The organism is Rathayibacter sp. AY1F8 (genome assembly GCF_002932165.1).
GTDB lineage: Bacteria > Actinomycetota > Actinomycetes > Actinomycetales > Microbacteriaceae > Rathayibacter.
This window is the reverse complement of sequence record NZ_PSVB01000010.1, coordinates 1-112655: the sequence shown is the minus strand read 5'-3', so window position 1 is coordinate 112655 and position 112655 is coordinate 1. Positions and strand designations below refer to the sequence as shown.

The following is a 112655-nucleotide window of genomic DNA, read 5'->3' as shown; positions in this document are numbered from 1 at the left end:
TCCCGATCATCCACGGAGCCGACGGCGAGCTCGTGCCGGTTCCCGAGGACCAGCTGCCCGTCGTCCTGCCCTCCACCGACGGTCTCGACCTGCAGCCGAAGGGCTCGTCGCCGCTCGGAGCGGCGGAGGACTGGGTGAACGTGCCGCACCCGGTGGACGGCTCGCCCGCCCGCCGCGACCCGGACACGATGGACACCTTCGTCGACTCCTCGTGGTACTTCCTCCGCTTCCTCTCGCCGAAGGACGACACGCAGGCCTTCGATCCGAAGCTCGCCGAGAAGTGGGCGCCCGTCGACCAGTACGTCGGGGGCGTGACGCACGCGATCCTGCACCTGCTGTACGCGCGCTTCATCACCAAGGTGCTGTTCGACCTGGGCTACGTGTCGTTCACGGAGCCGTTCACCGCGCTGCTGAACCAGGGCATGGTGCAGATGGACGGCGCGGCGATGTCCAAGTCGAAGGGCAACATCGTCCGGCTCTCGGACCAGCTGGACGAGTTCGGCGTCGACGCCGTGCGCCTGACGATGGCGTTCGCCGGCCCGCCCGAGGACGACATCGACTGGGCCGACGTCTCGCCCGGCGGCAGCGCGAAGTTCCTCGCCCGCGCCTGGCGCCTGGCGAAGGACGTCACCTCGAGGCCCGACGTCGAGTGGAAGTCGGGCGACGCGGCTCTGCGCCGCCAGACCCACCGCTTCCTCGCGGAGTCCCCGTCGCTGATCGAGGCGTTCAAGTTCAACGTCGTGGTCGCGCGGCTGATGGAGCTCGTCAACGCGACCCGCAAGGTCGTCGACTCGGGCGCCGGGGCCGGGGACCCCGCGGTCCGCGAGGCGGTCGAGGTGGTCGCGATGGCCCTCAACCTGTTCGCGCCGTACACGGCGGAGGACATGTGGCACCGCCTGGGCTACGAGGGCACCGTCGCGCACGCGCTGTGGCGCAAGGCCGACCCGTCGCTGCTGGTCGAGGAGAAGGTCACGGCGATCCTGCAGGTCGACGGCAAGGTCCGCGACCGGCTCGAGGTCTCGCCGAAGATCTCCTCCGACGAGCTCGAGGAGAAGGCGCGGGCCACAGCCGGCGTCGCCCGGGCTCTCGTCGGCCGCGAGGTCGTGAAGGCGATCGTGCGGGCGCCGCGCCTGGTGAACCTGGTGACGAAGGCGGTCTAGCCGCCGATCCGTCCCGACGGGGCTCCTCCTCTCGCGGGAGGGGCCCCGTCGTGCGTCCTGCGCCGGTGCTGCTCTCTCCTCCACAGGGAGGCGATCCGGCGGGCTGTCCCCGGATCGGTGTCTGCGGCTGCGCCGGGCGGTGACGCGGGTCCTACCGTCGGCGGATGCCAGAGACCAGCGGGACGGACGACGAGCAGCTGACGGCGCTGCTGCGGCCCCGCCGCGCCCGCCCGCGCTGGCGCGTGGGAGTGGGAGCGGCGGTCGTGCTCGTCATCGGCGCCGCGGTGGTCGCGGTGCTGCTCGCGGGAGCACGGTCGAGCGGTCATGAGCGGGTCCTGGAGCCCGCCGTATCGACGAGCGCGCCCGCTGCTGCGGTGGTCGAGTCGCTGTACGTGCACATGGCCGGGGAGGTCGCCTCTCCCGGGCTGTACGTCCTGTCGCCGGAGGCGCGGGTGGCGGACGCGGTCGCCGCCGCCGGAGGGTTCCAGGAGTCGGCGGAGCGCGCGGCGGTCAACCTGGCCCGGAGGCTCGTCGACGGCGAGCAGATCGTCGTGCCGGCCGTGGGAGCGGCGCCGGCCGCGGCGGGAGCGGCTCCGGGCGGATCCGCTCCGGGAGGGGCCGCCGCCGCCGGATCCGTGCTGAGCCTGAGCACGGCGACGGCCGCCCAGCTGGAGGAGCTGCCCGAGATCGGCCCGGCGACCGCGAAGAAGATCGTCGCCCACCGGGAGGCGAACGGCCCGTTCTCCTCCGTCGATCAGCTGCTCGAGGTCCCCGGGATCGGCGAGAAGACGCTCGCCGCGTTCCGCGACCAGGTCGCGCCGTGAGGAGCGTGCGGGCGGCGGACCTGCGGCTCCTGCCGGCAGCGGTGGCCGCGTGGACCACCGCGTGGGCGGCCGGGATGCTGCCGGTCGCGGCAGTGCTCGACGGGGGCCTCTCGTGGTGCGCCGCGGGCTGGGTGCTCCTCGGGGCGGCGTGCGTCCTGCTCCGGCGCGGTCTCGGCGGGCGGCTGGTCGGAGCGGTGCTCGTCGCGGGCGCGGGTGCCGCCCTGGCCCTCACCTCCGTCGTCGCTGCGGCGCCCGGTGGCCACCCGGCGTCGCTGCGGGAGGCCCAGGAGGATCGCGCCCTCACTCCGGTCACCGTGCGCGTCGACACGGGTGCCCGACCGCTCGCGACCGGGGGAGTGTGGTTCGACGCGACGGCGCTGCGGGTAGGAGACGCGTCGACCGCGGCCCCCGTCCGCGTGCTGCTCGCCGATCCCGGCGGTCGTCTGCCCGTGGGCGCCGAGCTCGACCTGGAGGCGCGTGCTGCGGCGCAGGAGGGGTCCGTCGGCGAGGCGACGATGCTGAGAGCGGCGTCCGTCGAGGACCGGCGCGGTCCCGGGGGAGCGGCGGCCGTCGCGGAGGTGCTGCGCTCGCGCTTCCTCGAACGCGCGGCGCTGGTCGGCGGCGATGTGGCGGGGCTGCTGCCGGGCCTCGCGACCGGCGACACGTCCGCGCTCGACGCGGGGCTCGAGGAGGCGATGCGCACCGCGTCGCTCACCCACCTGACCGCCGTCTCGGGCGCCAACTGCGCCGTGGTGGTGGTCGCCGGCTGGACGATCGCGGCGCTCCTCGGCGCCGGGCGCCGCCTCCGGACCGTCGCCGCCCTCGCCCTGCTCGCCGGCTTCGTGGTGCTGGTGACCCCCGAGCCGAGCGTGGTGCGGGCCGCCGTGATGGCGACGGTGGTCCTCCTCGCGCGGCTCGGGCGTCGCTCCGGAGCGGCCGTGCCCGCTCTGCTCGCGACCGTCGTCCTCCTCGTGGCCGCCGACCCCTCGATCGCGGGGAGGCTCGGCTTCGTGCTGTCCGTCCTCGCCACCGCCGGACTCCTGCTGCTCGCCGAGCCGATCGCGGGCGCTCTCGGTCGGGTGCTGCCCCGGCCTCTCGCCCTGCTGCTCGCGGTGCCGACCGCGGCGCAGCTCGCCTGCCAGCCCGTGCTGCTGCTCGTGGACCCGTCGGTGCCGGTGTACGGAGTGCTCGCCAACCTGCTCGCCGAGCCCGCGGCACCCGCCGCGACCGGGCTCGGGCTCGTCGGCTGCCTGCTCGCTCCCTGGTGGCCCGGAGCCGCCGACGCGGCGATCCGTCTCGCCGCCGTTCCCGCCTGGTGGATCGCCTCGATCGCCCGCGCCGTCGACTCGTGGCCCGCTCCGAGGATCGCCTGGTGGCCCGGCGTGGGAGGAGCGCTCGCGCTCACCGTGCTGACCCTGCTCGCCCTCGTGCTCGTCACGCAGTCGCCGCGGCTCGCGCGGGTGCGCCGGATCGCCGCCGTCGGGCTGGCGTGCGCGATCGCGGCCGCCGGCGGCACCACCGTCGCCACGCCGCTCCTCCGCGCCGCCTCGGTTCCCGAGGACTGGCGTGTCGCGATGTGCGACGTCGGGCAGGGCGACGCGGTCCTCCTCCGCGGAGACGCGGGCGTGCTGCTCGTCGACACGGGGCCCGAGCCCGCACCACTCGAGGCCTGCCTCCGCCTGATGGGAGTGGACCGGATCCCGCTGCTGGTGCTCACTCACTACGACCTCGACCACGTCGGCGGGCTCCACGCCGTCCTCGGACGGACCGATGCCGCGCTCGTCGGGCCCGCCGCGGGCCGCGACGACGAGCGCGACCGGGCGGCGCTCACCGGCGCCGGGGTCGCCGTGCAGGAGGCGGTCCGCGGCGACAGCGGCGCGCTCGGCTCGCTGCGCTGGCGGGTCGAGTGGCCGGAGCGGCGGAGCGCGCTGCGGGGCAACGAGGCGAGCGTGACCCTCCGGGTCGACATCGGCGCGGACGCCCGCGGCGGCCCGCTCTCCGTCGCACTCCTGGGCGACCTCGGCGAGCAGGAGCAGGGGCGCGTCTCCCGGCTGCCGGTCGGCCGGGTCGACGTCGTCAAGGTCGCGCACCACGGCTCCGCCGACCAGTCGCCCGCCCTCTACGACGCGCTCGGCGCGAGCGTCGGGCTGATCTCCGTCGGGGCGGAGAACGACTACGGTCATCCGAATCCGTCGCTCCTCGCTCTGCTGGCCGAGCGCGGGGTCGAGGCGCTGAGGTCGGATGTCGAGGGTACGGTCGTGCTCGCGTCCCGCAGCGACGGGATCGCGGTCTGGGTGAGCGGCGCGACGGCTCCCGCGGCGGCCTCGGGGCGCCGTGAGCGGGCCGTAGGGTGGAGGGCGCTCGGACGGGCGCGGCACGGAAGGACACGGCATGGCAGGCAGGGCCCCGGCGCGCGCGAAGGCAGCGCCCTCGAAGGCGGCGATCCCGCAGCTCGCCTGGAACCAGACCCGGCCGGCGCCGATCGTGCTGATCACCGGCCCGGAGCAGTTCCTCGCCGACCGCGCGCTGCGCTTCCTCCGCGAGTTCCTCCGGGCCGAGGACCCGAGCCTCGAGGTCAGCGACATCGACGCCGGCGGCTACGCGCCGGGGGAGCTGCTGACGCTCGCGAGCCCGTCCCTCTTCGACGAGCCCCGCCTCATCCGCGTCTCGAACGTCGAGAAGTGCACGGACGCGTTCCTCCTCGAGACCCTCGACTACCTCTCGGCGCCCGCGGACGGGGCGACCCTGGTGCTCCGCCACGGCGGCGGCAACCGGGGCAAGAAGCTCCTCGATGCCATCCGCTCGGGCACGGGCGGCGGCATCGAGATCGTCTGCGCCGAGCTCAAGCGCGAGAGCGACAAGGTCGACTTCGCGATCGCCGAGTTCCGCACCGCCGGCCGCACGGCGACCACCGGTGCCGTCCGAGCCCTGGTGTCTGCCTTCTCCGACGACCTCGACGAGCTCGCGTCGGCGTGCCAGCAGCTGCTGTCCGACGTCACCGGCGAGATCACCGAGGCGACCGTGGCGAAGTACTACGGCGGCCGCGTCGAGACCACGGCCTTCACCGTCGCCGACTCCGCGATCGCGGGCCGTCACGGCGAGGCGCTGCTCGGGCTCCGCCACGCCCTCGCCTCCGGTGCCGACCCGGTACCGATCGTCGCCGCGTTCGCGAGCAAGCTGCGGACCATGGCGAAGGTCGCCGGCTCGCGCGAGGGCTCGGGCCAGGTCGCCTCGCGTCTGGGCCTCGCTCCGTGGCAGGTGGACCGGGCCCGGCGCGACCTGCAGGGCTGGACCGGCGAGGGCCTCGGCACCGCGATCCTGACGGTCGCCGACGCCGACGCGAACGTGAAGGGCGCCACCCGCGACCCCGTGTACGCCCTCGAGCGCATGGTCTCCGTCGTCTCCGCCCGGGGCCTCTGACCCGCCCGAAAGACCCTGCGCCCGCGATCCGCACCGACCTCGTCCCCGGCGGTTCTCGATACGCCGCTCCGCGGCCGCTCGACCAGCAGTGAGGGGATCACCTCCCCTCGCAGGGTCGCACCGCGGCCGACGAAGAGTCGGACGACGACCCCGCAGGGTCACCGGCGATCCGCGTGTCAGCGGATCGTCGTACCCGGAACGGAACCCGCTCCTCCCACCGCGACCACTATGAGACCCGACCGCGTCACGTCCGATGGACGACGAAGCGTCGCACGATGACCTCGCAGGGTCACCGGCGATCCGCGTGCGAGCGGATCGTCGTACCCGGAACGCTCCCCGCTCCTCCCACCGCGACCACCCCTGTAAGCCGACCGCGCGACGGGCGATGAGGAACGAGGAGCCCGTCGAAGACGGCACAGCTCACCGGCGATCCGCGTGTCAGCGGATCGTCGTACCCCGAAACGCTCTCCGCTCCTCCCCCCGCGACCCTCCGCGGTAGCCGACCGGGCCGCAGCCGATCGAGAGCCGGACGATGCCCTCGCAGGGTCACCGGCGATCCGCGTGCGAGCGGATCGTCGTACCCGGAACGAAACCCGCTCCTCCCACCGCGACCACCCCTGTAAGCCGACCGCGCGACGGCCGACGAGGAACGAGGAGGCCGTCGACCGCGAAGCGGAAACGACGAAGGGCCCGGCCAGAGGCCGGACCCTTCGTCGTTTCCGCTTCGCGCAGTATTACAGCGCGGCGACCTGCTTCGCGATGGCCGACTTGCGGTTCGCGGCCTGGTTCTTGTGGATGACGCCCTTGCTGGCGGCCTTGTCGAGCTTCTTGGCGGCGAAGGCGAGGGCGGTGCCGGCCTTCTCGGTGTCGCCGGCGGCGATGGCGGTGTGGACCGAGCGGATGGCGGTCTTCAGCTCGCTCTTGACGGCCTTGTTGCGCTCGTTCGCCTTCTTGTTGGTGAGGTTGCGCTTGATCTGCGACTTGATGTTTGCCACGTGGATTACCTTCTTCTCGGATGTGCGTGTGTGCAGCCGGCTACTCGACGGAGTGCCCCTTCCGCGGGCGTCTGAACGCCCTGCGGTGCGACTGGAGGTCGCCGGCTTCTGATCACTCCACGCCTGCCGGGTGTCCGGAGGGGGAGCGCAAGCCAACAAGGAACTTTAGCGCACCCGTCGTCACCCTTCAACCGCGCCGCGCCCGCGGAGGCGGCGCCGTCCGGGTCGGGGCCGCCGGGGCGACACGCCGGGGGAGGCGGACCGCCGTGGCGTCTCGCGGTCCGGGCCCGCCGGTAACGTGACGCCGGTGCCCCGTCTCGCCGATCACCTCTCCGCGGTGCCGCCCTCGGGCATCCGCCACCTGTTCGAGATCGCGCTGCGGCTCGACGGAGTCACCCTCCTCGCGGTGGGCGAGCCCGACGTGCCGACCGCGCCGCACATCATCGAGGCGGCCCGAGCGGCGTGGGCGGCCGACGACACCCGCTACGGGCCCAACGGCGGCGTCCCCGAGCTCCGGCGGGCCATCGTGGAGAAGCTGGCGCGAGACAACGGCATCGAGGCGGACGTCGAGCAGGTGTGGGTGACCGTCGGCGCCACGCAGGCGCTGCACCAGGCGATGACGCTCCTGCTCGGGCCCGGCGACGAGGTGCTCATCCCCGACCCGGGCTACACCGTCTTCACGACCAACGCGCGGACCATCGGCGCCGTCCCCGTGCCGTACACGCTGCGCGCCGAGAACGCCTTCCTCCCCGATCCCGAGGAGGTCGAGCGCCTGATCACCGACCGGACCCGCGTCCTGATCGTCAACAGCCCGTCCAACCCGCTCGGCGTGGTGTTCCCGAGGGAGGTCCTCGAGCGCCTGCTCGACATCGCCCGGCGCCACGACCTGTGGGTGCTCAGCGACGAGGTCTACGAGTACTTCACCTACGGGCGCCCGCACGTGAGCCTCGCGGCGATCGCGCAGGAGCGCGGGGACGACGCCGACCGCGTCCTCAGCGTCTTCTCCTTCTCGAAGACCTACGCGATGACCGGCGTCCGCGTCGGCTACCTCGTGACGCCTCCCGGCTTCACGTCGATCATGGTCACGGTGCAGGAGGCGGCGATCAGCTGCGTCGCCACTCCGGACCAGCGCGCAGCCCTCGCCGCTCTGACCGGGCCGCAGGACGCGGTGGCCGCCGCCTCCGACCACTACCTCGCCAACCTGCGGCTCGCGACGGGCGTGCTCGACGAGCGGGGGATTGCCTACCGCGAGCCCGAGGGCGCGTTCTACCTGTGGATCGACATGGCGCACGCGACCGGCGGGGACGTCGCCTCCTGGGTCGAGTCGTTCCTCCTCGAGACCCTCGTCGCCGTCGCTCCCGGCAGCGCCTTCGGCCGCACCGGCGAGGGCTGGATCCGCGTCTGCCTCGCCGCTGACCCCGCCGCGCTGGAGCACGGGCTGCGCGCCCTCCCGGCCCCGGTGCGCGGATGAGCGCCGCCGAGGTGCTGGTCCGGCGCGTCCGGGCCCAGGAGTACGACGAGGTCTCGCGCCTGCGGCTCGCCGCCTACGCCCACGACTACGAGCTGGGGGAGGAGTACGCCGCCGACGTCGCCGCGGTCGCCCGGCACGACGTCGAGGGCGAGGTCTGGGTCGCCGTCGAGGGCGACGGGCGGATCCTCGCCACGGTCACCACCGCGCGCCCGGGCGCGAACCTCTACGAGCTCGGCCGCCCCGGCGAGCTGGACTGGCGGCTGCTCGCCGTCGCCCCGGAGGCACGCGGGCGGGGTCTCGGGCGGCTGCTCACGGAGTTCGTCGTGATGCTCGCCGCTGAGCGGGGCCTCCAGCGGGTCGTGATGAACAGCGGCACGCTGATGACCACCGCGCACGCCCTCTACGAGAGCATGGGCTTCGTCCGCCTCGGCGAGCGGGAGAACCCGCCCGGCGTCGAGCCCACCCGCACCTACGGACTCGATCTGTAGCCGCCGGTCCCGGCCTCCGCCGCCGGGCATGGGACACTGGTCCCACGATGTCTCCACGTGCACACTCCGGGCTCGAGCCCGCCGCGACCGATCCGGCGTCCATCCGCAACTTCTGCATCATCGCCCACATCGACCACGGCAAGTCCACCCTCGCCGACCGGATGCTCGGCATCACGGGTGTCGTCGAGGACCGGGCGATGCGCGCGCAGTACCTCGACCGCATGGACATCGAGCGCGAGCGCGGCATCACGATCAAGTCGCAGGCCGTGCGGATGCCGTGGGAGCGCGACGGGCGCACGTTCGCCCTGAACATGATCGACACTCCGGGTCACGTCGACTTCTCCTACGAGGTCAGCCGCTCGCTGGCGGCCTGCGAGGGCGCGATCCTCCTGGTCGACGCGGCGCAGGGCATCGAGGCGCAGACGCTCGCGAACCTCTACCTCGCGCTCGAGAACGACCTCACGATCATCCCTGTCCTGAACAAGATCGACCTGCCGGCCGCGGATCCCGAGAAGTACGCGAAGGAGCTCGCGAGCCTCATCGGCGGCGACCCGGACGACGTCCTCCGCGTCTCCGGCAAGACCGGCATGGGCGTCGAGGCGCTGCTCGACCGCGTCACCGAGCTCATCCCGCCGCCCGTCGGCGACCCCTCCGCCCCTGCGCGCGCCATGATCTTCGACTCCGTGTACGACGCCTACCGCGGGGTCGTCACCTACGTCCGGATGATCGACGGCAAGCTCTCGCCGCGCGAGAAGATCCAGATGATGTCGACCCGCGCCACGCACGAGATCCTCGAGATCGGCGTGTCGAGCCCCGAGCCCGTCGCGACACAGGGTCTCGCGGTCGGCGAGGTGGGCTACCTGATCACCGGTGTGAAGGACGTGCGCCAGTCGAAGGTCGGCGACACCGTCACCACGGCGTCCAAGCCCGCGACGCAGGCGCTGCCCGGCTACACCGAGCCGCTCCCGATGGTGTTCTCGGGCCTGTACCCGATCGACGGCAGCGACTACCCGGACCTGCGCGAGGCCCTCGACAAGCTCAAGCTCTCGGACGCGGCGCTCGTCTACGAGCCCGAGACGTCGGTGGCGCTCGGCTTCGGCTTCCGCTGCGGCTTCCTCGGCCTCCTGCACCTCGAGATCATCACCGAGCGCCTGCAGCGCGAGTTCGGTCTCGACCTCATCACCACGGCGCCCTCGGTCATCTACGAGGTCTCGACGGAGGACAAGAAGACCGTCATCGTCACGAACCCGAGCGAGTTCCCCGTCGGGAAGATCGCCGCCGTCACGGAGCCGATCGTCAAGGCCGCGATCCTCGCGCCGAAGGACTACGTCGGCACGATCATGGAGCTCTGCCAGAGCCGCCGCGGGACCCTGATCGGCATGGAGTACCTGGGCGAGGACCGGGTCGAGATCCGCTACCACATGCCCCTCGGCGAGATCGTCTTCGACTTCTTCGACAACCTCAAGTCAAAGACCGCCGGCTACGCCTCGCTCGACTACGAGCCCGCCGGCTCGCAGGAGGCCGACCTCGTGAAGGTCGACATCCTGCTGCAGGGCGAGCAGGTCGACGCGTTCAGCGCGATCGTGCACCGGGAGAAGGCCTACGCCTACGGCGTGCTGATGACGGGGCGCCTGCGCAAGCTGATCCCGCGTCAGCAGTTCGAGGTGCCGATCCAGGCCGCCATCGGCGCCCGGATCATCGCCCGCGAGTCGATCAGCGCGATGCGCAAGGACGTCCTCGCCAAGTGCTACGGCGGCGACATCACCCGCAAGCGCAAGCTCCTCGAGAAGCAGAAGGAGGGCAAGAAGCGGATGAAGATGGTCGGCCGCGTCGAGGTCCCCCAGGAGGCGTTCATCGCCGCGCTCTCGGGCGACGTCGAGACCAAGGACAAGAAGTAGGACTCCTCCAGCGGAGGCGCACCCCCCGAGAGGGGACCTGCGGTGAGGGGCCATTGCGGCGCCGATCACTTCCCAGGTAGCTTTCGAGCGCTGGACGCGGCTGCGGATCGAGGACGATCCGCTCGGGGGCTGGAGCGTCGACGGTCGGCCCTCTCATCACGATCAAGGGGGAAGCCCGTGGACTCTGCACGCACGAGGAAGCACTGGATCAGATCGGGGGCGGCGCTGCTGGGCGTCGCAGCGGTGACGGCGGGATCGCTCGTCGCCGCCGCACCCGCATCAGCCGCGAGCCGTGAGGTGCAGGCGTCGCCCGCGCCCTTCGTCTGGAAGGACATCGACCAGTTCGGCGTCGCGAAGGGCCTGTCCGTCTCCTCCGACGCGGAGACCATCACCGTCGAGCTCCCGGCCGCGAGCGCGTCCGCCGGGTTCACGGAGTGGTCGCACCCGGGGTACGAGACCGTGGACTGGCGCCTCAGCACCAGCGATGCCGACTTCGTGTCGGGCTCCTCGGCTGTAGACGCCGCCGCCAACACCATCGAGATCCCGCTCGAGCGCACGGTGGGCTCGTTCGAGCAGCCCGCGGTGAGGCTCGACCTCACCGCGGAGGCGCCGCAGGCGGACGACGCCTACGTCCCCCCGGCGCTCGAGTCCACGACGGGCTTCGACCTCAGCGTCACCGCCGGCCTGACCGTCGCTCCGGCGAGCGGCGAGGACGCGGCCGTGGTCGACCTGTCCGCGACCACTCCGAGCTCGACCCGCCACGACGGCGTCTTCTGGGCCGGCGGCGGCAGCCTGACCGACGCGGGCGCCGGCGACGTCGTCGTCGTCGAGACGGGCGTGCCCGGCTTCTTCGGCACCTCCGTCCGGGCCACCGTCGGAACGGACGGCACCCCGGCGCTCACCGCCCCCGCTAAGGTCCTCGACGACGGCTCGTCGGTCGCGGTGAAGCCGAACCAGGACTTCTACGACCGGTACCAGAACTTCGGCGACACTTCGCTCACGGGCGCTCCCTCCATCCGCGTCACGGGAGCCGGCCGCGGTGTCGAGCAGCCGGCGGGCTCCGCCTTCGTCGTCCGGGTGCCCCTCAGGGTCGTCGCGTCGACGACTCCGCCGACCACCGGGCCGACCCCTGGCAACGGTCCGACGGTGACCCGCCTCGCGGGCACCGATCGCCAGGGCACCGCCGTCGAGATCTCGAAGGCGACCTTCGCCACCCCCGGCGTGCCCGTCGTCTACATCGCCACCGGCGCGAACTTCCCCGACGCGCTCAGCGCCGGTCCCGCCGCCGCGAAGCAGGGCGGCCCGCTCCTCCTGGTCGACCGCGACTCGGTGAGCCAGGTCGTGCGCGACGAGCTCACCCGTCTCAAGCCCCAGCGGATCGTCGTCGTCGGCTCCGACCTCAGCGTCAGCGACGCCCTCGCGACCGACCTCGGCCAGTACGCGAACGGGAGGGTCTTCCGCCTCGGAGGCACCGACCGCTACGACACGTCGCGGAAGATCATCGAGAGCGCCTTCGAAGGCACCTCGCCGAAGGGGGCCTGGCTCGCGACCGGCGAGAAGTTCCCCGACGCGCTCAGCGCCACCGCTGCCGCGGGCAAGAACTCGGCCCCCGTCGTCCTCGTGAACGGCGGCCTCCCGGCGGCCGACCCGACCACTGTCGGGATCCTGACGCGGCTCCGGCCGCCGGTGCTCACCATCGCGGGATCCGAGCTGTCGGTCAGCGCCGGCATCCAGAACTCCCTCACGGTGCCGGCCGGACCGCTCGTCACCCGCTTCGGCGGGGTCGACCGCTACGACACCTCGGAGCAGCTCAACCGGGCGGCCTTCCCCCGCGGGTCGGAGACCGTGTTCCTGGCCACCGGAGAGAACTTCCCCGACGCCCTGGCCGGAGCCGCGGCCGCCGGGCGCACGGGGAGCCCCCTCTTCGCCGTGCCCCCGACCTGCGTGCCGGTCAAGGTGCTGCAGGACATCAAGGCCGGCGGAGCGACGAGCGTCGTCCTCCTCGGCGGCACCGGCACCCTGTCGGACGCCGTCGCGAAGCTGACTCCCTGCAGCTGACCCGACCCGCACCACGACGAGGGCCCTCCTCCCGCTCCGGCGAGGGAGGGCCCTCGGTCGTTCCCGGCTCGGGGCGCCGACGGTCGGATACGCTGGGTCGGATGGACAGCACCACCCGGCGCGCGGACTCGACGCGCGCCGCGCTCGAGGAGTCCGGGAAGAAGGTCGGGACGTGAGCATCCGCCGCTCCAACTTCGAGGGCCAGCCGCAGGTCACCTACGCGGCCGTCGGCGGCACTCTGGCACCCGACCTGCTCGAGTATCCGCCGGACGGCTTCACGGCCGAGCGCTTCGAGGCCCGTCTCGGCTCGGGCGACGAGCGCTTCGCCATCACCACCGCCTCCCTGATGACCTGGGGCGTGCAGCGCGGCAGCGGCATCGAGGTGACCGATATCACCAGCGGCAGCGGCGTGCAGTACACCGGCGTCAACTTCGACGCCGCGGGCACCCCGATCGACCTCGTCAGCCGGCCGACGGAGGAGCACTTCGCTCCCGACGGCACCCCCTACATCACCGCCGGCGTGACCGCCGTGCTCCGCGTGACCCTGCTCGGCCGCGTCGTCGACGCCCCGGTCCGCGTGGTCTACGTCGTCGACGAGCCCGACCAGGTCGGCTTCGCCTACGGCACCCTCGAGGGCCACCCCGAGAGCGGCGAGGAGTCCTTCGTCGTCGAGAAGCGCGCGGACGACTCCGTCTGGCTCGTCATCCGGGTCTTCTCGCGTCCCTCCACCCGCCTCTACCGCCTGGGCGCGCCGGTGCTGCGCGCCGTGCAGAAGCGCCAGGTCGCCAAGTACCTGCGCGCGCTGCTGCCGGCGCGCGTCAGCTGACGTGGGGAGCGCCCTCCCGATCGCCGATCCTGCTCCGCTCGACGGCGGACTGCCCGCATCCGTCGTCGACGGCGTGGAGCAGCGCGACCTCGGCCTCTACGTGCACGTGCCGTTCTGCCGGGTCCGCTGCGGGTACTGCGACTTCAACACCTACACGGCGACCGAGCTCCGCGGGGCGAAGCAGCAGGACTACGCCGACGAGGCGATCACCGAGATGGCTCTCGGTGCCGAGGTGCTCGAGCGCGCGGGCCTGCCCCGGCGCCCCGCCCGCACGGTCTTCTTCGGCGGCGGGACGCCCACCCTCCTGCCCGCCGGCGACCTGGTGCGGATGCTGGACGGCCTCCGCACCCACTTCGGGGTCGCGCCCGACGCCGAGATCACCACCGAGGCGAACCCGGACTCCGTCGACGCCGCCTACCTCCGCGCGCTGGCCGAGGCGGGCTTCACCCGCGTCAGCTTCGGGATGCAGTCGGCCGTGCCGCACGTCCTCGCCACGCTCGAGCGCACCCACGACCCGGAGCGGGTCCCGCTCGTGGTCGAGTGGGCGCGGGAGGCCGGCCTGCAGGTCAGCCTCGACCTCATCTACGGCACGCCGGGGGAGTCCCTCGCGGACTGGGAGCGGTCGCTCGACTCCGCGCTCGCCAACCGGCCGGACCACCTCTCGGCCTACGCCCTGATCGTGGAGGACGGCACGAAGCTCGCCCGTCAGATCCGCCGCGGCGAGGTCGCGACCCCGGACGACGACCTCACGGCCGACATGTACGAACTCGCCGACGCGCGCCTGGCCGCTGCCGGGTACTCCTGGTACGAGGTCAGCAACTGGGCGCGCGACGCAGCCCACCGCTCCCGGCACAACCTCTCGTACTGGCTCGGCCACGACTGGTGGGGCGTCGGTCCCGGCGCGCACAGCCACGTCGGAGGCGTGCGCTGGTGGAACGTGAAGCACCCGGCGGCCTACGCCGACCGGCTGAGCACCGGGGTCTCGCCCGCTGCCGGGCGGGAGACGCTCGACGCGGGCACGCGGCGGGTGGAGGACGTGCTGCTGCGCTCGCGCCTGGCGGACGGGCTGCCCATCGACGCGATCGACGCCGATCGGCGCAGCGAGGTGGCGGGGCTCATCGCCGACGGCCTCGTCGACGGCCGGGCGGCGCTCGGCGGCCGGATCGTGCTGACCCTGCGCGGCCGTCTGCTGGCCGACGCGGTCGTGCGCCGCCTCACCGACGGCTGAGGCCGGATCCCGGGGCGGGCGACGCACGGCCGCCCCGGTGCCGCGGCTACTTGAAGAACGGGATGCTGAGCGGGTACGTGTAGTACTCGCCCGCGCTGGCGCGCACCGAGGCGATGATCGCGAAGACGATCACCAGGATCGGCACGACCAGGAACACGATGAAGCCGACGAGGACGAAGGACAGGATCGTCCCGGCGACGTAGGCGATCAGCGTCGTCAGATGGAAGTTGAGGGCCGTCTTGGCGTGCGCCTCGAGGAACGGTCCGCGCCCCTTGAAGACCAGGAAGACGATCAGCGAGGGCAGGAAGCTGAAGAAGATGCCGGTCACGTGCGTGACGATCGCCCAGGTCTTCTCGTCCGCCGGGTTCAGCGGCGGAGCCGGGGTCCCGTAAACGGGGGGCGGGGGAGGGGTGGCCGACATGATGGTCTCCGTTCCGGCGGCGGCGACGGGCGTCCCCCGTGCGCTCGGCGTCCATCGTGGCATGCGGCGACTCCCTCCGCACCGGGCCGCGCGGGACCTCCTCCTCGGGGATGACGGGGCTCCTCCCCGCGGCCCTGCAGGAGTGCACCCCGGCCGATCCCCGCGCAACCCCGCCGGGCGGTCCGCCTCCCGGTTATGATTGGCACTCAGAGTTGCGGAGTGCCAGGCTCCGCGCGGCGTCAGCGCCGCAGACGGTCGTGCCCGCGGGCACTCGGAGTCCGGCGGGAGGTCGGTCGTATGGTCACGGAGCGCGGTCTCCAGGTCCTGCGCGTGATCGTGCAGGACTACGTGGCGAACCGGGAGCCGGTGGGCTCCAAGTCGATCGTCGAGCGCCACGCGTTCGGCGTCTCGGCCGCCACCATCCGCAACGAGATGGCCCAGCTGGAGGAGGAGGAGCTGATCGCGGCTCCGCACACCTCGTCCGGCCGCGTGCCGACCGACAAGGGCTACCGCCTCTTCGTCGACCAGCTCGCCGACCTGCGCCCGCTGACCTCCGCGCAGCGCCAGGCGATCGAGACGTTCCTCGGGCAGAGCCCGGACCTCGACGAGGTGCTGGTCAAGACCGTCCGCCTGCTCTCGCAGCTCACCAACAGCGTCGCGCTCGTGCAGTACCCGTCGTTCGGAGCCGCGCGGCTGCGCCACGTGGAGCTCGTCGCCCTCGCTCCCCGCCGCCTCCTGTCGGTGCTGATCACCGACACCGGCAGGGTCGACCAGCGCGTGCTCGAGACCCCGGAGGACGTGGACGACGCGCTCCTCGGCGAGATCCGCGCGAAGCTCAACACGGCCGTGCTGGGCCTCGGGCTCCAGCAGGCGGCCGAGACGCTCGGCTCCGTCGCGGAGCGCTTCAGCCCCGAGCGGCGCCACGTGCTGACGCCGATCGTGCAGACCCTGCTCGAGCAGGTCGGCGCCAACCGGCAGGACCGCCTGGTCATGGCCGGCGCCGCGAACCTCGTCCGCACCGAGGAGGACTTCTCGGGCAGCATCTATCCCGTGCTCGAGGCGATAGAGGAGCAGGTGGAGCTGCTGCGCCTCTTCGCCGAGATGACGCCGGACCCCCGGGGCATCTCAGTGCGCATCGGCCGCGAGAACGCGCCGTTCGGGCTGCAGGAGACCTCGGTGCTCACGAGCGGGTACAACACCGCGGGCGGCCAGGTCTCGCGCCTGGGCGTGCTCGGCCCGATCCGGATGGACTACTCCGGCAACATCACCGCGGTGCGCGCCGTCGCCCGCTACCTCTCCCGCCTCCTCGGCGAGGAGTAGGCCCGACCTCCCGGCCCCCGCCGGATCCCCCCGGTGCGCCGTGCCCGGCCCACCGACCCACGAACGAAGGACGAAGCCACCTGTGGCCGATCACTACGAAGTGCTGGGCGTCGACCGCGACGCCTCCGCCGACGAGATCAAGAAGGCGTACCGCCGACTCGCCCGCGAGCTGCACCCCGACGTCAACCCGAGCGCGGACGCCTCCGAGCGCTTCAAGCTCGTCACGCACGCCTACGACGTCCTGAGCGACGCCCAGCAGCGGGCGCAGTACGACCGCGGGCCCCAGGAGGGCTTCGGCGGCGGCGGCCAGGGCTTCGGCGGGTTCGGCGACATCTTCGAGACCTTCTTCGGGCAGGGCGCGCAGGGCTCGTCCCGCGGGCCGCGCTCCCGCCGCGAGCGCGGCCAGGACGCCCTGCTGCGCGTGGAGGTCTCGCTCGACGAGGTCATCTTCGGCACCCACCGCGACCTCGAGGTCGACACGGCGGTGCTCTGCGAGACGTGCCAGGGCTCGTGCTGCCAGCCCGGCACCTCGCCGGTGACCTGCGACATCTGCCACGGCTCCGGCCAGATCCAGCGCACGGTCCGCTCGCTCCTGGGCAACGTGATGACGGCGAGCCCCTGCGGCACCTGCCGCGGCTACGGCACCGTCATCGCGACCCCCTGCTCCACCTGCCAGGGCCAGGGACGCGTCCGCGCCCGCCGCACCATCCCCGTCGACGTCCCCGCGGGAGTCGACACGGGCCTGCGCCTGCAGATGCCCGGCAGCGGCGAGGTCGGCCCGGCCGGCGGCCCCAACGGCGACCTGTACCTCGAGATCAAGGTCAAGCACCACGACGTCTTCAGCCGCAACGGCGACGACCTTCTCTGCACCCTCGAGGTGCAGATGACGGACGCGATCCTCGGCTCCACGGCGTCGCTCAAGGCGCTCGACGGGGACATCGAGATCGAGATCAAGCCGGGCACGCAGAGCACCGAGATCGTCACGATCAAGGGACGCGGAGTCACGCGCCTGCGGGGCAGCGGACGCGGCGACCTCCGCATCGGCATCCAGGTCGTCACCCCGACGAAGCTGGGCCACCGCGAGCGGGAGCTGGTCCAGGAGCTCGCGAAGCACTACAAGCCGCAGAAGCCCGCGCTGACCCACTTCCAGCAGGGCCTGTTCTCCAAGCTCCGCGACCGCTTCCTGGGCTGAGCCCGTGGCGCACCACTACATCGACGAGTCGCTGGACTCCGGCGGCTTCGTCGTCGGGGGCCGGCTCGCGCTCACCGGCGCGGAGGCACGGCACGCCGCGACCGTCAGCCGGATCCGCGCGGGCGAGAGCGTCCGGGTCGGTGACGGGCGCGGACTCGTCGCGACCGCGGTCGTCGAGAGCGCGGAGCCGGCGCGAGTGGTGCTCGTCGTGGAGTCGATGCAGGAGTCCCCGGTTCCGTCCCCGCGCCTTGTCCTCGTCCAGGCCCTCGCGAAGGGCGACCGCGACGAGCTCGCCGTGCAGGCGGCGACCGAGCTCGGGGTGGACGAGGTCGTCCCGTGGCAGGCCGCGCGGTCGATCTCGCGGTGGTCGGGCCCGAAGGAGGAGAAGGGGCGCGAGCGCTGGCGGGCCATCGTGCGCGAGGCGAGCAAGCAGTCGCTGCGCCCCCGGGTGCCCGAGGTCGCGCCGCTCGAGCAGGTGCGCGGTCTCGTCGCGCGCGCCGCGACGTCCCGCGTGCTGGTCCTCGAGCCCTCGGCGCAGGCGCGGCTCTCCCAGGTGGTCCCGGACGGACGCGACCTGGTGCTCGTCGTCGGGCCCGAGGGCGGCATCGCTCCGGAGGAGCTGCGGCTGCTCGCGGAGGCGGGCGCCGAGGCCGTCGCGCTCGGCGACTCCGTCCTGCGCACCTCGACCGCAGGTCCCGCTGCCATCGCCGTCCTCTCGGCCCGCCTGGGCCGCTGGTGACGCTCCTCCACAGCCGCCTCGGGGCGCCGGAGCAGGGTGCCGTGGGCGAACGCGGCGCCCGTCGCGCACGGGCCCCGTTTAAGATGAGTGCATGAGCGAACCCACCGTCTTCACGCGCATCGTCCAGGGCGAGATCCCGGCCGATGTGGTGTTCGAGAACGAGCGCATCCTCGCGATCACCGACATCGAGCCGAAGGCGCCCGTCCACCTCCTCGTCTTCCCGAAGACCCAGGAGCACGCCACGGTCGCCGCCCTCGCCGCCGCCGATCCCGCCCTGCTCGCCGAGATGGTGCAGGTCGCCCAGTCGCTCGCCGACGCCCACAGCAACGGTCAGTTCCGCCTCGTCTTCAACTCCGGCGAAGAGGCGGGCCAGACCGTGTTCCACGTGCACGCCCACGTCCTGGGCGGCCACCAGACGGAAGGCTCCCTTGCCACCGGTTGAGAACACGGGCGCGAGCCCCGACGAGCGTCCCGCCCCCGGCGCGGACGCGTCCGAGACGACGCGGCGCGTCGTCGCCGTCGACGGAGTCGCGATGGTGCGCCTCCTCGGACCCCAGGACCGCCTCATCCGAGCGGTCGAAGGACGATTCCCCGATGTCCGGGTGCACGTGCGCGGCAACGAGGTGACGCTCGACGGCGAGCGCGAGCCCGTCGCCGCGGCGACGCGCCTGGTGGAAGAACTGGTGCGCATGACCGCGAGCGGGCACGATCTCGACCCGGAGGGCGTGCGCGAGTCCGCCCGCATCCTGCAGAACGGCGGGCCGGTGAGCCCGGCCGAGGCGTTCGGCCAGGCCATCCTCACGGCACGCGGACGGAGCGTGAGGCCCAAGACGCTCGGGCAGCGCGAGTACGTCGACGCGGTCGATCAGAACACCATCGTCTTCGGCATCGGCCCGGCCGGAACCGGCAAGACCTACCTGGCGATGGCGAAGGCCGTGCAGTCGCTGCAGCGCAAGGAGGTCGAGCGGATCATCCTGACCCGCCCGGCGGTCGAGGCGGGGGAGCGGCTGGGCTACCTGCCCGGCTCGCTCACCGACAAGATCGACCCGTACTTGCGCCCGCTCTACGACGCGCTGAACGAGATGATGGACCCCGAGATCGTCCCGAAGCTGCTCGCGGCCGGCACGATCGAGGTCGCGCCGCTCGCCTACATGCGCGGGCGCACGCTCAACAACTCGTTCGTCGTGCTCGACGAGGCGCAGAACACGACGCCCGAGCAGATGAAGATGTTCCTCACCCGCCTCGGCTTCGGCTCCAAGATGGTCGTCACCGGCGACATCACCCAGGTCGACCTGCCGACCGGCGCGAGCGGACTCCGCCTCGTGACGCGCGTGCTCGACGGCATCGACGACATCCACTTCTCGCGCCTGACCAGCGAGGACGTGGTGCGCCACAGCCTGGTCGGCCGCATCGTGGACGCGTACACCGAGTACGACCAGCAGAAGCAGGCGCAGCACTTCGAGCGCGAGCAGGCCCGGGAGTTCGCGAACCGCGCCGAGCGCCGCGGCCAGGCCGCCCGCCCGCCCGGCGACCGCCAGCCTCCGCGCGGCTGAGCCCGCCCGCCCCTCCCGAACCGAAGGAAGACCCGCCCCCGTGAGCATCGAGATCAACAACGAGTCGAGCGTCCCCGTCGACGAGGCCGCCCTGCTGCGCCTCGCCGGCTACGCGCTCGACTCGCTCCACGTGCACCCCGACGCCGAGCTCGCGATCGTGCTGGTCGACGAGGGCGCGATGGAGCAGCTGCACGTGCAGTGGATGGACGAGCCGGGACCGACCGACGTGCTCAGCTTCCCGATGGACGAGCTGCGTCCCGGGACCGAGGACGAGCAGACCCCCGCGGGGCTCCTCGGCGACATCGTGCTCTGCCCGCAGGTCGCGCAGTCCCAGGCCGAGTCGGCCGGCCACTCCGTGCTCGACGAGCTGCAGCTGCTGACCGCCCACGGGCTCCTTCACCTGCTCGGCTTCGATCACGCCGAGCCGGAGGAGGAGCGCGAGATGTTCGGCATCCAGCGCGACATCCTGGTCGGCTTCCACATCAGCGAGCGACGCCGCTAGAGCGCGCCGTGCCCACTCTCCAGCTCCTCATCGCCGCCCTCGCGCTCGTCGCCGTCGGCGGCTGGTTCGCCGCGACCGACGCCGCACTCGGCGTCCTCTCGCGCAGCGACCTGCTCGACATGGCCCAGCACTCCCGCAGCGCCCGCGCTCTCCGCGCGATCGCGGGCGACATGAGCGCCCACGTCAACGTCGTCAACTTCTCGCGGATCGCGGCCGAGACGACGGCCGCGGTGTTCGTCACCACGGTGCTGGTCGTCGAGGTCCCGCAGCTCTGGCTCGCGCTCCTGCTGGCGGTCCTGATCATGGCGGCGGTCTCGTTCGTCCTGGTCGGCTCCAGCCCCCGCAGCGTCGGGCGCGCGAACGCCCGCGCGGTCCTGTCCACCAGCGCCTCGCTCGTGCACGTGCTCCGGCTCGCGCTGGGCCCGGTCGCGCACGGGCTCGTGGCCCTCGGCAACCGGGTGACGCCGGGGACCGGGCGCTCGGCGGGGTTCTCCTCCGAGGAGCAGCTGCTCAGCATGGTCGACGAGGCGACCGAGCAGGACGTGCTCGAGCAGGACGACCGCGAGCTGATCCACTCGATCTTCGAATTCAACGACACCTTCGTCCGCGAGGTGATGGTGCCCCGCACCGACATGGTGACGATCGAGGCGACCTCCTCCGTCGGCGCCGGCATGGGGCTCCTGCTGAGCCGCGGCATCTCCCGGCTCCCCGTCATCGGCGACGGCGTCGACGACGTCCTCGGCGTGCTCTACCTGCGCGACGTGGCCCGGCACACCTACGAGCGGCCGGACGACGACGACACGGTCGCCGATCTCGCGCGCCCCGCGCTGTTCGTGCCCGAGTCGAAGAAGGCCGACGAGCTGCTCCGCCAGATGCAGCTCGAGTCCAACCACCTCGCGATGGTGGTCGACGAGTACGGCGGCATCGCGGGCCTGGTGACGCTCGAGGACCTGATCGAGGAGCTCGTCGGCGACATCTCCGACGAGTACGACCGCGAGGTCGACCTCTTCGAGGAGACGGCGCCAGGGGTCTACCGCGTCTCGGCGCGCCTGCCGGTGGACGAGCTCGGCGAGCTGTTCGAGCTCGACCTCGAGGACGACGACGTCGACTCGGTCGGCGGACTGCTGACCAAGGCCTACGGGCGCCTCCCCGAGCGCGGCGCGACGGCGCGGATCGGCGGAGTGCTGCTCGAGGCCGAGCAGGCGGACCCGCGCCGTGGGACCATCTCCACGGTGATCGTCCGCCGCGATCCCGATCTGGACACCGCCGGCGAGCCCGGCACCGGCCCCGTCGCGATCATCGCGGACGGCGGCACCACCACCCCCAGCCCGAGCACGGCTCCCACCCGCGGAGCCACGGGCGATCAGCACGAGGACGCACGATGACAGACACCACTCCCGCCGCCGCTCCCTACCGGGCGGGCTTCGTGTCCTTCGTCGGCCGCCCGAACGTGGGCAAGTCGACGCTCACGAACGCCCTCGTCGGCGAGAAGATCGCCATCACGAGCTCGAAGCCCCAGACCACGCGGCGCGCTATCCGCGGCGTGGTGCACCGCACCGACGGCCAGCTGATCGTCGTCGACACCCCCGGCATCCACCGGCCGCGCACGCTCCTCGGAGAGCGGCTGAACTCGCTCGTCACCTCGACCCTCGGCGACGTCGACGTCATCGGGATGCTGTTCCCCGCGGACGAGCCGATCGGCCCGGGAGACCGCTTCATCAACGAGCAGCTCGACTCCTTCCCGCGCGCCCGGAAGGTCGCTATCGTCTCGAAGGTCGACCTCTCCTCGAAGAAGTCCGTGGCGAAGCAGCTGCTCGCCGTCTCGGAGCTGCGCGAGTGGGACACGATCGTGCCGATCTCGGCCGTGACCGAGGAGCAGCTGGACGTCCTGGCCGTCGAGCTCCTGCGCCTGATGCCGGTCTCGCCCGCCCTCTACCCGGAGGAGGCGGTGACCGACGAGGACCTGTCCTCGCGGATCGCCGAGTTCATCCGCGAGGCCGCCCTCGAGGGCGTCTCGGACGAGCTGCCGCACTCCCTCGCCGTGACGCTCGACGACATGGTCGAGCGCGAGGACGGCTCGCTGATCGACATCTACGCCAACGTCTTCGTGGAGCGCGACAGCCAGAAGGGCATCATCATCGGCAAGGGCGGCCAGCGTCTGCGCGAGGTGGGAGCCGTCTCCCGCGAGCAGATCGAGCGCCTGCTGGGCCGTCGCGTGTTCCTCTCCATCCGGGTGAAGGTCGCCAAGGAGTGGCAGCGCGACCCGAAGCTGCTGGGGCGCCTGGGCTTCTGACGCCGGAGGACGACCGCGGTCACCCTCCAGGACGACGCCCCCGGGCGCGCGGACCCGTAGCGTGGTCCTCATGCGCGCCCTCCTCGACCGACCGGCGGCCCTGCCGATCGCCGGGGCGCTGCTCGCCGCCCTCCACCTGCTGCTCGGGCTCACCGGGGTCACTCCGACCGAGCGGATCGCCGGCGGCCTCGTGCTCGCGCTGGCCCTCGCGGTCGCGGGATTCCTGCCCGCGCTCGCCCCCTCGCTCGTCGCGGTCGGCGCGCTCGCCGACGGAGGCGTCCTGCTCGGCGGCGTCCCCGTCGACGGGGTGCTCGTCGGCCTGGTCGTCCTCTGGCAGACGACCCGCCGGGTGGGCCCCTGGACCCGTGCCCTGGCGCTCGCGGGCGGCCTGATCCTCGCCGGGATCGGCGGCGTCACCGTCGCGCTCGGCCTCTCCGGCCCGCTCGATCCGTCCGGGCTCCCGGCGCGCGTGGAGTTCGTGGTCCTCGCCCTGGTCGCCCTCGCGGTCGCCTCCGTGCTCGGTGCGGCGAAGGTCCTCGTGTATCTCAACGCGCTGCGGGCGCCGGTCCTCGCGGGCGATCGGATCGACGCGCTGCTGAACCGGGTCGCCGGTCCGCAGGACCCCTTCGCGGTGGGGGTCGCCGGTGGTCAGGCGCTGGTGCTCCTCCTCGTCGCCGGCCTCCCGTTCGCCGGGGTGGACGGCGCGATGCAGCTGCTGGTCGCGGGCGTGCTCGCGGTCGCGCTGGTGCTGCACCGGCGGTCCCCGGTCCTCGCCCTCTCGATCGCCTGGGCCGGCGCCGCCCTGCAGATGAGCGCGAGCCTCGCTCCCGGACCCGCGGATCTGGCCATCCTGGCCGTCCTCTTCGGCGCCGGCGCGTCGGAGTCGCGGCGGGTGCGGATCGCGGGCGCGGTGTCGGCCGTCCTCGGCGCCGTGGTCGCCGTCGTCTACCTCGTCCTCGTCTTCGACCTCGTCGCGAGCGCCTACGACGGCCTGCTGTCGGCCGGAGCCACCTTCGGCGGGATCCTCGCGACGCTCGGCCTCTCCTGGACCATCGGACTGCTCTCGCGCTCGGTCCGCCGGGCGCGGGAGGGCCAGACCCTGCGCGCGCAGGCCGAGCAGGAGCGCGCGCGGGCGCAGCGCGAGCTCGACACCGTGGAGGAGCGCAACCGGATCGCCCGCGACATGCACGACGTCGTCGCCCACTCCCTCGCCGTCGTGATCGCGCAGGCCGACGGCGCGCGCTACCTCGGCGCCACCAGCCCCGAGCAGACCGACGCCGCGCTGCTGACCATCTCCTCCGTCGCCCGGGACGCCCTCGGCGACGTGCGCGTGCTCCTCGCCCAGCTGCGGCACTCGCAGAGCGACGGCCCGCAGCCCGGCGCCCGCGACCTGCCGGCCCTCCTCGACAGCGTGGGCGGAGCCGGAGCCCCCGTCCGCGCCGACCTCGCCGTCGACCTGGAGGCGGTGCCGCGCGCCGTCGGTCTGGCCCTGTACCGCATCGCCCAGGAGGCGACCACGAACGCTCTCCGCCACGGCCGCCCGGGCTCGCCGCTCGACATCGCCCTGCGCCAGGACGGCGGCGAGCTCGCCCTGACCGTGCGCAACGCCCGGTGCGCCGACGTCGAGCGCGACTCCCTGCCGGGCGAGGGCCACGGCCTGGTCGGCATGCGCGAGCGCGCCGCGCTCGTCGGGGGAGTGCTCGCCGCCGGCCCGGTCGGGGACGACTTCGTCGTCGACGCGCGCCTGCCCTCCTCCCCGTCCCTCGCCCGCACCGCCCCACCCCTCGCCTCCGGAGGCAGCCCCGCATGACCGACACCATCCGCCTCGTCCTCGTCGACGACCAGGCCCTCTTCCGCGCCGGCATCCGCATGCTGCTCGGCTCGCAGCCCGATCTCGAGGTGGTCGGCGAGGCCTCGGACGGGGCGGAGGGCGCGGAGCTGGTCGCGCGGCTGGCCCCCGACGTCGTGCTGATGGACATCCGGATGCCGGGCGTCGACGGGATCGAGTCGACCCGGCGGATCCTCGCGGACGCGCAGGAGCGGCGGGTCCAGCCTCCGCGCATCCTCGTGCTGACGACCTTCGACCTCGACGAGGCGGCCGCGCGCGCCATCCGGGCGGGCGCGAGCGGCTTCCTCCTGAAGGACACGGAGCCCGGCTTCCTCCTCGCCTCCGTCCGCACCGTGCACGCGGGGACCGCCGTGGTCGCCGCCTCCGCGACCCGCGAGCTCTTCGAGCACTTCGGGGCGGCGGGCAGCGGACGCGAGACCCCGCCCGCCTTCGCGACCCTCACCGACCGCGAGCGCGAGATCTTCCACCTGGCCGCGCGGGGGATGAGCAACACCGAGATCGCGCGGGCCGAGTTCCTGAGCGAGGCGACGGTGAAGACGCACATCAGCCGCACCCTCGGCAAGCTCGGCCTGCGCGACCGCGTGCAGCTGGTGGTCTACGCCTACGAGAACGGCCTGGTCTCCTAGCGCGGGACGCCGGGGTGACGCGCCGCGGGGGCGGTGCTACCCTGACCGGGTGCGCTTCGGACAGCTCCTCCTTCTCCGCCGCGACGAGATCTGATCCTCAGGCCATCCTCGTCGCGGAGTCCGTCGTCGGCTGAACCATCCCTCGCCCGCGAGGTCGATCCGCATCCGGATCCCCGGGAGACCGCCCGACCGGCACCGCCCACCAGCGGAGCCGCACGCGAGCGGGATCGGTCACGAGCGAGAACAGACACGTGCGCACCACTGCGCCGGGAGAGCACCTCATGCTGAACAACCAGAAGCCGTCGCCCATGCCGATCGGCAAGTACCGTCCCTTCCACGAGCTGATCGCCGTGGACCTGCCCGACCGCACCTGGCCGTCGAAGCGCATCACGACCGCGCCCCGCTGGTGCGCCGTGGACCTCCGCGACGGCAACCAGGCGCTCATCGACCCGATGAGCCCCGAGCGCAAGCGCATCATGTTCGATCTGCTGGTCCGGATGGGCTACAAGGAGATCGAGGTCGGATTCCCGAGCGCGAGCCAGACCGACTTCGACTTCGTGCGCAGCCTCATCGAGGAGGGCGCGATCCCCGAGGACGTCACCATCCAGGTGCTGACCCAGGCCCGCGACCACCTGATCGAGCGCACCTACGAGTCGATCCGCGGCGCGCGCCAGGCGATCGTGCACCTCTACAACTCCACGAGCGTGCTGCAGCGCGAGGTCGTGTTCCGCAAGGACCGTCAGGGCATCATCGACATCGCGCTGGCCGGCGCCCGCAAGTGCCGCGAGATGGAGTCGACCGTCCCCGGCACGGCCGTCTACTACGAGTACTCGCCCGAGAGCTACACCGGCACCGAGCTCGACTTCGCCCGCGAGATCTGCGACCGGGTCGTCGAGGTCTTCGAGCCGACTCCCGAGCGCAAGGTCATCCTGAACCTGCCCGCCACCGTCGAGATGGCCACCCCGAACGTCTACGCCGACTCGATCGAGTGGATGAGCCGCAACCTCGCGCAGCGCGAGAACATCGTGCTGTCGCTGCACCCCCACAACGACCGCGGCACGGCCGTGGCGGCGGCCGAGCTGGGCTACCTGGCCGGTGCCGACCGGATCGAGGGCTGCCTCTTCGGCAACGGCGAGCGCACCGGCAACGTCGATCTGGTCGCGTTGGGCGTGAACCTCTTCACCCAGGGGATCGACCCGCAGATCGACTTCAGCGACATGGACGGCATCAAGCGCACCGCCGAGTACTGCAACCAGCTGCCCGTGCCCGAGCGCAGCCCCTGGGCGGGCGACCTGGTCTTCACCGCCTTCAGCGGCTCGCACCAGGACGCCATCAAGAAGGGCTTCGAGGCGATGCAGGCCGAGGCCGAGCGGACCGGCCGCAGCGTCGACGAGCTCACCTGGGCCGTGCCCTACCTGCCGGTGGACCCGAAGGACCTGGGCCGCTCCTACGAGGCGGTCATCCGCGTCAACTCGCAGTCCGGCAAGGGCGGAGTCGCGTACCTGCTGAAGACGGACCACGCGCTCGACCTGCCGCGCCGGCTGCAGATCGAGTTCTCGGGCGTCGTGCAGGCCAAGACCGACGCCGAGGGCGGCGAGGTCACGAGCGAGCAGATCTGGACGGTGTTCCAGGACGAGTACCTGCCCGCGCCCGCCGAGCGCGCCGACGAGAAGTGGGGCCGCTTCGAGCTGCTGCGCACGAACACGTCGAGCGATCTGGGCGGCAGCATCGCGCTGGACGCGGTCCTCCGGGTGGGCGACGAGCGCGTCTCGGCCAGCTCGCGGGGCAACGGCCCGATCAACGCCTTCGAGGCCGTGCTGGAGCAGCAGGGCGTCGAGGTCCGGGTCCTCGACTACGTCGAGCACGCGCTCAGCGCCGGCGGCGACGCGCTGGCCGCCTCGTACGTCGAGTGCACGGTGAACGGCCGCACCCTGTGGGGCGTGGGCGTGGACGCCGACATCTCGACCGCCTCCCTCAAGGCCATCGTCTCTGCCGTCAACCGCGCCCTGCGCGAGGAGGTCCCGGTCCGCGAGCTGGCCGGCGCCTCCGCCTGATCGCACCCGATCCCCGCCGGGGGAGCCGTGATGCGTCGCGGCTCCCCCGGCGTTCCCGTGCGCGGACCGCGCGGGACTCCGCTCCCTGCGTCCGGGTCGGCCGCCGCTAGGTCCGGCGGCGCCAGCGCAGGCGCGGCACCCCGTTGAGCGCGCGCTGCTCGGGCAGGCTCCAGCCGTAGCGGACCGCGAGCAGGCGGATGACCGTGGTCACGCCCACCGCGAGCGGCGCGGCGAAGTCGATCGTCACTCCGAAGCGCAGCGCGAGGACCAGGACGCCCGTGCCCACCGAGGCGGCGACCGCGTAGAGCGAGCCGACGTGCATCAGCGCGATCGGCCGGTTCAGCAGGATGTCGCGGACGACGGATCCGCCGACGGCCGAGACGGTGCCGACGAACACGGCCGGCACCTCCGGCACGCCGAGCGACAGGGCCTTCGTGGTGCCGATCGCGCCGAAGAGCCCGAGGGTCAGCGCGTCGAGGGCGGTGATCGTCCCGTCGACCCGGTTCAGCAGGTGCTGGAGCAGCATCCCGAGCAGTGAGGCGGTCACCGCGACGATCAGGTACGCGTCGGTGTGCAGGGCCACCAGGGGCGTCTGGAGCAGCAGATCGCGGAGCACGCCGCCGCCGAGGCCGGTGGCCGTGCCGATGATCGTGACGCCGAGCAGGTCGATCCGGCGGTCGCGGAACTCGCCCGCGAACATCGCGCCCTGGAGGCAGCCGATGGCGATCGCGAGCAGGTCGGCCCAGGCCGGGATCTCGAAGAGGGAGGCTGCCACCCGGACATCGTTCCACGGCGCGGGCCCTGCTCCGGCCGGGCTGCCAGCCGGGTGTCGGGGGTCGGGGGGATAATCGGTGGATGCCCACCTATCGCGACGAAGCCGTGGTGCTCCGCACGCACAAGCTGGGCGAGGCCGACCGCATCGTGACGCTGCTCTCGCGCAGCCACGGCAAGATCCGCGCGGTGGCGAAGGGCGTGCGCAAGACCGGCTCCAAGTTCGGCTCGCGGCTCGAGCCGTTCATGGTCGCCGACCTCCAGCTCTACGAGGGCCGGAGCCTCGACATCGTCGCGCAGGCCGAGTCGCTCGGCGCCTACGGTGCGCTGATCGCCGCCGACTACGACAGCTACACGGCCGCGAGCGCGATGGTCGAGACGGCGGACCGCCTCACCGACGCGGACGCCTCCCTGCAGCAGTACCTGCTGCTCGTCGGGGCCCTGCGATCGCTCTCGAAGCACGAGCACGAGCCGGTGCTGACGCTCGACTCCTACCTCCTGCGGGCGCTCTCGATCGCGGGCTGGGCGCCCAGCTTCGAGGACTGCGCGCGCTGCGGCGCCCCCGGGCCCCACGGCGCGGTCGTGGTGCAGCTCGGAGGCGTCGTCTGCGCCGACTGCACGCCGCCCGGAGCACCGCGGGTCGCTCCGGAGGTCGTGGTCCTGCTGGGTGCGCTGCTCACGGGAGACTGGGCCCACGCCGAGACCACCGAGCCGACCACGCGGTCGCGGGCGAGCGGAGTGGTCGCCGCCTACACGCAGTTCCACCTCGAACGCGGTCTGAGATCCCTGGAGCACGTCACCCGATGAAGCCCTTCACCCACAAGGACGCCGAGCCGTACCGCCCCCTCGACTGGACCGGGATCCATCCGCCCGCGATCCCGCGGAAGGCCGTTCCGGGGCACGTCGCCATCGTGATGGACGGCAACGGCCGCTGGGCGAACTCCCGCGGCCTGACGCGGATCGAGGGGCACAAGCGCGGCGAGACGGCGCTGCTGGACGTCGTGGCCGGAGCGATCCAGATCGGCGTGAAGCACCTCAGCGTCTACGCGTTCTCGACCGAGAACTGGAAGCGCTCGCCCGAGGAGGTGCGCTTCCTGATGGGCTTCAACCGCGACGTGCTGCACCGCCGCCGCGATCAGCTCAACGAGTGGGGCGTGCGCATCCGCTGGGCCGGCCGGAAGCCGCGCCTGTGGGCGTCGGTGATCAACGAGCTGCAGTTCGCCGAGCGGATGACCGCGGACAACGACGTGCTCACCCTCACCATGTGCGTCAACTACGGCGGGCGCACCGAGATCGCCGACGCGGTGCAGCGGCTCGCCGCCGAGGTCCAGGCAGGGCGGCTCAAGCCCTCCGGCATCTCCGAGAAGACGATCGCCCGGGCGCTCTACGTGCCCGAGATGCCGGACGTCGACCTCTTCGTGCGCTCCTCCGGCGAGCAGCGCACCAGCAACTTCCTGCTCTGGCAGAGCGCCTACGCCGAGATGGTGTTCCTCGACCGGCTCTGGCCGGACTTCACGCGGACCGACCTCTGGGACGCGATCGAGCACTACTCCGGCCGCTCCCGTCGCTTCGGCGGCGCGGTCGACGTGCCGGGGGCCTCCTCGTGATCCGGGCCGGGATCGTCGGCTTCGGGCTCGCCGGCAGCGTCTTCCACGGTCCGTTCCTCGCGGCCGACCCGGCGTTCGAGGTCGTCGCCGTCTCCACCCGCGACGCCGGTCGGAGAGCCGCGGCCTCCGCCGCGCATCCGGAGGCCCGGATCGTGCCCGACCTCGACGCGGTGCTCGCCGAGCGGCCGGAGCTGGTCGTGCTCGCCTCGCCGCCGTCGGTGCACCGGGAGCAGGCCGTCCGGGTGCTCGAGGCCGGGGTCGCCGTCGTGATCGACAAGCCCTTCGCACCGAGCACGGCCGACACGGACGCGGTCATCGCCGCCTCCGAGCGGAGCGGTGCGCCCGTCTTCGTCTTCCAGAACCGGCGCTGGGACGCCGATCTGCTCACCCTCCGCCGCCTCCTGGGCGAAGGGGTCCTCGGCGAGGTCCTCCGCTTCGAGTCGACCTTCGAGCGCTGGAGCGCGCCGAAGACGGGCCGGTGGCAGAGCGAGACGGGTCCGGCCGAGGGTGGCGGGATCCTCTTCGATCTCGGCAGCCACCTGGTCGACCAGGCGCTGCTGCTGTTCGGCCCGGCGGTCGTCACGGCGGCCGAGACCCGGACCGTCCACGAGGGCTCCGCGAGCGAGGACGACGCGTTCGTCTCGCTCCTGCATCACAGCGGCGTCCGCTCCCACCTCACCATGAGCCGCGTCGCCCGGGCGACCGGCCCCCGCTTCCGCGTGCTCGGCACCCGCGCCGCCTTCAGCGTCGACGGTCTCGATCCGCAGGAGACCGCGCTCCGCACCGGCGGCGCCCGACCGGACGACGACGGCTTCGGCGAGGTCGCGCCGGAGGGATGGGGCGTCCTCGTCGACGACTCCGGCGCACACCCCGTGCCGAGTGAGCGGGGACGATACGCCGCGTTCCTCGAGCAGGTCGCGCGGTCCCTCCAGGACGGCGCTCCCTCGCCGGTCGACGTCCGCGAGGCCCGCGAGGTCGTCGCCGTGCTCGAGCAGGCGCACGCCCTCGCCGCCCGCTGACCGGGCCCGCCGCCGGCGCGCCCGGTCGCTCCCCGGTCTTGGCGATCCGGCTCCGGAGCGTCATCCTCGAGAGGTGAGCACCGCACTGCCGAACTCCGCCGACCTGCGCGCGCGCTTCGCCGGTGCCCGCGGCTACCACAACGCCTGCACCCTCGGCCTGCCGCCGCGGCAGACCGTCGAGGCGCTGCGGGCGGACCTCGACGGCTGGTCGTCCGGGGAGAGCACGGCCGCCGCCTACGGCGCTGTCGCCGAGCGCGCGCGGGCCTCGTTCGCCGCGATCGCCGGCGTCCCGGTCGACCGTGTCGCGATCGGCTCGCAGACCTCCGCCATGGCCGCCGTGCTCGCCGCCTCGCTGCCCGACGGGGCCCGCGTGCTCTGCGTGGACGGCGACTTCTCCTCCATCGTGTTCCCCTTCCTCGCCCAGGCGCACCGCGGAGTGACCGTGCGCTCCGTCGCGCTCGAGGCGCTGTCCGACTCCGTCGAGGACGGGGACGACCTCGTCGTCTTCTCCGCCGTGCAGTCCAGCAGCGGAGCGCTCGCCGATCTCGACTCCGTCCTCAAGGCGGCCGCGCGCCACCGAGTGCGGACCGCGTGCGACCTGACGCAGGCGGCCGGCGTCCTGCCGGTCGACGCCTCCCGCTTCGACGCGACCCTCACCCACGCCTACAAATGGCTGTGCTCGCCGCGCGGAGTGGCGTTCCTCACCGTCTCGCCCGCCTACGCGGCCGAGCTCGTCCCCGTGCAGGCGGGCTGGTACTCGGGGGAGGACGTGTGGTCGTCCTGCTACGGACCGGCCATGCACCTGGCCGAGAACGCCCGCCGCTTCGACGTCTCGCCGGCCTGGCAGGCGTTCGCCGGCGCCGAGGCGTCGCTCGCTCTGTTCCGCTCGCTCGACCTCGACGCGGTCTGGGCGCACGCCTCCGGCCTCGGCGACCTGCTGTGCGAGCGGCTTGACCGGGAGCCTCAGCACCGGGCGCTCGTGTCCTGGCCGGACGAGGGGGGAGCGGACCTGGAGCTGCTGCAGGCTGCGGGTCTGCGCGTCTCGGGCCGCGGCGGCCGGCTCCGCATCGCCTTCCACCTCTGGAACGACGAGTCCGACGTGGACGAGCTCGTCCGCGTGCTGCGGGAATAGCGGGGCGCCCCCTCCGTTGTCCTGGGGGTGAGTGCTGAGCCGAGCCCCCTGTCCGTCGACGTCTGGTCCGACATCGCCTGCCCCTGGTGCTACATCGGGAAGCGCCGGTTCGAGCGCGGGCTCGAGGCCTTCCGCGCCGCGCACCCCGAGGCTCCGGAGGTCGTCGTGGAGTACCGCAGCTTCGAGCTCTCGCCGGACACGCCGGAGGACTACCGCGGGGGAGAGGCGGCGTTCCTCGCCGAGCACAAGGGGATCCCGGAGGCGCAGGCGCAGCAGATGCTCGACTCCGTCACGGCGATCGCGGCGGGCGTCGGCCTCGACTACCACTTCGAGTCGGTGCGCCATGTCAAGACGGTCACCGCCCACCAGGCGCTCCACCACGCCAAGGAGAACGGACTGCAGCTCGAGCTCGTCGAGCGTCTCCTGAGCGCGTACTTCGTCGAGGGCCGCGACCTGGCCGATCCGGAGGTGCTCGCCTCGCTCGCCGGCGAGGTCGGGCTCGACCCGGCGGAGACGCGCCGCGCTCTCGAGGACCGGCGCTACCTCGGGCGGGTGCAGTCCGACATCGCGCAGGCCCGCGAGTACGGGATCTCGGGGGTGCCGTTCTTCGTCCTCGACGGGCGCTTCGGCGTCTCCGGCGCCCAGGAGCCGGCGGCGTTCACCGAGGTCCTCGAGCACGTGCTGGAGCAGCGGGCGGCCGTCGCGTGAGCGGGCCGTTCGAGATGCTCGGCGACTCCGGCGGGCCGCTGTGCGAGGACGGCGTCTGCGCCGTGCCGCAGGCCGCGGAAGCGCAGGCCGAGGTGCCGCCGATCACCGCGGAGGCTCCTCCACGGTGATGTCGGCGACGGTCGCGCCGTAGGCGGCCACGAGGGCGTCCGCGTCGACGAAGGCGCTGCGCCCGTCGGCGCCGGCTCCCATCGCGACGCGGCGGCCGAGGATCCGCTCGTCGGCGTAGACCGGCCAGGCCGTCGTGGACCCGATCGGGGTGATGGTGCCGCGCCGGTAGCCGGTCGCCTCGAGGGCGGCCGTCTCGTCCGGGAGGCGGAGCTTGTTCACTCCGACCACCGCGCGCAGCTTCGGCCACGCGATCTGCCGCCCGCCGGGGACCAGGGCGAACAGGTAGCCGCCGTCGTGGCGCTTCACCACGAGCGACTTCACGATGTCGCCGGGCTCGATGCCGAGCAGCGCGGCCGCCTCGTGCAGGCTGCCGGCAGCGGGCCTCTCCACGATCTCGACCGCAAGGCCGCGGGCGGACGCGTCCGCCTCCAGCCGCTGCGAACCGTCCTCCACAGGTGTGCTCCCGTTCATCTCTCCACCTCTCCGCTCGTCACTCCGCCTTCCCCAACACAGGATCTGGGAGAATCGATACCGATGTCCTCCACTCTCACGGCCGCCCCGCCCGCGCGCACCGCGCCGGCGCTCCGGATCGGCCCCCTCGAACTCGACGCGCCGGTGGTGCTCGCCCCCATGGCGGGCATCACCAACACGGCGTTCCGCCGCCTCTGCCGCGAGTTCGGCAACGGCCTCTACGTGAGCGAGATGATCACCTCCCGCGCGCTCGTCGAGCGCACGCCGGAATCGATGCGCCTCATCCGCCACCACCCCAGCGAGTCGGTGCGCTCGATCCAGCTCTACGGAGTGGACCCGGTCACCGTCGCCGAGGCGGTCACCATGCTCGTCGCCGAGGACCGGGCCGACCACATCGACCTCAACTTCGGCTGCCCCGTGCCCAAGGTCACCCGGAAGGGCGGGGGAGCGGCCCTGCCGTGGAAGCTCCCGCTGTTCCGGCAGATCGTCGAGGGCGCCGTGAAGGCCGCCGGCGACGTCCCGCTCACCGTCAAGATGCGCAAGGGCATCGACCCGGACCACCTCACCTACCTCGAGGCCGCCCGTGCCGCCGAGGGCGCCGGGGTCGCGTCGATCGCGCTGCACGCGCGCACCGCCTCCGAGTTCTACAGCGGGCACGCCGACTGGTCGGCGATCGCCACGCTCAAGGAGACGGTCACGAGCGTGCCCGTGCTGGGCAACGGCGACATCTGGTCGGCCGAGGACGCGCTGCGGATGATGGCCGAGACGGGCTGCGACGGAGTCGTCGTCGGTCGCGGCTGCCTCGGGCGCCCCTGGCTCTTCGGCGACCTCGCCGCCGCGTTCGCCGGCTCCGACGAGCGGTTCCGCCCTTCGCTCGGACAGGTCGCCGAGGCGTTCCGCCGCCACGCGGAGCTGCTCGTCGACTTCTTCGAGAGCGAGGAGCGCGGCTGCCGCGACATCCGCAAGCACGTCGCCTGGTACTTCAAGGGCTACGCCGTCGGCGGCGACCTCCGCGCTCGCCTGGCCACCGTCGAGTCGCTCGCGCAGCTCGACGAGCTCCTGGCGACGCTCGACTGGACGCAGCCCTATCCGGGCGAGGCGGCCGAGGGGCAGCGGGGCCGCGCCGGCTCGCCCAAGGTCCCCTCCCTCCCGGACCGCTGGCTCGAGTCCCGCGAGCTCGACGCCGGGCAGCGCGACGCGGTCTCGGCCGCCGAGATCCACAACAGCGGTGGATGACCGCGCGCTCTGGGGGTACTCGCTCGTCGACACCGAGCGATTCCTGCCGGAGGACCACTCGACCCGCCGCTCCGACTTCGCCCGCGACCGCGCCCGGCTCTTCCACTCCAGCGCGCTCCGCCGCCTGGCCGCGAAGACCCAGGTGCTCAGCCCCACGGCGGGCGTCGACTTCGCGCGCAACCGCCTGACCCACTCGCTCGAGGTGGCGCAGATCGGCCGGGAGCTCGCCACGAGCCTCGACCTCGACCCCGACGTCGTCGACACGGCCTGCCTCGCGCACGACATCGGGCATCCGCCGTTCGGGCACAACGGCGAGCGCGCGCTCAACACCTGGGCCGAGGGGATCGGCGGCTTCGAGGGCAACGCGCAGACCTTCCGGCTGCTCACGCGGCTCGAGCCGAAGGTGTTCGGCGACGACGCCCGCCCCTACGGGCTGAACCTCACCCGCGCCAGCATCGACGCGAGCTGCAAGTACCCCTGGCCCGACACGCGCTCGGTGGCCGACCCGTCGGGGCGCGCCAAGTTCGGCTTCTACGCCGACGACGCCCCCGCGTTCGCCTGGATGCGCGAGGGCGCCCCCGAGGGGGTGCGCTGCATCGAGGCCGAGGTGATGGACCTCTCGGACGACATCGCCTACTCCGTGCACGACTTCGAGGACGCGGTGGTCTCCGGCTACATCGACGTCGAAGCACTCGGCTCCCGCGCCGACCACGAGGACCTCGTGCAGTCGATGCACTCCTGGGTCGGCGGGGAGGTCGGACACGACGAGCTCGTCGCCGCCTTCGACCGTCTCGACTCGCTCGACGTGTGGGTCTCCTCCTGGGACGGCTCCCGCCGCGACCAGGCCCGGCTCAAGAACCTCACCAGCCAGCTCATCGGCCGCTTCGCCGCCGCCGCCACCGAGGCCACCCGCGAGGCGTACCAGCACCCCGACCTCGTCCGCTTCGGCGGCCACGTCGTCGTCCCCCGCGAGCAGCAGGCCGAGATCGCCGTGCTCAAGGGGATCGTCGCGACGTTCGTGATGTCGCGGAACACCCGCCAGCCCATCTACGCCCAGCAGCGCGAAGTCCTCACCCGCCTCGCCGACACCCTCCTCGACCGCGGCCCGGGAACCCTCGAGCCCGGCTTCGCCGAGGACTGGCACGCCGCCCCCGACGACGACGCCCGCCGCCGCGTCGTCGTCGACCAGGTCGCCAACCTCACCGACCAGAGCGCCCTCGCCTGGTTCGAGAGGCTGTGCTGATGCGCTGAGCCGGGCGGCGCCCGGCTCAGCTGTGCCGCCGGTCCCTGCTCGGCGTCACCGCGGTCGGCTTGTCGAGGTGGTGCGTTCCAGGGAGCGGGGTGCGTCCGCCTGAGGCGATCCGCTGTTACGCGGATCGTCCGTTCGGCGGTGCTCGATTGCACGCCGGTCCTCGCCCGGCGTGGCGCGGTCGGCGGTGCTCGATTCCACGCCGGTCCCTGCCCGGCGTGGCGCGGTCGGCTTGGCGACGTGGTGCGTTTCGTGGAGCGGGGTGCGTCCGCCTAGGGCGATCCGCTGGCACGCGGATCGGCCGTTCGGCGGTGCCGGTGGCACGCCGGTTCTCGGCCGGCGTGGCGCGGTCGGCGGTGCTCGATTCCACGCCGGTCCCTGCCCGGCGTGGCGCGGTCGGCTTGTCGAGGTGGTGCGTTCCAGGGAGCAGGGTGCGTCCGCCTAGGGCGATCCGCTGGGACGCGGATCGGCCGTTCGGCGGTGCCGGGGGCACGCCCGTCACCGCCAGGCGTCACCGCGGTCGGCTTGTCGGGGTGGTGGGTTCCAGGGAGCCGGGTGCGTCGTCTGAGGCGATGTGCTGGTGTGCGGGTCGGCCGGTCGGCTCGGAGGGCGGGGAGGGCACCGCACCGCGAGGCGCGGAGGGGCGCGGGGCGGCGGGTACGGTGAGGGCGTGGGAGCGGAGCGGACACGGCAGCGGATCCTCGAGGCGGCGACGGAGGAGTTCGCGGCGCACGGGCTGGCGGGAGCGCGGGTCGACCGCATCGCGGCACGGTCGGGGATGAGCAAGCCGATGCTGTACTCGCACCGGCCGACGGCGCGCGAGGCCGTCGCCGCCGTCGTCCGCGTCAGCGCGGAGGGGTACTCCGCGCCCGGCACTCCTGCCGGCTGCTTCGTGCTGAGCGAGCCGCGGCTCGAGGCCCGTCACCGCGAGATGGAGGCGCTCGTCGCTGCCCGGGTCGAACGCGGGATCGAGGAGGGCGACGTGCCGCCGGAGACGGACGCCGGATCCGTCGCCGCCTTCGTCGTCGCCGTGCTCAGCGGGATGTCGACGCAGGCCCGCGACGGAGCACCGGCGGACCGCATCGCGGTGATCGGCGAGCTCGCACTCGGCGCGCTGCCGGCGGCCACGGGCGTGCGAGCCGCAGGGCGCACGCCGGGAGCTCCCGGATGAGACTGCGTCGGCCGCGTCTCGGCCTCCTCGCCCTGGTCGTCGCGGGGCTGCTGCTGGTCCAGCCCGCCGCGGCCTCGGCGGCACCGCTGCTCCCTCCCGCGAACGGCGTCCTCGACTACCAGCTGGGAGGCGCCTACGCTCCGGCGTCGAGCGTCACCATCGTCGACCGCGACCGCACGGACGCGCCCGCCGCCGGCCGCTACAGCATCTGCTACGTGAACGCCTTCCAGACCCAGCCCGGCGAGAGCGCCGCCTTCGCGAAGCGGCACCCCGAGCTCCTGGTGAGGCGAGCGGACGGGAAGCCCCTCGCCGATCCGGGCTGGCCGGACGAGTACCTCTTCGACGTCTCGACCTCCGCGAAGCGGACCGCTCTGCTCGCGATCGTCGGCGCCTGGATCGACGGATGCGCCGAGGACGGCTTCGACGCCGTCGAGGCCGACAATCTGGACAGCTACACCCGCTCGGGCGGGAGGCTGACGAAGTCGCAGGCGCTGGCGTTCGCCACCCTCCTGACGGCGCGCGCTCACCGCTCCGGCCTGGCGATCGGCCAGAAGAACGGAGCCGATCTCGCCGCTGCCGGGAAGAGGACGGTCGGCTTCGACTTCGCCGTCGTCGAGGAGTGCCAGGTCTACGACGAGTGCGCGGCGTACACGGACGTCTACGGGCGCCAGGTCTACGAGATCGAGTACACCGACAACGGCCGGTCCGCCTACTCCGAGGCCTGCGCCGCGCAGGGCCGGAGCATCTCGGTCACCCTCCGCGACCGCGACGTCGTCCCCCGTGGCGCACCGGGCTACGTGAACCGGCACTGCTGACGCCGGGCGGACGCTACCGCAGGGCTCCCAGCACGACGGCCGCGGCGCGGGCGACCAGCGCGTCGTCGTAGTCCGCCTCGGGGTCGTTGCGCGCCGAGAGGATCGACAGCACGACCGCGTCCCGCCTGGGAGGCGTCACCACGGCGACGTCGTTGCGGATCCCGCCGGCGCCCCCGGACTTGTCCGCGACGCTCCAGCCGGCCGGAGCGCCCGCCCGGACGAGAGTGTCGCCGGTCGCGTTGCCGCTCATCCAGTCGAGCAGGAGCGCCCGGTCCTCCGCGGACAGCACGTCACCTGTGGCGACCGCGGCGAGGTCCGCCGTGAACGAGGCCGGGGTGGTGGTGTCGTCGATGCTGCCGGGCTCGATCGTGTTCAGAGCGGGCTCCTCGTTCACCACCTCGGTGGTGGTGTCGCCGAGAGCCTCGAGTCCACGGTCGAGGGCGGAGGGTCCGCCGAGGCGCCGGAGGACGAGATTCAGCGCTGTGTTGTCGCTCCGGCGGACGGCCGCCTCGGCGAGCTGCGACAGCGGCAGGCCGGTGGCGGTGCTCTCCTCCGTGACGGGGGAGTAGCCCGCCGCCTCGACGTCGGCGACGGTCCAGGTGACCACCTCGTCCCGCTCGGCGGCGGGGACGGTGCGCAGGAACTCCGCTGCGGCGAGGGCTTTGAGGCTCGAGGCGAAGCCGAAGCGCTCGTCGGCCCGGTGATGGACCCGGCGGCCCGAGCCGGTGTCGACGGCGCTGACGCCGATCCGGGCGTCGAACTCGTTCTCGAGCGCGGCCAGCTCGGCGGAGACGTCGATCGGAGGAGGGGTGGCGGAGGACACCGACGACGGCACCGAGGCGGACGACGGCGGCGCGACCGGGGTGTCCGCCGTGGTGGTGCACCCTGCGAGGGCCAGGAGGAGGGCGGAACCCGCGAGTGCGCGGAGGGTCCGCGACGACCCTCTCGAACGGTTCACAGCGCGGAGTAGACGACGGAGAAGGCGACGGCGGCCGCCGCGGTGACGCCGAGCGCCGCGAGCGAGACGAGTGCCCGAGGCCTCCTCCGCACGACGGCCAGGACGAGGAAGCCCGCGCCCAGGACGATCTGGAGCCACCAGTACACCGGACTCGTGGTGTCGGCGACCGCGCCCAGCGCCCAGACGCCCTCGCCGATCAGCACGCCCGAGAGCGGCGCGACGGCCAGGACGCGCCACGTCCTCGAGCCGTGGAGGGTGAGTGCGGCGGCGGCCCCCAGGATCGGCCCGGCGGGGACGGCGAGCAGCCAGAAGACGTCCGTGAAGGGAGGCGAGTAGCCGAAGCCGCGCGCCGCGGTCACCAGGTCGTAGCCCTCGAGAAGCGCCCAGAAGCTCAGCAGGCCGAGCGCGGCCCCCGCTGCCGGTCGGGCGCCGCCGAGGCGCACGAGCGCGAACACGAGCATGGACCAGCCCCCGGAGGAGTTGGCGAACGAGCTCACCGACGGCGGGAGGGAGCCCTGCAGCAGGCTGGTGAGCCCGCCCAGGACGAGACCGCCGAGCAGGGCGACGAGCAGAGCACGCAGGAGAGGCGGGCGGGAGGCGGCAGGGGGCATGGGTCGATTCTCGGAGACGGCGGGCGGGTGCGGATCAGGGATGACCCTGATCTCGGGGTGCGGGTGGATCACAGGTCTCGGGGTGATCCGCGCCGCCCTGGTGCAGTTCTCCCCACCCCGGCTCGGCGGCTCCGGCGGCCGATACGATGGACCCCATGCCTCGGATCCGACAGTCAGATGTCGAGGAGGTCAAGGCGCGGGTGAACATCGGCGACGTGATCGGCGAGTACGTCACGCTGAAGTCGGCCGGCATCGGCTCGCTGAAGGGCCTCTGCCCCTTCCACGACGAGCGCAGCCCCAGCTTCCACGTCCGCCCGCAGGCCGGCTTCTACCACTGCTTCGGCTGCCAGGAGTCGGGCGACGTCTACAGCTTCGTCATGAAGATGGACCACAGCTCGTTCAGCGAGACCGTCGAGCGCCTCGCCGGGCGGATCGGCTTCCCGCTGCAGTACGAGGACGGCGACGGCCGCGCGCCCGAGACCGGCGGGCGAGCGCGCCTCCTCGCCGCGAACGACGCCGCGGAGGAGTACTTCCGCGAGCAGCTCGCGACCCCGGGCGCCGACGTCGGTCGGCGCTTCCTCGGCGAGCGGGGCTTCGACCGCGCCGCCGCCGACCGCTTCGGCGTCGGCTTCGCACCCGACGGCTGGGACGGGCTCACGACCGCGCTCAAGCGCCGCGGCTTCTCGGAGGAGGAGCTGACCACAGCCGGCCTGGTCAGCAGCAACAACCGCGGCGGCGTCTACGACCGCTTCCGCGGCCGCCTCGTCTGGCCGATCCGCGACGTGACCGGCCAGACCGTCGGCTTCGGCGCCCGCCGCCTCCTCGAGGAGGACAAGGGCCCCAAGTACCTCAACACCCCCGAGACGCCCGTCTACCACAAGTCCCAGGTGCTCTACGGGCTCGACCTCGCCAAGCGGGACATCTCCCGCGGGCACCGGGTGGTCGTCGTCGAGGGCTACACGGACGTCATGGCCTGCCACCTCGCCGGCGTCACCACCGCGGTCGCCACCTGCGGCACCTCCTTCGGCGTCGACCACATCAAGGTGCTGCGCCGGGTGCTGGGCGACGACAGCGGCGTCGGCGAGGTCGTCTTCACCTTCGACCCCGACGCGGCGGGCCAGAAGGCGGCGATGCGCGCGTTCCAGGAGGAGCACCGCTTCGCCGCGCAGACCTTCGTCGCCGTCGCGCCCGAGGGCCTGGACCCCTGCGACCTCCGCCTGAACCGCGGAGACGACGCCGTCCGCCGCCTCATCGACGACAAGAAGCCGATGTTCGAGTTCGTTATCAGGCAGCTGCTGGACCGCTACGACCTCGAGACGGTCGAGGGCCGGATCGCGGCCCTGCGCGCGGCCGCCCCGGTCGTCGCCGAGATCCGCGACCCGGCGCTGCGGCCCGGCTACTCCCGCGAGCTCGCCCGGATGCTCGGCCTGGACATGGCCGAGGTCAACTCCGCCGTGCGCTCCGCCGGATCCCGGCCCCGCTCCTCCGGACCCGAGGGCCGCGACCAGCAGGGCGGGCGGGGCGGCGGCGAATCGTCCGCGGCCGAGGCGCCCCTCGGCGCGGGCATCGCCGACCTCCCCGTCGACGTCGTCACGCGCATCGAGCGCGAGGCGCTGATGGCGATGCTCCAGCTGCCCCAGGCGATGGGTCCGGAGCTCCTGGCCCGGGCGGCGCACGCGGCGGTCACCAACGAGACCCTCCGCGTGGTCCGCGACGCCGTGGTCGCGAACCTCGAGCGGGCGGAGGACCGCGACTGGGTCGAGCACGTCGCCGACGACGTCCCCGGCCCCTTCGCCTCGCTGGTGCGCCAGCTCGCGGTGGCGCCGATCCCGGCCGCCGACGAGGAGGGGCTCGCCCGCTACTCCCGCGACGTGGCGATCTCGCTCATCGAGCGCGACCTGCTCCGCGAGATCGCCGAGCTGCGCGGGGCGCTCCAGCGCGCGTCCGCCGATCCGGTGATGGCGCGCGCGGTGCAGGTGCGACTGGTCGAGCTCGAGCGCGAGAAGCGGGCGCTGCGCTCGGAGTGAGCGTGTTGCGGTCGTGTGAAGAAATCGGCCGCACGCCCGTGCCGGTTCGGAGAGCGCTTCCAACTGTGTTACCTATGAGGAACAGCAATGCGGGCGTCCAGTGTCGTGACGCCACAGCCCACAGGAGATCTGTGTGCCGAGAGTCCGCGCGCCCGGAGCGCGCCCGCATCCCATCCTTGACAGGAAGAGGCAGACGGAGATGAATTCCGCATCCACTCGCGGCACCCGTGCACTGGCCGCCGCCGCAGGCTTCGCCGCGGTCGCGCTCGTGCTGACGGGCTGCGCCGCCGGCGGGAACGACTCGTCCGGCGGCAGCGCCGGAGGGGCCCTGACCATCGGCACCACCGACAAGATCACGACGCTCGACCCCGCGGGCTCCTACGACAACGGCTCGTTCGCCGTGATGAACCAGGTGTTCCCGTTCCTGATGAACACCCCCTACGGCAGCCCGGACGTCGAGCCCGACATCGCCGAGTCGGCGGAGTTCACCGCTCCCACGGAGTACACCGTGAAGCTGAAGGAGGGACTGAAGTGGGCCAACGGCCACGACCTCACCTCCTCCGACGTGAAGTTCTCCTTCGACCGCCAGGTCGGCATCGCGGCCGAGAACGGCCCCTCCTCGCTCCTGGCGAACCTCGACAGCGTCGCGGCTCCGGACGACACGACCGTGGTCTTCACGCTGAAGTCCGAGAACGACCAGACCTTCCCGCAGATCCTCTCGAGCCCCGCCGGCCCGATCGTGGACGAGGAGGTCTTCTCGGCCGACGAGCTGACCGCGGACGCCGACATCGTCTCGGGCGACGCCTTCGCCGGCCAGTACACGATCGCGAACTACGACGTGAACAACCTCATCCAGTACAAGGCCTACCCGGACTACCAGGGCGTTCTCGGCGAGGCGAAGACGGACACCGTCAACGTCAAGTACTACGCGGACTCGTCCAACCTCAAGCTGGACATCCAGGAGGGGAACATCGACGTCGCGTTCCGCAGCCTCTCGGCGACGGACATCGACGACCTCCGCGGCAACGACACGGTCAAGGTCGTGGACGGCCCCGGCGGCGAGATCCGCTACATCGTCTTCAACTTCGACACCCAGCCCTTCGGCGCGACGACCGGTGAGGCCGACAGCGCCAAGGCCCTCGCCGTGCGCCAGGCCGTCGCCGACCTGATCGACCGCGACGAGATCGCCGACCAGGTCTACAAGGGCACCTACACCCCCCTCTACTCCTACGTCCCCGCCGGCCTGACCGGCGCGGTCGAGCCGCTCAAGTCGCTCTACGGCGACGGCAACGGCGCGCCCGACGCCGACAAGGCGAAGGCGACCCTCGAGGCCGCCGGCGTCACCGCTCCGGTCACCCTGAACCTGCAGTACTCGAACGACCACTACGGTCCGTCCTCGGGCGACGAGTACGCGCTGATCAAGGACCAGCTGGAGTCGACCGGCCTCTTCACCGTGAACCTGCAGACCACGGAGTGGGTGCAGTACTCGAAGGACCGCTCGAGCGACGTCTACCCGGCGTACCAGCTCGGCTGGTTCCCCGACTACTCCGACGCCGACAACTACCTCTCGCCGTTCTTCATCAAGGAGAACTTCCTCGCGAACCACTTCGACGACGCCGAGGTGCAGAGCCTGATCGCGCAGCAGGTCTCGACCACCGACGCCGACGCGCGCACCGCGCTGATCGAGCAGATCCAGGAGAAGGTCGCGGCGCAGCTCTCGACCGTCCCCTACCTGCAGGGCTCGCAGGTCGCGGTCGTCGGCAGCACCGTGAGCGGAGCCGAGGACACCCTCGACGCCTCGTTCAAGTTCCGCTACGCGGCACTCAGCAAGGGCTGATCCACCCCCTCGCGGCCGGCGCCTCCCCGACAGGAGGCGCCGGCCGTTCTCCACGAAAGGCATCACGTGACGACAGCCACGACGGCTGCGGCGACGGCGCCCACCCGGCGACCGCGCGGCTCCGGGGGCGGACTCGGGCGCTACCTGCTCGTCCGCTTCCTGCTCATCATCCCCACCGTCTTCATCCTCGTGACGCTGGTGTTCCTCCTCATGCGCTCCACGGGCGACCCGATCACGGCGGCCCTCGGCGGCCGCCTGACCGCGGACCAGCTCGCCGAGCGCGTAGCCGCCGCCGGCTACGACCGGCCGCTGATCGTGCAGTACCTCGAGTACCTCGGCAAGCTGCTGACCGGCGATTTCGGCACCACCCTGAGCGACAACCGCCCCGTCACCGAGGTGCTCCTCACCTACGGCGCTGCGACGGTCGAGCTCGCCTTCTACGCCCTGATCGTGGCGTTCCTGGTCGGCATCCCGCTCGGGATGCTCGCCGCCTACCACCGCGACCGCACGCCCGACGCGGTGCTGCGCATCTTCGCGATCCTCTGCTACGCGACCCCGGTGTTCTTCGCGGGCCTGCTGCTGAAGCTGGTGTTCTCCGTCTGGCTGAAGTGGTTCCCCGTCGCCGGGCGCGCCTCGACGAGCACCGAGCTCTCGCTCCAGTTCCTCGAGAACAAGACCGGCATCTACCTGATCGACGCGATCCAGACCGGCGACCCCGCCGCGATCTCGGACGTGCTCTCGCACGCGGTGCTCCCCGCCGTCGCACTGGGCCTGCTCACCGCGGGCATCTTCCTGCGCCTGGTGCGCACCAACGTGATCGGCACGCTCGGCACCGACTACGTGGACGCGGCGCGCTCGCGCGGCGTCAGCGAGTTCCGGCTCGTCCGCACCCACGCCTACCGGCCGGCGCTCATCCCGATCATCACCGTGATCGGCCTGCAGATCGCCCTGCTGCTCGGCGGCGCCGTCCTCACCGAGACCACCTTCGAGTGGAAGGGCCTCGGCTTCCAGCTCGCCGAGTACCTCCAGGCCCGCGACTTCGTGGCCGTGCAGGGCATCGTCGCCCTGCTCGCCGTCATCGTGGCGCTGACCAACTTCATCGTCGACGTCATCGCGGCGCTCATCGACCCGCGAGTGAGGTACTGAGCATGAGCACCACCTCCCCGGCGCGTCCGCGCCGCCGCCTCGTCGATCGCCTGCCGGTCGTCCACCAGCTCCGGCAGAGCGTCGGCCTCCAGCGGGGGATGCTCGTCACCGGTCTGATCATCACCGGCGCGTTCCTGCTGGTGGCCCTGTTCGCGCCCCTGATCGCGCCCTACGGCTACTCGCAGCTGCGCTCGGGCGGCGAGTCGTTCGGCGCGCAGGAGCCGCCGAGCGCGGAGCACCTGCTCGGCACCACCGTCGGCGGCTACGACGTCCTCTCGCGAGTGATCTGGGGAGCGCAGACCGCGTTCCTCGTGATCGTCGTCGCCGTGGTCCTGTCGATCTTCCTCGGCGTCTTCCTCGGCCTCGTCTCCGGCTACCTCGGCGGCTGGCTCGACCGCGTGCTCGTCGTGATCTGCGACGCGATCTACGCGTTCCCGACCCTGCTGCTGGCGATCGTGATGTCGATCGTCATCTCCGGCGGGCAGTCGAACCTCTGGGCCGGCATCTTCGCCGCAGCGGTCTCGATCACCGTGGTCTACATCCCGCAGTACTTCCGCGTGATCCGGGCCGAGACCGTGCGGATCAAGGGCGACGCCTTCGTCGAGTCGGCGAAGGTCATCGGAGCGTCGACGCCCCGGATCATGTTCCGCCACGTCCTGCGGAACGCGACGCGTACGCTGCCGCTGATCTTCACACTGAACTCCTCCGAGGCGATCCTGACCCTCGCCGGCCTGGGCTTCCTCGGCTTCGGTATCGAGCCGACGTCGGCCGCGGAGTGGGGCTACGACCTCAACAAGGCGCTGTCGGACGTCACGAGCGGCATCTGGTGGACCTCGGTCTTCCCGGGCCTGGCGATCGTGCTCGTGGTGCTGGGCATCACCCTCGTGGGCGAGAGCCTGAACGACCTCGCCGACCCGCGCCTGCGCGGTCGGCGCGCGGTGGCCGCCGGTGCCGGCGACGTCGCCGCGACGTCCGTCGTGCCGGGCGGCGTCCTCGCCGCCGACGGCCTGGAGACGCCGGGGCACGACCCCGTCGCCGGAGTGGAGGAGACGCGATGAGCGACCAGCGCATCGTCCGGGACGCCTCAGCGCGCCCGATCGTGGACATCACCGACCTCGAGGTCGCCTTCGCGAGCGACCGCGGCGCCGTCCGCGCCGTCGCCGGGGTGAGCCTGCGCGTCGAGCGCGGCGAGGTCCTGGCGATCGTCGGCGAGTCCGGCAGCGGCAAGACCGTGACCGCGAAGACCATCCTCGGCCTCCTGCCCGAGACGGCCACCGCCTCCGGAGTGGTCCTGCTCTCGAAGAAGGACGGCAGCGCGGCGACCGATGTCGTCTCCGTGCCGAAGGCCCGCCTCCGGGAGCTGCGCGGCACCGACGTCGCCATGGTCTTCCAGGAGCCGGGCACCGCACTCAACCCGGTCTTCACGGTGGGCTGGCAGATCGCGGAGGGACTGCGCGCTCACGGCTCCGTCTCGAAGAAGGAGGCGCGCAAGCGCGCGATCGACGTCCTGCGCACCGTCGGCATCCCGGAGCCGGAGAAGCGAGTCGACTACTACCCGCACCAGTTCTCGGGCGGCCAGAAGCAGCGCGTCGTCATCGCGATGGCCCTGGTCCTGGATCCCGGCCTGATCGTCGCGGACGAGCCGACCACGGCTCTCGACGTGACCGTGCAGGCCGAGATCCTCGACCTGCTCCGCCGGTGCCGTGACGAGTTCGGCACCTCGATCGTGCTGATCACCCACAACATGGGCGTCGTCGCCGATCTGGCCGACCGCGTCGCCGTGATGTACCAGGGCGAGCTGGTCGAGGAGGCGACGGTCTCCGAGCTGTTCTCGGCGCCGAAGGCCGAGTACACGAGGAAGCTCCTCGCCGCCGTCCCGCACGTGGGCCAGGGCGTCGAGCGCGCCCGCGTCCGCGCCGTCGAGCGCGCCGAGGCCCCCGAGACCGAGACGCTCGTCGCCGCCGAGGGCCTGCGGATCCAGTACCCCGGCCGGCTCGGCCGTCCCGGCTTCGTCGCGGTCGACGGCGTCTCGCTGCGCATCCGCGCGGGCGAGGTGCTGGGCCTCGTCGGCGAGAGCGGCTCGGGCAAGACCACCATCGGGCGCGCCATCGCGGGTCTGACGCCGGTGACCGGCGGGTCGCTGAAGGTCCTCGGCAAGGAGATGCGCGGCATCCGCGAGCGCGCCTTCCGGCCGGTCCGCGGCGACATCGGCTTCGTGTTCCAGGACCCGGCGTCGAGCTTCAACCCGCTGCTCACCATCGCGGAGTGCGTGGCCGAGCCGCTGATCGTGCACGGACGGGCCGGCGACGCCGCCGGGGCGCGCTCGCGCGTCGACGAGCTCCTGGAGGCGGTGCAGCTGCCCCGCTCCTACGGCGACCGCTACCCGCACGAGCTCTCCGGCGGCCAGCGCCAGCGCGCCAGCCTCGCCCGGGCCCTCGCCCTCGAGCCGAAGCTGCTGATCGCCGACGAGCCCACCTCGGCGCTCGACGTGTCGGTGCAGGCCCGCGTGCTCGAGCTGTTCGCCGAGCTGCAGCGCGAGTTCGGCTTCGCCTCGCTGTTCATCAGCCACGACCTCGCCGTGGTCGACCTGCTCGCCGACCGCATCGCGGTGCTCTACCGCGGCGAGCTGGTCGAGGAGGGGACGGGGGCGGAGGTGCTCGCTGCGCCGAAGCACCCCTACACGCAGCGCCTGCTCGCCTCCCTGCCCGTGCCCGACCCGGTCGAGCAGGCCTCGAGGCGCGAGCTCCTGCGCAGCATCGTCGAGGCGGAGCGCCGGGCGTGAGCCGGACCGCCGGGGATCCGGCCCCCATCGTCGTCGACGACCTCAGCGTCGAGTACCCGCCGCGCGGCATCAGCCGCCGGTGGACGGCGCTGCGGGGAGTGAGCCTCCGCGTGGAGCCGGGGGAGGTGCTCGGGATCCTCGGCGGCAGCGGCTCGGGCAAGTCCACGCTCGCGCGCGTGCTCGGCGGCGACGGCCTGGGGCACGACGGCGGCCGCACGCGCCCGGTGATCATCGGAGGGGACGCGACGGTCGCGGGGCACCGCCTCCGCTCGCTCCCCGCCCGCGAGCTCAAGCGCTTCACCGTCGACGTCGCGCATCTCGCGCAGGACGCCGGAGCGACCCTCCGCCCCGAGCTGACCGTCTCGGAGCTGATCGCCGAGCCGATCTTCCTCCGCGACCGCCACTACGACCCGAAGGCCGCGGCGGTGCGGGTGGCGACGCTGCTCGACTCCGTGCACCTGCCGCTGTTCCTGCTCGACCGCTACCCCTACGAGCTCTCCAGCGGCCAGCGCCAGCGCGTGGCCGTGGCCCGCTCGCTCGTGCTCGGGCCGAAGGTGCTGATCGCCGACGAGCCGACCTCGGGCATCGACGCGACGGTGCGCGAGTCGATCGTGGACCTCCTCGCCGACCTGCGGCGCCGGGAGGGCTTCGCCGCCGTCGTGGTCAGCCACGACATCGACGTGCTGAGCCGGGCGACCGACCGGATCGCCGTGCTCGTCGGCGGCGAGGTCGTCGCGTACGGGCCGCTGCTGGAGGTTCTGATCGAGGCCCGGCACCCCTACGTGCGCGAGCTCGGAGCGGCCTTCGCCGAGTACGAGCGCTTCGACGCCTCCCGAGCGCAGCGCGTCGAGGCGGCCGACCAGTGACCGTCCCGCGCGTCGCGGTGCTCCCGCGGCCGAAGCCGGTGTTCGCCGAGGCGGTGGAGTCGGGCGGTGGAGTGGTCGTCGGACTCGACGAGAGTCCGGACGCGCTGCTCTGGCTGTCCTACGGCCGCACGGACGAGCTGGCCGCTGTGCTGGAGGAGCACCCGTCGATCCGCTGGGTGCAGCTGCCCTGGGCCGGCGTCGACGTCTTCGCGCAAGTGCTCGCCGCGTCCCGCGCGGACGTCGTCTGGACCAGCGCCAAGGGCGCCTACGCGGAGCCGGTGGCCGAGCACGCGCTCGCGCTGGTGCTCGCCCTCCTGCGCTCGCTGCCGGAGCGGGCGCGCGCCGCGTCGTGGGGGCCGAAGAAGGCGGTCACGCTGCACCGCGCCTCCGTGGTGATCGTCGGAGCAGGAGGGATCGCTCGCGAGCTCCTGCGGCTGCTCGCCGTCTTCGACTGCCGGGTGACGATCGTCCGCCGCGGAGACGAGCCGGTGGAGGGCGCGGCCCGCACCCTGCCGGCGTCGCGGCTCGCCGAGGCCGCGGCGGACGCCGACGTGCTGGTCCTTGCCGCCGCCGCCACCGCGGGCACGGAGCGGATGGTCGACGCGGGTCTGCTCGCGCGGCTCCCCGCCCACGCCGTGCTCGTCAACGTCGCCCGGGGGAGCCTCGTCGACACGGACGCGCTCGTCGCGGCCCTCGCCGAAGGCCGTCTCGCGGGCGCCGCGCTCGACGTGACGGAGCCCGAGCCGCTGCCGGACGGGCATCCGCTCTGGAGCGAGCCCCGGTGCCTGATCACGCCCCACAGCGCGGACACCCCCGAGATCACCGCGCCGCTCCTGGCCGAGCGCGTGCGCGCCAACGTGGCCGCCTGTGCCGCCGGCGGGCCGTTCGTCGGCCGCGTCGACCCGGGCTCCGGCTACTGAGTGCGCGCCCGATTTTGCGTTCGCGGAGAGTTTGCTAAAGTAGTACCGCGCTGATCGCCTCCGGGTGGTCGGATGATCCTCGATAGCTCAATTGGCAGAGCAATCGGCTGTTAACCGGTAGGTTCTTGGTTCGAGTCCAAGTCGGGGAGCGAAGGGTCCGGGACTCCACTCTCGGGCCCTTTTTTCGTGCCCGCGAGCGGTCGCCCTCAAGGGCCCACCCGCTCGGACCGACGATCGGAGGGGCGATGCGCGAGGACGTGCTCGCTCTCCTGCGCCGCCGCCCCGACGTCGAGGCGCCGGATCTCGTCGCCGTCGACGCCAGCGACCGCCTGCTGCTCGACCTCGCCGCCGATCGCGGCCGCCTCGCCGTGATCGGGGACGCCTACGGGGCGCTGAGCCTCGGCCTCGCCGCCGACGGCCGTGCCGTGCGCGTCGTGCAGGACTCGATCACCGCCGAGCGCGCTCTCGCGCAGAACCTCGAGACGGTGCGGGGGTCGGGCGTCGATCTCGCGCCGATCGAGATCGTCGACTCCGTCGCGGAGGCCGTCCGCGACGCCGACGCGGTGCTCCTGCGCCTGCCGCGCTCACTCGACGCCCTGGCCGCCGTCGCGGCCGGGACTTCACTCGCGAACCCGGCGGCGACCCTGATCGGCGCCGGCCGCATCAAGCACATGACCCGCACGATGAACGACGTGCTCGCCGTGCGCTACGAGCGGATCGACGTCTCCCTCGCCCGGCAGAAGTCGCGCGCCCTGCTCGCGAGCGGCGCGCTCCCCGACCAGCCGCCCGCGCCCGGGCCCGAGCGGCGCCGTCTGGACGAGCTCGACCTCGAGGTCGTCGCACTGCCGGGAGCCTTCGCAGGTGCACGACTGGACCTCGGCACCCGCGCCCTCCTCGCCGCCCTCGATCTCGACTCCCTCCCCGCGGGCACCGCACTCGACCTCGGCTGCGGAACCGGCGTGCTCGCCGCCGTGGTGGCCCGGGCCCGCCCCGACCTCGCCGTGACCGCGACGGACACCTCGCGTGCCGCGGTCGAGTCCGCCCGGGCGACCGCGGCGGCCAATGGGCTCGCCGTCCGCGTCCTCCGCGACGACAACGCCTCGACGCTGGAGGCGTCCTCCGTCGACGTCGTGCTCTGCAATCCGCCGTTCCACTCCGACGGTGCCGTCACCGACCTCGTCGCCCGGCGCATGCTGCGCGCGGCCGGCCGCGTGCTGCGCCCCGGAGGCATGCTGTGGACGGTCTTCAACTCCCACCTCGCGCATCCGGCCGAGCTGCGCCGCGCAGTCGGGCCGACCTCGGTGGTGGCGCGCGACCGCCGCTTCACCGTCACCCGCTCCGTGCGCTCCGACGGCTGAGTCCGGCTCCGCAACCCCCTCCGCGGCCTCAGGTCCGCTGTCCGCGGCGCGGGTACGATCTCTCTCCGGCGCTCCTGTGCCGAACCCGTCCCGTCACCCCGGAGGCCGTCGTGCTCGAAGTCGTCCTCGTCCTTGCCCTGATCGCCCTGGTCGCGGTCGTCGTGCTGTGGCGTCGCGCCGTCGGCGCCGAGCGCCGTGCCGCCGAGAGCCGTGCGGAGGAGGCGGCGCGCGTCGTCCGCCTCGAGCTGGCGGTCGGCGAGCAGGAGGCGAGGCTCCGCATCGTCGGCGAGCTCGAGCAGCTCGCGGTCCGCAGCGCCGCGCACGTCGTCGAGGAGGCCGAGAGCGTCCGGCTCACGATCGACCGCGACCCCGCCGCAGCCGCGCGGTCGGCGCAGCGGGCAGTGCGGGCGGCCGAGGCCTCGCTGGCGCAGCTGCGCCGCATCGCGACCGTCGCCTCCGTCGATCCGGGGGAGCTGCCGCGCACCGGCGGCTCCGTCCCCCTGATCGAGGGCGCCCGCGAGCGAGGCCTGAGCGTCCGCGAGGAGTCGTTCGGCGAGCCGTTCCCGCTGCAGGACGGCGCCGAGGTGGCTGTGCTCCGGGTGCTCGAGTACGCCTTCGACTCGGCGCTGGAGACCGGCGGCGCGGGGACCGAGGTCCGCATCAGCTCCCGATGGACGACCACGGGCCTCCGGGTGGAGGTCGACGACGACCGCGAGCAGCACGGCGCGGCGGAGCAGGACGCCACGGCTCTCGAGGCGGACCTGCGCTCGCTCACCGAGCGCATCGACAGCCCCGCGCTCGCCGAGCTGCGCGAGCGGGCCGCCCTCTTCGGCGGTGACGTGACCGAGAAGCGGACGCCCGGCGTCGGCCGGAGCGTCACCGCCTCGTTCCCCGCGATCCGCCACCACAACGGCGTGCACGGGGTCGACCTGGCCTGAGTCAGTCCTCGAGGTGCTCCACGCCGGGCAGCCACGAGACGCCGGGGCCGCCCCAGCCGCGCTTGCGGGTGATCTTCGCGACCGGCTTGTGGTAGTCGTGCTCGAGGCGGTCGATGTAGAGCACGCCGTCGAGGTGGTCGAACTCGTGCTGGAACACGCGGGCGAACCAGCCGTCCGCGACGATCTCGAACGGCTCCTGCTCGAGGTCGACCGCGCGGAGGATCGCGCGCTCGGAGCGGCGGAGCGGGAAGCGCTCGCCGGGGAAGGAGAGGCACCCCTCCGACTCCGTGTCCTCGTCCGCCTCGCCGAGCGGGGTCGGCGTGACGAACAGCTCGGGGTTGATCGCGACGCCGCGGCGGGGGGTGCCGTCGTCGTCGGCGTAGTCGTAGACGAACAGGCGCAGCGGGACGCCGACCTGCGGGCCGGCGAGGCCGACTCCGGGGGCGGTGTCCATCGTCTCGAACATGTCGGCGACGAGGGTGCGCAGCGCATCGTCGAACTCGGTGACGGGGGCGGCGGGGGAGTGCAGGACGGGGTCGCCGGCGATGCGGATGGGGAGGACGGCCATGGTGGACAGGGTACCGCGGGGCCGCCGACCGGGTCCGCGAGGATCATCCGCTGGGCTCAGCCCCTCACCCGTGCGTCGGAGGACTCCCGGAGGCGTTCTGGGTAGGGTCGACCCCATGCCCGCCGATCTCGCCGAACTCCTCAACGACCCGGCGAAGTTCATCGGCATCCCGATCGCTCTCGTGGGCGCGGTGTTCCTCTCCCTCGGCGCGCAGTTCCAGCACCGGGGAGTGGCGAAGGTGGAGCGGTTCTCGAAGCGCTCCGGCTCCTCCGGGCTCAGCGGCGGCCAGCTGGTCGCGCTGCTCTCGCGCCCCTCGTGGGTGATCGGCACCCTGCTCCTGGGTCTCGCGATCGTCTTCCAGCTGACGAGCCTCGGCTTCTCCCCGCTCATCGTGGTGCAGCCGCTCGGAGCGGTGGCGCTCGTGATCACCGCGGTCGTCAACGCGCGGGTCAGCCGGGTGCGCCTGAACGCGGCGTCGATCCGGGCGATCGTGCTCTGCGTCGGAGGCGTCGGCACGTTCGTCCTCGTAGCGGCGTTCAACGCGGTCGACAAGTCCATCCAGACGCCCGAGCTCATCACGATCCTCGTGATCCTCGCCGTGGTGCTCACGGTCTTCGTCGTCGCCTTCCGCGTCTTCCGCCGCGGAGCGAAGGCGATCTTCTACATCGTGGGCGCCGGAGTGGTCTACGGCTTCGTCGCGACTCTCGCGAAGGTCGTGCTCAACCGCATCAAGTACGGCGAGTTCGACCCGCTGACGGTGGTCTGCATCGTGGCGCTCCTGGCCGCGACCGCGCTCGGCGGGTACTTCGTTCAGAACGCCTACTCCTCCGGCCCGCCGGACCTCGTCGTGGCGGGCCTCACCGTCATCGACCCGCTGGTCGCCGTCGCGATCGGCATCGTCGTGCTCGGGGAGGCGCAGTACGCGGCCCCGTGGGCGATCCCGCTCTTCATCGCGGCCGGTGCCGTCGCCATCTACGGCGTCTTCCTCCTCGCCAAGCACCACCCGCAGGCGCGCTGACGGCGCGGGATCCCGAGTGGTGAGGACTCCTCTGCCTACAATGGCTCCGCGCCGAGAGCCACGAAACCGACCGACCTCCGCCGATCGCTCCCTTCTCTCCCCGAGCGGCACGACACCGATAGGACCTCCCGTGTCAGATCCCCGCGACGCGTCCCGACCGGGATCGCCCGACTCCCGACCGCTGACGGTCGTGATCGGCTGCGACACCTTCGCTCCCGACGTGAACGGAGCCGCGAAGTTCGCCGAGCGCCTCGCCGCCGGTCTCGCGCAGCGCGGCCACGAGGTCCACGTCGTCGCCCCCTCTGCCGACGGCTGGAGCGGCACCCGGGTCGAGACGCACGAGGGTCAGCGGATCATCGTGCACCGGCTCTACAGCTGGCGCTGGTACCCGCACGACTGGCTGCGCTTCGCGATGCCGTGGCGCATCCGGCAGAACAGCGCGCGCATCCTCGACGAGGTGAAGCCCGACGTCGTGCACTTCCAGTCGCACATCATCGTCGGCCGCGGCCTCGGGATCGAGGCGGCCAAGCGCGGCATCCGCATCGTCGGCACGAACCACTTCATGCCCGAGAACATGCTCGAGTTCACCCTCCTGCCGAAGGCCGTGCAGGCCAAGGCCGTGGCGATGGCGTGGCGGGCCGCGCGCCGCACCTTCGGCCGGGCGGAGGCGGTCACCACGCCGACCCGCAAGGCCGCGCAGTTCCTCGAGAAGTACACGGGCCTCCGGGGCGTCCACGCCATCTCCTGCGGCATCGACGCCGACAACTACACGCCCGACTTCACGGCGCGCGCCGGCGACTCGATCCTCTTCGTCGGCCGCGTGACCGGCGAGAAGCACATCGACGTCCTGCTCCGCGCCGTCGCCCTGCTCGATCCGGCGCTCGACGCGAAGCTCGAGATCGTCGGCGGCGGCGACCAGATGCGCAACCTCCAGCAGCTCGCCGCGACCCTCGGCATCGCCGACCGCGTGCGCTTCACCGGCTACGTCTCGGACGCCGAGCTCAAGGAGGCGTACACGCGCGCCACCGTGTTCGCCATGCCGTCCATCGCCGAGCTGCAGAGCATCGCGACGATGGAGGCGATGGCCTCGGCCCTCCCCGTCGTCGCCGCCGACGCGATGGCCCTCCCGCACCTCGTCCACGACGGCGAGAACGGCTACCTCTTCGCGCCGGGCAGCGCCGAGGCCCTCGCCGACCGCCTCACCGCCGTGCTCACGGCCGACCAGGAGGACCTCGAGGCGATGAAGCGCGCCTCCCTCCAAATCGTCGCCGCGCACGACATCAACCGCACGATCAGCACCTTCGAGAGCCTGTATCGTGGGGAGCCGGTGGCCGATCCGGCCTCCGACGCAGCGTCCGCACCCGCCGCCACCTGACGGCCGCTCGGACGGCCGCCGCGGGGCGTTAGCTCAGCCGGTCAGAGCAGCGGACTCATAATCCGTCGGTCACGGGTTCAAGTCCCGTACGCCCTACTCCGCTCCACCCGCGGTGGTTCCTCCTCTCCAGCGCCGGGTCGGGCCTCCACCTGATGTCGTTCTCATCGGAGCGGACGGTCCGGCCCCGTCAGGCCGACGGGCCGTGCCTCAGGACGGCGCCGACGCGGTCCTCGCCGGCACGCCGACCGCGGACGAGTCGGATGCGACGTCGCGGACAACGACGGCGCCGGCTCCGACCCGCACACGGTCGCCGACGGTCACGTCCCCGACGATCGTCGCGCGGGCGCCGATGTAGACGTCGTCGCCGATGACGGGCGTCCGACCCTTCGACTCGCCGATGGTGACGCCGTGGTAGATGAACGCGTTCCTCCCGATGACCGTGCGCGGGTGCAGGATCACGCCGCGGCCCCAGTGGGGGAGCCGCAGGCCGGGCCCGACCTGAGCGGCCGGCGGCAGCTCGGCTCCGACGATCATGCGGGTCCAGACGAGATCGACCAGGCGGTAGACGAGGTGGAGGGGGAGCCGGGTCCTCCGAGAGCTCGAGTACTGCCCGAGTCGGAGGACGAGGACGGTGAGCCGGTCGGAGGCGTGGCCCTTGGCGGCCAGGTCCGCGCGGACGACGGCGCGGAGGTCAGCGAGATCCATGCTCCCAGTCTGAGTGGGCGCCTCGCGGGTGGGTCCGGGCCGTCGGAGATCGTCCGGGGCGTGGCGAACATCCGCGAGCGGACGACACGGTGGCGCGATGCGCTAGCACGTCCCGACGCGCCGCGCCCGTACTGGCCGCTCCCCGCTCGACGTGATTGCCTGATCCTGTGCCTGATCTTCCGATGTTCCCGCTCGGCTCCGTGCTCCTGCCGCACATGCCGCTCCCGCTCCGGCTGTTCGAGCCGCGGTACCTGCGGATGCTCGGCGACGTCCTCGAGGACGAGACCCTCGCGTTCGGCGTCGTGCTCATCGAGCGCGGCCAGGAGGTGGGCGGCGGCGACCAGCGGTTCGCGGTCGGCGCCCGCGCGCGCATCCTGAACATCGACGGGGCGGAGTCGTTCGTCACGCTCGACTCCGTGGGCGAGGAGCGCTTCGAGGTCGTCCGCTGGTACGAGGACGACCCGTACCCGCGCGCCGAGGTCCGCCTGCTGCCCGATCTGGAGTGGGACGAGAAGCACGCCCCCGCGCTGGCTGCGGCGGAGTCGGCGGTCCGCACGGCACTGGCGGTCGCGAGCGAGTTCGTCGAGCAGCGCTACGGCGCGGTCGTCGAGCTCGCCGAGGATCCGGCCGCGCACGCTTGGCAGCTCGCCGGCGTCGCACCGGTCACCGAGCTCGACCGCCTCGCGTTCCTCCGCAGCTCCACCATGGAGGAGCTGCTGGAGTCGGTCCGGGAGCGCTCCGCCGAGGCGACCGAGTCGTTCCGCGCCGGCTGGGCCTGAGCCCCGTCCCGGCGTCCCACGACGAGCCCGTCAGTCCTCGAGGCTGACGCCGCGCTCCTCCGCCAGCTTGACCAGGTCGTCGACGACCACGAGCGCCATCCGCACCGAGCGGTCGCGGCGGTACTCCTCGTCGTCCGGGTCGATCCGCGAGGTGCGGTCGAGGGTCTCCTCGATCGACTGCGCGAGCTCGCGCCACGCGTCCTGACGGGCGTCGTCGACGAGCGTCGCGAGGTACTCCTCGTCCTGCGCCCGCCTGTGGAGGGAGTCGGCGACCAGGAGCGAGAGCCGCTCGCGGTGGTCGAGGTTGTCGACGTCGGCCGAGCGGTAGTCGTGCACGTGGTCGGAGCGGCCGCCCACCGAGGTCACGTCGGCGGCGATGCCGCGCAGGCGCTCGGCGGCTGCCTCGGACTCGCGCGCCAGCTTCTCGAGCTCCTCCGCGGCGACGACGGAGTAGCGGCCCGAGTCGAAGGGGACGTCAGCACCGAGGCCGTCCATCAGCACACGGTTCTTCACGGCCATCCGGCTCGCGTACTGCGCGAGCATCAGGCCCTCCTCGGCGGCCTCCTCGACGGAGGCGGGCTCGCGCGACGGGTTCTCATCGGGGTCGTACGGCTCCATCTTGAACCTGCGTCGACGCCGGAACCACACGTGCGTCACCTACATCCCGGAGCAGGCGCCCCGCCCGCCGGAGCACCTCTTCGAGAGTACCCGGCGGGCGGGCGCCGTGGTCGGCGGCTCAGGCCTCGCGCCAGTCGTCCTGCCGGAGGTGGGAGCCGGCCTGCGGCCCCATCTGCAGCATCCCGCCGTCCACGACGTACGAGGATCCGGTGATGTAGGAGGCGGCGGGAGAGGCCAGGAAGGCGACCACCGCCGCGATCTCGCGGGCGTCGCCGGGGCGGCCGAGGGGGATGCCGGGGCGGTCGATCGTGACGGGGTCCACATCCTCGGCGTCGTTCATCGGCGTCGCGATCTCCCCGGGGGCGACGGCGTTGACGGTGATGCCGAGGGTGCCGAGCTCGAGTGCGGCCACCTTCAGCAGGCCGCCCAGCCCGTGCTTGGCAGCGGTGTAGGCGACGGAGCCGACCCGCGGCTGGTGCTCGTGGACACTGGTGACCGCGATGATCCTGCCGCCCGTGCCCTGGGCCGCCATGCGCCGCGCGGCGCGCTGGAGGCAGACGAACGCTCCGTCGAGGTTCAGGGCGACGGTCGAGCGCCAGCTGTCGAGGCTCTGCTCGAGGAAGGGCTCGCCTCCGCCTCCGCCCGCATTGCTGACGGCGACGTCGAGCCCGCCCAGTCGATCCGCGAGGTCGTCGATCACGTCGCCCGCGCCCTCCAGATCCGTCGTGTCGAGGCGCGCGATCTCGGCGCGCCGGCCGAGGGAGCGCACCTCCTCCGCCGTGCCCTGCGCGCCCTCCTCGTCGCTGTGCCAGGTGATGCCGACGTCCATGCCCGCCTCGGCCAGTGCCACCGCGGTCGCCCGGCCGATGCCGGAGTCAGAAGCGGTCACCAGTGCACGGGTGGGCTGGAAGTCTCGAGGTCCCTGGGTCATGTCGTCTCCTGTCTCGATCGGGCCGCCGATCCGGCGGACACGGGTCGATCCCATCAGCGGATCCGGCGCGCTCGGGAGCCGGTTGACAGGTCCGGGCTCGCGCGAGACGCGTGGCGGTGTCCCCGCTGAGCGCCCCGATCGCGTTGACTGGGCGGATGGATCACCGGCGCATCTCGGTCGTCGTCCCCGTGAAGGACGACGCCCGCCACCTCGAGCAGCTGCTCGAGCTCCTCCGCGAGCAGACGCTCGCTCCGTTCGAGATCGTCGTCGTCGACGACGGGAGCACCGACGACAGCGCCGCCGTCGCGCGAGCGGCGGGCGCGCGGGTGGTGCGGCACGACGGAGCCGGGATCCCGGCGAGCACGGCGCACGGCTTCGACGAGGCGCACGGCGACGTCCTCGCACGGCTCGACGCCGACTCCCGCCCGGGACCCGACTGGCTGGCGCGCCTGGCCGGCCACTTCGCCGATCCCGAGGTCGGAGCGGTGACCGGTCCCGGACGCTTCGACGAGCTCGGCCCGATCGCCCGGGTGATCGCGCGGGTCGCCTACATGGACGCCTACTTCGTGCTGATGGGGTCGGCGCTGGCCAACTGGCCGCTCTTCGGCTCCAACTGCGCCGTCCGCCGGTCGGCGTGGGAGGAGATCGCGGAGGAGATGCACCGGCACGACGCCTACGTGCACGACGACGTCGAGATCAGCGTGCACCTGGGACTCCGGCACCGGATCGTGCTCGACCGCCACCTCGAGGTCGGCATCTCGGCCCGCCCCTTCGGCGCCTTCGCCGACATGCTCCGCCGGTTCGACCGCGCTCTGCACACGCTGGCGCGGCACCCCGGGATGGGGTCGTCCCTGCAGCGCTGGACGCACCGGGTGCGCCGCACCCACCGCGACCGCCTGCGAGCGACGGCCGCGGCGCGCCGCTCCGGCTGACGACGAGAACCGACGGCGCCGCCTGACGGCTAGGGCTGGGCCGCGTCCGGCCGGGCCGCGTCGGGCTCGGCCTCCGCCGCCCGATCCTCTCCGGGCGCGGTGCGCCCCTCCTTCGGCATCGCCCAGACCGCGGCGAGCATGCCCACGGCGAGGACCGTGAGCGCGATGCAGACGAAGCGGGTGCCCTCGGCGAGGTCCGCCGGTGCGGGGACGCCGCCGCCCGCCTTCGCGTTCACGATCGCGCCGAACACGGCCACGGCGACGGCGCTGCCGATGTTGCGGGCGAAGAAGTTGGTCGAGGAGACCACTCCGCGCTCGTTCCAGTCGACGCTCGACTGCGCCCGGATCAGCGTCGGAGTCGCCACGAGCCCCATGCCGGCGCCGATCAGCACGCAGAAGCCGGCGATCTCCCACAGCGTCGAGGAGGCGCCGAGCAGGATGGTCAGCGCCGTGCCGATCACGACGAGCCCCGCTCCGAGGAAGCCCGTGTTGCGGAAGCCGATGCGCAGGTAGAGCCGGCCCGACAGGCTCGCCGCGACCGGCCAGCCGAGCGTCATCGCCGCGACGGCGAAGCCCGCGCCGAGGGCGGAGCTGCCGAGCACGCCCTGCGCGAAGGTCGGGAAGTACGAGGTGACGCCGAGCGTGATCGCGCCGACGGTCACCGAGACCAGGCTGGTCGAGATCAGCACGCGCCGCGTGAGGACCCAGAGGGGGAGCACCGGGGCGGCAGCTCGCCGCTCGATCGCGACGAAGCCGGCGAACGCGAGGGCCGAGACGACGAACACGCCGACTCCGGCGGGGGAGAGCCACGGCCAGGCGCTGCCGCCCTCGAGCAGCCCGAGGATGAGCAGCGCGGTGCCCACGGCGAGCACGGAGGCGCCCGCCACGTCGATCCGCTGCTTCTCGCCCCGCGTGGTCTCGCGGAAGCTGCGGATCAGGAGGAACGCCGCCAGGAGGCACAGGGGGATGTTGACGAGGAAGATGCCGCGCCAGGCGCCCAGGTCCGAGAGCACGCCGCCGAGGGTCGGCCCGACGACCGAGGAGATGCCCCAGACGCTCGCGAGGTAGCCCTGGGTCTTCGCACGCTCGGCGACCGTGTAGATGTCGCCGGCGATGGTGATGCCCATCGGCTGGATCGCTCCGGCCCCCAGGCCCTGCAGGGCTCGGAACGCGATCAGCGCGGGCATGCTCCAGGCGAGGCCGCACAGGAGCGAGCCGACCAGGAACAGGGCGATGCCGATCAGCATGATGGGCTTGCGCCCGATCACGTCGGCGAGCTTGCCGTAGAGGGGGACCGAGACGGCCTGGGCCAGCAGGTAGATCGAGAACAGCCAGGGGAACTGCTCGAAGCCCCCCAGGTCGGCGACGATGGACGGCACGGCCGTCGAGAGGATCGTGGCGTCGAGGGCGACCAGAGCGGTCGAGATCATCAGGGACAGCAGGATCGGGCCGCGCTCCGAGCGCAGTCCGACACTCGCGCGGGTGGGGGCGTCGGTCACTCTGCCCAGGCTATTCCACAGCCGGGGGATGGAAGCGGGGAGGAGAGGATCCGCTCCGGGGCTCGGTAGACTGGTGGCATGGAACTCGTTCTCTGGCTCGTCGTGTCCGCCATCGCCGGTGTCGGCCTCGTCTCCGGAGTCGCGGCTCTCATCGCCATGACGCGGGCGCCCTGGTCGGCCGACAAGTAGCCGCCCGGCCGGCCTCGCGCCGGCACTACTCGTAGATCCGCACCACGCTCCACTGCGGCTCCGTCGACGCGACCACGTCGAGCACGAACGCGCCGCCGGTCGCGAGGTCCGTCGCCTGGAAGCGCCAGCCGCCGATGCTCACCGGTGTGCGCCCGAACGTCGGCGGGAACCCCTCGAGGGGCGCCCACCACTCGCTCGTGCAGGTCCACACCGTCGGCCGGTCGGTCACCCGGTAGCTCCCGCCCCGCCACTCGAGCGCGATCGGCACTCCCTCGCCGTCGGTCGAGACCAGCGCCGTCTCGTCGATCACCGCCATCGTCGTGCTCCCGTTCACTCGCCGGACCCGGTTGGCCGTTCGAACATGTGTTCGATAGTCTGCGAGTGTACGCCGCGGCGCTCGTGCTCGCCACGGCCGCGGATCGACCGGTGGGAGGCGCGATGATCGAGTGGAGTCCGCTCCAGATGCTGCGCAGCAGCGGGCAGGACGAGTGGGTGATGGTCGACGCCCTGCGCACCGGCCGGATCGGCCTGGTGCGCCGCATCGAGACCGGCCCGTACCGCGAGACCTGGTTCCGCGCGGTGACCTGGGCGGCGGAGCCGGAGAGGCGGACGCTCGTGGGCTACTCCCGCTCGATGGACACCATCGCGGCCGCCCTGTGGGCCCATCAGCCGCCGACAGCGCAGGAGAAGCCCTTCCCCGGCTACCCGCCCTCGCGGCCGTCGCCGTGACTCCTTCAGCGAGAGGGGGCCCGGCCGTCCCCGCGACGGCGGCCTCCGTGTCCGCCACGGGGGAGAATGGCCCGATGCTCCTCGCACTCGTCGGCGGCCCCACGGGGGCGTGGCGGGCGGTCGACCCCGTCGGCGTCGCCGAGGCCGGGAGCGGCCGGGGCCCGGCCGAGCTGGCGGCGTTCGTCCGGGAGCGGGAGCCGGAGCGCCCGCGCTGGGTCTGGGACGACACCGCGCGCTGGTACCCCGCACTGCTGTCGGCCGGCGTGGTCGTCGCCCGGTGCCACGACCTCCGGCTGGCCCGCGCGATCCTCCGCCGCTCGGTCTCCGCCGCCGCATCGGCTCTCGCGCGCTCGCCCCTCGACCCGTGGGACGCGGGAGCCGCGGCTCCCGCCGCGCAGGACACGCTGATCGGATTCGAGGAGGCGGCGGGCGGCTCCGACGAGCTCGACCCCGTCCTCGAGCTGGCCCGGCAGGAGGAGGCGCTCTCCGGCGCCGCCGAGGCCGGCCGGCTCCGCCTGCTGCTCGCCGCCGAGTCCGTCGGCGCCCTGATCGCTCGCGAGATCGCCCACGCGGGGCTGCCGTGGCGCGCCGATGTGCACGACCGGGTGCTCACCGGGATGCTCGGCCCCCGCCCGCTCTTCGGCGGCCGCCCGGCCCTGCTGGGGGCGCTGGCCGTCCGTCTGCGCGACGAGCTCGGCGCGCCCGAGCTCAACCCCGACTCGCCGGCCGAGCTCCTCAAGGCGCTGCGGCGCGCGGGGCTGCCGGTCGAGTCGACGCGCTCCTGGGAGCTGCAGTCCCTCGAGCATCCCGCGGTGCCGCCCCTCCTGGAGTACAAGAAGCTCTCCCGGCTGCTCACCGCCAACGGCTGGGCATGGCTCGACGCGTGGGTGCGCGACGGACGGTTCCGGCCGGAGTACGTGGTGGGCGTCGTCACCGGCCGCTGGGCGACCTCGGGCGGAGGGGCGCTGCAGCTGCCGCGGCAGATCCGCGCCGCGGTCACCGCGGATCCGGGCTGGAGCCTCGTGGTCGCGGATGCCGCGCAGCTCGAGCCGCGCATCCTCGCCGCGCTCTCGGGCGACTCGGCCATGGCCGCCGCCGGGCGGGGCCGCGACCTCTACCAGGGCATCGTCGACGCCGGCGTGGTCCCCGACCGGCCGAGGGCGAAGGTCGCGATGCTGGGGGCGATGTACGGGGCGACGAGCGGGGAGGCCGGACGGCTGCTCCCGAGGCTCGCCCGTGCCTACCCGCGCTCGGTCGCGCACGTCGAGGCGGCGGCTCGGGCGGGGGAGCGCGGCGAGAGCGTCTCGACGTGGCTCGGGCGCAGCTCGCCTCCCGGCCCCGAGGGGCTCTCGGCCGATGCGGCGCGAGCGCGCGAGTGGGGACGCTTCACCCGCAACTTCGTGGTGCAGGGGACCGCGGCCGAGTGGGCGCTCTGCTGGATGGGCGAGCTGCGGGCGCGACTGCGCGCCGAGGGCGGCGCGGTCGGCCGGGCGCACCTCGTCTACTTCCTGCACGACGAGGTGATCGTGCACGCTCCCGCCGACGTCGGCGAGCGGGTCGCCGCGATCGTCCGCGAGGCGGCGGTGCGCGCCGGACGCTCGCTCTTCGGAGTGGGCGAGGTCGACTTCCCGGTCACCGTCGCCGTCGTCGACTCCTACGACCAGGCGAAGTGAGACGCGGGATCAGTACCAGTGCGGCGAGCGGTTGTTCCAGCTCGACCACGCGTTGCAGGGCGAGCCGTAGGCGCTCTTGATGTACGAGAGGCCCCAGTCGACCTGCGTCGCCGCGTTCGTCTGGTAGTCGGCTCCCGAGTTGGCCATCTTGCTCGCCGGGAGGGCCTGCGGGATGCCGTAGGCGCCGGAGGAGCGGTTCAGCGCGTTCCAGCGCCATCCCGACTCGCCGTTCCACAGCGGGATGAGGCACCGGTCGACCTGGTCGGCGCCCCAGCCGAAGCGGCCGACGGCGGTCCGGGCGTAGGCCTGGGCCTGCGCGGGGGAGAGGCCGTCCGTGCGTCCGGCGTAGGTGCCGAGGGCGGCGATGGTCTTGGCGGAGCTGTTGCGCGCGCCGGTCGGGTCGTCGTCGCCGAGCTCGACCGGGCCGCCTCCGCCGCCTCCACTGTTGGAGGGCGCTGCCGGAGCCGCGGCCGCGGCGGGAGCCGACGCGGCGCGCTGGCGGGCGGCCTCGGCCTCGGCGGCGAGGCGGGAGAGGCGCTGCTGCTCCTCGAACGCCGACTTCGCGTCCTGGCCGTCGGCGTACTCCCGCTCGATCTCGGCGGTGGTGTTCTTGAGCGAGGCGAGCTGGGTGTAGAGCTCCTGGCTGTACTTCTCCTGGTCGGCGACCTTGGCGTCGGCCTCGGCCTGAGCGGAGCGGGCGACCGAGAGCGCGTCGGCCGCGGCGGTGGCGAGGGAGACGCGCTCGCCCCGGGCCTGCTCGGCCTGAGCGGCGAGGGAGACGGCCTGGTTCTCGGTCGACTGCGCCGCGGTCTGGAGCCGGCTGGTCTGCTGGGTGAGCTGCGTCATGGTGCCGAGGCGGTAGAGCAGCTCGCTCGACTCGTCGCCGCCGATGAGGAGGTTGAGCGTCGCATCGGTCCCGCCGTTGCGGTAGAGCTGCGCGGCGAGACGGCCGGCCTGCTCCTTCGCTGCGTCGGCGTCCGAGCGGGCGGCGGAGGCGCGCTCCTCCAGGGCGCTCACGCGCTGGGTCGCCTCGTCGAGAGCGCTCTGCGCGGCGTCCGCCTCGGCGGCCCGGCTGATGGCGGCGTCGGTGAGGGCGGCGGCCTGGTCGCGCAGGTCGGCGAGGAAGGCGGTGATGCGGTCGACCTCGGCGGCGGTGGCGCTCTCGCTCGACTTCGCGGCCTCGACATCGGACCACGAGGGATAGTCGGACGGGTCGTAGGCGGCGGACGCGGAGAGCGGGGCGGCGAGGGCGGCGCACAGGACGAGGACCGTGCCCGCTCCGGCGGCGACGAGGCGCCGGCGCGCCCGGGAGGGGACGCGGAGACCGAGGGGGGTGCGGGACATGCGAACCACCCTAGGCGACGGCACCCGCGCCTGTCTCGTCCTAGCTCGAGGCTCGACGGCCCCGGCGGGGACGCTCGAGAGCGTATCCGCGGACGCCCCGTCCCGGCCCGTCGCCCGTGAGCTCGTCGCGGGCCGCCTCGAGGAGGCGCCGCAGGGCCTCCTCCCGCACGCGGGCGGCGATCGCGGCGAGGCGGCGCTGCGGGTGCGCGTCCTCCTCCTCCGCCTGCTCGTCGGCGGTGGCGGGCAGCGAGCTCTCGTACGCGTCGAGGACGGCGGCGAGGTCGGCGCCGGACAGGCTCGAGGCCAGCAGCACCCGGTCGAGGACGTCGTCCCAGTCCTCCTCCGGGGACGCTCCGCCACCCGTCAGCCAGGCGGCCGCCTCCGCGCGGCCCTCGCCGGTGAGCGCGTGCAGGGGGAGGCCGTCGTCGGTGGACCCGGCCGAGACGACGAGGCCCCGCTCGCGCAGGCGCTCGAGCGTCGAGTAGATCTGGCCGACGTTGACCCGGGGCCGGTGCGCGGCACGGTCGAGGAGCTCGGCGTGCAGCTGGAGGCCGTAGGCGGGGCCGAGCGTGAGCAGGGCGAGCAGGCCGTCGCGGACGGACACGGTGCTCCTCCCGGCGGGCGTCTGGCGGTGTGCGGCGTCCGGCGGCGCGGACGACCTGAGTATAGGCAGGAGCCGCCCACGGCCGGTCGAGCAGGCGCGGCGAGCCGCCTTGACGGAGGTCCGCCGCTCCTGCATGATCGGGCGTGGTGGCACGTCCACCGTCATAATCGAAGAAGGCGCACCGCAGAGTGTTCCGTGGTCCGGGTCGTTGGGGAAGACGCACCGGGACGAACGGAGGACACCATGGTGGCGCAGCAGACTCGGGGTGTGCTCTTCGTGCACTCCGCCCCCCGCGCGCTCTGCCCCCACCTCGAGTGGGGGACAGGTCGCGCCCTTGGTCGTGCCGTGAACTTCGCCTGGATCGAGCAGCCCGTGCTCCGCAGCACACTGCGCGCCGAATTCGCCTGGGAGGGCCCGGTCGGAACCGGTGCCGTCATCGCCTCCGCTCTCCGCGGCTGGGCCGACGTCCGCTACGAGGTCACCGAGGAGCCCTCGCCCGGCGTCGACGGAGGCCGCTGGATGCACACGCCCGAGCTCGGCATCTTCTACGCCCAGACCGACAGCGCGGGCAACACCGTCGTGCCCGAGGACCGCATCCGCTCCGCCATGGAGCTCGCCGGCGCCGACCCCATCGAGCTGCACCGCGAGCTGCGCCTCGCCCTCGGCCAGGCCTGGGAGGACGAGCTCGAGCCCTTCCGCTACGGCGGCGACTTCGCCCCCGTCGTCTGGATGCACGGGGTCGGCTGAGTTCATTCGACGCCGCTCCTCGCGCGGCGTCGCGCAGTCGGCTCGGTCGGGTGGTCGGGTTCCGTGGAGCGGCTTGCGTCCGGCGACGCCGATCCGCTGGCACGCGGATCGGCGGATACGCCTCGCGGGGGCCGCTCGCTCCCGCCTCCCTGAACCAGGCGGCCAGCGGACCCCCGTTCCGGCAGAGGCCCGCCTCGAAGTCGCGCCGTCGCCTCGCGGTTGCCGCTCGCTGCGCACGTCGACCAGACGGTCGGCGGAGCACCGCGTTCCGGCGGAGGGCGTCGGAAGACTCGTGGAGCCGCCCGCACCTCTGTTGCGCACGACACCGACGGCCCGAGTAATGGCGAGTCGCACGCTCCCCACGAGCGCAGCCGCCCTGATCCGAGCATCCGACCCGGGTCGCGGCGAAGCCCGCGCTCCCCTCGAGCACAGCTGCTTGAACCGAAGCTTTCTACCCGAGCCGCGGCGAAGCCCGCGCTCCCACCCGGACAGCTTCCGCGATCGGAGTATCCGACGCGAGTCGCGGCGAAGCCCGCGCTCCCCACCAGCACGGCGTGCTCACCAGCCCGCACCAGACGGCGGCGCAGATCCCTCGCGGCACGAGGCGTATCCGGGGATCCGCGTTCCAGCGGATCACCGTCGCCGCACCGCACCGGCCCTCGGAAACCCCGCCCCCCTCCCCAGCGGACGCGCCTGCGCCGCGCAAGGAGCGGCGCAGCCCGCTTTCCGCACGGTGGAGCGGGGCTACGCCCCGCTACACCGTCCGGAAAGCGGCAACAGCATTGTGCCCCCCGAACCCGAACGAGTTCGAGATGGCGACCAGCGGTCCGTCGCCGAGGGCGCGGGGGCTGGTGACGACGTCGAGGGGGATCTGGGGGTCCTGCTCGAAGAGGTTGATGGTGGGGGGTGCGGTGCGCTCGTGGAGGGCGAGCACGGTGAAGATGGCCTCGAGCGCGCCGGTGCCGCCGAGGAGGTGGCCGGTGGACGCCTTGGTCGCGGAGACGGCGATGTTCGGGAGGTGGTCGCCGAAGACGCGCAGCAGGGCGCGGTACTCGGCGATGTCGCCGACCGGGGTGCTCGTCGCGTGGGCGTTGACGTGGGTGACGTCGGTGAGCGCGGCTCCGGCCTGCTCGAGGGCGCCGATCATGGCGCGGGCGGCGGCGGAGCCCTCGGGGTCCGGCGCCGTGATGTGGTACGAGTCGCTGGTGACGGCGCCGCCGGCGAGCTCCGCGTAGATGCGGGCTCCGCGGGCGAGGGCGTGCTCCTCGGTCTCGAGGATGAGCGTCGCGGCGCCTTCTCCGAGGACGAAGCCGTCGCGGGAGACGTCGTAGGGGCGCGAGGCGGTCGCCGGGTCGTCGTTGCGGCGCGAGAGGGCCTGCATCGACGCGAAGGCGGCGATCGGGAGCGGGTGGACGACCGACTCCGTGCCGCCGGCGACGACCACGTCGGCGAGGCCGAGCTGCATGTGCTCGTAGGCGTTCGCGAGGGCCTCGGTGCTGGAGGCGCAGGCCGACACGTCGGTGCGGGCGTAGGCGCGGGAGGGGATGGCCATGCTGATGGCGGCGGCGGCCGCGTTGGGCATGAGCATCGGGATGGTCATCGGGAGGACCCGGCGGGGTCCGCGCTCGCGGAGGGTGTCCCACGCGTCGACGAGGGTCCAGAGGCCGCCGATGCCGGTCGAGTAGTCGACGCCCACCCGGAGCGGGTCGACGTCGGTGATGCCGGAGTCGGCCCAGGCCTCGCGGGCCGAGATGAGCGCGAACTGGCTGGAGGGGTCGAGGCGCTTCGCCTCGGGGCGGGAGAGCACCTCCTCCGGGCGGACCTTGGCCTGGGCGGCGAAGGTGACCGGGATGTCGTACTGGGCGACCCAGTCCTGCTCGAGGGAGCGGACGCCTGATTCGCCGGCGAGGAGTGCGTTCCAGGACTCCCGGGCGGTCCCGCCGAGGGGAGTGCTGGCACCGATTCCGGTGACGACGATCTTCTTGGTCATGACGAGCTTCTCTGTTCCGTGTGGGTGGGTGCCGGGCTCACCCCGGCCGACGATCGCCGGCCGGGGTGTCCGCCACGAGGACGGGGTGCGCGGGCGACGACTACTCGGACGCCTTGACGATGAAGCGGACCGCGTCGCCGACCGTCTTGAGGTTCTTGACCTCGTCGTCGGGGATCTTCACGTCGAACTTCTCCTCGGCGTTGACGACGATGGTCATCATCGAGATGGAGTCGATGTCGAGGTCGTCGGTGAACGACTTGTCCATCTCGACGGAGTCGGTGGCGATGCCCGTCTCGTCGTTGACAAGCTCGGCCAGGCCGGCGAGGACTTCTTCGTTGGACAGTGCCATGGTTCTCTCCTTGGGGGTTCTTCGGGTGTTCGTCAGTGACCGTAGGTCAGTTTAGGGGTGGGGTCGCGCCGGTCACGGGAGCACCACGACCTGCGCGCCGAACACCAGTCCGGCGCCGAAGCCGATCTGCAGCGCGAGTCCGCCGTGCAGCTCCGGGTGCTCCTCGAGCAGGCGGTGGGTGGCGAGCGGGATCGACGCGGCGGAGGTGTTGCCGGTGGTCTCGATGTCGCGGCCGATAGCGACGGTCTCGGGGAGCTTCAGCTGCTTCGCGAGCTCGTCGATGATGCGCATGTTCGCCTGGTGGGGGATGAACGCGGCGAGGTCCTCGGGCTGGACGCCCGCCTCCGCGAGCGCCTGCTTGGCGACCTTGGCCATCTCCCAGACCGCCCAGCGGAAGACCGACGGGCCGTCCTGGCGGAGGGTGGGCCATTCGGCGGTGCCGTCGCGGTAGGCCGCGAGCGGGTTGTCCATGCCGACGGTGTCCCACTTGGAGCCGTCGGATCCCCACACGGTCTTCGAGATGCCGGCGGTGTCGCTGGGGCCGACGACCGCGGCGCCCGCGCCGTCGCCCAGGAGGAAGGAGATGCTGCGGTCGGTCGACTTGACCAGCTCGGACAGCTTCTCGGCTCCGACGACGAGCACGTACTCGGCCAGGCCGGAGCGGATGAAGGAGTCGGCCTGGGCGATGCCGTAGGTGTAGCCGGCGCAGGCGGCCGAGATGTCGTACGCCGGGGCGGGGTTCGCGCCGATGCGGTCCGCGAGGAGCGCGGCCAGCGACGGGGTCTGCACGGTGTTGCTGATCGTGGAGACGAGCACGACGCCGATCTGGTCCGGGCGGATGCCCGCCTTCTCGATCGCCTCGAGGGAGGCGGTGGTCGCGAGGTCGACCGCGTGGATGTCGGCGGAGGCGCGGCGGCGCTCGATGATGCCGGTGCGCTGGCGGATCCACTCGTCGGAGGAGTTGATCGGCTCGATCAGGTCGTCGTTCGGGACGACGAGGTCGCCGCGTGCCGCGCCGATGCCGAGGATTCGGGTGTACGCGCTGCCGCTGGACTGGGTGAGGGAAGGGGTCGTCATGGGGTCTCTCCTGCTAGGCGGCGTGCTCGTCGAGGAAGGCGCGGGCGGCGTCCACGTCGTCGGGGGTCGTGATGGCGATGCTCGGCACGCCCTTGAGGCCGCGCTTGGCGAGGCCGACCAGCGCGCCGGCGGGTGCCAGCTCGATGATCCCGGTGACGCCCGCGTCGGCGAAGGCCGCCATGCAGAGGTCCCAGCGGACGGGGGAGGCGACCTGGCCGACGAGCAGCTCGAGGAACGCGGCACCGGAGTCGACGACCGACCCGTCGCGGTTCGTCCAGAGCCGGAGCGTCGGGTCGGAGGGGGTCAGCCCGGCGGCGACGCCGGCGAGGGAGTCGCGGGCGGGCGCCATGTAGCGGGTGTGGAAGGCGCCGGCCACCTGCAGGGGGATCACGCGGGTCCCGCGGAGCGGCTCCGCCTTGAGTGCCTCGAGCGCGTCGACCGCGCCGGCGACGACGATCTGCCCGCCGCCGTTGTAGTTGGCCGGCTCGAGGCCGAGCTCGTCGAGACGGGCGATCAGGGCCTGCTCGTCGCCGCCGAGGACCGCGCTCATCGCGGTCGGCTCGGCGGCGGCCGCAGCGGCCATGGCACGGGCGCGCTCGCGGACGAACACCAGCGCGTCGGCCTCGGTGAGGACCCCGGCTCCGGCGGCCGCGGTGATCTCGCCGACGGAGTGGCCGGCGATGCCCGCGATGCGCTCGCGCCGTCCGCCCTCGAGGAGGGCGGCGAGGCTCACGAGTCCCGCGGAGACGATCAGGGGCTGGGCGACCGCGGTGTCGCGGATGGTGTCCGCGTCCGAGACGGTGCCGTGCGCGGCGAGGTCGATGCCGACCGCCTCCGAGTGCGCGGCGACCTGCTCGGCCACGGAGGGGATCTCGAGCCAGGGGGCGAGGAATCCGGGGGTCTGGGAGCCCTGACCCGGGGCGACGACGACGATCACGGTATCCAGTCTTCCGATCTGCGCTCGCACGTGCGGCGCGTGGAGCCACTGACAAAGCACAAAGAGCTTGTCGCGGGTCTACAAGTGTTCAGGGGCGGGAGGGGTTCGGCGAGCGGAGGGCCTCAGCGTCGGGACGGCTTCCGGCGGACGGCGCCGTCCGGGTCGCTCATGGAGCCGAGGATGAGGGCGGACTGGAGGATGAGCGCCTCGCGGGCGCCCGTCGCGTCCCAGCCGATCACCTCGGCGACCCGCTTGAGGCGGTAGCGCACCGTGTTCGGGTGCACGAACAGCTCGCGGGCGGTCGCCTCGAGCGAGCGGCCGTTGTCGAGGTAGGCCCACAGCGTGGTCAGCAGCTCGGTCGAGTGCTTCTGCAGGGGCCGGTAGATCTGCGTGATGAGGCTCTGGCGGGCGAGCGGGTCGCCGGCGAGGGCGCGCTCGGGAAGGAGGTCGTCGGCGTTGACCGGTCGCGGCGCGTTCCGCCAGGAGCGGGCGACCGCGAACCCGGCGAGGGCCGCGCGGGCGCTGCGGGACGCCTCGACCAGGGTCGGCACCTCGTGGCCGAGGACGAGGTGGCCCGTCCCGAAGCCGGGCTCGAGCGCCTCCGCGATCTCGAGGAACGCGACCGGCGGACCGGTCTCCTCCGTGGCGTTCTCGCTCGGCTCGGCGCGGCCGATGACCAGGACGAGCCGGCTGCCCTGCACGCCGATCAGCACGTCGGCGTCCATGTGCCGGGCCGTGCGGCGCAGCTGGTCGACGTCGAGCATCTTGGGGGCGGTGCCCACCAGGACGGCGACCTCGCCGTGGCCGTGCCAGCCGAGGGCGGCGATCCGGCTGGGCAGCTCGTCGTCGGCCTCGCCCGTGAGGATCGAGTCGACGACCAGCGCCTCCAGGCGCGCGTCCCAGAGTCCTCGGGCCTCGGCGGCGCGCGCGTAGACGTCGGCCGCGGCGAAGGCGATCTCGCGCGAGTAGAGGAGGATCGCCTCGCGGAGGTCCTCCCCGCCGTTCTTGATCCGGTCCTCGACGACCTCGACCGTCACCTTGATCAGCTGCAGCGTCTGCGTCAGCGAGACGGAGCGCAGCAGCTCGCGGGGAGCGGCTCCGAACACGTCCGCCGCGATCCACGGCGTGGCCGACGGGTCGTCGAACCACGAGATGAACGAGGTGATGCCGGCCTGGGCGACGAGGCCGACCGCCGAGCGCCGACCGGGGGGCATGCTGCCGTACCAGGGCAGCGTGTCCTCGAGTCGCTTGATCGTCTGCGTCGAGAGCTCACCGGCGAGGGTGCGCAGCCAGGCGAGGGTCTGCTCCTTCGTGCGGGGAGCGCCCGGCCGGGTGGCCGGACGCTCCGCCGCAGGAGCAGGACCCCGCGCACTCGACGGTGCGGGTTCCTGCGAGAGCACGGACTCGTCCGTCAGCTCTCGCCGCCCGCGTTGCCGGTGGTGCCGGCGTTGACGTCGAGGAGGCGATACTTCTCGATCGCCTGGACGGCGAGCGAGGGGTCGACCTCGCCGCGCTTGGCGAGCAGCTGCAGCGTCCGCACGACGACCGAGGGGCCGTCGATCTGGAAGTAGCGCCGCGCCGCCGCACGGGTGTCCGAGAAGCCGAAGTCGTCCGCGCCGAGCGTCGCGAAGTCGCCCGGGATGAACTGGCGCAGCTGGTCGGGGACCTGGTGCGAGAAGTCCGAGACGGCGACGAAGGGGCCCTTCGCGTCGGCCAGCTTCTGCGTCACGTACGGCACCTGCTCGGCGTCCTCGGGGTGGAGGAAGTTGTGCTGCTCGGCCTTGATGCCGTCGCGGCGCAGCTCGTTCCACGAGGTGACCGACCAGACGTCCGCCGAGACGCCCCAGTCCTCGGCGAGGAGCTTCTGCGCCTCGATCGCCCACGGCACCGCGACGCCCGAGGCGAGGAGCTGGGCCTTCGGCCCGTCCCACTGGCCCCAGGAGATGCGGTGGATGCCGCGGACGATGCCCTCGACGTCGACGTCCTCCGGCTCCTTCGGCTGCACGATCGGCTCGTTGTAGACCGTGATGTAGTACATGACGTTCGGGTCGGTGTGCTTCCCGCCGTACATGCGCTCGAGTCCGGACTGCACGATGTGCGCGATCTCGTACCCGTAGGCCGGGTCGTAGCTCACGACGGCGGGGTTGGTCGCCGCGAGGATCGGGGAGTGCCCGTCCGCGTGCTGGAGGCCCTCGCCGGTCAGCGTGGTGCGTCCCGCGGTGGCGCCGATCATGAAGCCGCGCGACATCATGTCGCCGGCCGCCCAGATCGCGTCGCCCGTGCGCTGGAACCCGAACATCGAGTAGAAGACGTAGACCGGGATGAGCGGCTCGCCCTGCGTCGAGTACGAGGTGCCGATCGCGGTGAACGCCGCGAGGGCGCCCGCCTCGTTGATGCCGACGTGGAGGATCTGGCCCTGCGGGCTCTCCTTGTAGGCCAGGAGGAGCTCGCGGTCGACCGACGTGTAGTGCTGGCCGCGCGGGTTGTAGATCTTCGCGTTCGGGAAGAACGCGTCCATGCCGAAGGTGCGCGCCTCGTCCGGGATGATCGGGACGACGCGGTTGCCGAAGTCCTTCGAGCGGAGGATGTCCTTCAGGATGCGGACGAACGCCATGGTGGTGGCGATCTCCTGCGTCCCGGAGCCCTTCTTGCCGACCGCGTAGGCCGAGTCCTCGGGAAGGTTCAGCTGCGTGTACTTCGAGCGGCGCTCGGGGAGGTAGCCGCCGAGCGCGCGGCGGCGCTCCTGCAGGTACTCGATCGCCTCGTCGTTCTGACCGGGGTGGTAGTACGGCGGCAGGTAGGGGTTCTCCTCGAGCTGCGCGTCCGTGATCGGGATGCGCATGGTGTCGCGGAACGACTTGAGGTTGTCCAGCGTCATCTTCTTCATCTGGTGGGTCGCGTTGCGGCCCTCGAAGCTGCGGCCGAGACCGTAGCCCTTGATGGTGTGGGCGAGGATGACGGTGGGCTGGCCCTTGTGCTCCGTCGCGGCCTTCATGGCCGCGTAGATCTTGCGGTAGTCGTGGCCGCCGCGGCGCAGGCCCCAGATCTGCTCGTCGGAGTAGCCCTCGACGAGCTTCTTGGCGCGCGGGTCGCGGCCGAAGAAGTTCTCGCGGACGTAGGCGCCGTCCTCCGTCTTGTAGGTCTGGAAGTCGCCGTCGGGCGTCTTGTTCATCAGGTCGAGCAGCGCGCCCTCGGTGTCGCGGGCGAGCAGGTCGTCCCACTCGCGGCCCCAGATGAGCTTGATGACGTTCCAGCCCGCGCCGCGGAAGTACGACTCGAGCTCCTGCACGATCTTGCCGTTGCCGCGGACGGGTCCGTCGAGGCGCTGGAGGTTGCAGTTGACGATGAAGTTCAGGTTGTCGAGGCCGTCGTTCGCGGCGACCTGGAGCTGACCGCGCGACTCGACCTCGTCCATCTCGCCGTCGCCGAGGAACGCCCAGACCTGCTGGTCGGAGGCGTCCTTGATGCCGCGGTTGGTGAGGTACTTGTTCGCCTGCGCCTGGTAGATCGCGTTGATCGGGCCGAGGCCCATCGACACGGTCGGGAACTGCCAGAACTCCGGCATGAGCCGCGGGTGCGGGTAGCTGGAGAGCCCGCCGCCCCGGTGCGACTTCTCCTGGCGGAATCCGTCGAGCTGGTGCTCGCTCAGGCGTCCCTCGAGGAAGGCGCGCGCGTACGGGCCGGGCGAGGCGTGGCCCTGGATGAAGATCTGGTCGCCGCCGCCCGGGTGGTCCTGGCCGCGGAAGAAGTGGTTGAAGCCGACCTCGTACAGCGAGGCGCTCGACGCGTACGTCGAGATGTGGCCGCCGACCCCGATGCCGGGACGCTGCGCGCGGTGCACGAGGATGGCCGCGTTCCAGCGGATCCACGCGCGGTAGCGGCGCTCGACGTCCTCGTCGCCCGGGAAGTCGGGCTCGTTCTCGGGCGCGATGGTGTTGATGTAGTCCGTGGTGGGCACCATCGGCACGCCGAGGTGGAGCTCCTTGGAGCGCTTGAGGAGGCTGAGCATGACGTCGCGCCCGCGACCCCGGCCCCGCTCCTCGACGAGCGCATCGAGCGACTCGTTCCACTCCGACGTTTCCTCGGGGTCCGAGTCCACGTGACCGACGGAATACGGGTCCTGATCGTTAACAGTCACCCTCGACCTCTCTCTGGGGGCAGATCGTGCCCGAGACATCACTCTCATGAAGCGGTGCGGATCCGCGGATCCGGGGCTCGGATGACGAGCCGCGCGCGGGCACCTCCGTCAGCCTAGCGATTCCCGTGCCCCGAACCTGGAATCGCACTGTGGTGATCCACGAGGGATGTGCGCCGACGACTGTAGGAGAGCGCCAGACGGGACGCGTCGACCGGCCCGTGATCGGGGGAGACGGGCCGTTCCTTGGAGTCTGCGCGGAGCGGGTCTAGCATTGCCCCTCGTGCTCGCGCGACTCTCGTGCGCACGGAAGGACATCGGACCGATGGCTCTCGAGAAGCTGACCCTGGCTCCCGACTTCGAACTCGCGAACCAGTACGGCGAGCGCATCCAGCTGGGCGACTTCCACGGGCGGCGCAACGTCGCCCTGGTGTTCTTCCCCCTCGCCTTCTCCGGCACCTGCACGGGCGAGTTCTGCGCGCTGCGCGAGAACCTCTCCCTCTTCGAGCACGCCGACGTGGAGCTGATCGGCATCTCGGTCGACTCCAAGCACACGCTGCGCGCCTGGGGCGAGAAGCAGGGCTACGACTTCACGCTCCTCTCCGACTTCTGGCCGCACGGCGACGTCGCCAAGCAGTACGGCGTGTTCACCGAGGCGAAGGGCTACGCGACCCGCGCGACCTTCCTGATCGACAAGGCCGGCGTCATCCGGGACACGTTCATGACCGCCCCGGGCGAGCCTCGCTCGATCGACGCCTACCGCGCCGCGATCGACGCGCTCGCCCCCGCGCACGTCTGACCCTCCGGAGGCGGACCGCCCCGGTCGTCAGCTGAGGATGTTGACGGCCCGCGAGATCACGAGGGCCAGCAGGACGAATCCGGTGAACGCCTCGGCGATCATCAGGAGCTTCATCCGGCTCGACAGCGGCATCGTGTCGGTCGGGCTGAACGCCATGGTGTTCGTCGTCGACACCGAGAGGTAGTCCACGAAGCCGGGCCGCCAGTCGGCGCGCTCGGAGGAGGTCGCGGCGACCTCGGGCGCTGTGTCGCGGTAGGTGTCCTGCGGGAAGGCGAAGTCGGCCGCCGGCAGCTCGGTGCGGGGAAGCGTTCCGCGGGCGACCGGACCGCCGCGGTCGAGCTCCCAGAACAGCAGCGCGTACGCGACGACGTTGGTGACCCAGACCTGGAGCGCGGTGAGCAGCAGCGGCGGGCCGTCGGCCGTCCCGTCGACGAGGTCGATCACCACGGCGACCACGTTCACCTGGTTCGCCACGGCGAGCACGACCGCCAGGGCGATGGAGACCCCGCGCGACCAGCGCGTCTCGCTGTCGAGCCGGTGCGGGTTCACGACGAACAGCGGCACGAGCAGCGCGAGCGTGATGCCGGCGGCGACGAGGCGGACCACCGAGGTGTCGGCGCTGTGGCCGGCCACGTTCAGTGCGACGGCCACCAGGATCGCGGCGGAGGCGGGCCAGCGGCTCTCGGCGCGCCGCCTCGCGCGGGAGTCGCTGTCGGCGGTCATGTGCCGAGGCTAGTGCCCGCAGGGGGCCGCTCCGCCTGCCGTAGGATCGAGTCGATCGTCCGCGGGTGCTCCCGCGACGGGGGCCTTTAGCTCAGTTGGTAGAGCGCCACGTTTACACCGTGGATGTCATCGGTTCGAGCCCGGTAGGGCCCACCACCTCCGTCGATCGGACGCTGCGCGTCAGCGGGACTGGCGGCGCTTGTAGGGCTTCGGCTGGCCCTTGACGATCGGGGCGCGCCCGGTCCCCTTGGAGGCCTTGGCCTTGCCTCCCGACTTCGGGGCCGCCTCCGGCTCGTCGCCGAGCGCGGCGAGCTCCTCGCGGGCCGAGGCGAGGCGCTGCCGCCCGGCCGCGGTGAGGGTCGTGGCGGCGGCACCGGGCTCGAAGAGCGGCTTGCCGAGGTCGAGCTCGACGGCGGCGACGGAGGAGTCGAGCTTCTGCCGCGAGATGCCGAGGCGCTCGGCGGCGCGCACGAAGTGCAGCTCCTCGGCGACCGCCACGAAGTGGCGCAGCTGGCTGATCTTCATCCCGAACCCTTCACGGCCGCTCCCTGCGGCACGACCACGGTACGCGGTCCGGGAGGGGGCGCCGACCGCCGGGAGCGCCACCAGGAGCAGCGGCGACCCGTCGATCCGCGCCAGAGGCCCCGGCGGACATTGCCGGACGGAGGCGGGAGGCCTACGGTCGCGCCCGTGGGCGGTCCCGAAGCCGGCCACGGAGAGAGGCCGACGTGGGCGCGCTCATCTACAGCTCGATCGCGTCGCTCGACGGCTACGTGAACGACGCGGACGGCGGATTCGCCTGGGCGGAGCCGCGACCCGCCGTGCACCGCTTCATCACGGAGCGCGAGGGGCGGGTGCGCACGTACCTGTACGGGCGGCGCATGTACGAGGTCATGCGCGCGTGGGAGCAGACCTGGGCACTGGCGGAGGAGTTCGCGTTCATCCGCGACTTCCAGGAGATGTGGCGGGCGGCCGACAAGGTCGTGTACTCGACGACGCTGGAGTCGGCCGAGACCCGCCGCACCCGCGTCGAGGGCGGGTTCGACCCGGTCGTCGTCGCCGCGCAGGTCAGCGCCGCCGACCACGACGTCTCGATCGGCGGGCCGACCCTCGCCCGGCACGCGCTGCTCGCCGGGATCGTCGACGAGGTGCAGGTCTACACGGTGCCGGTGGCGGTGGGCGGCGGGACCCACTTCCTCCCGTGCGGGTTCCATGCGCGCCTCGACCTGCGCGAGGAGCACCGCTTCGCCGACGGCACGGTCTTCACGCGCTACAGCGTGCGGCGCTGAGACCGGCTACTCGGCGCCGACCAGCGCGGCGATCCGCGAGGCGAGCCGGGCGCCCTGAGCACGTCCGGCGCGGGCGGAGGCGGCGCGGACGGCCGGGTCGAGCGAGTTCGGGCCGAAGGCGCGCACCGACTCCTCGTCGGCGTAGACCACCTCGACCCGCGAGTCCGCGAGGGCGTCGAGCTCGCCGGTCGGGATCAGGCCCGCGCCGGGCGTGCCGACTCCGGGCAGCGGAGTGACGATCAGGACCCAGTCGGCTCCCGCGGCGAGGTCGGCGTTGCTGCCGGAGCGGACGCCGCCGTCCATGTAGCGGACGCCGTCGATGCTGACGGGAGGCCAGACCCCGGGGACGGCGCAGCTGGCGGAGATCGCGTCGACGAGGCCGACACCGCTCTCGCGGTCGAACACGCGCAGCTCACCGGTGGCCGTGTCGACCGCGGTGATGAGCAGACGCTGCTCGGGCCAGTCGGCGTCGCCCACGCGGGCCGAGATGACGGCCCGGCGGGTGTCCTCGGGGAGCGTCTCGGCCTCGAGCGCGAGGGTGCCGATGCGGCGCCGCGCGTCCTGGGGCGAGGTCGCGCCCTCGACGGCCGCGGCGAAGAGGGCCTGGAGGCGCTCACCGTCGACGTCCGCTCCGATCTCGGCGGACTCCTCCTGGAGCTGGGCCTCGTACGACTCGTCGAGGCCGGTGCCGGTGCTCAGCTGCGCGGCGACCGCGGAGCCCGCGGAGGTGCCGATGAAGGTCGTCGACGGATCGAGCAGGAGGCGGGCCCCCTCGGGGGAGGCGTCGGCGAGGCCGCGGAGGACGCCGAGCTCCCAGGCGATTCCGGCGAGGCCGCCGCCGGCGAGGACGAGTGCACCAGGCATGGGGAGGTCCTTTCGATCAGGATCAGGAGGGGGCGGGCGCTGCGGAGCGCCGCAGCACCAACGCTGTCACATCGTCGTGCGCGTCGTCTGCGAGAGCATGCAGACGCTCGAAGAGAGCGGGGTCGTCGTTGCTCCGCACCAGCTCGGCGAGACGGTCGAGCGCGTCGAGGCGCCCGCCGAAGACGTCGAGCAGGCCGTCGCTGCAGGAGAAGAGCGCGTCGCCGGGGGCGAGCACGCGCTGCTCCTCCTCCCAGGAGACGTCGGCGGCGATGCCGAGCGGGACGCCCGTGGAGGCGAGCCGCTCCGTGGTGCCGTCGGCGCGCAGCAGGAGGGTGAGGCCGTGGCCGCTGTCCACGAACGAGACGGCGCCGCTCGCGAGGTCGACCCGGGCGATCAGCGCGGTCGCGAACATGCCGGTCGCGGTCAGGTCGGGCAGGAGCTGGCGGTTGACGGCCTCGACGGCTGCCGCGGGAGGGAGCTCCGGCCGCGCCTGGAACGCGGAGCGGATCGCGGAGGCGACGATCGCCGCCGAGACCCCCTTGCCCATCACGTCGACCAGCTCGAGGGAGAGATCGTCCCCGCTGCGACGCCACGCCGTGTAGTCGCCGGCGACGTCGTGCAGCGGCGTGGTCAGCGAGTCGAGGCTCCACTCGCCGAGGTCGAGGCGCGGGGGCCAGAGCCGCTCCTGCGTCTCGCTCGCGCGTCCGGAGAAGGCGATCTCGCGCAGCTCCCGCTCCGCCCACCGGCCGAGGTCCTCGAGGATCTCGCGCTCCTCCTCCGAGAAGCCGCGCACCTCGCTGTCGATGATGCAGATCGTGCCGACGCGGAGGCCGTCCCCCACGACGAGCGGGCGGCCCGCGTAGAAGCGCACGTGAGGGGATCCGGTGACGACTCCGCGGTCGGCGAACCGCGGATCGGCGGTGGCGTCCTCGACGACGAGGATGTCGCCCTGCTGGACCGTGACGTCGCACATCGAGTCGGCGCGCAGCATCCTGCTCGCCCGCGCCGAGCGCTGGGGCGACTTCGTGAACTGCGTCGACTCCTCGAGGATGTTGATCTCGGCGAGGGGGACGCGCAGGAGCCGGCGGGCGATGCGGGTGATCCTGTCGAAGCGCTCCTGGGGGGTGCTCAGGCCGATCCCGAGCTCGGCGATCGCGGCGAGGCGGGCGCGCTCGGTCGGCTCGCTCACGTGCGGGTCCGGGCGAGTGCCCAGAGGTTCTGCCCGTCGACACGGCGGTAGGAGAACTCGGTGACGAGGGCGTGGATGAACGGGATCCCGCGGCCTGCCTCGTCCCACTCGTCCGGCATGTCGCGGGGATCGGCGACCTCGGCGGGCGCCTCCTCGGCGGAGTCGTTGAGCGAGGCGCGCAGCTCGGTCGCGTCGACGCGGATCTCGACCAGGCAGATGATGTGCCGGTACGACCGGGCGTGCTGGACGATGTTCGAGGTCAGCTCGACCAGCGCGGTCTCGAACGACATCCGGTCGACCGGCGCGACGCCCGGCTCCTCGAGCCACAGCTCCTCGAGCGCCTCGTGGACGGCGGTGACGCCGTCCTCGGGCGGCGTGCGCACGACGAAGGAGCGCTCAGGCACGGTAGGCCTCCTCGACGGTCTCGGCGCTCCCGAGCAGGCGGTCGAGGTTGGACAGGCCGAGCACCATGGCGGGCTGCTCGCCGGCGGCGGCCACGCGCAGCTCGCCGCCCGCCTTCCGCGCCTCCTTGAGTCCGGCGACGAGGACGCCGAGCCCGGACGAGTCGAGGAACTCGACGGCCGCCAGGTCGACGACCACGCGGACCTCTCCCGCCTCGAGCGCGCGCTGGAGGACCGCTTCGAGCTCCCACGCCGTGGACAGGTCGAGCCGGCCGACGGGGCGGATCACCACGATGTCGGGCTCGATCCGCTCGGTGCTGATCCTCGAGCTGGGCTCCATGGTGTCCTCCTGACGGGACTGCACGCGGTTCCGCAGGGCTCGGAGACGTGGTGAGGACGCGGTCGGGCGCGCGACCGAGGGGCTCCGGATCCGATGCGGGGGTGAATCGGGGAGTTCGTCCGCCTCCGACCGTACAAGGGAACGGGGCGCCCCGTGGGAGGCGTGACCGCATCCGCGCTGCGACACGCGGTGCGCGACCCGGGGGAGGAGGCTCCGCTCAGCCCCTCGCGGCTGCGAGAGCGTCGGCGGCGAGCCGCACGGAGGCGTCCCGGCCGGTCAGCCAGAGCGGCACGGAGCGGGCGCGGAGCCCCGCCGACTCGAGCGCCGGGACCGCGTCCGCGTCCTCCTCGCCGACGAGCCAGGCGTCGAGGAGGCCGCCCCCGCTCCGGGCTCCGTAGTGCCGGCCGACGGCCTCGGCGGAGGTCTCGACGCCGATCGCGGCGAGGCAGGCGTCGGCCATGCCGCGCACCACCGCGCCTCCGATGACGGGGGAGACGCCCACGACGGGTGCGGAGGTCCGGCGGAGGGCGTCCGCGATCCCGGGCACTCCGAGGATCGTGCCGATCGAGACGACGGGATTGGAGGGGGCGACGAGCACCGCGTCGGTGTCGGCGATCGCCTCCAGCACGCCCGGGGCGGGGCGGGCGCTCTCCACCCCCTGCTGGACGAACCGGCGCGCGGGCGCTGACGCCCGAAGCCGCACCCACCACTCCTCGAAGTGGAGGAGCCGCACGCCCTCGCCGGGAAGGTCGACCTCGACGTGGGTCTCGACGTCCTGGTCCGACATCGGCCGCAGGCGGACCCCCAGTGGCCAGCGGGCGGTGATCCGGGCGGTCGCCTCCGAGAGGGTGAGGCCGTCGCGCAGCATCGAGCTGCGGGCGATGTGGGTGCCGAGGTCGAGGTCGCCCAGGGTGAACCACGGCCAGCCGACGCCGAAGGCGGTGAGCTCGGCCGAGACCCGCTCGCTCTCGCCGGCCCGCCCCCAGCCGCGCTCCGTGTCGTTCACTCCGCCGAGCGCGTAGGTGATCGAGTCGAGGTCGGGGCAGACCTTGAGGCCGGTGAGCCACATGTCGTCGCCGGTGTTGACGACGACGGTGATCTCGCTCACCTCGCCGCCGGCGGCCTCGAGATCGCGGAGGTGCTCGCGGACCGCCGAGGTGAAGCGGGCGCCGCCGACGCCTCCGGCCAGGATCGTGATGCGCATCCGACCACGCTAGCGGCACCGACGGATTCCTCCCCCGGCGAGCCTTAATGCTGCGGATCCGCGCCGGAAACACCGGGGAAACGTCGAACCCCGACGATGAAGCCCTGTCCCCGGAGCCGGACGGTCCGTCATTGCCTTCGGGCCCGGCGGGGACCACAGTGGGTCCACGTCCCCGGCTCCGCACCGCCCGGCGGAGCACACCGGAGCCGGACAGGGACGCCCGAGCATGGAGGTACCGATGACCATCGTCCGCGCAGCGATCACCCAGACGACCTGGACCGGCGACAAGGAGTCGATGCTCGACAAGCACGAGCGGATGGCCCGGGACGCCGCAGCCGACGGCGCGCAGATCGTCTGCTTCCAGGAGCTGTTCTACGGCCCGTACTTCGGCATCACCCAGGACAAGAAGTACTACCGCTACGCCGAGCCCGCCGACGGGTCGATCGTGCAGCGCTTCGCGGCCCTCGCGAAGGAGCTGGGCGTGGTGATGATCCTCCCGATCTACGAGGAGGAGCAGACCGGCGTCTACTACAACACCGCGGTCGTGGTCGACGCCGACGGGACGATCCTCGGCAAGTACCGCAAGCACCACATCCCGCACCTGGACCGCTTCTGGGAGAAGTTCTACTTCCGGCCCGGGAACCTCGGCTTCCCGGTCTTCGACACCGCGGTCGGCAAGGTCGGCGTCCACATCTGCTACGACCGCCACTTCCCGGAGGGCTGGCGGGAGCTGGGCCTGAACGGCGCCCACCTCGTCTTCAACCCCAACGCCACCAAGCCCGGCCTGTCGAACCGCCTCTGGGAGGTCGAGGGCCCGGCGGCCGCGGTGGCGAACGGCTACTTCGTGCTGCAGCCCAACCGCGTCGGCCGGGAGGACAACGAGTACGGCGACCTCGCGGTCGACTTCTACGGCACCAGCCAGATCATCGATCCGCGCGGGGAGTTCGTCGGCGAGCGGGGCTCGGGCGAGGCCGAGGAGATCCTGATCCGCGACCTCGAGATGGACATGGTGCAGGAGATGCGCGACGACTGGCAGTTCTACCGGGACCGCCGGCCGGAGTCGTACACCAGCATCCCGAAGCCGTGACCGCAGACCGAGACGGGGAAGACCGATGAAGACCCTCATCACCGGCGGGACGGTCGTCAACGCGACCGGCACCGGAGCCGCTGACGTCCTGATCGACGGCGAGACCATCGCCGCCGTCCTCGCCCCCGGCTCCACGCTGCTGGGCTTCGATCTGGCGGCCCACGTCGACCGGGTGATCGACGCGAGCGGCAAGTACGTGATCCCGGGCGGGATCGACGCGCACACGCACATGGAGATGCCGTTCGGCGGCACCTCCGCCTCGGACACCTTCGAGACCGGCACGCGCGCCGCGGCCTGGGGCGGCACGACGTCGATCGTCGACTTCGTGGTGCAGTACCCGGGCGAGAGCGTCGTCGACCGGTTCCAGGCGTGGCAGGAGAAGGCGGCCGGCAACTGCGCGATCGACTACGGCTTCCACCAGATCCTCTCGGACGTGCAGGACTCCTCGCTCGTCGCGATGGACGAGCTGATGCGCGAGGGGGTGACCAGCTTCAAGCTGTTCATGGCCTACAAGGGCGTGTTCCTCTCGGACGACGGGCAGATCCTCCGGGCGTTCCAGAAGGGCGCGGAGAACGGCGCGATGATGATGATGCACGCCGAGAACGGCGCCCTCATCGACGAGCTGGTGAAGCAGACCCTCGCCGCCGGGAACACCGCGCCGTACTTCCACGGCACCTCTCGACCCTGGCAGGCGGAGGAGGAGGCGACGCACCGCGCGATCATGATCGCCGACCTCACCGGCGCGCCGCTGTACGTGGTGCACGTCTCCGCGAAGCAGGCGGTGGAGCAGATCGCGCAGGCCCGCGACCGTGGCATGAACGTCTTCGGGGAGACCTGCCCGCAGTACCTCTACCTCTCGCTCGAGGAGCAGCTCGGCGCGCCGGGCTTCGAGGGCGCGAAGTGGGTGTGCTCCACGCCGCTGCGCTCGAAGGCGGAGGGGCATCAGCACCACATGTGGCAGTCGCTGCGCACCAACGACATCCAGATGGTCTCGACCGACCACTGCCCCTTCTGCATGAAGGGCCAGAAGGACATGGGGATCGGCGACTTCTCGAAGATCCCCAACGGCATCGGCTCGGTGGAGCACCGGATCGACCTGATGTACCAGGGCGTGGTGTCGGGGCAGATCTCCCTGCCGCGCTGGGTCGAGCTCACCTCGACCACCCCGGCGCGGATGTTCGGGATGTACGGGAGGAAGGGCGTCATCCAGCCCGGGGCCGACGGCGACGTCGTCGTCTACGACCCGAGCGGGCACACCTCGATCGGGATCGGCGAGGGCCGCAGCCACCACATGAACATGGACTACTCGGCCTGGGAGGGCTTCGAGATCGACGGCCACGTCGACACGGTGATTTCCCGCGGCAGGGTCGTCGTCGACGACGGCTCCTACGTCGGCACGAAGGGCGACGGGGCGTACATCCCGCGCGGTCTGAGCCAGTACCTGATCTGAGCCGGCACCCGATCCGAGCCAGCACCTGATCGAGCAGAAGGAACCCCATGGACTTCGGAGTCGTCCTCCAGACCAACCCGCCCGCCTCGCGCACCGTCGCGCTCGCCGTCCTCGCGGAGACGCACGGCTTCGACTACGCGTGGACCTTCGACTCGCACCTGCTCTGGCAGGAGCCCTACGTGATCTACTCGCAGATCCTCGAGAGGACGCACCGGATCACGGTCGGCCCGATGGTCACCAACCCCGCCACGCGCGACTGGACGGTCATCGCCTCGCTGCACGCGACGCTCAACGAGATGTACGGGAACCGCACGGTGTGCGGGATCGGACGCGGCGACTCGGCGGTGAGGGTGACCGGAGGAGCTCCGACGACGCTCAAGACGCTGCGGGAGTCGATCCACGTCATCCGCGAGCTCGCCAACAGCCGTCCGGTCGAGTACAACGGCCAGACGCTGCAGTTCCCGTGGAGCCGGGGCTCGTCCCTGGAGATGTGGGTGGCCGCCTACGGCCCGCTCGCCCTGAAGCTCGCGGGCGAGGTCGGCGACGGCTTCATCCTGCAGCTGGCCGACGTGGACATCGCGCGCTGGATGATCGGCGCCGTCAAGGAGGCGGCGGCGAACGCCGGCCGGGATCCCGAGTCGCTGCAGTTCTGCGTCGCGGCGCCGATGTACATCGGCACCGACCGGGAGCACATGCGCGACCAGTGCCGCTGGTTCGGCGGGATGGTCGGCAACCACGTGGCCGACATCGTGGGCCGCTACGGCGCCTCCGGAGCGGTGCCGCAGGCGCTGACGGACTACATCGCCGGGCGCGAGGGCTACGACTACAACGAGCACGGCCGCGCGGGCAACAGCCACACCGCCTTCGTGCCGGACGAGATCGTGGAGCGCTTCTGCGTGCTGGGCACGGCGGACGAGCACATCGAGAAGCTCCGGGCGCTCGCCGACATCGGCGTGACGCAGTTCGCGGGATACCTCCAGCACGACAACAAGGAGGAGACGCTGCGCGTGTACGGCGAGCGGGTCATCCCGGAGCTGCGCGAGCACATCGTGGCCCGCGCATGAGACCGGCCCTCGCGCGCGGGCTCGTGCTCGGCGCCGGCGGGCTCCTCCTGCTCGCGCTCGTGTGGGAGGGCTGGAAGGCGCTCGGGCCCGAGGCCGGGGTGGTCGTCGGAGGAGTCACGGTGCTCCCGCGCACGAGCGCCATCGCGATGCCCCACCTCTGGGAGATCGCGGCCCGGCTCGGCGAGCCGGTCACCGGAGCGCGGAACGCCCCGGCGCTCTGGTCGGCCGTCGTGGGGGCGAGCGCCTTCTCGCTCGGGATCGCCGCGGTCGGCTGGGTCGTCGGCACGGTCGTGGGGCTGCTCCTGGCTCTCCTGATGCAGCGGTTCCGCACGGCGGAGTCGGCGGTGCTGCCCTGGATCGTGCTGAGCCAGACGGTGCCCCTGATCGCGATCGCCCCACTGGTGCGGCGCTGGGGGTCGCAGCTCGAGCTCGGACCGGTGACCTGGGAGAACTGGATGTCGGTGGCCCTGATCGCCTCCTACCTCGCGTTCTTCCCCGTCTCGATCGGGGCGCTCCGCGGGCTCGGCTCGCCGACGGCCCACCAGGTCGAGCTGATGCACGTCTACGGCGTCGGCTGGTGGAAGACGCTGGTGCGCCTGAGGCTGCCGGCGAGCGTGCCCTACCTGCTGCCGGCCCTCCGGCTCGGAGCGGTCAGCGCCGTCGTCGGCACGATCGTCGCCGAGGTCTCGATCGGCCTGCGCGGCGGGATCGGCCGCATGATCATCGAGTTCGCCTCCGCTGCCGGAGGCGACCCCGCCAAGCCCTGGGCGCCGATCCTCGGGGCGGTGCTGGTGGGCCTCGCGGCCGCCGGCGCCGTCGCTCTGCTCGGCACCCTCCTCCGTCCGTACCGCCGAGGGGAGCAGCCCGCATGAGCCCTGCAGGATCCGCGGTCGTCGTCGACTCCGTCACGAGGACCTTCACCACCGCTCGCGCCGCGAGCGTCACGGCGCTCCAGGACGTCTCGCTCGAGGTGGCCGCGGGGGAGTTCGTCTCGCTGATCGGCCCGTCCGGCTGCGGCAAGTCGACGCTGCTGCGGCTGATCGCCGACCTCGACGAGCCGGACTCCGGCTCGATCGCCGTGTTCGGCAAGACGGCCCGGCAGGCGAGGCTCGACCAGGACTACGGGATCGCGTTCCAGCAGGCGGGCCTCCTGCCGTGGCGCACGATCCGGGCGAACATCGCCCTGCCGCTGGAGCTGCACGGCGTCGCCGCGACCGCCCGGCGCTCGCGCGTCGACGAGCTGCTGGCACTGGTCGGGCTCGGCGACTTCGCCGACTCCTACCCGGACCAGCTCTCCGGCGGGATGCAGCAGCGCGTCGCCATCGCGCGGGCGCTCGCCGAGAGCCCGCGCCTGCTCCTCATGGACGAGCCGTTCGGGGCGCTCGACGAGATGACCCGCGAGCGGATGCAGACGGAGCTGCTGCGGATCCGGCGCGAGACCGGCGCCGCCGTCGTCTTCGTCACCCACTCGATCCCGGAGGCGGTGTTCCTCTCGGACCGCGTCGTGGTGATGTCGCCGCGGCCGGGCAGGATCCGCGACGTCCTCCCGGTCGGACTCCCCGGAGCATCCGAGCGCGACGCGGCGGTCAGGGAGGACACGGCGTTCTTCCGCGACGTGAGCGCCGTGCGCGAGCTGCTGCACGGCGATCCCGCCGCCGTGCCGCGCGGAGTGGAGAACCGGTGAGCACGACCGCGCTGGCGCGCAGCGTGCTCGCGCCGCTCGTGCTCGGGATCGCCGCGGTCCTGCTCTGGCAGGCCGGGGTCACCGCTCTGGCGATCCAGCCGTTCGTGCTCCCGTCGCCGCTGGCGATCGGACAGGAGTTCGCCGCGAACCTCGGCTCCGTCGCCGAGGGCAGCGCGGTGACCGGCCGCAACGCGCTGGTCGGCCTGCTGGTCGGCGCGGTGCTGGCGGTCGTGGTCGCCGGGCTCTCGGCGCTCGCGCGGGTCTTCGACGGACTGGTCGCGCCGATCGTGGCCGCGGCCGCCGTCGTGCCGATCGTCGCCCTCGCTCCGGTGCTCTACACGATGTTCGGAGCGAACGCCGAGACCGCGAGGCAGCTCGTCGCGGCGCTCGCCGTGTTCGTGCCGGTGTACGTGACGACGCTGCGCGGGCTGCGGCAGGCCGCTCCGGTGCACCGCGACCTGCTGAAGGCCTACGCGGCGACCCCCTGGCAGACCGCCCGCACGATCACGCTGCCCGGAGCAGTGCCCTACGTCTTCACGGGGCTCCGCATCGCCTCTTCGCTCGCGGTGATCTCGGCGCTGGTCGCCGAGTACTTCGGCGGACCCGTGGGCGGGCTCGGCAAGTCGATCACCACGGCGGCCTCGGGCAGCGACTACGCGCTCGCCTACGCCTACGTCCTGGGCGCCGTGCTCGTCGGCCTCGCGTTCTACTGCGTGACGGCCGCGCTCGAGGCGTTCGCGCTGCGCCGCAGCCGGCTGCGCTGAGCGCGGCGCCGCGCGTCCCCGCACCCTCCTCGATCCTCCCGATTCCCGACTCCCGATTCGCGACTCCACCCGACGCACCATCCGCACCGCCCGCATCATCAGCGCCACCTGCACCACAGCACCACCTGCACCGCCGCACCACGGGGCGCGCCGCACCGGCGACCCCGCAGACCGCACCAGGAGGACCCGTGACCAGACGCACCCGCATCACCCTGACGACGACCGCCGCCTTCGCGGCCGTGGGCCTCGCGCTCACCGGCTGCAGCGCCTCCGGCGGCTCCGACCCGGGGTCGGACTCCGGCTCCGGCGGCCTCACGCCGGTCACCCTGCAGCTGCAGTGGGTGGCCCAGGCGCAGTTCGCCGGGTACTACGCCGCGCTCGACCAGGGCTACTACGAGGACGAGGGCCTCGACGTGACGATCGCCGAGGGAGGCGGCGACATCGTCCCCCAGGACGTGCTCGCCTCGGGCGACGCGGACTACGCGATCTCCTGGGTGCCCAAGGTCCTCGGCTCGATCGAGCAGGGGGCCGGGATCACCGACGTCGCGCAGATCTTCGAGCGCAGCGCCACCACGCAGATCTCCTTCAAGGACAAGGGGATCACCTCGCCCGCCGACCTCGCCGGGAAGAGCGTGGGCAGCTGGGGCTACGGCAACGAGTGGGAGCTGTTCGCCGGCATGCAGAAGGACGGCGTCTCCCTCGACGACATCTCGCTGGTGCAGCAGCAGTTCGACATGAACGGCTTCCTCGCGGGCGACATCGACGCGGCCCAGGCGATGACCTACAACGAGTACGCCCAGGTCCTCGAGACCGTGAACCCCGCCACAGGCGAGCTGTACCAGCCGGACGACCTGAACGTCATCAGCTGGAACGACATCGGGACCGCGATGCTCCAGGACGCGATCTGGGCGGACGCGGGCAGGCTCGCCGACGACGACGCGTACGCCGAGCAGACGGTCGCCTTCATCAAGGCCTCGATCAAGGGCTGGATCTTCGCGAAGGACGACCCGCAGGCGGCGGCCGACATCGTCACCGCGGCCGGATCCACGCTCGGCACCAGCCACCAGCTCTGGATGACCAACGAGGTCAACAAGCTGATCTGGCCCTCGACGAGCGGCGTCGGGATGATCGACGAGGCCGCGTGGCAGCAGACGGTCGACATCGCGAAGGAGACGGAGAACGAGACGGGGGCGACGATCATCAGCGCGGACCCGCCCGCCACCGCCTATTCGAACGAGTACGTCGAGAAGGCGCTCGCGGAGCTCGCCGACGAGGGAGTGGACACGAGCGGTGCCGACTACGCGCCGATCGACGTGACGCTGGAGGCCGGCGGCGCCTGAGCCCGGACTCCGCCCCTCCCGGCTTCTCCCGGCCCCTCCGGCCCCGGAGGGGGCCGGGAGGGGTAGGCTGGACCCTCGTGACTACTTTCAAGAAGACGCCGTTCACCGTGAACGTGCGCGACCTCGTGAGGCGACCGGGCGAGATGCGCGAGCACCGCCTCGAGCTCGAGGCGCCGGAGCAGTTCGGCGAGGGGATCGTCGCGGTCCGCAAGGGATCGGCCGTCGATCTCGACGTCCGGCTCGAGTCCGTGCACGAGGGGATCCTGGCCAGTGTCGAGGTGTCGGCGAGGGCCGACGGCGAGTGCAGCCGGTGCCTGACCGACATCTCCCTGCCTGTCGATGTCGAGTTCCAGGAACTTTTCGCGTACTCTTCTGACGAAGCTTTCGACTATGAGGTTCACGACGACCACGTGGATCTTGAACCTCTGGTCAGGGATGCGGTGGTTCTGTCGCTGCCGTTCCAGCCGGTCTGCCGGCCGGACTGTCCGGGCCTCGACCCCGTCACGGGGGAGCGGCTGGCCGATTCCTCCACGCCCGAACCCGAGGCGCCGCGCGACTCCCGGTGGGCCGCGCTCGCAGGGTTGAGCGAGGGGGACGGCGGGGCCGCAGCGCCCGGAGCTTCCACCGACAGAGCTTCCGCAGACAGCGGTGAGGGCGCGACCGCCCTCACTGAATCCGACTAGAGGTAGAGAAGAGAGAATCATGGCTGTTCCCAAGAGGAAGAAGTCCCGCGCGAACACCCACGCCCGTCGTTCGCAGTGGAAGGCCGAGGTCCCCACCCTCGTCAAGACCATCGAGAACGGCAAGGTCGTCTACAGCCTTCCCCACCGCGCCAAGGTCGTCGAGGACTCCGCGGGCACCGCGCTGTTCCTCGAGTACAAGGGCCGCAAGGTCGCCGACGTCTGATCCCGCTCCTGGTCCGCACGGCGCGGGGCGCACCGCCCCTCGACGAACGGACCGCGGTCCATGGTGAACCAGACCTCCGCACGACCCTCCAGCGACGACCGGTCGCGTCTGGAGGCCACGCTCGGCGTGAGCCTCGACGGTGAGCTCTTCGAGCTCGCCCTGACGCACCGGTCGTTCGCTTTCGAGCACGGCGGCATCCCGCACAACGAGCGCCTCGAGTTCCTCGGCGACTCGATCCTCGGGCAGGCCGTGACCGTCATGCTCTACACCGAGTACCCCGCCCTCAGCGAGGGCGACCTGGCCAAGCGCCGGGCGAGCCTCGTCTCGACCGTCGCGCTCGCCGAGATCGCCCGCGGCATCGGCCTGGGCGAGTTCCTCCGCCTCGGACGCGGCGAGGAGCTGACCGGCGGCCGCGACAAGGCGTCGATCCTCGCCGACACCGTCGAGGCCATCATCGGCGCCGTCTACCTGGGCACCGGGCCCGACGCGGCCCGCGACCTGGTGCTGCGCCTGATCGCCCCTCTGCGGGCCGATCCGCTCCGCTTCGGCGTCTCGATGGACCCGAAGACGAGCCTCCAGGAGGCGGCCGCCGAGCGCGGTGCGCCGGCCCCGCGCTACGAGATCGCCGCCACCGGCCCCGACCACAACAAGGTGTTCGTCGCCACTGTGATCGTCGGCGGACTCGTCACCGCCCGCGGCGAGGGGACGAGCAAGAAGTCGGCCGAGATGGCCGCCGCGCTCGACGCGTGGACGCGTCTGGCGGCCCCCGGCGCACCCGCCGCTCCCGCGGTCTCGGACTGACCGTGCCCGAGCTGCCCGAGGTCGAGGTGGTGCGGGCGGGCCTCGCTCCCGCGGTCACCGGCTCCCTGGTGACCGGCGTCGAGATCGTCGACGAGCGCTCGCTGAAGCGCCACGTGCATCCGCACGGGACCTTCGAGCGCCTGCTCGTCGGGCGCCGGCTCGAAGCGGCGGTGCGGCGCGGGAAGTTCCTCTGGCTGCCCGCGGGCCGCGACGAGGCGCTGCTGGTGCACCTCGGCATGAGCGGTCAGGTGCTGCTGCGCACGGCGGATGCGGCGCTGCCGCGGCTGGCGCGCATCCGGATCGGGATCGAGCACCCCGAGCACGGCGAGCTCGCCCTGCACTTCGTCGACCAGCGGATCTTCGGCTCGATGGCGGTCGACGCTCTGGTGCCGACCCCGGACGGAGCGCCGGGCGGCTACGCGGGCGAGGAGGCCCGCGGAGGCGGCTGGCTGCGCGCCGTGCCCTCGCAGGTCGCGCACATCGCCCGCGATCCGCTCGACCCCTCCTTCGACCTGGGCTCGGTCGTCGCATCGCTGGCGAGGAGGAGCAGCGGGATCAAGCGGGCGCTGCTCGACCAGACGCTCGTGAGCGGCATCGGGAACATCTACGCGGACGAGTCGCTGTGGGCGGCGGAGCTGCACCCGGAGCGGCCGAGCTCGTCGCTCGGCGAGGCGCGCATCCGCCGCCTCTTCGCCGAGGTGCGCTCGGTGCTCGAACGGGCGCTGGCTGAGGGCGGCACCAGCTTCGATGCGCAGTACGTGAACGTGAACGGCGCCTCCGGCTACTTCTCGCACAGCCTGCACGCCTACGGGCAGACGGGGAAGCCCTGCGCCCGGTGCGGCGCGGCGATCGTGCGGGTGCCGTTCATGAACCGCTCCTCGCACCTCTGCCCGCACTGCCAGCAGCTGCCGCGCTGACGCGCCGGGAGGCGCCGCCTCAGGCGGCGGCGTCGGCGGGCGCCGGAGCGTACCGGGAGTGGACGACGAGCTCGCCCAGCAGCGTCGCGACGAGCGTGATGACGGCGGCGATCGCGAGGCCGAGCCAGAGCCCGACCAGCAGGGCGAGCGCGCCGACTCCGGCACCCGCGGCGATCAGGACGATCGCCGCCGCGCGGCGGAACCACGGCTGACCGGAACCACCCGCCAGGCGGGAGTCCGCAGCGAGGCCCGTGATCGTCGAGGTGACGACGACCGTCGTGACGTCCTTGACGGCGAGGTGGCGGGCGGTCGCGGCCTGGAGGCCCATCGCCCCGCCCAGCACGCCGGTGACGGTGAAGGCGAGCGGCTCGGGGTGCTCGGGCACGACCGCGAGCACGATCGCCAGGACGCCGAGCAGGATGCCGACCACCGCGAAGAGCCAGGTCGAGCGCGAGGTCCAGCCCTTCTTCACCGGGCGGAGCACCCGGCCGCCGATCACGGCGCCGATCATGAAGGCGCCCAGCGCGATCAGGGGCCCGACCACGGGCAGGTCGGCCGCGCCGGAGAGGGCCATGCCGAGGATGACGACGTTGCCGGTCATGTTGCCGGCGAAGACGCGGTCGAGCCCGAGGTACCCGACGGCGTCGATGATGCCGGTCGAGAAGGTGAGGGCGAGCATCAGGCCGAGGGTCGCGCCCTCGGAGCGGGTGCGCAGGCGTCGGAGCACAGGAGTCCTGTCGTCGGGGGCGGGTCTGGAGAATCGTGGCACACGCGTGCACATGCTCGAAACACGGCGCGGTTAGGGTCGGACGGCGCGGACGGGCCGCGCGGGAGGCGGACGCGCATGCGGTGGACGGAGTGGGCGGTGCAGCCCGGTGAGGGAGTGCCGCCGGGGGTGGACTACCTGCCGGCCGAGCCGGGTTCGGTGCTGTGGGGGCGCCTGCCGTGCGCGGCGGACGCGTCCGTGCTCACCGTCGACTCGGGGGCCGAGGTCGTCATCGACACGCTCAGCCACGAGGGCGTGCTGGAGGATCAGGGCCGCGATCCGGTCGCCTTCTTCGGCCGCCACGGAGTCGCTCCGGAGGGGGTGCTGCGCGACGCGGTCGCGCTCGCCGCGGACGGGCCGTTCCGCGACGGCGAGACGGACGGGCCGCACGTGGTCACGGGGCCGATCGCCGTCCGGGGAGCGCTGCCGGGGGACCTGCTCCGGATGACCCTCCTCGAGGCCGAGCCGCGCGTGCCGTACGGAGTCGTCTCGAACCGGCACGGCCGCGGGGCGCTGCCGGGCGAGTACCCGCTGCAGGAGGGGCCGTTCAGCGTCTTCGCGCGCGTCGATGAGGACGCGCAGGGCGGTCTCCGCGGCGTGATCCCGCTGGTGCCGGGAGGGGAGCGGGCCGCCCGGTTCCCGCTCCGGCCGTTCCTCGGGATCATGGGCGTCGCCGTCGCAGGGGAGGAGCGCCCGCACTCCGTGCCGCCCGGTGCGCACGGGGGCAACATCGACATCGCACTGCTGACCGCCGGAACCAGCCTCTACCTTCCCGTGCAGGTCCCGGGCGCGCTCGCGTACGTCGGCGATCCCCACTTCGCGCAGGGCGACGGCGAGGTGGCGCTGACGGCGATGGAGGCGAGCCTGCGCGTCCGGGTGCGCCTGGAGGTCGTCCCGCGTGCCGAGGCGCTCGCGGCGTTCGGGGAGCTGCTCGGGCCGATGGGGGAGACCGGCGAGTTCCTCGTGCCCACCGGGATGGACGAGGACCTGGACGTCGCCGTGCAGAAGTGCGTCCGCGCGGCCATCGCGCTGCTGGCGGCCCGCTACGGGATGGACCCGGCTCACGCCTACGCCTACCTCAGCGCGGCGACCGACTTCGACATCTCGCAGGTGGTCGACCTGGTGAAGGGCGTGCACGCCCGCGTCCGGACGGCCGACTTCGATGACTGACCCGCGGGTGACGACGCTCGAGGGCGACCTGCCGGACGGGCTGGTGGACGCGGTCCTGGCGTACGAGGCGGCGCTCGGGGCTGACGACGTCGCGGCGCTCGCCGACGCGTTCGTGGACGCGCCGACGACGCTCCGGGGCGACGCCTCCGGACTGCTCGTCGGCCACGCGGTCATCACCGGCTTCCGGGGTCGTCGCGGCGGGGCGCCGGTGCGGGAGCTGGTCGAGCTGCACGTGCGGGCGGTCGATGCGGGCACGGCGCTCGTGGTCAGCGTGAACGCTCCGGCCCGTGGCGGGCGCGGGCTCGTCACGCAGCTGTGGTCGCGGGAGGGCGGGACCTGGCGGGTGCGCGCCGCGCAGGTGCAGGCGCCCTCGCCCGCGCTGGACCCCCGCGTCTGGCGGGCCGTCGGCGCGCCGCTCGTGCCGGCCGCCGGCTCCGGGACCCTCGACGGACTGGACGTCGCAGTCAAGGACCTCTTCGCGATCGAGGGCCAGCGGATCGGCGCGGGAGTGCCGGCCCGCCTCGCCTCCGCGCCGATCGAGGCGGCGACCGCTCCGGCCGTCGCGCAGCTGCTCGCAGCGGGAGCGTCGGTGCGCGGGATCGCTCAGACCGACGAGTTCGCGTACAGCATCGCCGGCCGGAACTCCGGCTACGGGACGCCGCCCAATCCAGCCGTGCCCGGAGCGATCCCGGGCGGATCGTCGAGCGGACCGGCGACCGCCGTGTCGCTCGGGCAGGCCGCCGTCGGGCTGGCGACCGACACCGCGGGATCGATCCGGGTACCCGCCTCCTACCAGGGCCTGTGGGGGCTGAGGACGACCCACGGTGCAGTGCCCGTCGAGGGGCTGCTGCCGCTGGCGCCGAGCTTCGACACCGTCGGGTGGCTGACGCGGGACCTCGGCACGCTGAGGCGGGTGGCCGAGGTCTGCCTGCCGTCCGGCCCGCCGGTGCGGAGTCTCGCGGTGGCGCCGGCACTGCTGGGCGGAGTGGACGCGGCCGTCCGGGCGGCGTTCGGATCGGCCGTCGGGAGGATGAGCACCGAGGAGGTCGAGCTGCCCCCCGTGGCGGAGATGCTCGAGGCGTTCCGGCTCGTGCAGGCGGCGGAGGCGTGGCGGTCGAGCGGCTCGTGGGTCGCGGCGCATCCGGGAGTGCTGGCGGCGGACGTGCAGGCGCGCTTCGACGCGGCCTCGCTCGTCGACGAGCAGACGGAGGCGGCCGCACGGGCGCGGGTCGCGGGGTTCCGGGAGGCGCTCGACCGTGCGCTCGAGGGGCGGGTGCTCCTCCTGCCGTCGACGTCGTCGGTGGCGCCGGCCCTCGATGCGTCGGCCGAGGCGATCGACGCGGCGCGGACGGCGACGCTCGGCCTGACCTGTGTCGCCGGGATCGGCGGGTATCCGGCGCTGTCGGTGCCGCGGTCGAGTGTCGGCGGCGCTCCGGTGGGGCTCTGCCTGGTGGGACCGCGGGGGTCGGATCTCGCACTGCTGGAGCTGGCCGGCATGCTCTGAGAGGGGCCACGCCCGGAGCTCGTTCTCTCCCTCGTCGCGAATCGGGGCGGACGCCGTGACCCGTTCTCCCGCTCGCCGCCTCTCCCTCTCCCTCTCCCTCTCCCTTTCTCTTTCTCTTTCTCTCTCGCTCCGTCGCTCCGTCCCTCCGTCGCTCCGTCCCTCCGTCGCTCCGTCCCTCCGTCCCTCCGTCCCTCCGTCGCTCCGTCCCTCGTCGTGGATCCGAGGCGGAAGCTGCGCCGTCGCGCCCGAGTCGCTGCGGTGATCGCTGTCCTCGGGTGCGATCTCAGCGGTGAGCACGGGCGCCGAGCCCGGAGGGTGGAACGGGCCCGGGTGCAGCGAGTGCGGGCTCGGTGGACCGGTTCGTCGGCGGGCGCGTCGGACGACCGGCTTCCACGGCTCGGCCCTCGGCTGAGACAGGCCGCCGGCTCGGACCCGCGCGGCGCGAGCACGCCTGCTGGAGCACGCCTGCTGGAGCACGCCTGCTGGAGCACGCCCGCTGGAGCACGCCCGCAGGAGCGCGGCTCCTTCCGCCGTCAGAACGGGGGCGGCGCATCGCTGAAGCTCGGCCTGCGCCGCGGCGGGGCTGGCGGCGCGGGCGGATCGGGTGGACGGGTGACCACGCGGCGGCCCGTGGGGGTGGTCCAGTCGGCCGATCCGTCGGGGTGGAGCGTGTAGGTCCAGCGGTCGCCGTGGCGGACGTGGTGGTGGGCGACGCAGAGCGACGCCAGGTTGTCGAGGGCGGTGGCGCCTCCGTGACGCCACTCGAGCGTGTGGTCGGCCTCGGCGGTCGCCGCGGACCGGGTGCAGCCGGGGAAGCGGCATGTCCGGTCGCGCAGCTGGAGGGCGAGGCGCATCCGCGGGGGAGGGAGGCGGTGCGTGCGTCCGACGGAGACCACGGCGCCCGTGCTCGGATGGGTGAGCGCCGGGGTGACGGCCGAGTCGGCTCCGAGGAGCTCGCGCGCGACGCCGGCCGGGATGAGGCCGTAGCCGTCCAGTTCCGCGGGGGTCTCGTCCTGCCCGGCCGCGGTGCTCGCGGCGAGGGTCAGACGCAGCTCGGCCCGGATGCCGCGAGCGGACGTGCGCGGACGCTCGTCGCCCGGCGCCGTGCCGGACACGTCGCCGTCGCAGAGCAGGTCGACCAGGGCGTCGGCCCGCAGCTGCGCGAGCGTGCGCTCCTCCGCTGCACCGCTCCCGTCGCGGAGGGCGCGGGCGATCCGGTCGAGCCGCGCGAGCGCACCGAACGCTGCCGGAGCGGGGAGGGTCGCGCAGAGCGTGGCCATGCCGTCCTGCTCGGGCGAGACCCGGACCGACCGGTCCTCCCGAGCGCGGGCGTGCCGGTCGGCCAGAGGACTCTCGTGGAGTTCGTCCCGCAGCCGGGCGAGGCGTCGCCGCAGCTGGGTCGGCGTCATCGAGGCGGCCAGTCCCGCGGCGCGCTCGTCGAACTCCGGGAGGGTGGCCGGCGGCAGGGTGGCCGCGACTCCGCAGATGATCTGCCCCGCCTTCCAGCGCAACCGCGCCTCGGCCAGCGCGGCGCGCGTGCAGGGCAGGTGGTCGACCAGCAGGCGGGCGTGCTCGAGCTCGCGCGCGGCCACACGCTCGGACACGGCGAGTGCGACGGCGAGCTCGGCCCGGACCGAGCGCTCCACGAGGTCGCGCGACTCGGCGGGAGACCCGCCGCGCGCGAACGCCTCCGGGCGACGCAGAGCAGCCGTGTACGCCTCGTGCAGCGCCTCGGCGGAGGCGAGGTGGAGCGGAGCCGCCGAGCGGGCGAGCAGCGCCGCGCGGTCGCCGAGGGCGCGGACCTCCTCGAGTCCCTGCCGCATCCCATCCGCCATACACGTATTGAACCAGCGACCACCGACACGCGGGCCGCAGGTGCGCCCGATCGGGAGGACCCGCTTCCGGAAGACGCCTGTGGAGGAGCTTCTGTCGAGAATCTCGACCCGCGCCACACCGCGAAACACCGGCGAAACGTCCGTCGCATAGGCTCTCCGGGTGAAACGACTGTTTCTCTCCCGCTCGTGAAGAGGTGGCCCATGACCGCGCCCGCACCGTTCCTCCCCGTCGATCCGCCGCCGCGCCTGCTGATGGGGCCGGGCCCGATCAACGCGGATCCGCGCGTCCTGCGTGCGATGTCGGCGCAGCTGGTCGGGCAGTACGACCCGTTCATGACGGCGACGATGACGGAGACGCAGGAGCTGTACCGGCAGGTGTTCCACACCCGCAACGAGAAGACGATGCTCGTCGACGGCACGAGCCGTGCGGGCATCGAGGCGGCGCTGGTCTCGATGCTGGAGCCGGGCGACCGCGTGCTCGTGCCGGTCTTCGGGCGGTTCGGGCACCTCCTCCGGGAGATCGCGGAGCGCTGCGGCGCGGAGGTGCACGTGATCGAGGCCGAGTGGGGGCAGGTCTTCCCCGTCTCGGCGATCGCCGAGGCTCTGGCCCGGGTGAAGCCGAAGATGCTGGCCGTGGTCCACGGCGACACGTCGACCACCATGGCGCAGCCGCTGGAGGAGCTCGGCGCCCTCTGCGAGAAGCACGGCGCCCTCTTCTACACCGACGTCACCGCCTCCCTCGCGGGCAACGCCTTCGCGACCGACGAGCTCGGGCTCGACGCGGTCACCGCGGGGCTCCAGAAGTGCCTGGGCGGCCCGTCCGGATCGGCTCCCGTCACCTTCTCGGAGAAGGCCGTCGCGGTGATCGAGTCGCGCAGGAGCATCGAGGCGGGGATCCGCGACGAGGGCGACACTGTCAGCGCCCGCCGCGTCCGCTCCAACTACTTCGATCTCGGCATGGTCTTCGACTACTGGGGGCCGCGCCGCCTCAACCATCACACCGAGGCGACCACGATGCTCTACGGCGCGCGCGAGTGCGCCCGCATCGTCGTCGAGGAGGGCCTGGACGAGACGGTCGCCCGCCACGCGCTGCACGGGTCGGCGATGCTCGCCGGAGTCCGCGGCCTCGATCTCGAGGTGTTCGGCGACGTCGGGCACAAGATGACGAACGTCGTCGCGGTGCGCATCCCGCAGGGCGTGAACGGTGACGCGGTGCGCGGGGAGATGCTCGCCGACTTCGGCATCGAGATCGGCACGTCCTTCGGGCCGCTGCACGGGAAGGTCTGGCGCATCGGCACGATGGGCTACAACGCCCGGACGGACGCGGTGCTGACCACCCTGGCGGCGCTGGAGGCGGTGCTGCGCCGCGCGGGCGCCTCCGTGCCGGTGGGCGGCGGAGTCGCGGGGGCCTACGAGGTCTACGGGGCGGCACGCGCATGACCGGCACGACCGCGGACCCCACGACCGCGCCCCCCGCCGCCACCGCCGCGACCGCCCCCGACGCCGCCGCGATCATGGCCCGCTGCGACGAGCTCGCCGCGGTCTCCTCCAGCCGCGACGGCATCGAGCGGGTCTACCTCTCGCCCGAGCACGCCCGGGTGAACGCGATGGCCGCGCGCTGGATGACCGAGGCGGGCATGCGCACCTGGCAGGACGCGGCCGGCAACCAGTGCGGCCGCTACGAGGGCGCGACTCCGGGACTCCCGGCGCTCCTGCTCGGCTCGCACCTCGACTCGGTGCCCGACGCGGGCCGCTACGACGGGATCCTCGGCGTGATGCTCGCGATCGCCGTGGTGTCGCGCCTGCAGGGGGCGGGCCGGCGCCTGCCGTTCGCCGTCGAGGTCGTCGCGTTCGGCGACGAGGAGGGCACCCGCTTCGGCACAGCGCTCCTCGGCTCCCGCGCCCTCGCCGGCACCTGGGACGAGCACTGGTGGGATCTCGAGGACGCCGACGGGACGACGCTCGTCGAGGCGTTCCACGAGTTCGGGCTGGACCCCTCGCGCATCCGCACCGCCGCGCGCGACGCGCAGGACGTTCTCGCCTACCTCGAGGCGCACATCGAGCAGGGCCCCTACCTGGAGGAGGCTGACCGCGCCCTCGCCGTGGTCTCCTCGATAGCGGGCGCCCGCCGCTTCGCACTCACCCTCACCGGCAAGGCCGGGCACGCGGGCGGAGTTCCGCTCGACCGCCGCCGCGACGCGCTCACCGGGGCGGCCGAGGCCGTGCTCGCGGTGGAGCGCATCGCGCGGGAGCAGGACGTGATCGCCACGGTCGGCCGGCTCGAGACCTTCCCGGGCGCGGTCAACGTCATCCCCGGCCGGGTCGAGTTCAGCCTCGACCTCCGCGCCGAGACCGACGCCCAGCGCGACACGGCGTGGGACGCCATCGAGCACGCGATGTCGGAGTCGGCGTCGCGCCGCCGTCTCGCGCTGACGGTGGAGGAGACCCATTCGGCCCCCGCGGTCGTCGCCTCCTCTCGGCTGCAGGACGTCGTGCGCGCGGGCATCCGCGCGACCGGGGACGCGGAGCCGATGGTGCTGTTCTCCAAGGCCGGCCACGACGCGATGGCGGTCGCCGACCTCGCCGAGTACGCGATGCTCTTCCTCCGCTGCGAGGGCGGCGTCAGCCACCACCCGGACGAGAACGTGACCGAGGCCGACGTCGCGACCGCGCTCGACGCGTTCGAGGCGGCCGTGCTGGCGCTCGCCGACGGGACGCCGACCGCGTGACCCCCGCCCCGGCCCCCTCGACGAGCATCGGTCACCGCATCGATGCCGGCTACGCCGCGCTGTCGCGGCAGGAGCAGCGGGCGGCCGACTTCATCCTCGACCACCTCGGCGACCTGGCCGTCTACACGGCGACCGAGCTCGCCCAGCACAGCGGAGTGTCCAAGGCCACGGTCTCTCGGCTGTTCCGCCGCCTGGGGTTCTCGAACTCGCAGGAGGTGCGCGAGCACGCCCGGGCGCTGCGGTCCTCCGGTGTGCCGGTCGGTCCCGCGCAGGGACAGGGGGATCCGCTCGCCGCGCACCTCGAGAGCGAGCGGGCGAACCTGGCCCGGCTGGCCGCCGCGTTCGGCGACGGGCGGCTGGAGGAGGCGGTGCGGCTGATCGCGGGAGCACGCGAGGTCGTCGTGATCGGACTGCGCAACAGCTACCCGGTGGCGCTGCACCTGCGCCAGCAGCTCGCGCAGGCGCGCGGACGCGTCCGGATCGCCCCGCAGCCCGGCCAGTCGCTCGGTGAGGAGCTCGAGGGGCTCGGAGCCGAGGACGTCGTGGTGCTGGTCGGCTTCCGCCGCCGCCCCGCCTCTTTCGCGGCCCTGATCGGGACGCTCGCCGCGCGCGAGGTGCCCGTGGTGCTCCTCGCGGATCCGCCCGCCCGGCGCTACGCGGAGCACGCGGCGGTCTGGCTGGAGTGCCCGGTCGACAGCGGCACGGCGCTGGACAGCTACGCGGCGGCGATGAGCGCGGTCGCGCTCGTGGCCTCCGGAGTGCTCGGGGCGTCGCCGAGGGAGTCGCGCGAGCGGATCGCCGGGATCAGCACGGCCTACGCGGAGCTCGCCGAGCTGGAGGACCGGCCGTGAGCGAGGCGGCGGAGCTGATCCGTGCGCACGCCAAGGACCCCGTCGGGCAGGCCGACCCGACTCCGGCCCTCGGCCGGGCCGAGCTGATCACCCCCACCTGCGGCGACCGGATCGAGCTGCGCGTCGACGGCGGCGCGGAGCAGGTGCGCCTCGCCTGGAGCGGGCGGGGGTGCGAGGTCTCGCGGGGATCCGCGTCGCTGCTCGTGGACGGTCTCGACGGGCTGCCGGCGTCGGACATGCGGGAGCGGATCGACGCGTTCCTCGCGGCGATGGCGCACCGGGAGGGTGCACTCGCCGGCGAGGAGCAGGCGCTGCTCGCGGTGGCGGGCAACCCCGTCCGCTCCGTCTGCGCGACGCTGGCCTGGCGGGCGCTGGCCGCCGCCCTCGACGACGCGGGCCTGGCGTGAACCGCTCAGTCCGGCCCGTCGCGGTCGGCTCCCGACCACAGATCGCCGCACTCCACCCCCCGCGCGCCCCTCGCGCGGAGCAGGTCGCGCGCGCCGGAGTCGCCGTGCACGCCCTCGAGGAGCTCCGGCCAGTGGTCCCGTCCCAGCAGCACCGGATGACCGGGCCGACCGCGGAAGACCGCGCGGGCGAGCACGTCCGGCGCGACCGGCGCCTCCGCGAGCAGCCGGGCCCCCACGCTCGGCGGCTCCTCGGGCAGGTCGACCAGGGCGACCAGCGCGGCGACGCCCTCGGCCGCGGCGAGACCCGCGCGGAGCGACGCCGAGAGGCCGCTCTCCCACTCCGCCGCGACGACCACGTCCGCGGACGGCGGCACCAGGAGGCGCGCCCGTCCGCCCTCCGCGCCCAGGACCACGAGCACCCGCCCGCAGCCCACCGCGCGGAGCCTCTCGGCGGCCCGCTCCACCCAGGGAACTCCCGCCGCGTCGCGCCGCAGCGCCTTCGGGCCGCCCGCCCGGCGCCCCGCACCCGCCGCGAGCACCAGCCCGACGAGGTCCCGACTCCCGACCAGATCCATCCGACCATCGTGCCGCAGGCCGAGCCCCTGCTCCGCCGGACGAAGGAGACCGCATGACCGACACCCGATCCGAGACCGCCCGCGACGTGCTGCTCGCGTGCCTCGCCGTCCCCCGCTGGGCCGACGAGGTCGCCTCCGGCGCGCCCTACCCGTCGGCCGACGCGCTCGCCGACGCGGCCGAGCGGGCCGCGCGCACGCTCACCGAGGAGGAGGTGGAGGCGGCGCTGGCCGACCACCCCCGGATCGGCGAGCGGCACGCGGGCGCGGGGCGCTCCTCCGCGTTCTCGGCCGCGGAGCAGGCGGCGAGCCGCACGGGCGACGAGGAGCTGACCCGGCGGCTGCTGGCCGGCAACCGCGCCTACGAGGAGCGGTTCGGGCGCGTGTTCCTCCTCCGCGCGGCCGGCCGCGACCGGGCCGAGGTCGTCGCGGAGCTGGAGCGGAGACTCGGGCTCGACGACGAGACGGAGGCCCGCATCGTCGCGGAGCAGCTGCGGGAGATCACGGTGCTGCGGGTCCGCGGCCTCGACGACGGGCGCCTCGTCCGGGCGGAGGCCGCACGATGAGCGGGCACGCCAGCCGCGTCACCACCCACGTGCTCGACGCCGTCCGCGGCCGCCCCGCGCGCGGGGTCCCGGTGGCTCTCGACGCCCGTGCCGGCTCCGGCTGGGAGCGCCTCGCCGAGGCCCGCACCGACGACGACGGCCGCGTGGCGGCCTTCGGGCCGGAGCGCCTGGCCGCCGGGGTGCACCGGGTCGTCTTCGACACCGGCGTCTGGTTCGCCGCCTCGGGCACCGAGTCGTTCTACCCCGAGGTCGTCGTCGCCTTCCGCCTCGACGACGAGGAGGCGCACTTCCACATCCCGCTCCTGCTCAGCCCCTTCGCCTACTCGACCTACCGGGGCAGCTGATGCAGCTGCAGGACGTCCTCGACGCGCCGCAGCTGCGGCTGCGCGTGCTGGTCGCCGGCGACGGAGCGCTCGCGCGGCCGGTCGACGGCATCTTCACGACCGATCTCCTCGACCCGCGCCGCTACATCTCGCGCGACCAGCTGGTGCTGACCGGTCTGGTCTGGCGTCGGGACGCCCAGGACAGCGCGGCCTTCGTCGCCGCGGTCGCGGACTCGGGTGCCAGCGCTCTGCTCGCCGGCGAGGGGCTGCTGGGCTTCGTGCCGGACGACCTCGTCGTCGCCTGCCGCGAGCACGACGTCCCGCTGATCGCCGTGCCGGCCGATGTGTCGTTCGGCGCGATCACGGCGCACCTGTCGAACGCCCTCGCCGGCGACCGCGTGGCCCGGCTGACGGCCGCCCTCGCCCGCCAGCGGGAACTGCTGACGGAGGTCTACCGGGGGCAGCAGCTCGACGAGCTCGTCACGCGCACCTCGCGCGAGCTCGGACTCCCCGTGTCGGTGCTGACCGCGACCGGCCGGACCGCGGCCTCCGCCTCGCCCCTGGGGCTGGGGGAGATCGAGCGGGTCGTGCACGCGGCGCTCACGGCCCGGCGCAGCCCGGTCGTGGTCGCGGACGCCCGCGGCGTCGCCCTGTCGGTCCTCACCGTCGCAGGCGCGGGCGAGCACCGCGCCACCTCCTGGCTGGTCGTCGTCGGGGGCGACTGGAACGACTGGCCCGCCGCAGTACTCGACGCCGTGACGGAGCTCGCCGGAGTCGTGGGGGTCTACCGGCTGCAGCGGGAGGCGGCGCTCTCGGCCGACTCCGCTCTCGCCGACCGCCTGCTCGAGCTCGTGGAGGAGGACAGCGAGCAGCCCGAGGCCGCGGTGTACCTGCGGCAGCTCGGACTCGGCGGCGCCGGGCGGTGCGCCGTGGTCGCCGCCGAGTTCGAGGGCGACGCGCCCCCGGACCTGGCGCGCCGTGTCCTGGTCGACGCCGCCGCGCACCTGGGCCGCGCCGTGGTCGGACGCGACGCCCAGGGCTGCGCGGTGGCGGTGCTGCCCACCGAGGCGACCGATGCGATCCCCACCGGCGCGGATCCGCTCGCCGTCGTCACCTCGGCGCTGCGACGAGCGGGAGCCGCGTGGCCGGGCGCCGTGCTGCGCGTCGGGACGAGCGCCGCGACTCCGCTGCCCGCGCTCGGCGGCGCCCTCCGCTCGGCACGCTACGGGATGCTGCTGCCGGGCTCTCCGGGCGACGACGCTCCGGTGCGGGTCAGCGACTCCGGGGAGGTCACCTCCGCCGTGCAGCTGCTGAGCGCGGTCCCCGACCACCTGCGCTCGGTGTTCGTCGAGCTGGTGCTCGGGCGGCTCGTCGAGCACGACGCGCGCTACGGCTCGCAGCTGGTCGCCACGCTCGCGGCGTTCCTCGACTGCGGCGGCTCGTGGGTGCGCACGGCGGAGCAGACGCACCTGCACCTGAACACGGTGCGGTACCGCATCGCGAGGGTGGAGGAGCTGACGCAGCGCGACCTGTCGGACACCGCGGACCGCGCCGACCTGTTCCTGGCGCTGCGCCTGCGCTGACGGCCGGGTGCGCGCGGTCCGCACCGCGCCGCCCGGGCCGGCCCCGTCACTCCGGAGGCGCGATCCGCCTGCCCCGGACGTGCACCGCGGCGATCGCCGGCTCGCGCAGGGTCATCAGCAGGGCGAAGAGCAGCTGGGCCGTCGCCTCCTCCTCGTCGTCCGCGCGGATCCCGTGGGCGAGGACGTCGGCGAGCGGCTCCCACCGGTCGGGCTCGATGCGGAGGAAGTCCGCGTCCTTCCCGGGGTCGAGGCTGCCGAACCGCTCCTCCTGGTCGAGCGCCCGCGCGCCGGCGAGCGTCGCCGTGAACAGGAGCTCGGCCGGATGCAGGGCGACGGCCGCGTCGCCGGGCTCCGAGAGGTGCACCTTGAAGGCGTCGTTCGCCACTCGCGCCAGCAGCCACTCGTCGCCCGCGCCCACGTCCGAACCGAGGGCGACGGTGACCCCCGAGGCGACGGTCCGGCGCCAGGGCATGGTGCCGGAGCCGAGGAACTGCTGCGAGGTCGGGCAGTGGGCGATCGAGGTGCCGGTCTCCTCCATCCGGTGCAGCTCCGCGTCCTGGCAGTGCACGGCGTGAGCGAGGATCGTGCGCGGCCCGAGGAGGGAGGAGCCGCCGCGCGCGGAGCCGGGCAGGAAGAGCCCGTCGTAGGTGTCGAGGTAGCTGCGGGTGCCGTACGCGCCGAGCACGGCGGCGATCTCGCCGTCGCCGGGCCGGTCGTTCTCGTTGAGGTGGCTGTGCACGTAGACGCCGCGTCCGCGGACGTCGTCGTAGAGGTCGCCGAGCGCTCCGAGGGTCCGGGGAGTGACGGACAGCGAGAACCGCGGGACGAGCGCGACCTGCAGGAGCGGGTCCCTCCCGTGCCAGCGGTCGATCTCCTCCGACGCGAGCGTCAGCGCCTCCTCCTCGGAGGTGATCAGGGGAGCCGCCGAGGCCGGGCCCGTGGTCTGGATGCCGCGCCCCGACACGATCCGCAGCCCCGCCTCGCGGCTGCGCTCGAAGAGGGCGTCCTGCGCGGCCGGGAACGCGGAGCCGAAGACCATCGCGGCGGTCGTGCCCGCGGCCACCCGTCGCCGGGTGAAGGCTCGCGCGACGACGTCGGCGAACTCCGGGTCGGCGAGCCGCGCCTCCGAGGGGAACACCGTCCGGTCGAGCCACTCGAGCAGCTGGCCGCCGCCGAAGCCGTCGGTCGAGAACGTCTGGGGGAAGTGCACGTGCGCGTCGACGAAGCCGGGCAGCAGGACCGACGCGGCGTCGCCGGAGACCGGCAGGAGCGCGAAGCGGTCCGGCAGCTCGCGGTACGGACCGACCCAGGCGATCGTGCCGTCCTCGTCCACGGCGAGAGCGCCGTCCGGGATCGACACCAGCGACTCCCGCGCGGTCGCGAGCGTCGCACCCCCGGCGACGTGCAGCACGTGCCCCCGGTGGACGCCCCCGGCGCCGGTCACACCAGGCCCGTGTAGGCGGTCCAGGCGGATCCCGCGGGCGGCGCGTCGTCGCGGGTGACGCTCGCCTGGATCAGCCCGTAGGGGCGGTCGGCGGCGTGGAAGACCTCGTTGTCGTTCTCGACGCCGAAGGGCGAGAGGTCGTAGACGAAGTGGTGCTTGTTCGGCGCGGAGAGACGGATCTCGACGATCTGCGGGTACTCCTCCAGGACCGCCTTCCCCATCTCGAAGAGCGTCTGCTGGAGGGCGAGGGAGTGCACGGTCGCGAAGCGGCTCGTCATGAGCGCCTTGACGCCCGCGTAGACCGCCTCCCAGTCCATCGCCGCGATCTCGTCCTCGCTCAGGGCGAAGCGCCACTTCGCGACCAGCGAGGTCGCCATCACCCGGTCGTTCGTCGGCTGGAGGACCGTGTACGGGTCGGTGAGGAAGCCGTGGAACTCGCTCCCCGTGGACTTCAGGATCGTGAGGTCCTTGAAGCCGCCGGTGATCCAGATCCGCCGCTCCTCGCCCGAGCCCTCGACCGTGACCGACGCGATCCGCGTCTCCTGGCCCTTCCGGACCCAGGTGTGGTCGTGCTCGCGCCCGTCCACCAGCACGCGCTCCCAGGCGAACTCCTCGATCTCGATGCGGGCGCCGTGGACGGGCTCGTAGCCGTCGACGAAGTGGCGGGCCAGCTCGAGGCCGTAGGGCTCGATCGAGCGCAGGCCCTTCTCCTTGGCGAAGGCGTACGCCGTCTGCTTCTGCGTGTCCGTGGGCAAAACGGCCGACTGGTCGCCCTCTCGGTGCGCGGCCTCGAAGTCGCCGCGGAGGGCCGTGGAGACGTTGACGTCGTGGATCTCGTGCCGCGGGGTCTCGCGGTAGATCCGCACGACGCGGTTCTCGGCCTTCCCGTACTGGTGGTCCCCGAGGATGATCGACATGTCCGCTCCTGTCCGTTCCGTGCGGCCGGGCCTGGTCACGCGGTGGTGCCCGTCCTGCTCGCGGCTCCTGCGAGCCCGTCTGCCAGCCTCGCGCCTGCCGGGGGCTCCGCGCACCGGCGGAGCATCCCGAGGAGCCGCCGCCGGGACTCCGAGTCTTGTGCGATCCGCCCGCTCCGCGGCTCCGACCCGCCTCCGTTCACACACTCGAAACCTGCCGATGACACGGCGGCGCTCGGCGTGAGCGGGGGAGCTCCCCGAGGTGTCGTCAGGGAGGCGGGGCATCGGCGGGTCGAGGTCAGGGGCGGCTGAGGAGGCGCCCGGCGGGCGGGACCGTCGCGGCGGTGACGCGTCGGCCGCCGACCCAGGTGGCGGCGACGGCGCCGCGGAGGACGCGGCCCTCGTAGGCCGAGACGGGGTTCCGGTGCGAGAGGGCGTCGACGTCCACGCGCCACTGCGCCTCCGGGTCGAACGCGACCAGGTCGGCGTCGGATCCCGCGTGCAGCAGGCCCTTCTGGCCGAGCCCGGCGAACGCGGCGGTCGCCGTGGACATCCAGGCGACGACCTGCTCGAGCGGGATGCCCCGCTCGCGGGCCCCGGTCCAGACCGCGCGGAAGCTCAGCTCGAGTCCCGAGATCCCGCCCCAGGCGACGCCGAAGTCGCCGCCCGCGGGGAGCTTCAGCTCGGCGGTGGCGGGGGAGTGGTCCGAGGCGATGATGTCGATCGTCCCGTCGAGCAGCCCCTTCCAGAGCAGCTCGCGGTTGCGCTCGTCGCGGATCGGCGGGCAGCACTTGAACTGCGTGCCGCCGTCGGGGATCGAGCCGGCGTCGAAGGTGAGGTAGTGCGGGCAGGTCTCGGCGGAGATCGGCAGCCCCTCGGCCTTGGCCTCGCGCAGGAGCGGCAGCGCGTCGGCGGAGGAGAGGTGCAGGATGTGCGCGCGGCAGCCGGTCTCGCGGACGGCCTCGATCACGTGCAGGATCGCGCTGCGCTCGGAGGCGGGCGGGCGGGAGTCGACGAACGCGCCGTAGGAGGCGCCGGGCTCCAGCGCGCTCGCCTCCAGCTCGGCCGGGTCCTCGGCGTGCACGATCAGCAGTCCGTCGAAGGCGGCGATCTCGCGCATCGCCTCGACGAGCTGCTCCCGGCTCAGGTGCGGGAACTCGTTTACTCCGCTCGGCGAGAGGAAGCACTTGAAGCCGAAGACGCCCGCGTCGTGGAGCTCGCGCAGCGTGCCGAGGTTCGAGGGGATCGCCCCGCCCCAGAAGCCGACGTCCACCTGCGCCTGCGGCCCGGCGGCCGCGCGCTTGGCCTCGAGCCCCGCCACCGTGGTGGTCGGCGGGATCGAGTTCAGCGGCATGTCGATGATCGTGGTGACGCCCCCGGCGGCGGCCGCGCGGGTGGCGGAGGCGAAGCCCTCCCACTCCGTGCGGCCCGGCTCGTTGACGTGCACGTGGGTGTCGACGATCCCCGGGATCAGGACCTGGCCCTCGGGGAGGACGATCTCCTCCGTGGTCCGCCAGGGGGCGTCCCGCTCGCCGACCGCGACGATCAGGCCCTCGGCGATCGCGATGCTGGCCGGACGCCGGCCGTTCTCGGTCAGCACGTCGGAGGCGCGGATCACGAGGTCGAGGAAGGGAGCGTCGTCAGGCATGGATCGACCCTATACTCGGCATGTTTCCTGCGTGTGAGCGCCCGTCGGCGGCTCCGCCCGGCCTCCCCGCAGCCCCGGCGCCGTCGCCTCCCGTCCGAGAAGAGGAGGCCGTCGTGCTCGACATCGCCGACCCCCTGCTCGAGCGCGTCGAGGCGGGCGGGAGCTTCGCGGTCGTCACGGTCACCCACGTCTTCGGTTCGGCTCCCCGCGCTCTCGGCTCCTCGATGGCGGTGGACGCGGAGGGGCGCGCGATCGGCTCGATCTCCGGCGGCTGCGTCGAGGCGCAGGCGTACGCGCTGGCCCAGGAGGTGCTCGGCACCTCGGGCAGCGCGTCCGAGCATTTCGGCTTCGACGACGAGGCGGCCTTCGCCGCGGGCCTGTCCTGCGGGGGGCAGCTGCGCGTGTTCGGCCAGGTCGTCGACTCCGGCTCCACCGCGGTCCTCGCCGAGCTGCGCGCCGCCCGCGCCGGCCGCTCGGCCGCGCTGGCGATCGTCGTCGGTGGCCCGGAGGAGCTGATCGGCCTCGTCCTCACCGGAGCGACGCGCCTCCAGGACGTCGTCGGCCCGCACCTGGACGAGGACACCGCCCGCCGCATCCTCGCCGAGCGCGAGGCGCGCCTGGCCTCCGGCCGCTCGGCCACGGTCGAGACCGCCTGCCGGAGCGCCGAGCTCGAGATCGCCTACATCGTGCACGCCGAGCGGCCGCGCCTGCTGATCTACGGCGCCGTCGACTTCTCCGCCGCGCTCTGCTCCGCCGGATCCCTGCTCGGCTACCGCGTGACCGTCTGCGACGCGCGTCCGGTGTTCGCGACCGCCGAGCGCTTCCCCGGCGCCGACGAGGTCGTGGTCGAGTGGCCGTCCGACCACCTCGCCCGCGCCGAGGTCGACTCGCGCACCGTGATCGCGGTGCTCACGCACGACGAGAAGTTCGACATCCCGCTGCTCGAGACCGCGCTCGCGCTCCCGGTCGCCTACGTCGGCGCGATGGGATCGCGGCGCACCCACGAGCGGCGGCTGCGGCTGCTGCGCGAGGCGGGAGTGACGGAGGAGGCGCTCGCCCGCCTGCACTCGCCGATCGGCCTGGACATCGGCGCGTCGACGCCGGAGGAGACGGCCGTGTCGATCCTCGCGGAGGTCCTCGCCGCGCGCACGGGGACGTCCGGGGAGCCGCTCGCGGGGCGCTCGGGCCCGATCCACGCGGCGCGCTGAGCCGCACGTCCTCCCCTGACGGCGCGCCGTCGTAATCGCGCCGGCCTGCTCGCACTCCGGCGGGAAACGGCCGCGAAACACCGCGCTGCCATGCTCGGGGCATGCAGCGCCACGTCCTCACCGGAGCCCACGTCGCCACCGTCGACGCGCACGGGACCGAGCACCCCGTCGGCCACGTCGTCGTCGACGACTCCCGCATCGTCGCCGTCGGAGCCGGCGACCCTCCGGCGTGGGCCCTCGACGGACGGTCCCCGACGGGCCTGCCGGCGCAGGAGGCGATCGCGCTCACGCGGGTCGATGGCCGAGGCCACCTGCTCACACCCGGGCTCGTCAACACGCACCACCACCTCTACCAGTGGCTCACCCGCGGCTGGGCGCAGGACTCGATCCTCTTCGACTGGCTGGTCGCGCTCTACCCCGCCTGGTCCCGCATCGACGCCGACCTGACCCGCTCCGCCGCCCTCGGCGCGATGGGCGTCCTCGCCCGGTCCGGCTGCAGCACCGTCGCCGACCACCACTACGTCTTCCCGCGGGGCTCCGGCGACATCGTCGGCGGTATCGTCGACGCGGCCGGCACCCTCGGCCTCCGGCTGCACGCGACCCGCGGGTCGATGGACCTCGGCGAGTCCCGGGGCGGCCTCCCGCCGGACTTCGCCGTCGAGACCACGGCGGCCGCGCTCCGGGCCAGTGGAGAGGCGGTCCAGCGGTACCACGACGCCTCCGCCGACGCGATGGTGCGGGTCGCGATCGCCCCGTGCTCGCCCTTCTCGGTGACCACCGACCTGCTGCGCGAGTCGGCCGTCCTCGCCCGTCAGCTCGGGGTCCGGCTGCACACCCACGGCTCCGAGACCGTGGAGGAGGACGCCTACACGCGGGAGGCGTTCGGCCTCTCGCCCACCGACCACCTGGAGTCGCTCGGCTGGCTCGGCGACGACGTCTGGATGGCGCACTGCGTCCACCTCGACGCCGACGCGATCGCGAAGTTCGCGGCCACGGGCACCGGAGTCGCGCACTGCCCGTCCTCGAACGGCCGGCTCGCGGCGGGCATCGCGCCGATCCCGCAGCTGCTGGCTGCGGGAGCCCCGGTCGGCCTCGGCGTGGACGGCGCGGCGTCGAACGAGTCCGGTCAGCTCGGCTCCGAGATCCGCGCCGCGGTGCTGATGAACCGCCTGCGCGCCGGCGCCCACCGGATGAGCGCCCGGCAGGCGCTCTCGGTCGCCACCATCGGCGGGGCCCGGGTGCTCGGCCGGCAGGACGAGATCGGCTCGATCGAGGTCGGCAAGCTCGCCGACCTCGCGCTCTGGCGGATCGACGGGATCGAGCACGCGGGCATCGCGGACCCGGTCGCGGCCCTCGCGCTCGGAGCGCAGCCCCCGCTGAGCCTGCTCCTGGTGCAGGGTCGCCCGACGGTGCGGGAGGGACGGCTGGTGAACGCGGACGAGGACGCGATCGCCCGCGAGGTCGCCCGGGCGAGCACGGAGCTGGCGTCGCGCGTCTGAGCTGCGGCAGCCGATCGGCGCTCAGCCCGTCGTCGTTCAACCGGGCGGCGCCTCCGCCTCGACGGACGCGACCGGGGCGGCGTCCGGGTGCAGGAGCCGCCAGATCCGGTCGCGGGAGAGCGGCAGCTCGGTCGGCCGCACGCCGATCGCGTCGCGGACGGCGTTGGCGAGTGCGGGGGCGACCGGGTTGTAGGGCGCCTCGCTCATCGACTTCGCGCCGAACGGCCCGAGCTCGTCGGCGGTGTCCGCGAAGAGCACCTCGGTCTCGGGCACGTCCGCCATCTGCGGGATGTGGTAGTTCCGGAGGATCGCCGTGGTCACGGTGCCCTCGCCGTCGAGGATCACCTCCTCGTACAGCGCCGAGCCGATCGCCTGCGCCACTCCGCCCTCGACCTGCCCGCGGCACTGCGCCGGGTTGATCACGAAGCCGGCGTCGGCCGCCTGGACCGACTGCAGGATCCGCACCTCGCCCGTCGGCTCGTGCACCGCGACGCGGAAGCCCTGGACGTTGAACGCGAGCGAGCGCTGAGCGCCGTCCTCGCTCCCGGTCGCGGTGACCGGTCCGCCGGCCGCACGGACCAGATCGGCGAACGCGACCCGGGTGCCTTCCGGAGCGAGCAGGCCCTCGTCGTCGGGCTCGAAGGTCTCGTCGTGCCCGGTCAGCCGCTTGGCGAGCGCCTGCAGCTCGGCGAGGAGGCGCGTCGCGGCCGAGTGGACGGCCTTGCCCGCGACGACCGTGCCGGCGCTGCCGAACGCTCCGGTGTCGTAGCGGGCCGCGTCCGTGTCGGACTGGCGGATCCGCACCCGGTCGGCCGAGGCACGGAAGGCGCTCGCGACCAGCTGCGTGTGCACGGTGGTCGTCCCGTTGCCGAACTCGGCCGTGCCGACGCCGATGGTCAGCACGCCCTCGGCGTCGACGGTGACGGTCGCCTCCGAGAAGTGGCCCCGCGGTGGGATGGTGGCGATCATCGCCAGTGCCGTGCCCTGCCCTGTCCGCCACCCCGGTCCGTCGGGGGCGGGGGAGCCGCCGCCGCCGGCCAGTGCCGCCTCGGTGAGGTCGAGGCACTGGTCGAGCCCGTAGGAGGCGAAGCCGATGTCGTCGCCCTCGACGTGCGTGACCACCAGCGGCTCGCCCGGGCGCACCGCGTTGATCCGCCGCAGCTCGAACGGGTCGATCCCGAGCTCGCGGGCGAGATCGTCCATCGCCGACTCGATGCCGAAGATCACCTGCCCGAGGCCGTAGCCGCGGAACGCCCCCGAGGGGAGGTTGTTCGTGTAGACGGCCTGCGCGTCGACGCGCTTGCTGGGCGCGCTGTAGACGGCGACCGACTCCGAGGTGCCGTGGAACATCACGCCGGGTCCGTGGTTGCCGTAGGCGCCGGTGTCCGAGAGCACGTCCACGGCGAGGGCGGTCAGCCGTCCGTCGCGCCGGGCGCCGAGCGTGACGCCGACCCGCATCGGGTGTCGGCAGGGGGCCATCGTGAACTCGTCGCTCCGGGTGAACTCGAACTGCACGGGCCGGCCGGTGGCGAGCACGGCGAGGGCGACGACGTCCTCCGTCAGGATCTCCTGCTTGCCGCCGAAGCCGCCGCCCACCCGTGCCGTGAAGATGCGGACGGTCGACGGATCGCGGTCGAACAGGCGCGCGATCTCGTCGCGCACGAGGAAGGGCACCTGCGTCGAGGTCCGCAGCACCAGCTCTCCGCCCTCGAGCCAGCCGATGGTGCCGTGGGTCTCGAGCGCCGTGTGCGCGACCCGGGAGGTCGAGTACCGGCCCTCGACGACCACGTCGGCCTCCGCGAGTCCGGCGGCCACGTCCCCGTACTCTCCGTGGAGCTCCGCGACGACGTTCGCCTCCGGCCGGGCGATGCGCGAGGCGATCGGATCCTTGTCGGCGTGCAGGAGCGGCGCGCCGGCCGAGCGCGCCTCCTCCGGGTCGAAGACGGCGGGCAGCACCTCGTAGTCGACCTCGACGGCGCGGCAGGCCGCCTCCGCCTCGGCCACCGACTCCGCGACCACCACGGCCACGCGCTGCCCGCGGAACCGGACGACCGTGTCGAGCATGCGGGTGTCGTCCGGGTCGTCGAGCCGGGACTCGTGGCGGGCGGTGGAGTAGAGGACGTCCGGGACGTCCTCGGCGGTGAGGACCGCGACGACGCCCCGCATCGCGCGGGCGGCGGTCGTGTCGATCGAGCGGATGCGCGCGTGGGCGTGCGGGCTCTGGACGACCTTCAGGTGCAGCAGGCCGGGGACGGCGACGTCGAGGGTGAACGGCTCGCGGCCCTGGACGATCCGCCGGCCGGCGGGCGCGCCGAGCGAGCGGCCGACCCGGGACTCCTCGGCCGACGGGCGACCGGTGCGGCGGACGGGGGTGAGACCCGACGGCGGGGCCGCGTGCCGTCCGCGGACCAGGGCCTCCGTGCGATCCGCTCCGGACGGCTCGGCCGCGTGCGCGCCGTGCCCGGACGCGCAGGCGCCCGTCACGGCCTCGCGGATGGGACGGTAGCCCGTGCACCGGCAGAGGTTGCCCTTCATCAGCCGCGGCACGTCCTCGGCGCGGACTCCGTCGAGCGCCGTGGCCGTGACCACCATGCCGGCCGTGCAGAAGCCGCACTGGAACGCGCCGGCCTCGACGAACGCCTCCTGCACCGCGCTCGGCTCCTCGGGCGTGCCGAGGCCGGCCGCGGTCGTCACCTCGCGCCCCTCGACGCGGTGGGCGGGGTAGAGGCAGGAGTGGAACGGCGTCCCGTCGACGAGGACGGAGCAGGCGCCGCAGTCACCGGCGTCGCACCCCTTCTTCACCTCGAAGTGCTCGTGGTCGCGGAGGAGGGTGCGCAGCACCTGGCCGGGGCGGGGGGAGGCGTCGACCGGCTCCCCGTTGACGGTGAACCTCATCGGGCGCCTCCGGTCAGCTCGGTGCGGATCTCCTCGGCGAGCACGCGGACGACGGCGTGGCGCCAGTCGGCGGCTCCGTGCGGGTCGGTGAACCAGGTCGCGACGCCGTCGACGGCCGCGGCGAGCTCGGCCGAGGAGGGAACGGCGGCGAAGCGGAGCCGCTCCGGCCGGACGGTCGCCGCGGTGATCGTGAGCACGAGCGCGCCGTCGGTGTCGAGGCGGCCGATGACGACGGCGCCGGAGCGTCCGAGAGGGGAGAGCGCCGTCTTGCGGAACGCGGTGCGCGCCCGGAGGGAGGAGAGCGGGATCTCGATCGAGCGGATGACGTCGTCCTGGGCCAGGGAAGTGGTCATGTTGCCGGTCACGAGCTCGGCGACCGGCACGGCGACGTCCGAGCCGTCGGCCCGCCAGACGAGGGCGGTGGCGTCGAGCGCGGCGGCGAGGCTGATCATCGGTCCTGCGGGCAGGGCGTTGGCGATGTTGCCGCCGACAGTGGCGACGTTCCAGATCTTGAAGGAGCCGAGCAGTGCCGTGCAGCACTGGAAGAAGAGCGGATGGGCGGTGTCGCCCGCGTCGGGCATCGCGGCGAGCTCGCTGAGCGTGCAGGTCGCCGCGATCGAGAGCCCGGCGTCCGTGCGCACGATCGGCTCCCACGCGAATCCCTGCAGGTCGAGGAGCTCGTCGAGGTGGTCGTGGGGGAGGGAGAACACCCAGGAGCCGCCTCCGATGACCGCTGAGCGCGGCCCGCGGCCCGCCAGCTCGGAGCGCTCGCGCACCACCCGGACGCGCTGGATCGTGTTCAGGTCCATGCAGCGCCTCCGTCCCGCGCCCGTCGGGCGTCTCCCCCCAGTGAACCCCACCCGTGTGACGCCCGTGTTTCCCCACCCCGTCCTCCCCCGGCTCCGCTCACCGTCCCCCCGGCGGATCCGCCCCCCGCTGCGCCACACCCCGGGCCCCGACCCTGCGGCTCATAGACATCTCCGCGCCGACGAGCACATGGTCAAGCTCGTGCACATCCTCACCCTCGACAAAGTAACCACGCGCAACAGCCG

104 protein-coding genes, 3 tRNA genes and 1 pseudogene (1 of these 108 running past the window's edge) are annotated in these 112655 nt (G+C 73.1%); 73 read left to right on the top strand and 35 right to left on the bottom strand.

Going from position 1 to position 112655, the window contains the following annotated elements; translation table 11 throughout:
• From leuS to holA, 4 genes and pseudogenes are all read left to right on the top strand, one after another.
• Nucleotides 1-1160: the 3' end of a leucine--tRNA ligase gene (leuS, locus tag C5C35_RS09630; protein ID WP_104225642.1), read on the top strand. Its footprint begins 1423 nt before the window's first position; the window shows 1160 of its 2583 coding nt (coding positions 1424-2583); its start codon lies off the left edge, out of view; the stop codon is at nt 1158-1160.
• 164 nt (nt 1161-1324) lie between these two features.
• A complete protein-coding gene (locus tag C5C35_RS09625) occupies nt 1325-1984 on the top strand; it encodes a ComEA family DNA-binding protein (protein ID WP_104263015.1) in 660 nt (219 codons plus the stop codon).
• Between the two features lie 74 nt (nt 1985-2058).
• Nucleotides 2059-3759, top strand: a pseudogene (locus C5C35_RS17410) (ComEC/Rec2 family competence protein); the annotation flags it as partial.
• Between the two features lie 616 nt (nt 3760-4375).
• On the top strand, nt 4376-5404 hold the full coding sequence (gene holA, locus C5C35_RS09605) for a DNA polymerase III subunit delta (protein ID WP_104225645.1): 1029 nt from the start codon (nt 4376-4378) through the stop codon (nt 5402-5404).
• Between the two features lie 734 nt (nt 5405-6138).
• Here the strand turns inward: holA and rpsT are convergent.
• Entirely contained in the window at nt 6139-6399 is a 261-nt protein-coding gene (rpsT, locus tag C5C35_RS09600) for a 30S ribosomal protein S20 (protein ID WP_097165711.1), read from the bottom strand.
• Between the two features lie 307 nt (nt 6400-6706).
• Here rpsT and C5C35_RS09595 point away from each other — a divergent pair, with 307 nt between their 5' ends.
• The 6 genes from C5C35_RS09595 (at nt 6707) to hemW (ending at nt 14368) form a co-directional block, all read left to right on the top strand.
• Nucleotides 6707-7870, top strand: coding sequence for a pyridoxal phosphate-dependent aminotransferase (locus C5C35_RS09595; protein ID WP_104248213.1), 1164 nt, complete (start codon nt 6707-6709; stop codon nt 7868-7870).
• Complete coding sequence (locus C5C35_RS09590) at nt 7867-8358, top strand: GNAT family N-acetyltransferase (RefSeq protein ID WP_104223126.1); 492 nt, start codon at nt 7867-7869, stop codon at nt 8356-8358. The genes C5C35_RS09595 and C5C35_RS09590 overlap by 4 nt, the downstream gene beginning before the upstream one ends.
• A 47-nt stretch (nt 8359-8405) precedes the next feature.
• A complete protein-coding gene (gene lepA, locus C5C35_RS09585; protein WP_104263014.1) occupies nt 8406-10256 on the top strand; it encodes a translation elongation factor 4 in 1851 nt (616 codons plus the stop codon).
• A 177-nt stretch (nt 10257-10433) separates the two neighbouring features.
• A complete protein-coding gene (locus tag C5C35_RS09580) occupies nt 10434-12314 on the top strand; it encodes a cell wall-binding repeat-containing protein (RefSeq protein WP_146084580.1) in 1881 nt (626 codons plus the stop codon).
• 172 nt (nt 12315-12486) lie between these two features.
• Nucleotides 12487-13140, top strand: a complete 654-nt coding sequence (locus C5C35_RS09575) for a DUF1990 family protein (protein WP_258066342.1) — start codon at nt 12487-12489, stop codon at nt 13138-13140.
• 1 nt (nt 13141) lies between these two features.
• Nucleotides 13142-14368 carry a radical SAM family heme chaperone HemW gene (gene hemW / locus C5C35_RS09570; RefSeq protein WP_104263012.1) on the top strand — a complete coding sequence of 409 codons (1227 nt, stop codon included), beginning with the start codon at nt 13142-13144 and terminating at the stop codon, nt 14366-14368.
• Nucleotides 14369-14414: 46 nt separating this feature from the next.
• Here hemW and C5C35_RS09565 read toward each other — a convergent pair whose 3' ends face one another.
• On the bottom strand, nt 14415-14852 hold the full coding sequence (locus tag C5C35_RS09565) for a DUF4870 domain-containing protein (protein ID WP_244229439.1): 438 nt from the start codon (nt 14850-14852) through the stop codon (nt 14415-14417).
• A gap of 234 nt (nt 14853-15086) precedes the next feature.
• On the opposite strand from C5C35_RS09565, the gene hrcA reads away from it, so the two are divergent.
• The 11 genes from hrcA (at nt 15087) to leuA (ending at nt 26917) form a co-directional block, all read left to right on the top strand.
• On the top strand, nt 15087-16109 hold the full coding sequence (hrcA, locus tag C5C35_RS09560) for a heat-inducible transcriptional repressor HrcA (protein WP_104223131.1): 1023 nt from the start codon (nt 15087-15089) through the stop codon (nt 16107-16109).
• 82 nt (nt 16110-16191) lie between these two features.
• Complete coding sequence (gene dnaJ / locus C5C35_RS09555; protein WP_104225203.1) at nt 16192-17301, top strand: molecular chaperone DnaJ; 1110 nt, start codon at nt 16192-16194, stop codon at nt 17299-17301.
• Between the two features lie 4 nt (nt 17302-17305).
• A complete protein-coding gene (locus C5C35_RS09550; protein ID WP_104248360.1) occupies nt 17306-18040 on the top strand; it encodes a 16S rRNA (uracil(1498)-N(3))-methyltransferase in 735 nt (244 codons plus the stop codon).
• A gap of 91 nt (nt 18041-18131) precedes the next feature.
• Nucleotides 18132-18482 carry an HIT domain-containing protein gene (locus tag C5C35_RS09545; RefSeq protein ID WP_104225201.1) on the top strand — a complete coding sequence of 117 codons (351 nt, stop codon included), beginning with the start codon at nt 18132-18134 and terminating at the stop codon, nt 18480-18482.
• Nucleotides 18483-18573: 91 nt separating this feature from the next.
• Nucleotides 18574-19593: a PhoH family protein gene (locus tag C5C35_RS09540; RefSeq protein ID WP_104225204.1), complete on the top strand. Its 1020-nt coding sequence runs from the start codon at nt 18574-18576 to the stop codon at nt 19591-19593.
• Nucleotides 19594-19633: 40 nt separating this feature from the next.
• Nucleotides 19634-20095 carry an rRNA maturation RNase YbeY gene (ybeY, locus tag C5C35_RS09535; protein WP_104223424.1) on the top strand — a complete coding sequence of 154 codons (462 nt, stop codon included), beginning with the start codon at nt 19634-19636 and terminating at the stop codon, nt 20093-20095.
• An 8-nt stretch (nt 20096-20103) separates the two neighbouring features.
• On the top strand, nt 20104-21480 hold the full coding sequence (locus tag C5C35_RS09530) for a hemolysin family protein (protein WP_104223425.1): 1377 nt from the start codon (nt 20104-20106) through the stop codon (nt 21478-21480).
• The gene (gene era / locus C5C35_RS09525) at nt 21477-22388 is read left to right on the top strand and encodes a GTPase Era (RefSeq protein WP_104223426.1); all 912 of its coding nucleotides are present in this window, start codon (nt 21477-21479) and stop codon (nt 22386-22388) included. Before C5C35_RS09530 ends, era begins: the two co-directional genes overlap by 4 nt.
• Before the next feature lie 70 nt (nt 22389-22458).
• The gene (locus C5C35_RS09520) at nt 22459-24198 is read left to right on the top strand and encodes a sensor histidine kinase (RefSeq protein ID WP_146082404.1); all 1740 of its coding nucleotides are present in this window, start codon (nt 22459-22461) and stop codon (nt 24196-24198) included.
• On the top strand, nt 24195-24863 hold the full coding sequence (locus C5C35_RS09515) for a response regulator transcription factor (protein ID WP_104226697.1): 669 nt from the start codon (nt 24195-24197) through the stop codon (nt 24861-24863). The genes C5C35_RS09520 and C5C35_RS09515 overlap by 4 nt, the downstream gene beginning before the upstream one ends.
• Before the next feature lie 281 nt (nt 24864-25144).
• Nucleotides 25145-26917, top strand: coding sequence for a 2-isopropylmalate synthase (leuA, locus tag C5C35_RS09510; protein WP_104238221.1), 1773 nt, complete (start codon nt 25145-25147; stop codon nt 26915-26917).
• A 106-nt stretch (nt 26918-27023) separates the two neighbouring features.
• Here leuA and C5C35_RS09505 read toward each other — a convergent pair whose 3' ends face one another.
• Nucleotides 27024-27692 carry a trimeric intracellular cation channel family protein gene (locus tag C5C35_RS09505; protein ID WP_104263010.1) on the bottom strand — a complete coding sequence of 223 codons (669 nt, stop codon included), beginning with the start codon at nt 27690-27692 and terminating at the stop codon, nt 27024-27026.
• An 80-nt stretch (nt 27693-27772) separates the two neighbouring features.
• Here C5C35_RS09505 and recO point away from each other — a divergent pair, with 80 nt between their 5' ends.
• The 5 genes from recO to C5C35_RS09480 all read left to right on the top strand — a co-directional run bounded on the left by recO (nt 27773) and on the right by C5C35_RS09480 (nt 32154).
• Nucleotides 27773-28495 carry a DNA repair protein RecO gene (recO, locus tag C5C35_RS09500; RefSeq protein ID WP_104263009.1) on the top strand — a complete coding sequence of 241 codons (723 nt, stop codon included), beginning with the start codon at nt 27773-27775 and terminating at the stop codon, nt 28493-28495.
• Complete coding sequence (locus C5C35_RS09495) at nt 28492-29295, top strand: isoprenyl transferase (RefSeq protein WP_104238220.1); 804 nt, start codon at nt 28492-28494, stop codon at nt 29293-29295. Before recO ends, C5C35_RS09495 begins: the two co-directional genes overlap by 4 nt.
• Nucleotides 29292-30314, top strand: a complete 1023-nt coding sequence (locus tag C5C35_RS09490) for a Gfo/Idh/MocA family oxidoreductase (protein WP_104263008.1) — start codon at nt 29292-29294, stop codon at nt 30312-30314. Before C5C35_RS09495 ends, C5C35_RS09490 begins: the two co-directional genes overlap by 4 nt.
• A gap of 73 nt (nt 30315-30387) precedes the next feature.
• Complete coding sequence (locus C5C35_RS09485) at nt 30388-31446, top strand: aminotransferase class V-fold PLP-dependent enzyme (protein ID WP_104263007.1); 1059 nt, start codon at nt 30388-30390, stop codon at nt 31444-31446.
• Nucleotides 31447-31473: 27 nt separating this feature from the next.
• A complete protein-coding gene (locus tag C5C35_RS09480) occupies nt 31474-32154 on the top strand; it encodes a DsbA family protein (RefSeq protein WP_104226692.1) in 681 nt (226 codons plus the stop codon).
• Between the two features lie 102 nt (nt 32155-32256).
• On the opposite strand, the gene C5C35_RS09475 is transcribed toward C5C35_RS09480, so the two are convergent.
• Nucleotides 32257-32754, bottom strand: coding sequence for an aminoacyl-tRNA deacylase (locus C5C35_RS09475; RefSeq protein ID WP_104223436.1), 498 nt, complete (start codon nt 32752-32754; stop codon nt 32257-32259).
• A gap of 63 nt (nt 32755-32817) precedes the next feature.
• Between C5C35_RS09475 and dusB the strand changes: the two genes are divergently transcribed.
• The 4 genes from dusB to C5C35_RS09455 all read left to right on the top strand — a co-directional run bounded on the left by dusB (nt 32818) and on the right by C5C35_RS09455 (nt 37225).
• Nucleotides 32818-33990, top strand: coding sequence for a tRNA dihydrouridine synthase DusB (gene dusB, locus C5C35_RS09470; RefSeq protein ID WP_104223437.1), 1173 nt, complete (start codon nt 32818-32820; stop codon nt 33988-33990).
• Nucleotides 33983-35233: a deoxyguanosinetriphosphate triphosphohydrolase gene (locus C5C35_RS09465; RefSeq protein ID WP_104223438.1), complete on the top strand. Its 1251-nt coding sequence runs from the start codon at nt 33983-33985 to the stop codon at nt 35231-35233. Before dusB ends, C5C35_RS09465 begins: the two co-directional genes overlap by 8 nt.
• 676 nt (nt 35234-35909) lie before the next feature.
• Nucleotides 35910-36410, top strand: a complete 501-nt coding sequence (locus C5C35_RS17240; RefSeq protein ID WP_181027184.1) for a TetR family transcriptional regulator — start codon at nt 35910-35912, stop codon at nt 36408-36410.
• Nucleotides 36407-37225, top strand: a complete 819-nt coding sequence (locus C5C35_RS09455) for an endo alpha-1,4 polygalactosaminidase (RefSeq protein ID WP_104247510.1) — start codon at nt 36407-36409, stop codon at nt 37223-37225. Before C5C35_RS17240 ends, C5C35_RS09455 begins: the two co-directional genes overlap by 4 nt.
• Before the next feature lie 13 nt (nt 37226-37238).
• Here the strand turns inward: C5C35_RS09455 and bla are convergent, their stop codons facing one another.
• Both bla and C5C35_RS09445 read right to left on the bottom strand, forming a co-directional pair.
• On the bottom strand, nt 37239-38183 hold the full coding sequence (bla, locus tag C5C35_RS09450) for a class A beta-lactamase (protein WP_104247511.1): 945 nt from the start codon (nt 38181-38183) through the stop codon (nt 37239-37241).
• On the bottom strand, nt 38180-38794 hold the full coding sequence (locus C5C35_RS09445; RefSeq protein WP_181027185.1) for a DUF6518 family protein: 615 nt from the start codon (nt 38792-38794) through the stop codon (nt 38180-38182). The genes bla and C5C35_RS09445 overlap by 4 nt, the downstream gene beginning before the upstream one ends.
• Before the next feature lie 155 nt (nt 38795-38949).
• On the opposite strand from C5C35_RS09445, the gene dnaG reads away from it, so the two are divergent.
• From dnaG to C5C35_RS09395, 10 genes are all read left to right on the top strand, one after another.
• Nucleotides 38950-40821: a DNA primase gene (dnaG, locus tag C5C35_RS09440; RefSeq protein ID WP_104263006.1), complete on the top strand. Its 1872-nt coding sequence runs from the start codon at nt 38950-38952 to the stop codon at nt 40819-40821.
• Nucleotides 40822-41020: 199 nt separating this feature from the next.
• Nucleotides 41021-42658 (top strand): ABC transporter substrate-binding protein, encoded by a 1638-nt coding sequence (locus tag C5C35_RS09435; protein WP_104223443.1) that lies wholly within the window; start codon nt 41021-41023, stop codon nt 42656-42658.
• Between the two features lie 66 nt (nt 42659-42724).
• Nucleotides 42725-43804 (top strand): ABC transporter permease, encoded by a 1080-nt coding sequence (locus C5C35_RS09430; protein WP_104223444.1) that lies wholly within the window; start codon nt 42725-42727, stop codon nt 43802-43804.
• Nucleotides 43805-43806: 2 nt separating this feature from the next.
• Nucleotides 43807-44862: an ABC transporter permease gene (locus tag C5C35_RS09425; RefSeq protein ID WP_104226685.1), complete on the top strand. Its 1056-nt coding sequence runs from the start codon at nt 43807-43809 to the stop codon at nt 44860-44862.
• Nucleotides 44859-46586 (top strand): ABC transporter ATP-binding protein, encoded by a 1728-nt coding sequence (locus C5C35_RS09420; protein ID WP_104247513.1) that lies wholly within the window; start codon nt 44859-44861, stop codon nt 46584-46586. The genes C5C35_RS09425 and C5C35_RS09420 overlap by 4 nt, the downstream gene beginning before the upstream one ends.
• Nucleotides 46583-47452 carry an ATP-binding cassette domain-containing protein gene (locus C5C35_RS09415; protein ID WP_104223447.1) on the top strand — a complete coding sequence of 290 codons (870 nt, stop codon included), beginning with the start codon at nt 46583-46585 and terminating at the stop codon, nt 47450-47452. Before C5C35_RS09420 ends, C5C35_RS09415 begins: the two co-directional genes overlap by 4 nt.
• Nucleotides 47449-48372 (top strand): NAD(P)-dependent oxidoreductase, encoded by a 924-nt coding sequence (locus tag C5C35_RS09410; RefSeq protein WP_258066343.1) that lies wholly within the window; start codon nt 47449-47451, stop codon nt 48370-48372. Before C5C35_RS09415 ends, C5C35_RS09410 begins: the two co-directional genes overlap by 4 nt.
• Nucleotides 48373-48448: 76 nt before the next feature.
• Nucleotides 48449-48521 (top strand) — tRNA-Asn (locus C5C35_RS09405).
• A gap of 96 nt (nt 48522-48617) precedes the next feature.
• Nucleotides 48618-49730 (top strand): class I SAM-dependent methyltransferase, encoded by a 1113-nt coding sequence (locus C5C35_RS09400; RefSeq protein ID WP_104247514.1) that lies wholly within the window; start codon nt 48618-48620, stop codon nt 49728-49730.
• Between the two features lie 110 nt (nt 49731-49840).
• Nucleotides 49841-50668 (top strand): hypothetical protein, encoded by an 828-nt coding sequence (locus C5C35_RS09395; protein ID WP_104247515.1) that lies wholly within the window; start codon nt 49841-49843, stop codon nt 50666-50668.
• 1 nt (nt 50669) lies between these two features.
• On the opposite strand, the gene def is transcribed toward C5C35_RS09395, so the two are convergent.
• Complete coding sequence (gene def / locus C5C35_RS09390; protein WP_104223450.1) at nt 50670-51236, bottom strand: peptide deformylase; 567 nt, start codon at nt 51234-51236, stop codon at nt 50670-50672.
• Nucleotides 51237-51351: 115 nt separating this feature from the next.
• On the opposite strand from def, the gene C5C35_RS09385 reads away from it, so the two are divergent.
• The 3 genes from C5C35_RS09385 to C5C35_RS09375 all read left to right on the top strand — a co-directional run bounded on the left by C5C35_RS09385 (nt 51352) and on the right by C5C35_RS09375 (nt 53725).
• Entirely contained in the window at nt 51352-52254 is a 903-nt protein-coding gene (locus C5C35_RS09385) for a DMT family transporter (RefSeq protein ID WP_104234188.1), read from the top strand.
• 130 nt (nt 52255-52384) lie between these two features.
• Nucleotides 52385-53629, top strand: a complete 1245-nt coding sequence (locus C5C35_RS09380; protein WP_258059440.1) for a glycosyltransferase — start codon at nt 52385-52387, stop codon at nt 53627-53629.
• 22 nt (nt 53630-53651) lie between these two features.
• Nucleotides 53652-53725, top strand: a tRNA-Ile gene (locus tag C5C35_RS09375).
• Nucleotides 53726-53836: 111 nt separating this feature from the next.
• Here the strand turns inward: C5C35_RS09375 and C5C35_RS09370 are convergent.
• Complete coding sequence (locus C5C35_RS09370; RefSeq protein ID WP_104247517.1) at nt 53837-54334, bottom strand: DapH/DapD/GlmU-related protein; 498 nt, start codon at nt 54332-54334, stop codon at nt 53837-53839.
• Nucleotides 54335-54501: 167 nt separating this feature from the next.
• Between C5C35_RS09370 and C5C35_RS09365 the strand changes: the two genes are divergently transcribed.
• Nucleotides 54502-55113 carry an LON peptidase substrate-binding domain-containing protein gene (locus C5C35_RS09365; RefSeq protein ID WP_244229436.1) on the top strand — a complete coding sequence of 204 codons (612 nt, stop codon included), beginning with the start codon at nt 54502-54504 and terminating at the stop codon, nt 55111-55113.
• Between the two features lie 30 nt (nt 55114-55143).
• Here C5C35_RS09365 and C5C35_RS09360 read toward each other — a convergent pair whose 3' ends face one another.
• On the bottom strand, nt 55144-55731 hold the full coding sequence (locus tag C5C35_RS09360; RefSeq protein ID WP_104223455.1) for a hypothetical protein: 588 nt from the start codon (nt 55729-55731) through the stop codon (nt 55144-55146).
• A 118-nt stretch (nt 55732-55849) separates the two neighbouring features.
• The gene (locus tag C5C35_RS09355; RefSeq protein WP_104247533.1) at nt 55850-56662 is read right to left on the bottom strand and encodes an SDR family oxidoreductase; all 813 of its coding nucleotides are present in this window, start codon (nt 56660-56662) and stop codon (nt 55850-55852) included.
• 155 nt (nt 56663-56817) lie between these two features.
• Here C5C35_RS09355 and C5C35_RS09350 point away from each other — a divergent pair, with 155 nt between their 5' ends.
• Nucleotides 56818-57594 carry a glycosyltransferase family 2 protein gene (locus C5C35_RS09350; protein ID WP_104223456.1) on the top strand — a complete coding sequence of 259 codons (777 nt, stop codon included), beginning with the start codon at nt 56818-56820 and terminating at the stop codon, nt 57592-57594.
• Nucleotides 57595-57623: 29 nt separating this feature from the next.
• Here the strand turns inward: C5C35_RS09350 and C5C35_RS09345 are convergent, their stop codons facing one another.
• Both C5C35_RS09345 and C5C35_RS09340 read right to left on the bottom strand, forming a co-directional pair.
• Nucleotides 57624-59024, bottom strand: coding sequence for an MDR family MFS transporter (locus C5C35_RS09345; protein ID WP_104263019.1), 1401 nt, complete (start codon nt 59022-59024; stop codon nt 57624-57626).
• Between the two features lie 283 nt (nt 59025-59307).
• A complete protein-coding gene (locus C5C35_RS09340; protein ID WP_104226677.1) occupies nt 59308-59616 on the bottom strand; it encodes a hypothetical protein in 309 nt (102 codons plus the stop codon).
• Between the two features lie 104 nt (nt 59617-59720).
• Here C5C35_RS09340 and C5C35_RS09335 point away from each other — a divergent pair, with 104 nt between their 5' ends.
• Together C5C35_RS09335 and C5C35_RS09330 are read left to right on the top strand one after the other, a co-directional pair.
• Nucleotides 59721-60011: a hypothetical protein gene (locus tag C5C35_RS09335; protein ID WP_146076962.1), complete on the top strand. Its 291-nt coding sequence runs from the start codon at nt 59721-59723 to the stop codon at nt 60009-60011.
• A gap of 74 nt (nt 60012-60085) precedes the next feature.
• Nucleotides 60086-61684 carry a bifunctional 3'-5' exonuclease/DNA polymerase gene (locus tag C5C35_RS09330; protein ID WP_104263005.1) on the top strand — a complete coding sequence of 533 codons (1599 nt, stop codon included), beginning with the start codon at nt 60086-60088 and terminating at the stop codon, nt 61682-61684.
• A gap of 9 nt (nt 61685-61693) precedes the next feature.
• On the opposite strand, the gene C5C35_RS16980 is transcribed toward C5C35_RS09330, so the two are convergent.
• Entirely contained in the window at nt 61694-63028 is a 1335-nt protein-coding gene (locus C5C35_RS16980; RefSeq protein WP_104269256.1) for a hypothetical protein, read from the bottom strand.
• A gap of 40 nt (nt 63029-63068) precedes the next feature.
• Complete coding sequence (locus tag C5C35_RS09320; protein WP_181129978.1) at nt 63069-63632, bottom strand: PadR family transcriptional regulator; 564 nt, start codon at nt 63630-63632, stop codon at nt 63069-63071.
• A gap of 243 nt (nt 63633-63875) precedes the next feature.
• On the opposite strand from C5C35_RS09320, the gene C5C35_RS09315 reads away from it, so the two are divergent.
• The gene (locus C5C35_RS09315) at nt 63876-64379 is read left to right on the top strand and encodes a DUF3145 domain-containing protein (RefSeq protein WP_104226674.1); all 504 of its coding nucleotides are present in this window, start codon (nt 63876-63878) and stop codon (nt 64377-64379) included.
• Between the two features lie 754 nt (nt 64380-65133).
• Here the strand turns inward: C5C35_RS09315 and C5C35_RS09310 are convergent.
• From C5C35_RS09310 to aceE, 6 genes are all read right to left on the bottom strand, one after another.
• Nucleotides 65134-66369, bottom strand: a complete 1236-nt coding sequence (locus tag C5C35_RS09310; RefSeq protein ID WP_104226673.1) for a beta-ketoacyl synthase — start codon at nt 66367-66369, stop codon at nt 65134-65136.
• Nucleotides 66370-66469: 100 nt separating this feature from the next.
• Nucleotides 66470-66718 carry an acyl carrier protein gene (locus C5C35_RS09305; protein WP_104223463.1) on the bottom strand — a complete coding sequence of 83 codons (249 nt, stop codon included), beginning with the start codon at nt 66716-66718 and terminating at the stop codon, nt 66470-66472.
• Nucleotides 66719-66790: 72 nt separating this feature from the next.
• On the bottom strand, nt 66791-67795 hold the full coding sequence (locus C5C35_RS09300) for a beta-ketoacyl-ACP synthase III (RefSeq protein ID WP_104223464.1): 1005 nt from the start codon (nt 67793-67795) through the stop codon (nt 66791-66793).
• Between the two features lie 13 nt (nt 67796-67808).
• Nucleotides 67809-68732, bottom strand: a complete 924-nt coding sequence (locus C5C35_RS09295; protein WP_104226672.1) for an ACP S-malonyltransferase — start codon at nt 68730-68732, stop codon at nt 67809-67811.
• A gap of 122 nt (nt 68733-68854) precedes the next feature.
• The gene (locus tag C5C35_RS09290; RefSeq protein WP_181027189.1) at nt 68855-70021 is read right to left on the bottom strand and encodes a CdaR family transcriptional regulator; all 1167 of its coding nucleotides are present in this window, start codon (nt 70019-70021) and stop codon (nt 68855-68857) included.
• 122 nt (nt 70022-70143) lie between these two features.
• Nucleotides 70144-72870 (bottom strand): pyruvate dehydrogenase (acetyl-transferring), homodimeric type, encoded by a 2727-nt coding sequence (gene aceE / locus C5C35_RS09285; protein ID WP_104223467.1) that lies wholly within the window; start codon nt 72868-72870, stop codon nt 70144-70146.
• Nucleotides 72871-73192: 322 nt separating this feature from the next.
• Here aceE and C5C35_RS09280 point away from each other — a divergent pair, with 322 nt between their 5' ends.
• Entirely contained in the window at nt 73193-73666 is a 474-nt protein-coding gene (locus C5C35_RS09280) for a peroxiredoxin (RefSeq protein ID WP_104238203.1), read from the top strand.
• 27 nt (nt 73667-73693) lie between these two features.
• Here C5C35_RS09280 and C5C35_RS09275 read toward each other — a convergent pair whose 3' ends face one another.
• Nucleotides 73694-74389, bottom strand: a complete 696-nt coding sequence (locus C5C35_RS09275) for a hypothetical protein (RefSeq protein WP_104226669.1) — start codon at nt 74387-74389, stop codon at nt 73694-73696.
• An 80-nt stretch (nt 74390-74469) separates the two neighbouring features.
• Here C5C35_RS09275 and C5C35_RS09270 point away from each other — a divergent pair.
• Nucleotides 74470-74545: transfer RNA gene (locus C5C35_RS09270), tRNA-Val, on the top strand.
• A 24-nt stretch (nt 74546-74569) separates the two neighbouring features.
• On the opposite strand, the gene C5C35_RS09265 is transcribed toward C5C35_RS09270, so the two are convergent.
• A complete protein-coding gene (locus C5C35_RS09265; protein WP_104223469.1) occupies nt 74570-74914 on the bottom strand; it encodes a LysR family transcriptional regulator in 345 nt (114 codons plus the stop codon).
• Nucleotides 74915-75117: 203 nt separating this feature from the next.
• Here C5C35_RS09265 and C5C35_RS09260 point away from each other — a divergent pair, with 203 nt between their 5' ends.
• Complete coding sequence (locus C5C35_RS09260; RefSeq protein WP_104226668.1) at nt 75118-75678, top strand: dihydrofolate reductase family protein; 561 nt, start codon at nt 75118-75120, stop codon at nt 75676-75678.
• A gap of 6 nt (nt 75679-75684) precedes the next feature.
• Here the strand turns inward: C5C35_RS09260 and C5C35_RS09255 are convergent, their stop codons facing one another.
• The 5 genes from C5C35_RS09255 to cofD form a co-directional block, all read right to left on the bottom strand.
• Nucleotides 75685-76542, bottom strand: coding sequence for a patatin-like phospholipase family protein (locus tag C5C35_RS09255; protein ID WP_104226667.1), 858 nt, complete (start codon nt 76540-76542; stop codon nt 75685-75687).
• Nucleotides 76543-76564: 22 nt separating this feature from the next.
• Nucleotides 76565-77731, bottom strand: coding sequence for a PP2C family protein-serine/threonine phosphatase (locus C5C35_RS09250; protein ID WP_181129940.1), 1167 nt, complete (start codon nt 77729-77731; stop codon nt 76565-76567).
• On the bottom strand, nt 77728-78135 hold the full coding sequence (locus tag C5C35_RS09245; RefSeq protein ID WP_104223473.1) for an ATP-binding protein: 408 nt from the start codon (nt 78133-78135) through the stop codon (nt 77728-77730). The genes C5C35_RS09250 and C5C35_RS09245 overlap by 4 nt, the downstream gene beginning before the upstream one ends.
• Entirely contained in the window at nt 78128-78472 is a 345-nt protein-coding gene (locus tag C5C35_RS09240) for an STAS domain-containing protein (protein ID WP_104223474.1), read from the bottom strand. The genes C5C35_RS09245 and C5C35_RS09240 overlap by 8 nt, the downstream gene beginning before the upstream one ends.
• A 217-nt stretch (nt 78473-78689) precedes the next feature.
• Entirely contained in the window at nt 78690-79676 is a 987-nt protein-coding gene (cofD, locus tag C5C35_RS09235) for a 2-phospho-L-lactate transferase (RefSeq protein ID WP_104263004.1), read from the bottom strand.
• Nucleotides 79677-79914: 238 nt separating this feature from the next.
• On the opposite strand from cofD, the gene C5C35_RS09230 reads away from it, so the two are divergent.
• The 11 genes from C5C35_RS09230 (at nt 79915) to mutM (ending at nt 89689) form a co-directional block, all read left to right on the top strand.
• Nucleotides 79915-80763 carry a nitrilase-related carbon-nitrogen hydrolase gene (locus C5C35_RS09230; RefSeq protein WP_104263003.1) on the top strand — a complete coding sequence of 283 codons (849 nt, stop codon included), beginning with the start codon at nt 79915-79917 and terminating at the stop codon, nt 80761-80763.
• A gap of 25 nt (nt 80764-80788) precedes the next feature.
• Nucleotides 80789-82213, top strand: a complete 1425-nt coding sequence (gene hydA / locus C5C35_RS09225) for a dihydropyrimidinase (protein ID WP_104226664.1) — start codon at nt 80789-80791, stop codon at nt 82211-82213.
• Nucleotides 82214-82260: 47 nt separating this feature from the next.
• Entirely contained in the window at nt 82261-83277 is a 1017-nt protein-coding gene (locus tag C5C35_RS09220) for a TIGR03842 family LLM class F420-dependent oxidoreductase (protein ID WP_104238194.1), read from the top strand.
• Nucleotides 83274-84149 (top strand): ABC transporter permease, encoded by an 876-nt coding sequence (locus C5C35_RS09215; protein WP_104263002.1) that lies wholly within the window; start codon nt 83274-83276, stop codon nt 84147-84149. Before C5C35_RS09220 ends, C5C35_RS09215 begins: the two co-directional genes overlap by 4 nt.
• Complete coding sequence (locus C5C35_RS09210) at nt 84146-84961, top strand: ABC transporter ATP-binding protein (RefSeq protein WP_104226661.1); 816 nt, start codon at nt 84146-84148, stop codon at nt 84959-84961. Before C5C35_RS09215 ends, C5C35_RS09210 begins: the two co-directional genes overlap by 4 nt.
• Nucleotides 84958-85725, top strand: a complete 768-nt coding sequence (locus C5C35_RS09205; RefSeq protein WP_104226660.1) for an ABC transporter permease — start codon at nt 84958-84960, stop codon at nt 85723-85725. Before C5C35_RS09210 ends, C5C35_RS09205 begins: the two co-directional genes overlap by 4 nt.
• A 188-nt stretch (nt 85726-85913) precedes the next feature.
• Nucleotides 85914-87065 (top strand): ABC transporter substrate-binding protein, encoded by a 1152-nt coding sequence (locus C5C35_RS09200; protein ID WP_258061364.1) that lies wholly within the window; start codon nt 85914-85916, stop codon nt 87063-87065.
• A gap of 143 nt (nt 87066-87208) precedes the next feature.
• Nucleotides 87209-87748 (top strand): DUF177 domain-containing protein, encoded by a 540-nt coding sequence (locus C5C35_RS09195; RefSeq protein WP_104263018.1) that lies wholly within the window; start codon nt 87209-87211, stop codon nt 87746-87748.
• Nucleotides 87749-87767: 19 nt separating this feature from the next.
• The gene (gene rpmF, locus C5C35_RS09190; RefSeq protein ID WP_104223482.1) at nt 87768-87971 is read left to right on the top strand and encodes a 50S ribosomal protein L32; all 204 of its coding nucleotides are present in this window, start codon (nt 87768-87770) and stop codon (nt 87969-87971) included.
• Nucleotides 87972-88031: 60 nt separating this feature from the next.
• Nucleotides 88032-88772: a ribonuclease III gene (gene rnc / locus C5C35_RS09185; RefSeq protein WP_104263001.1), complete on the top strand. Its 741-nt coding sequence runs from the start codon at nt 88032-88034 to the stop codon at nt 88770-88772.
• 2 nt (nt 88773-88774) lie between these two features.
• The gene (mutM, locus tag C5C35_RS09180; protein ID WP_104255744.1) at nt 88775-89689 is read left to right on the top strand and encodes a bifunctional DNA-formamidopyrimidine glycosylase/DNA-(apurinic or apyrimidinic site) lyase; all 915 of its coding nucleotides are present in this window, start codon (nt 88775-88777) and stop codon (nt 89687-89689) included.
• A gap of 19 nt (nt 89690-89708) precedes the next feature.
• Here the strand turns inward: mutM and C5C35_RS09175 are convergent, their stop codons facing one another.
• Nucleotides 89709-90416, bottom strand: a complete 708-nt coding sequence (locus tag C5C35_RS09175) for a YoaK family protein (RefSeq protein WP_308470800.1) — start codon at nt 90414-90416, stop codon at nt 89709-89711.
• Nucleotides 90417-90533: 117 nt separating this feature from the next.
• Here C5C35_RS09175 and C5C35_RS09170 point away from each other — a divergent pair, with 117 nt between their 5' ends.
• Entirely contained in the window at nt 90534-91625 is a 1092-nt protein-coding gene (locus C5C35_RS09170) for an acetamidase/formamidase family protein (RefSeq protein WP_104263000.1), read from the top strand.
• Nucleotides 91618-93129 (top strand): AtzH-like domain-containing protein, encoded by a 1512-nt coding sequence (locus tag C5C35_RS09165; RefSeq protein WP_104262999.1) that lies wholly within the window; start codon nt 91618-91620, stop codon nt 93127-93129. Before C5C35_RS09170 ends, C5C35_RS09165 begins: the two co-directional genes overlap by 8 nt.
• A 533-nt stretch (nt 93130-93662) precedes the next feature.
• Here C5C35_RS09165 and C5C35_RS09155 read toward each other — a convergent pair.
• A complete protein-coding gene (locus C5C35_RS09155; protein WP_104262997.1) occupies nt 93663-94964 on the bottom strand; it encodes an HNH endonuclease signature motif containing protein in 1302 nt (433 codons plus the stop codon).
• Between the two features lie 201 nt (nt 94965-95165).
• On the opposite strand from C5C35_RS09155, the gene C5C35_RS09150 reads away from it, so the two are divergent.
• Genes C5C35_RS09150 through C5C35_RS09135 form a run of 4 tightly spaced genes read left to right on the top strand, consistent with a single transcriptional unit; the run spans nt 95166 to nt 98951 of the window.
• Complete coding sequence (locus C5C35_RS09150; protein WP_258066345.1) at nt 95166-96404, top strand: alanine--glyoxylate aminotransferase family protein; 1239 nt, start codon at nt 95166-95168, stop codon at nt 96402-96404.
• Nucleotides 96401-97693 carry an allantoate amidohydrolase gene (locus C5C35_RS09145; protein ID WP_104262996.1) on the top strand — a complete coding sequence of 431 codons (1293 nt, stop codon included), beginning with the start codon at nt 96401-96403 and terminating at the stop codon, nt 97691-97693. Before C5C35_RS09150 ends, C5C35_RS09145 begins: the two co-directional genes overlap by 4 nt.
• The gene (locus C5C35_RS09140; protein ID WP_219812189.1) at nt 97690-98544 is read left to right on the top strand and encodes a MurR/RpiR family transcriptional regulator; all 855 of its coding nucleotides are present in this window, start codon (nt 97690-97692) and stop codon (nt 98542-98544) included. Before C5C35_RS09145 ends, C5C35_RS09140 begins: the two co-directional genes overlap by 4 nt.
• A complete protein-coding gene (locus C5C35_RS09135) occupies nt 98541-98951 on the top strand; it encodes an iron-sulfur cluster assembly scaffold protein (RefSeq protein ID WP_104260556.1) in 411 nt (136 codons plus the stop codon). Before C5C35_RS09140 ends, C5C35_RS09135 begins: the two co-directional genes overlap by 4 nt.
• A gap of 5 nt (nt 98952-98956) precedes the next feature.
• Here C5C35_RS09135 and C5C35_RS09130 read toward each other — a convergent pair whose 3' ends face one another.
• The gene (locus tag C5C35_RS09130) at nt 98957-99526 is read right to left on the bottom strand and encodes an NTP transferase domain-containing protein (protein WP_104226649.1); all 570 of its coding nucleotides are present in this window, start codon (nt 99524-99526) and stop codon (nt 98957-98959) included.
• Between the two features lie 53 nt (nt 99527-99579).
• Between C5C35_RS09130 and uraD the strand changes: the two genes are divergently transcribed.
• The 3 genes from uraD to C5C35_RS09115 are packed head-to-tail and all read left to right on the top strand — an operon-like array spanning nt 99580 to nt 101995.
• Nucleotides 99580-100089: a 2-oxo-4-hydroxy-4-carboxy-5-ureidoimidazoline decarboxylase gene (uraD, locus tag C5C35_RS09125; protein ID WP_104234584.1), complete on the top strand. Its 510-nt coding sequence runs from the start codon at nt 99580-99582 to the stop codon at nt 100087-100089.
• Entirely contained in the window at nt 100086-100433 is a 348-nt protein-coding gene (gene uraH, locus C5C35_RS09120) for a hydroxyisourate hydrolase (protein WP_104262995.1), read from the top strand. The genes uraD and uraH overlap by 4 nt, the downstream gene beginning before the upstream one ends.
• On the top strand, nt 100433-101995 hold the full coding sequence (locus C5C35_RS09115; protein WP_104262994.1) for a PucR family transcriptional regulator: 1563 nt from the start codon (nt 100433-100435) through the stop codon (nt 101993-101995). The genes uraH and C5C35_RS09115 overlap by 1 nt, the downstream gene beginning before the upstream one ends.
• 46 nt (nt 101996-102041) lie before the next feature.
• Here C5C35_RS09115 and C5C35_RS09110 read toward each other — a convergent pair whose 3' ends face one another.
• From C5C35_RS09110 to allB, 3 genes are all read right to left on the bottom strand, one after another.
• Nucleotides 102042-103439 (bottom strand): amidohydrolase family protein, encoded by a 1398-nt coding sequence (locus tag C5C35_RS09110; RefSeq protein ID WP_104262993.1) that lies wholly within the window; start codon nt 103437-103439, stop codon nt 102042-102044.
• The gene (gene pucL, locus C5C35_RS09105; RefSeq protein ID WP_104226645.1) at nt 103436-104356 is read right to left on the bottom strand and encodes a factor-independent urate hydroxylase; all 921 of its coding nucleotides are present in this window, start codon (nt 104354-104356) and stop codon (nt 103436-103438) included. The genes C5C35_RS09110 and pucL overlap by 4 nt, the downstream gene beginning before the upstream one ends.
• 295 nt (nt 104357-104651) lie before the next feature.
• Nucleotides 104652-106001, bottom strand: a complete 1350-nt coding sequence (allB, locus tag C5C35_RS09100; RefSeq protein WP_104226644.1) for an allantoinase AllB — start codon at nt 105999-106001, stop codon at nt 104652-104654.
• Nucleotides 106002-106114: 113 nt separating this feature from the next.
• On the opposite strand from allB, the gene C5C35_RS09095 reads away from it, so the two are divergent.
• A complete protein-coding gene (locus C5C35_RS09095) occupies nt 106115-107209 on the top strand; it encodes an XdhC family protein (protein WP_219812293.1) in 1095 nt (364 codons plus the stop codon).
• 101 nt (nt 107210-107310) lie between these two features.
• Nucleotides 107311-108708 (top strand): 8-oxoguanine deaminase, encoded by a 1398-nt coding sequence (locus tag C5C35_RS09090; protein ID WP_104226642.1) that lies wholly within the window; start codon nt 107311-107313, stop codon nt 108706-108708.
• Between the two features lie 36 nt (nt 108709-108744).
• Here C5C35_RS09090 and C5C35_RS09085 read toward each other — a convergent pair whose 3' ends face one another.
• Nucleotides 108745-111603 (bottom strand): molybdopterin cofactor-binding domain-containing protein, encoded by a 2859-nt coding sequence (locus C5C35_RS09085; RefSeq protein ID WP_104262992.1) that lies wholly within the window; start codon nt 111601-111603, stop codon nt 108745-108747.
• Complete coding sequence (locus C5C35_RS09080; RefSeq protein ID WP_104226640.1) at nt 111600-112412, bottom strand: FAD binding domain-containing protein; 813 nt, start codon at nt 112410-112412, stop codon at nt 111600-111602. The genes C5C35_RS09085 and C5C35_RS09080 overlap by 4 nt, the downstream gene beginning before the upstream one ends.
• Nucleotides 112413-112655 lie beyond the last annotated feature (243 nt).

What these genes read in the sequence shown, in the direction of transcription:
- C5C35_RS09475 (WP_104223436.1), bottom strand. Translation starts at nt 32,754, where the DNA reads ATGAACGGGAGCACACCTGTGGAGGACGGTTCGCAGCGGCTGGAGGCG.
- C5C35_RS09310 (WP_104226673.1), bottom strand. Translation starts at nt 66,369, where the DNA reads ATGACCAAGAAGATCGTCGTCACCGGAATCGGTGCCAGCACTCCCCTC.
- dusB (WP_104223437.1), top strand. Translation starts at nt 32,818, where the DNA reads ATGTCCTCCACTCTCACGGCCGCCCCGCCCGCGCGCACCGCGCCGGCG.
- C5C35_RS09195 (WP_104263018.1), top strand. Translation starts at nt 87,209, where the DNA reads ATGCGCGAGCACCGCCTCGAGCTCGAGGCGCCGGAGCAGTTCGGCGAG.
- C5C35_RS09515 (WP_104226697.1), top strand. Translation starts at nt 24,195, where the DNA reads ATGACCGACACCATCCGCCTCGTCCTCGTCGACGACCAGGCCCTCTTC.
- holA (WP_104225645.1), top strand. Translation starts at nt 4,376, where the DNA reads ATGGCAGGCAGGGCCCCGGCGCGCGCGAAGGCAGCGCCCTCGAAGGCG.
- C5C35_RS09565 (WP_244229439.1), bottom strand. Translation starts at nt 14,852, where the DNA reads ATGCCACGATGGACGCCGAGCGCACGGGGGACGCCCGTCGCCGCCGCC.
- C5C35_RS09360 (WP_104223455.1), bottom strand. Translation starts at nt 55,731, where the DNA reads ATGGAGCCGTACGACCCCGATGAGAACCCGTCGCGCGAGCCCGCCTCC.
- pucL (WP_104226645.1), bottom strand. Translation starts at nt 104,356, where the DNA reads ATGTCGATCATCCTCGGGGACCACCAGTACGGGAAGGCCGAGAACCGC.
- C5C35_RS09335 (WP_146076962.1), top strand. Translation starts at nt 59,721, where the DNA reads ATGATCGAGTGGAGTCCGCTCCAGATGCTGCGCAGCAGCGGGCAGGAC.
- dnaG (WP_104263006.1), top strand. Translation starts at nt 38,950, where the DNA reads ATGCCTCGGATCCGACAGTCAGATGTCGAGGAGGTCAAGGCGCGGGTG.
- uraH (WP_104262995.1), top strand. Translation starts at nt 100,086, where the DNA reads ATGAGCGGGCACGCCAGCCGCGTCACCACCCACGTGCTCGACGCCGTC.
- C5C35_RS09240 (WP_104223474.1), bottom strand. Translation starts at nt 78,472, where the DNA reads ATGGAGCCCAGCTCGAGGATCAGCACCGAGCGGATCGAGCCCGACATC.
- C5C35_RS09445 (WP_181027185.1), bottom strand. Translation starts at nt 38,794, where the DNA reads ATGCCCCCTGCCGCCTCCCGCCCGCCTCTCCTGCGTGCTCTGCTCGTC.
- C5C35_RS09145 (WP_104262996.1), top strand. Translation starts at nt 96,401, where the DNA reads ATGACCGGCACGACCGCGGACCCCACGACCGCGCCCCCCGCCGCCACC.
- C5C35_RS09265 (WP_104223469.1), bottom strand. Translation starts at nt 74,914, where the DNA reads ATGAAGATCAGCCAGCTGCGCCACTTCGTGGCGGTCGCCGAGGAGCTG.
- C5C35_RS09275 (WP_104226669.1), bottom strand. Translation starts at nt 74,389, where the DNA reads ATGACCGCCGACAGCGACTCCCGCGCGAGGCGGCGCGCCGAGAGCCGC.
- C5C35_RS09420 (WP_104247513.1), top strand. Translation starts at nt 44,859, where the DNA reads ATGAGCGACCAGCGCATCGTCCGGGACGCCTCAGCGCGCCCGATCGTG.
- C5C35_RS09150 (WP_258066345.1), top strand. Translation starts at nt 95,166, where the DNA reads ATGACCGCGCCCGCACCGTTCCTCCCCGTCGATCCGCCGCCGCGCCTG.
- C5C35_RS09625 (WP_104263015.1), top strand. Translation starts at nt 1,325, where the DNA reads ATGCCAGAGACCAGCGGGACGGACGACGAGCAGCTGACGGCGCTGCTG.
- C5C35_RS09345 (WP_104263019.1), bottom strand. Translation starts at nt 59,024, where the DNA reads ATGATCTCGACCGCTCTGGTCGCCCTCGACGCCACGATCCTCTCGACG.
- C5C35_RS09165 (WP_104262999.1), top strand. Translation starts at nt 91,618, where the DNA reads ATGACTGACCCGCGGGTGACGACGCTCGAGGGCGACCTGCCGGACGGG.
- C5C35_RS09255 (WP_104226667.1), bottom strand. Translation starts at nt 76,542, where the DNA reads ATGCCTGGTGCACTCGTCCTCGCCGGCGGCGGCCTCGCCGGAATCGCC.
- era (WP_104223426.1), top strand. Translation starts at nt 21,477, where the DNA reads ATGACAGACACCACTCCCGCCGCCGCTCCCTACCGGGCGGGCTTCGTG.
- C5C35_RS09300 (WP_104223464.1), bottom strand. Translation starts at nt 67,795, where the DNA reads ATGACGACCCCTTCCCTCACCCAGTCCAGCGGCAGCGCGTACACCCGA.
- C5C35_RS09330 (WP_104263005.1), top strand. Translation starts at nt 60,086, where the DNA reads ATGCTCCTCGCACTCGTCGGCGGCCCCACGGGGGCGTGGCGGGCGGTC.
- hrcA (WP_104223131.1), top strand. Translation starts at nt 15,087, where the DNA reads ATGGTCACGGAGCGCGGTCTCCAGGTCCTGCGCGTGATCGTGCAGGAC.
- C5C35_RS09370 (WP_104247517.1), bottom strand. Translation starts at nt 54,334, where the DNA reads ATGGATCTCGCTGACCTCCGCGCCGTCGTCCGCGCGGACCTGGCCGCC.
- C5C35_RS09385 (WP_104234188.1), top strand. Translation starts at nt 51,352, where the DNA reads ATGCCCGCCGATCTCGCCGAACTCCTCAACGACCCGGCGAAGTTCATC.
- C5C35_RS09215 (WP_104263002.1), top strand. Translation starts at nt 83,274, where the DNA reads ATGAGACCGGCCCTCGCGCGCGGGCTCGTGCTCGGCGCCGGCGGGCTC.
- C5C35_RS09590 (WP_104223126.1), top strand. Translation starts at nt 7,867, where the DNA reads ATGAGCGCCGCCGAGGTGCTGGTCCGGCGCGTCCGGGCCCAGGAGTAC.
- C5C35_RS09155 (WP_104262997.1), bottom strand. Translation starts at nt 94,964, where the DNA reads ATGGCGGATGGGATGCGGCAGGGACTCGAGGAGGTCCGCGCCCTCGGC.
- C5C35_RS09495 (WP_104238220.1), top strand. Translation starts at nt 28,492, where the DNA reads ATGAAGCCCTTCACCCACAAGGACGCCGAGCCGTACCGCCCCCTCGAC.
- recO (WP_104263009.1), top strand. Translation starts at nt 27,773, where the DNA reads ATGCCCACCTATCGCGACGAAGCCGTGGTGCTCCGCACGCACAAGCTG.
- C5C35_RS09520 (WP_146082404.1), top strand. Translation starts at nt 22,459, where the DNA reads ATGCGCGCCCTCCTCGACCGACCGGCGGCCCTGCCGATCGCCGGGGCG.
- allB (WP_104226644.1), bottom strand. Translation starts at nt 106,001, where the DNA reads ATGCCTGACGACGCTCCCTTCCTCGACCTCGTGATCCGCGCCTCCGAC.
- C5C35_RS09355 (WP_104247533.1), bottom strand. Translation starts at nt 56,662, where the DNA reads ATGACCCAGGGACCTCGAGACTTCCAGCCCACCCGTGCACTGGTGACC.
- cofD (WP_104263004.1), bottom strand. Translation starts at nt 79,676, where the DNA reads ATGCGCATCACGATCCTGGCCGGAGGCGTCGGCGGCGCCCGCTTCACC.
- C5C35_RS09545 (WP_104225201.1), top strand. Translation starts at nt 18,132, where the DNA reads ATGAGCGAACCCACCGTCTTCACGCGCATCGTCCAGGGCGAGATCCCG.
- uraD (WP_104234584.1), top strand. Translation starts at nt 99,580, where the DNA reads ATGACCGACACCCGATCCGAGACCGCCCGCGACGTGCTGCTCGCGTGC.
- C5C35_RS09455 (WP_104247510.1), top strand. Translation starts at nt 36,407, where the DNA reads ATGAGACTGCGTCGGCCGCGTCTCGGCCTCCTCGCCCTGGTCGTCGCG.
- def (WP_104223450.1), bottom strand. Translation starts at nt 51,236, where the DNA reads ATGGCCGTCCTCCCCATCCGCATCGCCGGCGACCCCGTCCTGCACTCC.
- C5C35_RS09400 (WP_104247514.1), top strand. Translation starts at nt 48,618, where the DNA reads ATGCGCGAGGACGTGCTCGCTCTCCTGCGCCGCCGCCCCGACGTCGAG.
- C5C35_RS09220 (WP_104238194.1), top strand. Translation starts at nt 82,261, where the DNA reads ATGGACTTCGGAGTCGTCCTCCAGACCAACCCGCCCGCCTCGCGCACC.
- C5C35_RS09230 (WP_104263003.1), top strand. Translation starts at nt 79,915, where the DNA reads ATGACCATCGTCCGCGCAGCGATCACCCAGACGACCTGGACCGGCGAC.
- lepA (WP_104263014.1), top strand. Translation starts at nt 8,406, where the DNA reads ATGTCTCCACGTGCACACTCCGGGCTCGAGCCCGCCGCGACCGATCCG.
- rpmF (WP_104223482.1), top strand. Translation starts at nt 87,768, where the DNA reads ATGGCTGTTCCCAAGAGGAAGAAGTCCCGCGCGAACACCCACGCCCGT.
- rnc (WP_104263001.1), top strand. Translation starts at nt 88,032, where the DNA reads ATGGTGAACCAGACCTCCGCACGACCCTCCAGCGACGACCGGTCGCGT.
- C5C35_RS09425 (WP_104226685.1), top strand. Translation starts at nt 43,807, where the DNA reads ATGAGCACCACCTCCCCGGCGCGTCCGCGCCGCCGCCTCGTCGATCGC.
- C5C35_RS09435 (WP_104223443.1), top strand. Translation starts at nt 41,021, where the DNA reads ATGAATTCCGCATCCACTCGCGGCACCCGTGCACTGGCCGCCGCCGCA.
- C5C35_RS09315 (WP_104226674.1), top strand. Translation starts at nt 63,876, where the DNA reads ATGGTGGCGCAGCAGACTCGGGGTGTGCTCTTCGTGCACTCCGCCCCC.
- leuA (WP_104238221.1), top strand. Translation starts at nt 25,145, where the DNA reads ATGCTGAACAACCAGAAGCCGTCGCCCATGCCGATCGGCAAGTACCGT.
- C5C35_RS09130 (WP_104226649.1), bottom strand. Translation starts at nt 99,526, where the DNA reads ATGGATCTGGTCGGGAGTCGGGACCTCGTCGGGCTGGTGCTCGCGGCG.
- C5C35_RS09540 (WP_104225204.1), top strand. Translation starts at nt 18,574, where the DNA reads ATGGTGCGCCTCCTCGGACCCCAGGACCGCCTCATCCGAGCGGTCGAA.
- C5C35_RS09080 (WP_104226640.1), bottom strand. Translation starts at nt 112,412, where the DNA reads ATGGACCTGAACACGATCCAGCGCGTCCGGGTGGTGCGCGAGCGCTCC.
- C5C35_RS09090 (WP_104226642.1), top strand. Translation starts at nt 107,311, where the DNA reads ATGCAGCGCCACGTCCTCACCGGAGCCCACGTCGCCACCGTCGACGCG.
- C5C35_RS09350 (WP_104223456.1), top strand. Translation starts at nt 56,818, where the DNA reads ATGGATCACCGGCGCATCTCGGTCGTCGTCCCCGTGAAGGACGACGCC.
- C5C35_RS16980 (WP_104269256.1), bottom strand. Translation starts at nt 63,028, where the DNA reads ATGTCCCGCACCCCCCTCGGTCTCCGCGTCCCCTCCCGGGCGCGCCGG.
- C5C35_RS09280 (WP_104238203.1), top strand. Translation starts at nt 73,193, where the DNA reads ATGGCTCTCGAGAAGCTGACCCTGGCTCCCGACTTCGAACTCGCGAAC.
- C5C35_RS09305 (WP_104223463.1), bottom strand. Translation starts at nt 66,718, where the DNA reads ATGGCACTGTCCAACGAAGAAGTCCTCGCCGGCCTGGCCGAGCTTGTC.
- C5C35_RS09115 (WP_104262994.1), top strand. Translation starts at nt 100,433, where the DNA reads ATGCAGCTGCAGGACGTCCTCGACGCGCCGCAGCTGCGGCTGCGCGTG.
- hydA (WP_104226664.1), top strand. Translation starts at nt 80,789, where the DNA reads ATGAAGACCCTCATCACCGGCGGGACGGTCGTCAACGCGACCGGCACC.
- C5C35_RS09210 (WP_104226661.1), top strand. Translation starts at nt 84,146, where the DNA reads ATGAGCCCTGCAGGATCCGCGGTCGTCGTCGACTCCGTCACGAGGACC.
- C5C35_RS09085 (WP_104262992.1), bottom strand. Translation starts at nt 111,603, where the DNA reads ATGAGGTTCACCGTCAACGGGGAGCCGGTCGACGCCTCCCCCCGCCCC.
- C5C35_RS09170 (WP_104263000.1), top strand. Translation starts at nt 90,534, where the DNA reads ATGCGGTGGACGGAGTGGGCGGTGCAGCCCGGTGAGGGAGTGCCGCCG.